Origin of the sequence: Micromonospora sp. B006, assembly GCF_003408515.1 — a bacterium.
Lineage (GTDB): Bacteria > Actinomycetota > Actinomycetes > Mycobacteriales > Micromonosporaceae > Micromonospora > Micromonospora echinospora_A.
Map to the genome: position 1 here is coordinate 277,648 of NZ_CP030865.1, position 111,324 is coordinate 388,971.

The window sequence follows — 111,324 nt, forward strand, 5'->3', positions numbered from 1 at the left end:
TGCGCGTCCGCCACCCGGTTTAGCGGCACCACCGCGTGCACCCGAGCCGGCAGCTCACCGGCGGCGGTGCGGGCGAGCAGGTCGGCCAGGCGTACCCCGTCGGCGTGCACCTCGACCGCGCGCACCGTGACGCCGCGCTCGGCGGCCGGGTGGGCGTTCGGCCGGACCCCGACGAACACGCCGCCGTCACCTACCAGCGCGAGCCCTCGGTCCTGGAGCGCCGCGGCGTCGGCGACCGCGTCCCAGCCCGGCTCGGCGGCGGTGGTGAAGTCGGCGCCGAGCCCGCGCACGAACTCCTCGTCCTCGGCCCGCGCCAGGCCGGTCACCCGCCATCCCCGATCCCGGGCGAGCGGCACGACGTAGCCGCCCACCGCGCCGGCCGCGCCGGTGACCAGCAGCCGGCCGCCGGCGGGCGGGTCGCCGAGCAGGTCGACGATCTGCGCCGCGGTCAGGCCGTTGAGCGGCACTGTCGCCGCCGCCACCAGGTCCAGATCATCGGGTACGACGGCCAGGTCGGCGGCGGGCACGACGAGCTGTTCGGCGTACGTGCCGAAGTCGCGGTCGAACCCGCCCACCAGACCGGCGACCCGGGTGCCCACGGCGAGGTCGACGCCCGGCCCGGCCGCGGCGACGACACCGGCGAAGTCCCAGCCCAGGCCGGTGTGGTGCGGCTGGTGGATGAGCCCCAGCGAGTGGAAGAAACCGCCGACGACGCCGAGGTCGGCCGGGTTGACCGGTGCCGCCGCGACGTCCACCCGGACCTCGCCGGGCCCCGGCTCACGCTGCGGAACGTCGATGACCTCGATGGCGTCGGGCCCGCCCGGGGTGCGGACGACTGCGGTGCGGAAGGTACGCGTACCCATGGTTCTGTCTCCTTGGTCGTAAGGGATGCCCTGCTCCACGATGGAGGGGTAACTTTCCATCGGGAAGTACGCACTTCGGAGTGCGTTGGGTACCCCCGGGTAGGAGGCGCGGACGATGCCGACGCAGACGGCGGCGGAGAAGCGGGCGCAGGCGCGGGAGGAGTACGACGCGTTCCTCGCCGGCTGCCCGAGCCGGCAACTCCTGGACCGGATCTCCGACAAGTGGGTGGCGCTGATCCTGGCCGCGCTCGGCCGCGACGGCCCGGACCGCGACGCGGGGCCGCAGGTCATGCGCTATTCCGAGCTGTCGCGGCGGCTGGCCGGGGTCAGCCAGAAGATGCTCACCCAGACGTTGCGCTCGCTGGAGCGCGACGGCCTGGTCACCCGCACCGTGACGCTGAGCGTGCCGGTGACTGTCACCTACGAGCTGACCGGCCTCGGTCAGTCGCTGCACCAGCTGATGTACGGCATGAAGCTGTGGGCCGAGGCGCACATGGACGAGGTGCACGCCAACCGCGAGCGGTACGACGCCGCGGCCGGTCGCTGACCGGATTTCCGAAACTTTCGGTCCGCGCCGCGCTTCTGCGGGCTCGGCCGACGCGCCGTGCCGCGAGGGGCATCCGTGGGCTGGTGCCCTGATCGGCCGCGTCCAGTCCATGTTGACCTTCGCATCGACATTGACCGATCGTGCCGTCGCGGATATCTTCCCAGGGAAGTTACCGGTACATCTTCGAAAAGTTTCAGGGCAGTGACGCGGGACCGGGCGCACCCCCGGCTCCCGCCCGCGTCAAGCCGGGCATCGCCAGCGCATCATCGTCCGATATGCAGAGGAGTGTCATGAAACATCTACCGAGGCGCAGCCACCGCGTGGTGCTGGCCGCCGTCAGCAGCGCGCTGGCTCTCGCCGGCGCCGCGCTCGTGGTGCCCACCATGGCCCAGGCGGCGGCAAGCACGCTCGGTGCCGCCGCGGCACAGTCGGGCCGGTACTTCGGCACCGCCATCGCGGCGAACCGGCTGAACGACTCGACGTACAGCACCATCGCGGCGCGTGAGTTCAACATGATCACCGCCGAGAACGAGATGAAGCCGGAGGCGCTCCAGCCCAACCGGGGCCAGTTCAACTTCTCCTCCGGTGACCAGATCTACAACTGGGCGACCCAGCGTGGCCTCCAGGTCCGCGGCCACACGCTGGCGTGGCACGCGCAGCAGCCGGGCTGGATGCAGAACCTGAACGGCAGCAACCTGCGTCAGGCGATGATCGACCACATCAACGGCGTGATGGCCCACTACAAGGGCAAGCTGGCCGCGTGGGACGTGGTGAACGAGGCGTTCAACGAGGACGGCAGCCGCCGTAGCTCCAACCTGCAGGGCACCGGTAACGACTGGATCGAGGTGGCGTTCCGCACCGCGCGGGCGGCCGACCCGTCGACCAAGCTCTGCTACAACGACTACAACATCGAGAACTGGTCGTACGGCAAGACGCAGGGCGTCTACAACATGATCCGGGACTTCAAGTCCCGTGGCGTGCCGATCGACTGCGTCGGTCTGCAGACCCACTTCACCGGCGGTAGCTCGCTGCCGAGCAACTTCCAGACCACGCTGCAGAACTTCGCCGCGCTCGGTGTCGACGTGGCGCTGACCGAGGTCGACGTCACCAACTCGTCGACCAGCCAGTACGCGGGGCTGACCCAGGCGTGCCTGAACGTGCCGCGCTGCATCGGCATCACCGTGTGGGGTGTCCGTGACAGCGACTCGTGGCGTTCGAACGAGAACCCGCTGCTGTTCGACGGCAGCGGCAACAAGAAGGCCGCGTACAACTCGGTCCTCAACGCCCTCAACGCCGCGACGCCCAACCCCACCCCGACCGTGACCCCGACCGTGACGCCGACCGTGACGCCGACCGGCGGACCGACCACGCCGCCGCCGACCAGCGGCGCGAGCCGGATCGTCGGCAACCAGTCCGGCCGGTGCATCGACGTGCCGAACTCCTCGCAGAGCAACGGCACCCGGGTGCAGCTCTACGACTGCCACGGCCAGACCAACCAGCGGTGGACCTACACCTCCAGCCGGCAACTGACCGTGTACGGCTCGATGTGCCTGGACGCCGCCGGCTCCGGCAACGGCTCGGCCGTCCAGATCTACAGCTGCAACGGCCAGACGAACCAGCAGTGGAACGTCAACTCCAACGGCACCATCAGCGGAGCCCAGTCCGGCCGCTGCCTGGACGTCTGGGGCACCGGCAACGGCCAGCAGGTGCAGATCTACGACTGCAACGGCCAGGCCAACCAGCGGTTCCAGCTCGTCGCGGCGAGCTGACCTCCTCGTACGGACAACGGCTCACCGTTGCGGCCTCGGCCGCGGCGGTGAGCCGTTGCGTTGTGCCCGGCGTTGGCAGGTTGTCGCGTAGCCGGGTTCGCTGCCGGTGTCAGCCGATCAGCAACTCCGAGCGGTACTCGGCCGCCAGCGCGGCGGCCCGGTTCCGGCGCTCGGCCTGCTCCTCCTCGGTGAGAGCCGGCGGCGGCGAGGTGGGACCGTCCACCCGGTCGCCGACGCGCAGGAAGTATTCGTCCTGCCCGGCCGGCGTGCACATGCACAGCAGCCGCGCCGGCTGGTCGAAGGAGTTGCGGAAGAAGTGCGGCGCGTTCGCCGGAATGTTCACTGTCTCCCCGGCCCGCGCGACGGTCTGCTCGCCCCGGAACGTGAACTCCACCGCCCCGTCGAGCACCGTGAACATCTCCTCGAAGTCGTGCCGGTGCGGAGGCGGCCCACCACCGGGCGGAACCCGCATCTCGATCAGGCAGTACCGGCCGGCCGTCTGCTCGCCGGTGACCAGGATCGTGTAGGTGCCGCCCGCGATGGCGAGGTGCGCGAGGCCGGGGTCGTCGGGCCGGGCGTGGACGAGGGTACGGGTCGGATCGTCGGACGGGATCGCACCGCTGGCCATCGGCTCTCTCCTCGATCGTCGGTCTGCGGATCGACTTCCCTCATAGCCATCCGGCAAGCTGCTAAACCTGGGGCGCTTCCCGTGGTGGGACCGTCATGCCGGTCGGCGAGCGACAACCGCCAGGGCCATGCCGAAGAACCTCAACGGCGAGCGTTCGATCGCGTCGGTCACCGGCCGGATACGACGCCCGAAGCGGGACCTGTCGAACGGCGGCATGATGTAGTCCACCGCTACCGGCTCCAGCCCGGCCCGCCGGAGCTGCCCGGACAAGCCACGGGCGGTGAAGGAGCGGGCGTCGGCGAGCCGACGGTGCAGCGGCACGATCCACGGCAGGAACGGACCCCGCGCCGGCCGGTACCGCCGGCCGCGGATCAGGAAGCCGTGCGTCTCGAACGGGAACCACCGGTTGGGCGTCGTCAGCGCGAACCGGCCGCCGGGCACGAGCACGCGGTGGACCTGCCGCAGGGCAGCATCCAGGTCGTCGATGTGCTCCACCACCTCGATGGCGGTGACCAGGTCGAAACTGCCGTCCGGGTAGTCCAGCTCGGTGGCGGACAACTCCCGCACGTTGATCTTCCGGGCGGCCGCCGGGTCGTCAGCCAGCCGCTCCCGGAACAGCTCCAGCCGATCCTGCTGGATGTCCACGGCCTCGATCTGCGCGAACGCGTCGACCAGCCGCATCGTGTACGTGCCGTCCCCGCAGCCGATCTCCAGTAATCGCCGGCCGGTCAGCGATGTGTGCCGGCCTAATGTGCCGAGCCTCTTCGCCACCCCACGCTCGCCGAACGCGCTGCCGTGCCCCAGCCCCAGATTGCGATTCGCATTCACCATGGTCGCTGACCATAGACCTAACGAGCGTTAGCGTGGGGGCACCCGAGCGACAGGCAGTGCCGGCTCTGGCCGACCCCTCTGGCGTCCCGATCTCCGACACCGGAGGGGCCGGCGCGTACGCGGTCGTAGTGCCGGGAGCACCGGCACCACCCGACCAGGTGCCGTCGGGATACTGGGCGGTGACCACATAGGGCGCGTTACCGACGGTGAACTCGAAGTCCGTCACGGGCGAGAATTCACCGTCCGCCGTACGGCTCGGCACGTGGATCGTGTTGGTGCCGTTGCGTTCGAACGGCCTCTATCGACGCCAGCGGGCGTCATCGTAGCGAGGAAGATGCATGCGACGGGGGTCGGCTGACTGTCGTCGTTCTTCCAGGACAAAGCCACGATCGGCCTCCGTCGGCCGGACCTAACTTGATCTTTAACCTGTGCGGCGTGGCCTCGGGTTATTCGAGGTCTTCGTTTTCTTCGTGCTGCCTTTCGGTTTTGTGCTGGTGGCGGCGGTGACGATGTGGACGTCGTGGCGGGTTGCCGGGTGGCGGTTGGGTAGTCCGGGTGGTCGGCCGGGTCCTGGTCGGGAGGGTTTCGGTGCGCGGGCGGGGTTGCCGGCTTTGGTGCGTAGGTGTCGAAAGCCTCGGCGGACGCGGGCGGGCGTGAGTCGCTCGGGCGACGCTGGACGTTCCCATGGGCGGCGCAGGTCGCCGACGGCGCCTCGGGCGAGGCGTAGCTGGGTGTAGGCGGCCAGCACCAGGCAGGTCCAGCGGTCGGCGGCGTGCGGGTTGCGTAGTTTCGGGCTGGTCCAGCCGAGGGTTTGCTTGAGCATGCGGAAGGTGTGCTCGATGTCGAAGCGGCGCAGGAACGCCTGCCAGAGCAGATCGGTCTCGGCGGCGGTGGCTTCCGGCTGCGACCACCAGAGCCAGACCGGTTTCGCGGTGGCGCCGCTGGGTAGCCGGTCGACGGTTAACAGGATCACGGTGCCTTCGATGATCGGCAGCGGGCCGTGTTGGGCGGTCCAGGCGGTGCGGTGGGTCAACCGCGGGTGCAGCCGGTGCCAGGCCCGCGCGCTCGCGGTGCCATAGAGACGGGTATCGGTGGTCGTGGCGACGTCCGGGTCGCCCCAGCTGCCCGGGTCACCGAAGATGAACTCGCCGCCATGGCGTCGTGGGCGGCCGGTGGTGCCGGGCAGCCGGGGTGGCGTGGGTCGGCGCAGCACCCGATCCGAACGCATCCGCACCAGAACCCGAACGGGCAGATCAGCGAGGAGGAACGCCAGCCGGGGCCCGTCGTATCCGGTATCCGCGACGATCCACACGTCCCGATCACCAGGCCGCCACTGCCCGGCAACGATCAGCCGCTGCACCACGTCCCGCAACTGCCCGGCGGTGACCGTGGCAGCGTCGTCACCGGGCGCCAACCGGCGGGCGTCCAACGGCGCGGTCCACGAGGTGCGCCCGGCCTCCAAAGCGGTGACGAACGAGTACGGCCAGCCCGGAACCCCGATGTGCGCGTCCTTGCCGCGCCCGTAGGTGTGACACAGCACCCGCTGCGGGCAGGTGTGCGCCTCCGGCCGCAGCCAGCACGTCACATCCACCGCCAGGACGACCCGCCCGTCCGCAGCCCGCGGCAGCGGCACCGCCGCCACCGCGCTCCGCAGCCGCTCGATGTCAATCCGGCCGCGGTTCAACGCCGCATACAACGAGCCGTGACCACGGCGATGCTCACCCACCAGCGACAACTCCACCAGCGACCGCACCGGCGCATCCCCGCACAACAACGCATCGGCCAGCTCGAACAACGCATCCCTGCGAGCGGTCAGACAGGCGTGGAACTCGCGCCGGAACGCGGCCAGCCGCCCGACCCCATCAGTCGTCCTGGCATCGTGCACACTGATCACCAGACAGCCCTTGGTGTGCGATCTTCTTCCCTAGACAAGAGGAATGATCGATCAAGGGCTGTCCTCATGATCAGCCGGGGTCGATACCGCCGTCCAGCGGGTTAAAGCTCAAGTTAGTCGGCCTGCCTGGTCCAGCCGAGAAATCGGCGGTGCAACACCCCGGCCGGCGTCCACGGCATGTCCTCGGTGGCTTGGACCAGGTAGGCGCCGAGGTAGAGGGCGAGCGACACGGGAGCGCCGTCATACTCCGCGCGCAGCTCGCGCTTTCGTGTCGGGCAGGGCCAGGGCAGATCGCAACCTCCGCAGCTCCAGGCCGGCATGACCGGGCCGTGGGTGGTCACCGCACACCCTTCAGGAAACGGGTGGTGATCGTCCGTGCCTGTCGGCTGGTCGCCCATTCCACCTGCCAGCAGGGGTACGGCGACAGCCGCGACCACCAGGCGCGGCAGCCGGTGCACATGCCGTCGAACCCTCGGACATGCACAGCCAGGATCGCCTGCTCCTGGTCGCCTTCCACTACGCGTCCTCTCCCGGCCAGTGGCCACGATTGATAGGGATTCGGTGCCGGGCGCGGCAGGGCAGATCCGCTCCGCAGCGGCAGATCCGCCGCCACTTCCGCCAGCACCAGACAGGGCGGTGCCTCCGAGCAAGAGTCAGGGCCGTCGCGACCAGGTAGTCCTCGTACGAGACGTGTCGTCTGCTCGGAGTCGTCCGGGCCGCCCTTCGGCTCATCGCTGCTCTGCCGCGTCCTGCGCCGGCTCACGGTTGCCTTGGGCTCGTCGTAGCTGCGCTGCCAGGTCGAGTAACCGCTGTTGCGCTGCCGCGCGCTCGGCGTCCTGGTACCGCTGCCCTGTTCCGGGCGGTGATGCCGGATCGGGTTGCCGGAACAGCCATCGCACCAACGGACACAGGCGACCCCGGATAGTCACGAGCCCGTCCTGTCGTGCAGGGTCGGGAAGACGAGCCTGACCGGCGGCTCAGAGCCGTAGACGAACATCCCGCCCGGCGGGTCATCGACGTCGAAGTCCATGCCGGAGACGGTCCCGCCGAGTGGGGTGCGGTGACCATGTCGACCGGTCATGTCACGGTGACATGAGCGGACTCGACCTGCCCGTACACCGACCGTAGGCTCCTGACTGACCACCATGGGTAGTCGTCTGACGACGCTGGGAGCCGTTGTGCTGCTGGAAAATCTCCGGATACCCGACGACCGCTGGTCGCGCGAGGACATGCACAAGGCTCTGGCGGCCCGCGACATCGGTGCCGTGTTCCGGCTGCTCGCTCGGCACACCGGCGCGAGCCAAACTCGCATCGGCGCGGCTGTCGGCCTGGAGCAGGGCTACATCAGCCGGATCATCGCGGGCCGACGGGTGACCTCGATCGACGTGCTGGAACGGATCGCCGACGGCTGCGGCATGCCCGACGAAGCCCGGATGACGCTGGGCCTCGCGCCCCACCAGCGGTCATATCGCCCGGCCATGTCGGATCACTCCCTCGGTCGGCACAGTGACGTGCCGGGCAACCGGTCCTGGCGCGAGGACGTCCAGGCCGCCGCGCAGCTATGGGAAGGCGATGTGAACCGTCGAGACATGCTTCGCCAGACATTGTTCAACTCCACCGCGTACGCCCTGCCCGCCCTACGCTGGTTCACCGCCACCACGGCGCAGCCCGTCGAGCAGGAGGGCCGACGAACGGTCGGTCAACCCGACATCGACACGATCCGGCAGATGACCGCCACTTATCGGCGACTCGACAACCAGTACGGCGGCGGGCATGCCCGCGACAACGTCACCCGCTTCCTGCACCATGAGGTGGCGCCCCTGGTGACCGAGGGCCGGTACGACCCGGCGACCGGCCGCAGACTGCTCGCCGCTGCTGCCGAACTGACGCAGCTCGCCGGGTGGCAGGCGTACGACATGGCCGAACATGGCCTCGCCCAGCGATACCTCACGCATGCCCTGGACCTCGCCCGAACGGCCGCCGACGCCGGCCTTGGTGCCGAGATCCTCGCCGCGATGAGCCATCAAGCCACCTATCTCGGGCACGCCGCCACCGGCGTCGACCTCGCCCGCGCCGCCCGGCAGACAGCACAACGCGCGGGCCTCACCGCGCTGACTGCCGAAGCGCTGGTCATGGAAGCTCATGCCCACGCTGTCGCCCTCCAAGAACGCGACTGTGCGACCGCGCTTCACCAAGCGGAGCGAGCCCTCGACCGCGCGGACCGCAGCAGCGATCCTCAGTGGCTTGGCTACTTCGACGAGGCGTACTTGTCGGCCAAGTTCGGCCACTGCTTCCACGCGCTCGGTCAACACCGCCGAGCCGAACGCTTCGCCGCTCGCTCACTCAAGATGGACGAGCGCTACGTACGCAGCAAAGCCTTCAACCTCGCCCTGCTGGCCAGCGTCCACGCTCGCCACGGCGAGCCGGAACGTGCCAGTGCCGTCGGCGCGGAGGCGCTCACCCTGACCACCCAACTGCGGTCGGCTCGTGCCGTCCGTTACGTGCGCGATCTGCAGACCGGTCTGGCACCCCACCGCCGCAAGCCGACAGTGCGGCAGTTCATCACCCGGGTCGACGCGGCGCTCGGCCAGCGGCGCTGACTACAGCTCACCCCGCGCCTGGCGCGCCATCAGCTCCAACACGGCGATCACCGTTCCGGCACCAACGATCTCACCCTCGGACACGAGTTGCCGCGTCTCCTCCAGCGGAACCCAGGCCACGCGCTCGGTCTCGTTGACGTCCACCGGAGCGCCGGTGTACTCCGCATTCCGAGCAAGGAACAGCAAGTTCTCCGCGTCTGCGGTCGCCACCCACGGCTGAAACGACACCAAGGGCTCCACGGTGCCCGGGCGCCAGCCGGTTTCCTCCTCGACCTCGCGGATCGCGCAGGTCGCCGGATCCTCGCCCTCATCGACGTATCCGCCCGGCAGCTCCCACACCCACCTGTCGAACACGAACCGGTGCCGCCGCATCAGCAACAGGCGCTCTTGGCCGTCGAGCACGGCAACCATGGCCGACCTGGGTGCCCGGATCACGTACTGCTCGAAGCGCATCCCGTCGGGAAGCTCCACGTCAGCGATGCTCAACCGGGAGCGTCGGCTGCCGTCGACAAGTCGCTCACCGTGAATTGTCCAGCGCGTCGACCTGCTAGCCAGTTCCTCCGTCACACAGCCAGTATCCGACCAGCGGTGCCGGGCCGCGGCCCGCGGCGCCCGCGACTCGGCTCGACCCCGGAGGACCCGGGAGACGGTATGTGGTGGGCCGGCAGGGCTTCGAACCTTGCATCACGTCCGCGATGAGGCCGTTGATGAGCTCGACCAGCTTTTGGCCCGTGTGGCTGAGGTACTGGTTCTAGTCAGCCGCATCGCCCTTCTCGAGCTCCTCCATCGAACGGCGCAGCGCGGTGGCGTTGGCGGGGCTGCGAAAGAGGTACTCGGTTTCCTTCATCGCCTCGTACTCGGCAAGCGGGACGATGACCACCGGCTCGTGGCCCGAGCGGGTTACCACTACTTCCTCGGCGTCGTTGATGACGCTGTCGAGTTCAGCGGCCAGGTTCTGCCTTAGCTGGGCGAAGTTGACGGTCCGCATGACCACCTCCAGAGCAAATGGCCCGCGCCTCGTCCTGGGCGAACCGCTGAGCCAAGATCGAGCCCACATAATGGGGCCGTTGAGCTGCAAGGGAGTGGGCCGCCAGGGACTCGAACCCTGAACCCCTCGGGTGGTCGATGGATCATCTCAGATCGGGCGGATCGGTGTCCTGACCTGCGCGAGGTTTCTCGTTGCCTTACAGCGGTTGACAGCGCTTGTCGATGCCATTTGTGCCCGCCTTGTGCCCGATGATCTTCCCCGGCGAGCCGGCAACCTCGTCGGTGGGACGCGGGGAGTGCCCCTGCACGCGTGTTTCATAAGCCCGGTCAGAGCCATTCACAGATGATGGTGATGGTCAGGACGGCCTGGAACCGGACGGCCAACTTGTCGTAGCGGGTGGCCAGGCCGCGGTGGCGCTTGAGCCGGGCGATGCCGTTCTCGACGGCATGTCGCATCCGGTAGAGGTCTCGGTCGAACTTCGGCGGGCGCCCGCCGCGGCTGCCCTTGGCCTTGCGGTGGGCGTCTTGATCGGTCTTACTCGGGATGCACGCCTTGATCCCGCGCTTGCGCAGGTAGGCGCGGTTTCCGCGGCTGGTGTACGCCTTGTCGGCCAGGACCAGGTCGGGGCAGGTGCGGGGCCGGCCCACCCCGAGGCGGGTCACCTTGATACGACGCAGGACCGGGATGAACTGCGGGCTGTCACCACGGTGCCCGGCGGTCACGACCATCGATAGGACCTTCTGTCCCTGCTCACAGGCCAGATGCGTCTTGGTGGTCAGACCGCCGCGAGATCGTCCGAGGGCGTGATCGGCGGGTTCGTCGTGCACGCCACCGGGTGGCTCTTTCTGCAGGTGGCCGTCTCTGCGGGCGCCGGCGGCGTGTTGGTGGGCGCGGCTGGTCATCGAGTCCACGCTGACCGTCCAGCCGATGCGGCCTTGCGCATCGCCGGCGGCCTGTGACGCGGCCAGGATCTTGTCCCAGGTGCCGTCGCGCTGCCAGCGACGGAACAGGCCGTAGAGCGTCTGCCAGGGCCCGTACTCGGCCGGGACGTCACGCCAGGGCGACCCGATCCGGATCCGCCACCTGATCCCATCGATGAGCTGCCGTTTCTGCCACTTCGGCGGCCGGCCCTTCGCCGACGCGGCCGGCAGTAGCGCAGCGAGCCGCTGCCACTGAGCGTCGGTGAGGTCGTGCCGCCTCGTCACCGCTACGCTGGCCACGAGGTCTCCGGTATGAAGTTCTTGCTTGGTCGCAGAACCAGATACCGGAGACCTCTTCAGTTGTCGATCACCGCCACGCCGCGACCTTCACCGGCCACCACGACTTCTGAAACACGCCTTAGCTTGATCTTTAACCTGCGGCGTGGTGGCATCGACCCCGGCTGATCATGAGGACAGCCCTTGATCGATCATTCCTCTTGTCTAGGGAAGAAGATCGCACACCAAGGGCTGTCTGGTGATCAGTGTGCACGATGCCAGGACGACTGATGGGGTCGGGCGGCTGGCCGCGTTCCGGCGCGAGTTCCACGCCTGTCTGACCGCTCGCAGGGATGCGTTGTTCGAGCTGGCCGATGCGTTGTTGTGCGGGGATGCGCCGGTGCGGTCGCTGGTGGAGTTGTCGCTGGTGGGTGAGCATCGCCGTGGTCACGGCTCGTTGTATGCGGCGTTGAACCGCGGCCGGATTGACATCGAGCGGCTGCGGAGCGCGGTGGCGGCGGTGCCGCTGCCGCGGGCTGCGGACGGGCGGGTCGTCCTGGCGGTGGATGTGACGTGCTGGCTGCGGCCGGAGGCGCACACCTGCCCGCAGCGGGTGCTGTGTCACACCTACGGGCGCGGCAAGGACGCGCACATCGGGGTTCCGGGCTGGCCGTACTCGTTCGTCACCGCTTTGGAGGCCGGGCGCACCTCGTGGACCGCGCCGTTGGACGCCCGCCGGTTGGCGCCCGGTGACGACGCTGCCACGGTCACCGCCGGGCAGTTGCGGGACGTGGTGCAGCGGCTGATCGTTGCCGGGCAGTGGCGGCCTGGTGATCGGGACGTGTGGATCGTCGCGGATACCGGATACGACGGGCCCCGGCTGGCGTTCCTCCTCGCTGATCTGCCCGTTCGGGTTCTGGTGCGGATGCGTTCGGATCGGGTGCTGCGCCGACCCACGCCACCCCGGCTGCCCGGCACCACCGGCCGCCCACGACGCCATGGCGGCGAGTTCATCTTCGGTGACCCGGGCAGCTGGGGCGACCCGGACGTCGCCACGACCACCGATACCCGTCTCTATGGCACCGCGAGCGCGCGGGCCTGGCACCGGCTGCACCCGCGGTTGACCCACCGCACCGCCTGGACCGCCCAACACGGCCCGCTGCCGATCATCGAAGGCACCGTGATCCTGTTAACCGTCGACCGGCTACCCAGCGGCGCCACCGCGAAACCGGTCTGGCTCTGGTGGTCGCAGCCGGAAGCCACCGCCGCCGAGACCGATCTGCTCTGGCAGGCGTTCCTGCGCCGCTTCGACATCGAGCACACCTTCCGCATGCTCAAGCAAACCCTCGGCTGGACCAGCCCGAAACTACGCAACCCGCACGCCGCCGACCGCTGGACCTGCCTGGTGCTGGCCGCCTACACCCAGCTACGCCTCGCCCGAGGCGCCGTCGGCGACCTGCGCCGCCCATGGGAACGTCCAGCGTCGCCCGAGCGACTCACGCCCGCCCGCGTCCGCCGAGGCTTTCGACACCTACGCACCAAAGCCGGCAACCCCGCCCGCGCACCGAAACCCTCCCGACCAGGACCCGGCCGACCACCCGGACTACCCAACCGCCACCCGGCAACCCGCCACGACGTCCACATCGTCACCGCCGCCACCAGCACAAAACCGAAAGGCAGCACGAAGAAAACGAAGACCTCGAATAACCCGAGGCCACGCCGCACAGGTTAAAGATCAAGTTAGGTGCCGTTCGCGTTAACGGTCGGCAAGCAACACTCGCTCAAGCTGCGTCCACTCTGGCCGGGGGGCTGTGACTGGGCGGACGACCGTGAGGAGCCGTCCGTCGAGACAGACGTCAAAAGAGCCCTCGCTTCGAGCAAGCCTCTCCTCTACGTCTACGCGTCTCACGTCTCCACGATCTCCGGCTGGCGCAGCAAGTACCCCGAGCAGGACCTCGTACCGCGCGTCACCTAGCTGATCAGCAGGTGCCCACGTTCCGCGCACCGGAATGCCGGCCAGCTCCGCATCCGGCCCAGCCTCCGGGGCGGTCCGGAAAAGGCTGTCGATAACCCTCGTAGCCCGCTCCTGCGAATCAAGCTCGAGCAGGTCCAGTGGCAGTGTTGGCGCGGAGGCGGCGAACCGCGCTTCGTCTACTACATGGAGTAAGTCCTCATCGTCTGGTACGGGGCGACGCCGGGTTGGACGCCGCCCCGTCCACCTAGGCAAATCATCCTGCAGCGGAAAGCGCCACTCTTGTGCATCATCCTGCTCCTCATCGGCCTGGAAGGCCGCGGCTCTCAGGCCGGTGCCCCAGTCCCAGCGGGGATTGGCGGGAAGAAAGATGTCAACGGCCACTCCAGATGGTCCGATGTAAAGCCAACTCATGAAGTACGAGTGATCGTTGTGCACCGATGACCAGTTAGCTAGCTCTCGGAGTCGATCCTTCTGCGGGCTTAGCGGCTTCTTCGGAAGGATGTTTTTCGCCCTGCGGTAGCGACCACGCGCCTCACCTGCGACAGGGCCCGTAGGCAGATGGAACAGCAGGTCGGGGCGTACGCCCTTGGCATCGTATTCCCAAAGCAACTGTCTGGGCAAAGCATCGAAATTGTGCAGATCATGGGTTCCATGCTGCCAAGCAAAAATCGCCTCACTCGCAGCCGTCAGAACCCCAAGTCCGGAGCACTCGCTGACAAAGCCGCGTATGTGACGTGAACTCGCAGCGAAGGCGCGGTGATCCAGTTGAAGCGCGTTGCCGCCGGGAGCGCCAAGGTAACTGAGTAGCAAGCGGACCTCGAGCTGCTTGGTCCGGTAGTCGAGCACCTTGCGAAGGTCACAGGCCATCGCATTGATGTGAAGGAGACGCGCAAGGCTCACTGCCAACGTGCCTCGCCCAACCACCGTGGCCACCACCTGGATGTTGCGCTCCAAACGGAACTGCCACACTCTGGCGCGTACTGTGTTCAACTGCGCCCTCCTCTGCTCACGTGGTTGGGCCAGGGGTCAATGCGTTCCGGCGCTGTGTCAGGCTTCGGCTGGCACGGAGGGCCGCAACTGTGCCGACCCATCTAATTCTGAGACCTGGCCGCCATAGGGCAAGAGCACCTCTGCCAGACGTGGCGCTCTACTGCCCGACCTGATGTCGGCCCACCGATGCGACGTCTCGCTTACAAGCTCTGTGCGTCGCGTCCGCACGCGTCCGGCAACGGCTGCACGCTCGGAACCTCGTTCATGCCAGTCCTCGTCTGCGTGCCGCCGTCCGGCGCGGTTGCTGTCAGCGTTGCTGTCGACAGCCATTTCGCTGGCGCTACTCGTGAACTGCCGGGCAATCGCAGTCTCCCGCGTGGCCCCTTGGCTCACGGCAGAAGTACCAGTAGGCCCCGGGATCAGGCCCCCCACCCTTCGGGTGGAAGCGCTTGTTGCACGGTTCGACATCGTCAGCGTCGCCTTCGTAGAAGCCCAGGCCGCCGCACCCGGGACACTCGCCGCTGACAGTGGTCGACTCATCAAGTCCGTCTGGGACGTTTATGGTCCCTACGCCCTCGCAGTCCTCGCACTCGAAGAAGTACTCGTCCGGGTCGTCTCCCGGCCCGGTGTTGACGCGCTTGGGCACTTAAATCCTCCTCGGAATCCCGGGTCTCAACTTAGTGCCGGACAGCGAGAGCGCAACATGCTCGGTCCGACCATGACCCGACTCGTCTCGCCACCACCGCGAGCGGCAGGCAGCGGAACGGTTCGACGCCGACAAGTGGGCCGACCCGGGCCTGCTCTTTGCCGCCACCGTTGGGCTGGCCCCCGCTGGGGGATGCGGATTCAACCCGTCGGCTGGTGGCAGCCAGTGGCGGCCCGCATCGACGAGCAGGTCCCGGACCTGAACGGTTGACGTTCGTGGCCGACTCGCATCGAGGTTGGCGCTGCCTTCTCGCTGCCTCGCTGACGCCCGACACCGTGGACGCATCGGAGCCCGCGATGTGCCGCGGCCTCCAAATGCGCATGGTTGTCGTACCCGTGGCTCAGACTGGACACGGCCCACCCATGGCTGAAGGGAAGCGATATGACCATGGCTTTCGTTGAGGGCGAGCCGTGCCCGGAGTGCGGTGTCACCGTAACTGCGGTAAGCGGCCCGGAGGGGCAGGACACCTCCGGCGGCAATGTCCGGCCTGGGACTGTCCGCGAGGAACTGGTGTGGACGGCTGAGCCATGCCGGCATCAGCGTCGGGTCAACCTGACCGACCTGAGCTGATCATGGGAGAGGTCTCGCCCGACCCACCTGGGCGGGACCTCTTCTCACCGCACCCGCAACGGGCACAAGCCGGTGTGTCGTACCCAATTGGGCATGCACTGTAAATCCGTCGCGAAAGCTACAGAGGTTCGATCCTCTACCCGCCACCAGGTGCAAAGACGGCCCCTGACCAGCAGAGATGCGGTCAGGGGCCGATCTTGCTCAGTCCCGTTGAGTCCAGCCGTTGCCCGCCGTCGCTCGCGGTCTGGGGGCCCATCGGGGGGAGGGTCGGGACGCCTGGGGAACCGGTCGGGAAACAGACAACAGCTACCGATCCGATTAGCTGCGGTCGTTCGGCTCGCAGCCCGGACGGCGGGCTTGGCCTGTTGAACATGGTGTCGGCAGTCGCGTGGACTGCCGACACCACTCGCCGGTACTGTAGTTACTGAATCAACTGCAAGACGGCTGAGAGAGGGGTTCCCGCCCCGAGTCCCAGCAAGCCGATCGCGGCGATGACCGTCGCCAGGATCAGCATGAGGCGGATGGTTGGTCCCCATCCTCCGGTAACCGCGGCCTGCACCGTTGACCACATGTTCGATCTTGGCGGTGCAGGCCTTTCCTCATCAGGTGAGTCTCGTTGACTCATATCCTTCTCCTTTCTTGATCATGCGAAGCTGGTCTCCGCGCTGGTTTTGCGGGCCACCCGGCGGGAATTCTTGCTGCCGGCCTTGCCGGCCTTCTTGGTGACCTTGTTGCCCGTCGTGTCGAGAGCGGCCGCCTTCTTCGCCGCGCGCCGGACGGCCTTGGTGGTGGCGGACTGCTGCGCGGCGCGTGCCGCCTGGCTGTATGGATCGGACAAGGCCCGGTGCCAGACGGGGCGCAGCTGGGTCGGCGATCGGGGATCGGCGACAACCTGAAGGTGCTCGCGCAGTAGGGGCTGATCGTCGGCTACCTTGATCTCCCGCAGCTCCTTGTAACCGCGCTCGGCCGTGCGCTCGGAAATGCCGTACCACTTCGGCGCACGGGCTACCGCCATGGAGAACCTCGGGTTCTGGGTCGTCTCGGCGAGCATGATCAGGAACATGGCCTTGCCGGGAAGCGTGAGTTGATCCACCAGGCCGCTGGTCCAGTACTCGTGCGGGATGGTCAAGTAGCCCTTGCCCACGGTGCTACGGTTCTGGCCCGGTCGGTCCCAGGACAGTCCGGATCCGTCCTCAAGCAGTGGGTGGACAACGACACGCTTGCCGTCGGCCCTTCGGGTGATCAACTTCCGGTCGACAAGGACATCGAAGGCCCGCGAAGCTGTCGGCGACGTGCACGGGTTCTTCTTCGATCCGAGCATCTTGGCCCAGGTTCCGAGCGGCAGCGGGCTGCCGTCGAGCACCGGCTCCAGGGCGTGCAGTAATAGCAGTGCGTCCAGGGCCCGTTCCTGGCGCCCTCGGACCATGTCGGCCAGTACCGAAGCCCGCTCCCCACCGGACGGCCGTTGCACGAACACCTTGCGCAACTTGGCGAAGCCGCGCTTGGCGTCACGGAGCAGCTGTTCCCGGACGGCTCGTCCGTCTGGAGGCTGCTCGTCGACAAGGCCCTCGAAGGGATCGTTGGTCATGCTCGATACGGTACGTGTTGGGCCGGTTGTTGGCCAACACCGGGGTCCCCCGCAGGTCACCGTCCCAGGTGCCAGTATGGGAAGCCATGTGAAGCTGATGCGAAGCCAACTGCGAAACCCGTGGGAAGCCGGGACAAGTTAGCGGCCGGGCGGCGGCAGCTCGTCATGCCAGCGTTCCAGCCGTACGACCGTGAGAGGCCCGTCAAACGACCTTCGACGGGCCCTGCGTTCGCTGCCGTACAGAAGAGCCGAGCCCGGTCCCGACCGACCCGGCCTTCCCGACCTTCACCGTGGTGGTCACCCCGACTGCCGGCGTGACCGCCGCCCCGACCGTGGTCGACCTGGTCTCCCCGGTCCCGACCGACCCGGCCTTCCCGACCCTCACCGTGGTGGTCACCTCGGACGGCCGGCCCGACCGTGGTCGACCTGGTCTCCCCGGTCCCGACCGACCCGGCCTTCCCGACCCTCACCGTGGTGGTCACCTCGGACGGCCGGCCCGACCGTGGTCGACCTGGTCTCCCCGGTCCCGACCGACCCGGCCTTCCCGACCCTCACCGTGGTGGTCACCTCGGACGGCCGGCCCGACCGTGGTCGACCTGGTCTCCCCGGTCCCGACCGACCCGGCCTTCCCGACCCTCACCGTGGTGGTCACCTCGGACGGCCGGCCCGACCGTGGTCGACCTGGTCTCCCCGGTCCCGACCGACCCGGCCTTCCCGACCCTCACCGTGGTGGTCACCTCGGACGGCCGGCCCGACCGTGGTCGACCTGGTCTCCCCGGTCCCGACCGACCCGGCCTTCCCGACCTTCACCGTGGTGGTCACCCCGACTGCCGGCGTGACCGCCGCCCCGACCGTGGTCGACCTGGTCTCCCCGGTCCCGACCGACCCGGCCTTCCCGACCTTCACCGTGGTGGTCACCCCGACTGCCGGCGTGACCGCCGCCTCGACCACGTCGCCGAGGGCGGTTCCTTGTGACGCTTGTGGCGCTCGCACACTCGTGCGACAGGGGTGGTATATTTTCCGGCATGATTTCGCACCCCACGTTCGAGCAGGTTCTCGAAGACTTGGGCGACAAGGTCATCACTGGGATGGGTCGCGCGTCGCAGGCGGCGCGGGGCGACTTGCTGAAGTACCGGCGCGAGAACCCGCTGTGGGTTGCGGACTCGACGGAGCGGGGGTTGGCGAACTGGATCCACGACCGACTGTGGCGGCACCTGCTTGGTGAACTGGATCAGCTGACCGAGGTGCACGTGCACGACAAGGAGCCGACCCGGGAGCTCTGGATCGGCGTCCGGTATAGGCTGCGCGTCAAGCGGCACGGGCAATCTGGGGAGATTAGTACATATCCGACGTTGGCGGCGATGTCCTTCTTTACCCAGGGCCAGGAGGCGTTCGAGGGCCTGGAGGAGATCCGGCTCTGCGCGGGGTACTTCTGGGACAAGGAGGAGCGGGAGATGGGTGAGGCTGTGCTCTCCCTTCGAACCGCTCGGGACAAGGTCATCTGGTGTAACCCGCTGCCGTTCGCGGGCGAGGCTGGGGACAGTGGCAAGATTCGTCCTCTCCCGGTTACTCCCACTCCCGAGCCCCGGGCGCCTCAGATCGACTTCACTCCCCGCATGCCGAACGTTGCGGAGGGCCATCGGAACCAGGAGGACGAAGGGTAATGAGCTACCTCGGCGAAGCGTTGGTGACCGCACGCCGAGCACGCGGACTAACACAAGGGGAATTGGCGCAGGCGGCCGGCGTTACGCAGGCCGCCCTGTCCCGCTACGAGAATGACCAGCGGGAACCGGATGCGGCAGTTCTAGAAAAGTTGGCCAAAGCTCTCGGCGTCACCGTAGCCTTCCTGCAAACCGCAGGAAGCCTACGCGGCGCTATGGCAATTGACGTGCACATGCGGCGACAAGCAACAGCGAAGCCAACTACCTGGAGGCAACTTGAAGCTAAGCTCAATATGTACAGAATGCACGCCCGTCACCTATTCGAAGATGTATCGCTAAGAGCGGATCAAAGGATCCCCACCTTCGACCCGATAGATGTGGACCCGCAAGATGCCGCTCGCCTGGTAAGAATGCAGTGGCGGATGCCGGTGGGTCCCGTGCGATCCCTCATAAAGTGGATGGAGGCTGCGGGCTGCCTGATCATCGAAGAGGATTTCGGCACTCCGCGGGTAGACGGTCTATCCCAATGGATAGGTGAGCATCCCGTCATCCTTCTGAATTCTCGGGTTCCAGTCGACCGTAAACGGCTTACGCTGGCCCATGAACTTGGTCATCTTTGCTTGCATTCCGCGTACGTATCGGATGCAATCGAGCAAGAGGCCAGCAAGTTCGCGGCGGAATTTCTGATGCCGGGAGAAGTTATCCGGCCCCAGTTGCGAAATCTGAATCTGGGTCGGCTGGTAGATCTCAAACGAGAGTGGGGTGTTTCGATGCAGGCCATCATCGAACGCGCTGCGGACCTTGGAACTCTTGGAGCCAATCAGCGAACTAATCTGTACAAGATGCTCAGTGCGCGGGGTTGGCGTACCCGAGAGCCAGCAAGCGACGAACTGCCCGAGGAGCGCCCGCTACTCCCTCGCAATATCGGGGACGCGCTGATGGCCAAGGGTCTGAGCGTTTCTGAGATCGCGGCCATTGCAGGCTTCGAAGTAGATGCGGTTCATCCTTTTGAACCACAAAGACGCCCTCTTCGCGCCGTGCGGTAAGTCGGCCCGACTTGGCCCCTCAGTCGCTCTCAAGCGACTGGGGGGCCATTTGGCTTGTCTTCAGCCGAGGTGCGTGAGCTGGCCGGACCCTGGGGGATGCGCTTCCAGAACATCTTTCTCCTCTGCCGTGGAGTTGGCGCGGGCCCGTAGGCGTAGGCGGAGGGATCGTCGTCAAGAGTCGGACGGCGAGGGTTTGCCTTGGGTATCCTCAGAATCCAAGCCGACGTCTCATTTATCAAAAGGGCGAGAAGCCGATTATATATGTACATGGGTAGTGAAACGGCCGGAGCGACGATGAAGAACACAATGGCCGCTAGCATCGAGTTTTGAACAATTGCTTCATCATTAATTCCCGGTGCAATGTCCCGGAGTCGCCTAATTGAAAGCCACTCGGCAATGGCGAGCCAAATCATTAAGCCGGCCCATAGGCCGTATCCCATCAATAGACCGACAAAGTCGTCAATTTTCTTGGCGCGGATCTCTGGCGGGAGATCTTTTCTCGGGAACCTCATGCGCTTAATTGCGTACCGGACCTCAACGGTGGCCGCGAATGCGAAAACCGGGATAGTTTGTGCCGCTGTGGACGCAAACGCTTCAGTCATGGCCATGGCGAGAGGATGTCATACAGGTTCAAGGAGCCGGAGGTCATCCTTGGCCTCGGGCTACGCCATCCCGTGTGCCGTCGACCCGCCCCTCTGGGGAGCGGGCCGCCGCCCGGCCCGCCATGTCAAGCGGACCTTGACGCACGTCCGGACGCTGGCGGGTCGGGCGGGGGTCTGCTCGGCTCGCCCGGGTCGAGGGCAGGCGGGATGGCCTACCGCAACCACCACGGACCGCGACCCGCCGACGGAGCCCCGGCCATCCTGGAGCCGGAGCGCCCCCGCCGGAGGCGCCCTAACCGCAACCCCGCGACCGCCCCCAGCTCGCCGACGCGGCCGGCGTCCGCTCCCCTACACCGCGCGGGCTCGTGGCCGCGCGGCCCGGCCGGCTGCCGGCCCACCCCTCACCCGTCAACGGTCTGTCGTTCTGCGGCGGCCCTCCGGGCTTTCCCGCTCTCCGCGCCAGCCGCCGGGCATCCGGCGTGACGGCCGCAGAGCGACAGCGGCAGCGGCCGGCGCGCGCCCAGGCGGCGGCGCGTGCGGCCCGTCAAGGGCCGCCTTGAAGACGTACAGAAAGTCCTCCCACACCGGCCGGCAGCAGGCCGGCAGCCGGTCGTCCACCCCGGCCGCAGGAGTCACGACGGGTTGACGTGTCGGTACCCGGTGCTACTCTGGCGCTCGTCGAGCACGCCAGCGCGGCCTTCCTGCCGGATCGCTGGAATCGACTTCCGAGATGCCGAGCGGCCTTCCTACCGCTGAATGCGGGCCACATCCCGCCGGCTCTCGATCACACCGGCCGCCGTGCCGGTCCCCGGAATCCGCTAAGCGGCCCAGCACGGCCTTCTGCCGTCCACGATGGCCCGGATTCGCGACTTCCACGGGTGGGGGCAGCCTGCGGCAACCTGCCGAATGCCGACATCCCAGGGCTCCCCGCCCGTGCCGACCCACTCATCGGCTCGACGAACGCGAAAGGACACGAACCCATCGGCGGAGAGTGGCATCACCACGGACCCGCCCTCCGGTGTCAGCCGCCCTCCCGGCGGTGCCAGGAGACCCGACGAACACCACCAGCGGACAGGCGTCCAGGGCTGGTGGTGCTCCGTCTCCCGTCCCTGTCACCTGCCTGAGGAGGAAGTCGTGTCCACCCCGCTCGACCTGTACCGGCCCGGCGTCGCCGCCGGCCGTGACGCCCAGGTCCTGCACCGCGCCGCCCTGCCGGAGTTCTCCGGTTGGCTGGAGCACACCCGCCCCGCCGGCGGCTGCACCCGCCCCATCCGTCTCACCGGCATCCTCGCCGCTGTCGAGCGTGACACCGGCCGGGTTCTGGGCGAGCAGCACACCGACGAACTGCCCGACCAGACGCTGTACAAGGCGTGCGGTAACCGCCGCGAAGCCCGGTGCCCGGACTGCGCCTGGGTCTACGCCGGAGACGCCTACCAGGTCGTGCGCTGCGGCCTGACCGGCGGCAAGGGCGTCCCCGGCTCGGTCGGCCGCCATCCGGTCGTCTTCGCCACCTTCACCGCCCCGTCCTTCGGCCCGGTCCACCACCGGCACGTCCCCCGCCACACCTGCGCCACCCGGCAGCGCTGCGACTGCCGCCCGGCTCCCTGCCGTGCCCGCAGCACCGCCCGCACCTGCCCGCACGGGCAGCCTGCGGCGTGCTTCGCCCGCCACGAGGCCGATGATCCGCGGCTCGGGCAGCCGTTGTGCCTGGACTGCTACGACCACGCCCACCAGGTCGTCTGGAACTACTTCTCTGGAGAGCTGTGGCGGCGCACCAAGCAGGCCATTGAACGCCACCTCGCCGCGCTCTGCCGCCGACGCGGCATCCCGCTCGTCCGGGTCGTCACCGCCTCCGGCAACGTCCGCTCAGTGCCGCCAGTCCGGGTCTCCCACGGGAAGGTCGCCGAGGTGCAGCGCCCGGGCAGCGGTCCATTTCCACGTCCTGCTGCGCCTCGACGGCGTCGACCCTGACGACCCGGACGCCCTCGTGCCGCCGCCGGCCGGCATCAGCATCGACGACCTGGAGGCAGCCGTCCACGCGGCCTCCCGCCAGATCACCGTCACCACGCCAGCGCACCCCGACCGGCCGCAGGGCTGGGTGGTGGCCTGGGGCGAGCAGGTCGACATCCGACGAATCAACAGCACGGGTGGTGAGCTGACCGACGGCAAGGTAGCCGCCTACCTCGCCAAGTACGCCACCAAGGCCACCGAAGCCACCGGACACAGCTCCACCCGACTCACCCCCTCCACGGTTGACGACTACGCCGACCCCGGAGGCGACCACGTCGCCCGCCTCATCGACGCCTGCTGGCACCTCGGCCGCCCCACCCACACCGACACAACCGGCGGCGCCGCAACCGCCGACGACCGTCAAGGCATCCTTGACGCCAAACCCAACGTCTACGCCGGGCTGCGCCGCTGGGCGCACATGCTCGGCTTCGGCGGCCACTTCCTCACCAAAGCCCGCCGCTACTCCGTCACCTTCGGCCAACTCCGCGAGACCCGCGCTACCTACCGCCGCACCGAAGACGACGAACCCGACGACACCCTCACCGTCGGCACCCTCACCTACATCGGCTCCGGCTGGCTTTCCGAGGGAGACGCCCTGCTCGCCAACACCGCCGCCCGCCAGCGGCGCGAGAGCAGACGCATCGGCCGAGAAGAACTCGCCCACGAAGCCTGGCTCACCGGAGCCGCCGCATGACCCACGACCTCCGCCCCCGCTGGTACTCGCCCGCCGAGGTCGCCGTGCTGCTCGGCTTCGGCATCTCCAAGGTCAAGATGAAGATCGCCACCGGCGAGCTGCGCTCCATCAAGGACGGCAAGTACCGCCGCATCCTCCCCGAATGGGTCGACGAGTACATCCGTGACCAGGTCGAGCGGCAGGAGGCCGCCTGATGCCTGGACGCGCAAGGGCCAACGGCGAAGGCTCGATCTTCCCCTACCGGAACGGGTTTGCCGCGTACGTCTGGGTCGAGAAGCCCGACGGCAAGCGGGGCCGGAAGTGGGTCTACGGCAAGACCCGCGAGGAGGTCCACGACAAGTGGATCAAGCTCCACGGGCAGGCCAAGGCCGGCCCGGTGGCGACCCGCTCCCCGACAGTGGGGGAGTACGCCGGCTACTGGCTGCGCGAGATCGTCAAGCCGAACCTCGCCCCCGGCAGCTACGTCACCTACGAGGTGGTGGTCCGGCTCTACCTCGTGCCGGGGCTGGGCCGGAAGCGCCTCGACAAACTCCGCGTCAGCGATGTGCAGACCTGGATTAACGAGGTCGGGCGGACCTGCCAGTGCTGTGCCCAGGGCAAGGACGAGCGGCGCAATCCGGCCCAGCGTCGCTGCTGCGCCCTCGGCCGCTGCTGCCAAAATCTGCCCTCGGCAACCAGCGTCACGCACCTGCGGACCGTGCTCCGGACGCTGCTGTCCCAGGCGATCACCGAAGGGCTGATCTCCCGCAATGTCGCATCCCTGGTGAAGCTGCCGCCGGTACGGAAGCGTAAGCGGAAGGCGTGGACGAGCGACGAGGCGCGGCGCTTCCTGGAGTCGGCCCGCGCCGACGACGACCCGCTCTACGCCGCGTACGTCCTGGTCCTGGCGCTCGGTCTGCGCAAGGGCGAGATGTTGGGGCTCACCTGGGCCGACGTCGACCTCGAAGCGGGGGAGTTGACCATTGACCGGCAACTCCAGCGGGTCGGTGCCGAACTGCTGCACCGGGAGACGAAGACGGCTGCCTCGGACGCCACCCTGCCGCTGCCGGACATCTGCACCGTTGCCCTCGATCGCCGCCGTGCCGCGCAGACCACAGCCCGGGACGCCGCCGGCCCGGCCTGGCAGCCGTCCGACCTGATTTTCACCACCCGTTACGGCCGGCCGGTCGAGCCACGGAACTTCAACCGCTTCTGGGACCGTCGCTGTGACGCAGCAGGCGTCCGGCGGATCACCGTCCGGGACGCCCGGCGGACCTGCGCCTCGCTCCTGGCGGACCTGGACGTGCACCCCCGGGTGGCGATGCAGATCCTTCGGCACGCGCAGTTCGCCATCACCATGGAGATCTACACGGTGGTCTCGTCGGCGGCCACCCGCGACGCGCTCAAGCGGCTCGGCAGCGCACTGGACCGGTGAGACGGCTACCGCTGTACTTCGCTGCTGTACGAGCCGTGCTGACAAAGACAGCGACCCCGCAAAGGGCTGCTGAGCTGGAACGGAGTGGGCCGCCAGGGACTCGAACCCTGAACCTATGGATTAAAAGTCCACAGCTCTGCCATTGAGCTAGCGGCCCGCCCACTCAGGTTACCGGAACCCACCCGCCCTAAGCTCGCGGCTTCCGCCGCCTGTCGATCTTCAGACCCGAACCCACACGACGCGCCAGACACCAGGCGTGAACCTGAACCTCCCCGCCCGGGGAACCGAGGCAACCATGCGAGTGACCAGCACCGCCGCCGTCGCGGCGTCCAGCGAGGTTCCGGGCGCCGACGGCGTACGCCGGCCCGGGGGTGAGGTGCACGCCTGGCTGCCGGGCCAGAACCAGACGCTGTGCGGGCTGCCGCTGAGCCGTACCCGCCTGCGCCGCTTCCCGCACGTGCCGTTCGACTACTCCGGAACCGACGTCCTCACCGAGGCCGACCCGGACGGCTGGGTCTGCCCACGCTGCCTGGCCGCCACGTCGGGTCGCCGCGATCGGGAGAAGGGCTGGGTGCGCACGAACCCCCGTCCGTGAGCGGTTGCTGCCCGGTTCAGCGGGTACCGCACCGGACATGCGCATCGTGATCGTGGGAGCGACCGGCAACGTGGGGACGGCCGTGCTGCGCCGGCTGCGGCGGGAGACGGAAGCGGAACTGGTTGGGGTGGCGCGCCGGCTGCCCGGGCCGGACGCCGGTGAGCCGTACGCGGACGTGGAGTGGCACTCCTGCGACATCGGGTCGCCGGGTGCCGCCGACCAGCTCGTGCGGATCTTCGCCGGGGCACGGGCGGTGGTGCATCTGGCCTGGCAGATCCAGCCCAGCCACGACCGCCGCACGCTCTACCGGACCAACGTCGGCGGCAGCCGCGCGGTGATCGAGGCCGCCGTCCGGGTCGGCGTTCCGGCCCTGGTGTACGCCTCATCGGTCGGCACCTACGCGCCCGGCCCGAAGAACCATCCGGTCAGCGAGAACTGGCCGGCGACCGGGGTGGAGTCGTCGTCGTACAGCCGGGACAAGGCGGAGGTGGAGGCACTGCTCGACGGCGTGCAGCGGGAGCACCCGAAGCTCCGGGTGGTACGCCTGCGCCCGGGGCTGATCTTCCAGCGCGAGGCCGGTACGGAGATCAGCCGCTACTTCCTCGGCCCGCTGGCGCCGGTGCGCCTTCTCCGGTACGGCCGCATTCCGCTGGTGCCGTCGAACAAGCGACTGCGGATGCAGGCGGTGCACGCCGACGACGTGGCCGACGCGTACGCCCGGGCGGTTCTGGGGGACGCGAGCGGCGCCTTCAACGTGGCGGCCGACCCGGTGCTGACGCCGGAACTGGTGGCCCGGCACTTCCACGGCTGGACGGTGCCGGTGGCGACGCCGGTGCTGCGCGCGGCGGCGGCGCTGACCTGGCGGGCGCGGCTGCAACCGGTCGACACGGGCTGGGTCGACCTGGCGCTGAACGTGCCGCTGATGTCCAGCCACCGTGCCGAGACCGAACTCGGCTGGACGCCGGCGGTCGACTCGGTGACCGCCCTGAAGGACCTGTTCACCGGCATGGCCACGAGAGCCGGCACAGACGCCCCACCCCTGTCAGCGGACCCGACCCTCCCCGGCCGCCCCAAAGCCCTGACCAGAGGCCGCCTCCCCGGCCACCCCAACCCCTACTGACCCAGCCGGCTCCGGCAACAGGCCCGCCCCGCCCGCCCCTGCCTCGGTGATCAAGGAGTTTGTGTCACCCGAAGAGATCAACCAGGACACAAACTCCTTGATCATCGGGGAGATCGGGAGGGGGATCGGAGAGGGAGGTGTCAGGAGATGCGGGCGCCCAGGAAGAAGATGCCGGGGTGGCCCTTCGTCTCGAAGCCTCTGCTCGGGTTGCGGCGCAGCGTTGAACTGTCGATCTGCAGCGTGCCGGTGCGGTTGTTGCTGACGAAGAAGATCGCGCCGCCGCCCTCGTTCGCGCTGTTGTCCTCGATCACCGTGCCGGCGATCCGCACCGCGAACTCGTTGCCGTCGCAGTAGATCGCGCCGCCGCTGCCGCCGCCGGGAGTGCCGCCCCGGGCCGGGTTCGCGCCGGTGCCGACCGCCCGGTTGTCCCGGAAGGCGCTGTTCAGCACCGTCCAGGAGACGCCGATGCTGCTCAACGCCCCGCCGTTCGCGCACACCCCGCCGGTGAAGGTGCTGCTCACCACGTACACCGGTTTGTTCTCGAACTGGCTGAGCACGCGCAGCGCCGCGCCGCCCAGATCTGGGCCGGTACGGTCGCAGCGGTTGCCGACGAACCGCGAGTTGACCACCTTGAACCGCCCGCCCCGGACGAAGATCCCGCCGCCCCCGCCGCCCTCGGTCCGCTCGCCGGTGGAGTCGCCGTCGGCGAACGTCAGGTTCTGCACGGTGAGCTGCGGATGGTCCTGATTCTGGCAGTGCGAGGTGGTGAAGCCCTGCGCCTGGTCGCAGGTGTTCATGTAGAGGATGCGCCGCTTGCCGCCGCCGCTGAGCGTGACCTTGCCGCCGCCGTCCAGCACGATGCGCGGGCCGTGCGAGTTCACCACCTTGGCGGTGGCCTTCATGGTGATGGTCACCGGCGCGGGCCCGCAGTCGAAGGTGATGACGCCGCCGGCCGCGACGGCCTTGACCACCGCCTCGGAGGTGCAGCTCGCCGGGGTGCCGCTGCCGACGGTACGGGTCGGGCGCGAGGTGTCCACCGCCCGCGCCTCGGCTGGCACGCTCGCCCGGCCGGCGGGGTTGCCGGCGCGGAACGCCACGGTGGCGGGGGTCGGGCTCGGCCGGGCGCTGCCCAGCCCGGCCCGCCCGCTCGCGGCGGGCGAGGGGTCAGCTGCCGGACCGGCCGACGAGCCGGCGTCGGCGGCGGGCGCGGGGGCCGGATCGTCGCCGCCGCAGGCGGGCAGCGTCGCCGTCGCCAGGGCGAGGACGAGCAGGGTGACAGCCGACTTCACGTGCACCGCCCGATGCTAGGAGGACCGGCCGCCCCGGCACGACTCCCCAGCCGATCCTTAACCCGCCGCTAAGCCAGCGCCCCGGCGCCGCGACGGTCAGGCGTGCGACAGCGCGAACGCGACCAGGAAGCCGAGCACGGTGATCAGCCCGACCAGCAGGTGCGCGTCCGCGAACGACTCCGGGACCATGGTGTCGGTGATCATGGCGAGGATCGCGCCCGCGGCGAGCGCGGTGATCGTCGCCAGCGCCTCCGGCGGCGCGCCGCCGAGCAGCGTGTACCCGGCCAGCGACGCCGCGCCGGAGATCAGCGCGATGGCCGTCCACAGCCCGAACACGTAGCGCCGGGTGCGCCCGGCCTGCCGCATCCCGGCCGCGCTGGAGAGCCCTTCCGGCACGTTGCTGAGGAACACCGCGATGACGGTGACCAGGCTGACCGGGCCGCCCGCCAACAGGCTCGCACCGATCACCACCGACTCGGGTACGCCGTCGAGCAGCGCGCCGACCGCTATCGCCGTACCCGAGCCGGGCTGCTCCCGCTCGGAGGGCTGCTCGTCGCCGGAGCGCTTGCGGTGCCGCGCGCCGTGCCGGGCCAGCAGCACGTTCGCCCCGGTGTACGCGAGCGCGCCGGCCGCCGCGCCGATCACCACCGGTCGCAGGCCGCCCTGCTCGTGCGCCTCGTCGATCAGCTCGAACGAGACGGCGGAGAGCAGCACGCCCGCCCCGAACGCCATCACCGAGGCGGTCGTCCGGCGCGGTACGCGCGCGAAGAACCCGACGGCCGCCCCGATCAGCAGGGCCGACCCGGCGAGCAGGCCCCAGAATCCCGCTTCCAGCCACTCCGGCACGCGCTGGACCCTACCCCCGCGCGCGTGCCGCCAACCGGGACTAGAAGTCGGCGAACAGGTGCGGCAACTCGCGCGGGAAGAGGCGGCGCAGCTCACCGGCCGCGTCCACCGGGACATCACCCAGGCCGCGTACGACCACCTCGGCCGGGTCGAGCACGCCGTACGCCAGGGCGGACAGCCCGGCGGCGGTGAGCCGCGCGGTCGGCACGCTGCCCTCGGCGGTGGTCTGCGCGGGCAGCACCGCCAGTTTTCCGGTGGTGCCGTCGAGCAGGTGCCTCCCGGCGAGCCAGCGGTCGCCGACCACCTCGATCAGCACCCGGCCGACCCCGACCGGCTGGTCGGCGAGCGCGTCCAGGCTGAGCAGCCGGGCCATCGGCGCGGTCGGGTCGGGCCGGGCGACCCGCGCCTCCACCTGTACGTCGAGGTCGGTGAGCCACAGCTCGGGCAGTTCGTCGGGGGGAATCTGGACGCTGATCCGGGCGACCTGGTCGACGTGCCGGGCGAAGAACTGGAGCACCGACGTCCGCGCGTGCGGGTCGTCGACGAGCAGGTCGTCGGCGTGCAGCGTGCCGGCGTGGTCGTCGATGCGGTAGGTGACCGCGCCGACCGTCTCGCCGCCGCGCACCACGCTGACCAGCCAGCGGTCGTCCCGGTCGCGCAGCCCGACCGCCCGGAAGTCCGGGAAGACCGCGAAGCCGTGCCGTTCGCGCAGGCAGCGCTCGGTGTACGCGCGCCACCGCGCGTACCCCGCGCCGATCCGCTCCCAGACCAGCTCGTCGGGCAGTTCGGCCCGCAGCAGCGGTGCCAGGTCCGCCGGGTTGAAGACAGCGGTACGCCGCCGGGGCAGCCCGATGTAGCCGAAGCGCTCGTAGAACGAGGCGCGGAACGGGTGCAGCGCGCTGAGCTGCTGCCCCTCGTCCCGCATGCCGTCGAGGAGCCGGTGCATCAGCGTGCGGACGTGTCCGCGCCGGCGGGCCAGCGGATGGGTGGCCACGCCTGCGACGCCGGCCATCGGCAGCACCGCGCCGCGCAGGTTCTGCCGCATCGGGATCGCCGAGACCGCCGCCGCGGTGACCCCGTCCTCCTCGGCCACGAGCGTCGTGTTCCCGGCGTTGTACGGCAGGTAGGCGCGGAACTGGTCGGTCCGGGAGGCAACCATCGGCGAGGCCTCGAACGCGTACGCCTGGAGCGGGAAGCTGGTGGTCAGTCGTTCATCGGCGGCCAGCCGGCGGATGTGCATCCATTCATCCCAACCGCACCGGGCGCGGTCCGCAACCGGAAAGGCCGCCCGCTCACGCCTCGGTGACGTCCGAGATGACCACCGTCACGTTGTCCGGCGCGCCGGCCTGGTGGGCCAGCTTCACCAGTTGCTCGCCGCACTGCTGGCGGTCGCCGTAGGTGGCGAGCGCCGCCGCGATGGCGGCGTCCTCCACGTAGTCGGAGAGGCCGTCGCTGCACAGCAGCAGCCGGTCGCCGGGGAACACGGTGAGCGCCCCGACGGCGGGTGGCGCGTCCGAGCCCTGCACCGCCCGGGTGACCAGTGAGCGCTGCGGGTGGTGCCGGGCCTGGTCGCGGGAGAGCGCGCCCTGGTCGACGAGCGCCTGCACGAACGTGTCGTCGCGGGTGAGCTGGGTCAGCTCGTGGTCGCGCAGCAGGTAGCAGCGGGAGTCGCCGACCTGGGCGAGCACCAGCGTGTCCCCGGCGAGCAGGGCGGCGGTCAGCGTCGTACCCATGCCGTCTCGGGCCGGGTCGACGGTGATGGCCGCGCGGATGCGCTGGTTGGCGGTGCTGACCACGGCGCGCAGCGCGTCGGCCGCCTCGTCGGCGCCGGTGGGCGGCGTCAGCTCGTCCAGGATCCGGATGACGATCTCGCTGGCCACCTCGCCGGCGGGGAGCCCGCCCATGCCGTCGGCCACCGCCACGAGGCGGTCACCGGCGAGGGCGGAGTCCTCGTTGTTGGTCCGGACCAGGCCGACGTCGTTGAGGATGGCCGAGCGGAGGATGAGCGTCATGAGGACAAGCTTGCCAAGAAGAACGGCTCCGCGTCTCTACGCGGTGGCGGGTCTGCTGAAAGAAATGTCATCCGCTTGCATCCTGGGTATGTGTCAACTGTCCGGTGTGGACGGTCGAGGATAACGCAGCAGCAGGCTCGCGTGGACCTCCTCCTCGCCCACCACCGCGTACGTGTGCGGCACGTCGGAGATCCACCGCAGGTAGCCGCCCGGACCGGCGGTCAGCGGGGCGTCGACCGGGCCGGCGCGCAGGACGCCGGAGAAGACGGTCACATGCTCGGTCACGCCGCTGGAGTGGGCGGGGGAGAGCTGCGCCGGGCCCGGGGTGACCCACATCCGGTACAGCTCGTAGGTCGCCTCCCGGTCGCCGAAGACCTCCAGCAGCGCTGCGCCGACAGCGGCCCCGCGTACGGTCGGTGCCTGGTCGGGCGCGGAGAGTACGGCGGTCAGCGGTACGCCGAGCTGCGCGGTGATCGCGTACAGGGTCTCCAGCCGGGGGTTGCGCACGCCGTTCTCCAAGCCGGAGAGCGTGGCCTTGCCGACGCCCGCGAGGCGGGCCAGTTCGGACAGGGAGATCCCACGTTCCGCGCGCAGCGCGCGGATGCGCCGGCCGACCTCCTGTGCGCTCCGGTCACCGGCTGGTGGGGCACCTGTCATGGGGCTATGGTGCTACACCGTGCCGTTCCGTAAACGGAACGGGCGGAGGGGAGAAGCATGGCCGGTCGACTCCAGCCTGTGCTGGCCGGCGTGGTGACCGCACTGGTCGGCTTCGCCAGCTCGTTCACAGTCGTCCTGGCCGGGCTGCGCGCGGTCGGCGCCGACCGGGACCAGGCGGCCTCCGGCCTGCTCGCGCTCTGCGTCGCCAGCGGCGCCTGCGCGGTCTGGCTCGGCCTGCGGCACCGGCTGCCGCTGTCGATCGCCTGGTCCACGCCGGGCGCGGCGTTGCTCGTGGCCACCGGGCCGGTCACCGGCGGCTGGCCCGCCGCAGTCGGCGCCTTCCTGCTCGCCGGCCTGCTGATCGTCGCCGCCGGGCTGATCCCCGCGCTCGGCCGCGCGGTCGCCGCGATTCCCGCCCCGATCGCCTCCGCCATGCTCGCCGGGGTGCTGCTGCCGTTGTGTACGGCACCCGTACGCGCCCTCGTGGAGGTGCCCCGGCTGGCCGGGCCGGTGGTGCTGGTCTGGCTGCTGCTGCACCGGTTCGCCCGCCGGTGGGCGGTACCCGGCGCGCTCGCCGTGGCAGTGGTGGCGATCGCGCTCACCACCTCAGGCCCGGCGCGGTTGGACGCCGCACCGGTCGTCGCGCTCACCGCGCCGGCCTGGACGCTGCCCGCCGTCGTCGGGCTCGCGCTGCCGCTGTTCCTGGTCACCATGGCCGCCCAGAACGTGCCCGGCACCGCGGTGCTCGCCGGGTACGGCTACCGGGCCCCGCTGGGCTCGGCGCTGCGGGTGACCGGGCTCGCCACCGCCCTCGGCGCTCCGGCCGGCGGGCACGCGGTGAACCTGGCCGCGATCACCGCCGCCCTGGCCGCCGGGCCGGACGCCCACCCGGACCCGGAACGGCGCTGGATCGCCTCGGTCACCGCCGGGATCGGCCTGGCGCTGCTCGGCCTCGGCGCGGGCGTGGCCACCACACTGGTGCTGCTCTCCCCGCCGGTGCTGGTCGAGGCCGTCGCCGGGCTCGCGCTGCTCGGCGCGCTGGCCGGGGCGGTCGCGGCGGCGGTGGCCCAACCGGACGCGCGGGAAGCAGCGGTGGTGACGTTCGTGGTCACCGCCTCCGGGGTCAGCCTGTTCGGGGTGGGCGGCGCGTTCTGGGGACTGGTCGCCGGCTGGCTGATGCTGCTGCTGTTCCGCCGCCGCGCGGCCGCGCCCCCGCCGGCCGGGTCGCCCGAGGCGGAACCCGCCCCGCCGGTTCCCAGCCGGACCGGGTGACGACCGACCTGTCATCCCATGGCGGTCTGCTGAGGCGGCAGCCGCAGTTCGAGTTCGATGCTCTGAACCTCCTCCTGACCCACCGTTATCGGTTCCGGTCGCCCGATCTGATAACCCTGGGCGAAGTCGACCTCCGCGGCGCGTAGGAGATCGAGGGTCTCCTGGTCCTGGACGTACTCGGCGGCGACCCGGATGCCGAGCGTGTGGCACAGCTCGACGAGCGCCGACACCACAGCCTGATCGGCCGGCGACCGGCACAGGTCGACGATGAACGCGCCGTCGATCTTCACCAGGTCCACCGGCAGATATTTGAGTTGGGCGAGCGCGCCGTATCCGGTGCCGAAGTCGTCGAGCGCCAGGTGGCAGCCGACTTCTCTGATCCCGGTGGCGAATGCCACTGCCTCGTTGCGATTCTCGATGAGCGCGGTCTCGGTGATTTCGAACGTCAGGCATTCCGGCTTGACGTGATGCCGGTGGATCGCCTCGGTCACGAAGGCGAGCAGTCCCGGGTCGGCGAGCGACTTCCCGGAAATGTTGACCTGGTAATGGGAGGTCTGTGCCCCGCGGCCGATCAGTTCCAGAGCGTGGTCGATCACCCACTTGTCCACCGACAGGATCTCGCCGACCCGCTCGGCCATGTCGAGAAAGGCCCACGGCGCGACCGGCTCGCCGGTGTCGCTGCGAACGCGCAGCAGGATCTCGTGGCGGGCGACCTGATTGAGCCCGAGATCGATGATGGGCTGGGCGTAGAGGGCGAACCGGTTGGCCGCGACGGCGCGACGAATCCGCCGTCGGCACCGGTCCGTCCGTTCCCTCTCGGCGACCGGCTGCTCCAGCACCTTGACGGCGGTGGCGTTGCGGTGCGCGTCGCGGGCGGCGTGCTCGCCGTCCACGAGAAGGTCGAAGCCGGTGTCCGGGATGTCGTTGCCGAAATGGACCACACCCGCCGAGGTGTTGAGCCGCAGTGGCTTCTGCCGGACGCTGAAGAGATGGTTCCGGAACTTGTCCACGATCCGGGCGGCCAGGGTCTCGGCGGTCTCCGCGTCGTCGCGGGAGGCGAGCAGTAGGCCCCACGAGCCGGAGCCCACCAGGCCGCTGGTGACGTCGTCCCCGACGACTGTGCGCAGGGTCCGGGCGATCTCCGCCGTCAACTGGTCCCGGTCCTCGTCGGTGAGCGGCGCGTCGGGCAGCCGGGTAGCCGGCTCGGTCGCCACGACGATCAGGGCGCCGCCGGTGGTGCGCCGCGCCCGGTCGACCTCGTCGATCACGTAGCCGCGGGTCTGGAGCCCGGTGAGCACGTCCCGTACGGCCGGGTCGGCGCCGAGCATCCGGCTGCGCACGGCGAGCCGGCGCTGCTCCTGGCGGGCGAGTTCGAGCGCGGTGATGTCCTCGCCCGTGGCGATGACGCCCACCGGCCGACCCGCGTCGGTCAGGATCTCGAGGTGGCAGTACACGTGGCGGATGCTGCCTCCGGGCTGGACCACCCGGAAGCCGATCTCGTCGGGGCGGCTCTGCTCCCACGCCGTCCGCGCCGCGGCGAGGACGCGCTCGACATCGGCGGGATGAACGAGTTCGAAGAGCGCCCGCGGGGTGAGGCGGAGCGTTCCCGGCGCGTGTCCGACGATCATCGCCATCTCGTCGGACCAGGAGAGCCGCTCGAAGCGATCCGTCCTGCCGTCACCGAACAGCCAGGTGACGGTGCCCTGCTTCGCCAACTGGGCGGCGCGGGTGACCCGGGTGGCCTCGTCCGCGTCCCAGGTCAGCGGATCGGCAAGATCGGTGTCCACGATGATCTGGTAGCCCTCGGCGAGGGAGAGGTCGTGCTGACTCTGCACGGTCCGCGCGACACGGCGGGCGCGGGCGAGCTCCAGAGGGCTGGGTGCGGTCTCGGCGAGCGCCAGGATGTCATCGAGATCCACGGCTGGCCCCCTGCCGCCGGTCGCTCTCCGATCGGGTGAAGCCGGCTTTCTCCGCCAGTTCGCACAGCCCTTTCTTGGCGGCGGCCTTGTAGGAGCGGACGCTGTTCTCGGTCAGTCCGAGGATGCGGGCGATCTCCTGGTTGGAGAAGCCTTCCTTCGACATCTGGAACACCTCGGCGTGCCGTACCGGCAGCTGGTGCAACCAGCCGCGCAGCGTCTCCTGTGCCTCCCACGCGTCCGCGATGTCCGAGTGGGACGACGGCGGGAGGTCCTCCGGCGCCACCGCGGCTTCCCGCCGGCGCCGTTCCTGGTCCTTCAGCATCTTGAACCGCGCCGTACGAACGATCCAGCCGGCCGGTTTGACGTGGTCGCGAAGCTTGGACCACTCGACCCGACCGTGCAGAAAGGCTTCGTGAAGTGCGTCCTCCACCGCTTGGCGGTCCCGGCATCTCGCCCTGAGGATCCGTTCCACTGTGTGGTACGAGCCTTCGGTGAACTCGGCGAACTCCCGGTCGTGAACGGCCTTCAGGCGGGCCGCCTCGGCCTCGCGCAGAGCGTCGTTGTCGTCGGGATCCGGCGTCAGAGCGGCTGTGCCCTTGATGTCGGTCACGCCGCCTCCTCGACGGCCCCGGGCTTCGACGCGCTGCGCCCGCCCAGCTCGACCTCCCGATGCCCGTCGCGATCACGCTCCACGATCCGTACGACGTCGTGGTCGGCCTCCGCGAGCCGGATCAGCCATGTCACCCGGGCTGTGGTGCGTGTTGTCGCCTCGCGTTCCTCGTTCATCCGGGCGCGGTATGCCACGTAGGCCCGCACCAGGCCCGCCACCACTGCGGCGACGGCAGTGGCCACGGCCACCACCTGATATCCGGTGAGCGGTTCCGCCAGCGCTTCGTTCATTGTTCCCCCTCGGCCCCCTTGGTTCGCCAATTACTATCCGTGGCGAGAGGCCGATGTAGATACCAGAACACGCGCAATGTTTTTGAAGATCAACGATCAAGTCGTTCATCAGCGATTAAAGCGCAAAGTCATGGCATTGAGACTCTGCGCAAGGGAATCGACGAGCGGCTTTTCCGGGCAACTTGCATTGATCACCTATTACTACGGGTGACAAATCCATCACCTCGGCGGGCGTCACTCCTCGGCGGGAAGCTCCGCGGCCGGAACGGTGAGGCGAACCGCGCCGTCGCTCACCGCCGCGATCCGGTCGGCGAGCACGTAGACCGCGCCGGTGCGGACCAGATCGGTGGAGACCTTCAGGTAGCCGTCGCGCAGCAGCCGCGCGGCCAGGTCGGCCGGTACGTCCGGCTCCTCCACCGCCGCCGACTCGATCAGCTCGTCCAGGCTGCTGCCCGGGTCGACCGGCGCGGGCGCCTGCACGGTCACCGCGGCCGGGTCGCCGCGCTGGACGAGATCGACGGTGCCCACCTCGACGCCCGCGGAGTCGACCACCCGCATGCCGGTGGTGATCCGGGAGACGGTGTCCTGCTGCTGGCTCATGCAGCAGCGGTTCCCGGGCCACGCGGACGCTAAACGGACGGGGCCCAGCCGCCCGGCGGGCGGGGGGACAGCTCGCGCCAGGTGTCGGTGCCGTCCAGCAGCGCCCGGACCGTCTCCTCCGCCTCCTCGACGCTGGCGTGCTCGTAGAACCGGGAAACCCCCTCGGCGCCGCCGGCCCGCTGCTCCACGTGCCAGCGGTCGCCGTCCACCCGGAGGAAGACGTCGCGCCGGGCGAGCCGTCCCCATTTCCCGTTCCACCAGTGCCTGCGCTGCTCCATGCCCGGACTCTATCGAACATGTGTTCGATACACGTCGGCCCCCGCGGGATTCCCGCGAGGGCCGATCGGTTATGGCGTCAGCGCGGCGCGGGCGGCTCCTGCCGGCGGCCGAGCACGTCGTCCAGGGCGCTGCGCTGGCCCGGCGTGCCGTGGTTGCCGGCGAGCAGCGCGTCGCGGATCTCGGTGAGCAGCTTGACCTCCTCGCTCGGGGCCGAGGGCGGCGGCTCCTCGCCGCGCTTGCGCCGCTCGGCGAGCCGGTTCATCGGGTAGACGACGAGGAAGTACAGCGCCGCCGCGGTGAGCGCGAACGTGATCACCGCGTTGACGAAGGCCACCCAGTCGAACGGGATGCCCCGGAACGTCGGCGTCGAGCCGGTGAGCCCGTTCTTGCTGCCCGTGATCAGCGCGATGAACACGCGTACCAGCGGTTCCAGGAACGACTTGGTGAGCTGGGTCACCACGCCTGTGAAAGCCGCGCCGATGACGACACCGACCGCCAGGTCGACGACGTTGCCGCGCATGATGAAGTCTTTGAAGCCCTTGAGCATCCGTACTCCCGTGCCCTGATGAGTCTGTGTCGGGGACAACCTATGCCGTTACCCATCGCCGGCTCTAGTGAGCTCGCGATCGGTAGTCCTGCCTTGCGGCCGGACGGTCCCGGTCTGACCCGCTGAGGCAGCGCCGGGTTGACGCTTCACTGCCACCAGCCCAGCATGCTGGGTCTTACGGACGGCTCCACGTCCAGCCACCGGACCACTCCCGGTGGTGTGACTCGCGACTAGGGCGGCCAGATTGCGGGCAGCGTTGAGATCCCTATCAAGTACCAGGCCGCACGTTGTGCAGATGTAGGTCCGCTCGGCTAGGGCCAGCTTGGCTTTCGCCGCACCGCAACCCGAGCAGGTTTTCGATGAGGGATACCAGCGGTCGGCCAGAATCATTTGGCCGCCGTACCACTCGGCTTTGTATGCCAGTTGCCGGCGCAGTTCGGCAAAAGCGGCATCGGCGATATGCCGCGCCAGCCGTCGATTGCGCAGCATCCCGGCGACGTTGAGGTCTTCTAGCACGATCGTGCCGTGTTCTCGGGCGAGGCGGGTGGTGAGCTTGTGCAACCCGTCGCGACGCAGGTTTCTCACCCGTGCGTGAGCCCGGCTGAGGCGGGCGGATGTCCGTTCCCACCGGCCGGACGGGTGGCGGCTGGCGCACCGATCCGGTCCGGCCTTTCGGGCCAGCGCTCGGCTGAAACGCCGCAACCGCGCCTGTGCACCAATCAGGTGCTGGGGGTTTGGTGCCTTCTCACCGGTCGAGAGCACCGCGAGATGCTTGATGCCAAGGTCGACACCGACCACCGACAGGGGTTGGGTCGGGCGGCGATCGGTTCGCTCGACCTCGCAGGTGAAGGCCACGTGCCACCGGCCGCCGTCACGGCGCACGGTGGCGGACATGATTCGGGCGGTCCCGCTGTCGATGCGGCGGGCGAGCTTACGGGCGGACTCGTGTAGCTTCAGCCGGCCTAGCCGTGGAAGCACTATATGCTTCCGGTCCAACTCCACCCGGATCGTGCCAGTGGTGAAGCGAACGCTCGGCGCAGTGCGTCGGCGGGACTTGAACCGGGGGAAACCGGCGGGTCGGCCGGCTCGGTGCCCGCTGCGGGAATGGGTCCAGTTCCTCAGTGCTCGGGCGAGTGCGTCGAGACCCGTATTGAACGCTTCTTTGGAGCACTCCGCCCACCATGGGGCGACCTGCCGCTTAGCGGCGTTCCATTCCTTGCGCAGCCCTGGAAGCGACCACGACAGCGCCGGGGTGAGTTGATTATCCGGGATGCCGTAGGTGCGCTCCGCAGCCCGTTGACACATCACTGCTCTGACTCGTGCGAGCGCCCAATTGTGCGCCACACGGGCGGCTCCGGCGTGCGCAAGTGCTGCGCGTTCCTGCGTCGGGGTGAGATCGAGGGCGTATCGGTACGCCTGGATCGTCTTCACGCGGAACCATCGGGAGGTGACGGCGCCGGCCAGGATGCCGTGGCCACTACCTGCTCCTTCGGGTCTCCCGTCATGTCAGGAAGCTAGCGGGTGCCAGTGACATTTTGCGTGCGTCAGCAGCCGCTGCCCCCGGCGGGCCCTTCGAGAAAAGCGCCGGCCTCGATTGCCGCCCGCTGCGGGTCGCCGGCCCGGATCGCCTCCACCAGCCGGCCGTGATCCACGTACCGCTCCGGAGTCAGCGCCTCGCCCATCGCCTGGGCCACAGTGCTGCGCAGCGCGGCGCCGACCGAGGCGTACAGCTCGGCGAGCATGGCGTTGTGCGCGGCCGCCACCACGGCGGTGTGCAGCGCGGCGTCCGCCTCGACGAACTCGTCCACCCGGCCGCCGCGCCAGGCGGCCTCCCGGGCCGCGAGCGCGCCGTCGAGCGCCGCCAGGTCCTCGGGGGTACGCCTCAGCGCGGCGAGCCGGGCTGCCTCCACCTCGAACGCGCGCCGGACCTCGATCACCTCGGTCATCCGGTCGTCGGTGAGCCGGCGGGCCACCACCGGCGCCAGCTCGTCTGTCGACACCACGTAGGTGCCGGAGCCCTGCCGGCACGCCAGCACCCCGGCGTGCACGAGCGCCCGAACCGCCTCGCGGACCGTGTTGCGCCCCACGCCCAGCTCGGCGACCAGTTGCGGCTCGGTGGGGATGCGCCCGCCCACCGGCCACTCGCCGCCGAGGATGCGCTCCCGGAGCTGCTCGATGGTCTGGCGGACCCGGTGACCGCGCGGCGGCACGGCGACGGAATCCACGGCGGGTGTCACGGGTTACACCTCATGCCGAAATTCATCCCATGATTGTAGGTTCGAGGTCATGACTCCGCCACCTGCGCCCGCCGCGACAGTGCCCGCCCCGGGCGTCGCGTCCGCGGTCACCCCCACCCCGGCGCCGCGCGCGGTCCGGGGTGGTCTGCTCGTGCTGACCGGGATGCTGCTGGTCGCGCTGAACCTGCGGGCGGCGGTGACCAGCCTGGGCGCCCTGCTCGACGAGGTCCGGGTCGGTCTCGGTCTCTCCGGGGCCATGGCCGGCCTGGTCACCACGCTGCCCACCATCGCGTTCGCCGGCCTGGGCGCGCTCACCCCGTGGCTGGTCCGCCGCTGGGCCGCGCCCCGGGTGCTGGTGCTCGCCATGCTGGCGCTCACCGTCGGGCAGGTGCTGCGCGCGCTCACCGGCTCGGCGGCGGTCTTCGTGCTCACCAGCGCGCTCGCGCTCGCCGGCATCGCGGTGGCGAACATCCTGCTGCCGATGCTCGTCAAGCAGCACTTCTCGCACCGCACCGGGCTGGTCACCGGGGCGTACACGATGGCCCTGACGGTGGGCACGACGGTGGCCGCCGCCGCGGCGGTGCCGGTCGCGCACGCCTTCGGCTCCTGGCGGGCCGGACTCGGTGTCTGGGCCGCGCTGGCCGCGCTGGCCGTACTCCCGTGGGTGCCGCTGGCGCTGCGGGCCCGCGCCGCGCGACGGGCCGCGCCCCCGGCGGTGGCGGTCGCCGCCCCGGCGCGGGTGCGCCCGGAGCGGACCCGGCTCGGCTGGGCCATGGCTGTCTACTTCGGGGCGCAGTCGCTCAGCGGGTACGCGATCATGGGTTGGCTGGCCCAGCTCTTCCGGGACGCCGGGTACCGCCCGGAGACGGCCGGGCTGCTGCTCGCCGGGGTGACCGCGCTGGGCGTGCCGGTGGCGCTGATGATGCCGACGCTGGCCGGCCGGCTGGCCACGCTCCGGCCGCTGGTGCTGTCACTCACCGTGTTCTCCGCAGCCGCGTACACCGGTCTGGCGCTGGCCCCGCGCGGCCTGGCGCCGCTGTGGGTGCTGCTGCTGGCACTCGGCCAGGGGGCGTTCCCGCTCATCCTGACCACGATCGGGCTGCGCGCCCGGACCGCCGAGGGCACCGTGGCGTTGTCCGCGTTCGCGCAGAGCACCGGGTACGTCATCGCCGCGCTCGGGCCGCTGCTGGTGGGCATCCTCTACGAGGCGACCGGCGGCTGGACCGCCCCGATCGGCTTCCTGCTGGTGGCGCTGGCCGTGCAGACGGCGGCGGGCATGGTGATCGCCCGTCCCCGCTACATCGAGGACGAGCGCTGAGCAGGACCGGTCAGGAGGAGGTCGTGGTGGGTTCGCCCGCGACGGCCTCTTCCACAGTCGGGTACGTGTGCAGCACCTCGACCAGCCCGCTGACCTCGAGGATGCGCAGCACGCCGCGCTGCGGGGCGGCCAGCCGGACGACGCCGCCGGCCTCGTCGCAGTTGTTCTTCGCCCGGACGAACACGGACAGGCCCGTGGAGTCGCAGAACGACACCTCGGCCAGGTCGAAGACCAGGCGGTTGCGTCCCTTGTCCAGCAGATCCGTGATCTGGTCCTGCAGTTGCGGTGCCGTGGCCATGTCCAGCTCGCCCGCGACCGACACGACGACCACGTCGCCGCGCTGTTCCGTGTGCACCGTCAAGGACATTCGTCGACCTCCTGTGTTCGGAGGAACGGTATCCCACGTCGGGTCCGCCGCGCAGAACGGGAGCGGTACAGGTGCGGGCGATCATTTCTTTGCTCCGCGACAAGTAGTCCGCCAGCCTCCGGTGATAGAGTCCGCCCGTCCAAATCAGGGAGGTCAACCATGGCGTTGAGCGCCGAACAGGGTGATCGGCTCGCCCACCTGCTCACTGAGCACGCGGAGCGGTTGACCAGTCGCTGGACCGAGATCGTCGCCGGTTCGCTGCGTGGTCGTCTGAGCCGGGCCGAGCTGGCCCGCCAGGTGCAGGAACTGCACCGCGCGCTGATCGACGCCGGCCGGCATGGCGTCTCCGACCTGGCCGGCGAGCACGCCGGTGAGCTGCGCGCGGTGCTGTCCGAGCTGTCCACGAACCGGGCCCGGCAGGGGTTCTCCGCGACCGAGACCGCGATCAGCGTGTTCGCGTTCAAGGACTCGCTGCTGGAGCTGATGGAGGACGAGAAGGGCGACAACACCCTTCGTGACTTCGTCACCTACTCCGCGCTCGTCGACCAGATGGGCCTGTTCACCTTCGAGACGTTCGTCCGGGCCCGCGAGAGCCTGATCGCCGACCAGGCGGAGCAGTTGCTGGAGCTCTCCACCCCGGTGGTCAAGCTCTGGGAGGGCGTGGTCGCCGTCCCGCTGGTCGGGACGCTGGACTCGGCGCGCGCCCAGGTCGTGATGGAGCGGCTGCTCCAGACCCTGGTCGACACCGGGTCGCCGTACGCGATCATCGACATCACCGGCGTGCCGGCGGTGGACACCCAGGTCGCGCAGCACATCCTCAAGACCGTGGTGGCCGCCCGGCTGATGGGCGCCGACTGCATCATCTCCGGCATTCGGCCGCAGATCGCCCAGACGATCGTGGCCCTCGGCATCGAGTTCGGCGACATCGCGACCAAGGCGAGCCTCGCCGACGCGCTGCGCCACGTGCTGCGCCTGACCGGGGTTGAGACCACCGCTCGCCGCCCGCGCCGGGAGTCCTGATGGAACGGGTGCCGATCCTCAAGATCGGCGACATCCTGCTGGTCTCCATCCAGGTCGACATGTCCGACCAGACAGCGATCCAGCTGCAGGAGGACCTGGCCGAGCGGATCGTCGCCACCGGCTGCCACGGCGTGATCATCGACATCACGGCGCTGGACATCGTCGACTCGTTCGTCGGCCGGATGCTCTCCACCATCGCTTCCATCTCCAAGGTGCTGGACGCCGAGACGGTGGTGGTCGGCATGCGCCCGGCCGTCGCCATCACGCTCGTCGAGCTGGGGCTGTCACTCAACGGCATCCGTACCGCGTTGAACGTCGAACGCGGCATGGAGCTGATCGCGGCGAGCCGCGCCGACGAGTGGGACGAGGCGGCCGACGAAGAGGGCACCGACACGACGGCGACGGCATGACCACCGGCGTCGACCTCGGCGTGCCGGCGACGCAGGCGATCCGCAGCGACGAGGACGTGGTACGGGTCCGGCAGTTGGTGCGTACCACCGCCGTCGCGGTCCGGCTCTCCCTGGTCGACCAGACGAAGCTGGTGACCGCCGCCAGCGAGCTGGCCCGCAACACGCTGATCTACGGCGGCGGGGGCCGCGCCGAGGTGAGCACCGTCTCCGACGGGCGACGGCGCGGCGTGCGGATCCTCTTCGCCGACGAGGGTCCGGGCATCCCCGACCTCGACCTGGCGCTGACCGACGGCTACACCACCGGGGGCGGACTGGGCCTCGGGCTCAGCGGGGCCCGCCGGCTCGTGGACGACTTCGACATCCAGACGGCTGTCGGCGAGGGGACGCGGATCACCGTCACCAAGTGGTCGCGATGATCGGCGACGTGGTCCCCGACCACGGGATGTGGTTCCGGATCGACAACGGCGCGACCGCCGGCGGCGTACGCCGGGTCGCCGAGCGTCTCGGCCGGCAGCTCGAAATGAGCGCCGAACGTGTCGCGGACCTGGCCATCGTCACCGCCGAGATCACCAGCAACCTGGTCAAGCACGCCCGCGAGGGCGCGCTCCTGATGCGTCCGGCGCGCCGGGCCGGACTGGCCGGGGTGGAGCTGGTGGCCATCGACTCCGGCCCTGGCATGGCCGACCTCACGCTCTCCTCGGTCGACGGCCACTCCACCGCCGGCACGCTCGGCATCGGCCTCGGCGCGATCGTCCGGCAGGCGAGCCGGTTCGACGGCTACTCGATGCCCGGCCGGGGCACCGTCCTGGTCGTCCAGCTCTGGGACGTCGCACCGCCGGATCCGGACTGGGCGGGCGCACTGGCCCGGCCGATCACGGGGGAGCAGAGCAGCGGCGACGGGTACGCGGTCCGCGAGGTCGACGGCCGCCGCCAGGTGCTGGTCTCCGACGGCCTCGGCCACGGGCCACTGGCCGCCGCCGCGACCGGGGCCGCCGTGTCCGCGTTCCGCTCCGCGCCCGACGGGCCGCCGGACGTGGTGGTGCGGCACCTGCACGCCTCCATGTCGCACACCCGGGGCGCGGCGCTCGCGGTGGCCGAACCGGATCCCGCCGCCGGGCTGCTCCGCTACGCCGGCCTGGGCAACATCGCCGCGATGATCGTCACACCGGGCGAGCGGCGGCGCGGGCTGGTCTCGCTGCCGGGCATCGCGGGGCACCAGCGTCCGACGATCCGCGGGTACGACTACCCCTTCTCGCGCGACGCCACCCTGGTCATGCACAGTGACGGGGTGGTGGATCGCTGGGACCTGGACGACTACCCCGGGCTGGCCGGGCGCAACCCGTTGCTGACCGCCGCGACGCTGCTGCGTGACGCCGGCACCCGCCGCGACGACGCCTGCGTCCTGGTGGCGCGGGGGGCGGCATGACCGAACCCCTTCTGCACCTCGCGCTCCGCGTCGAGCAGGACATCTTCCTGGTCCGGCAGCGCGGCAGGGAGGTGGCCGCGGCGGTCGGGCTGGAACACCAGGACCAGGTGCGGATCGCGACCGCGCTGAGCGAGGTGGCCCGGGAGCTGCTGCGCGGGTCCGACGGCGCGGACGTCACGTTCGCCCTCGACCGGGACGCCGTGGGCCGCAGGGTGCTTCAGGTGGACCTGTCACCGCTGCGTCCGCTGCCCGGCGGCCGGTACGAGCCGCAGTCCGGCGCCGTCGCGCGTCTGGTGGACACGTTGCGGGTGGTGGCCGTCGAGGGCGATACCGTCGTGAGGATGTCCAGACGGGTGCCCGACCACGCCGAGGAGCTGACGCCGGAACGCGCCGGCCGGCTCCGGGCCGAGCTGGCCGAGCGTGCTCCGGGCTCCGCGCTGGACGAGTTGGCCGCGCAGAACTCCCAGCTCATCACGGCCCTCGACGAGGTACGCAGCCAGCGCGACGAGCTGGAGGTGCTCAACTCCGAACTGCAGGAGACCAACCGGGGCGTGATGGCGCTCTACAACCAGCTCACCGAGGAGCTGGAGGAGACCAACCGGGGCGTGGTGGCGCTCTACGCCGAGCTGGAGGAGAAGTCCGCGCAGCTGCGGGCCGCGAGCGAGTCGAAGAGCCGGTTCCTGGCCAACGTCAGCCACGAGCTGCGCGCGCCGGTCACCGCGATCATCGGACTGGCCCGGCTGCTCGCCGACTCCGCCTCCGACCCCCTCACCGGCGAGCAGGCCCGCCAGGTGGGGCTGATCCGGTCCTCGGCGGGCGACCTGCTGGGGCTGGTGAACGAGCTGCTCGACCTGGCGAAGGCGGAGTCGGGCCGGATCGAGCCGGAGTGGTCCGAGGTCGACCTGCGCGCGGTGTTCGGGCAGCTGCGCGGCACGCTGCGGGCGCTCACCACCCGCTCCGAGGTGGAGCTGGTGGTCGAGGAGCCGCCGGCCCCGGCGACGCTCCGCTCGGACGAGGTGCTGCTCGCCCAGGTGCTGCGCAACCTGCTGCACAACGGCCTGAAGTTCACCGAGCGCGGCGAGGTACGCCTGCGCGCCGAGCGCCGGGGCGAGCAGTGGACGCTCTCGGTCACCGACACCGGCGTCGGGATCCCGCCCGAACTGCACGAGCGGATCTTCGAGGAGTTCTACCAGGTGCCCGGCACGACGCGGGTCGGCGGCACCGGGCTCGGCCTGCCGTACGCACGGCGGCTGGTCACCCTGCTCGGCGGGACGCTGGAGCTGAGGAGCGAAACCGGCCGGGGCAGCACGTTCACAGTGTTCCTTCCCGCGGGCGGAGCGTGACGGTGGACAGCGGGGCGGTTACCGTGCTGGTGGTCGACGACAGCGGCCCCAAGCGGTACCTGCTGGTGAACTGGCTCACCCGGGCCGGTTTCGTCACCATCGAGGCCGAGAACGGCACGGAGGCGCTGGACCGAGTGGCCCGGGAGCACGTCGACCTCGTGGTGCTCGACGTGCGGCTGCCCGACATGAGCGGCTTCGAGGTGTGCGAACGGATCAAGGAAACGCACCCGTACATCCCGGTCATCCACGTCTCCGCCCACGCGGTGGACGTGGTCGACCGGGCCCAGGGTCTCACCCGGGGCGCGGACGCCTACCTGGCCGAGCCGATCGAGCCGGAGGAACTGGTCGCCACCGCGCACGCGGTGCTGCGCTACTACCAGGCCCGGCTGCGTGCCGAGCAGCTCGCCGAGCGGCTCGCCGCGCTCGCCGACGCCACAGTGGAGATGCACGCGACGCCGAACTTCGTCCGGCTGCTGGAGGCGGCCGCGAGCGGCGCGGCACGGATCTTCAAGGCCCCCGCGGCGGTGGTCGCCGAGACGTTCGACGGGGACTGCCTGGCCGGGGTGGCGGTCGACCCGCACACGCCGGCCAGGATCGTGCCGTGGGTGGTGGACGACACCGGAGTGCCGATCGGCACCCGGGTACGCGTCGACGACCCGGGCAACTGGGCGCTGACGGGCTGGCCGGACGGGGACACGGTGACGGTGGCCGCCTCCCGGCTGCGGGAGGACCGGGCCCCGCTGTACGTGGTGGTGCCGACCGCCACCCAGACCGTCCGTACGCCGGTGCTGGTGCAGCTCGCCCAGGCCGTCGCCTCGGCGGTGGAGGCGCAGCGGTCCTTCGACGAGGAGCACCGCATCGCTGTGACGTTGCAGCGCAGCCTGCTGCCGCAGCGCCTGCCCGACGTCGTGGGCCTGGACCTGGCCGTGCGGTACGAGCCGGCGAGCGCGCAGACCGAGGTGGGCGGCGACTTCTACGAGCTGGTGATGCTCGACGGGCACCTGCTGGTGGCGATCGGTGACGTGGCCGGGCACTCGCTGCACGCCGCCACCGTGATGGCCGAGTTGCGGCACGCGGTGCGCGCGTACGCGGTCGAGGGCCATCAGCCCGGGGTGATCCTGGACCGGGTCAACGAGCTGATGCGCAACCTGCTGCCGACCGAGCTGGCCACCATCTGCGTGCTGCTGCTCCACCCGCCGACCGGGCTGGTCCGGCTGGCCAGTGCCGGGCACCTGCCGGCGTTGCTGAGTCGCGACGGCCGGGTCGAATTCGTGTCGCAGTCCGCGCCGCTGCTCGGCGTGCGTGCGCCGCGCCCGCCGGACCTGGAGTTCGTGCTTCCCGCCGGGGCGACGCTCGTGCTCTACACCGACGGGCTGATCGAGCGACGGGACGCCACCATCGACGACGGGATGGCGGCGCTCGGTGTGGCCGCCGCCCGGGTGGACGACAACCTGGACGAGTTCTGCCAGCGACTGCTGGTCGAGCTGGCGCCACCCGAGATCCAGGACGACGTGGCGGTGGTCGCGGTCCGCCGCCGCTGACGCGCGTTCCCTGTTACGTAACGTAGCCGAGCTGCCTGTCACGTTGAGTGACCATCACCGCTGGGTGAGCGAGTGGGCTTGCTGCCGACTTTGCTCTGCAGCCATCGGCGCAGCAGGTTTCTGACCAGGTGCTTCCTGTTGACCATGGTTGGCGGCGTCGCGCGGCTACCGTCACCGTAAGTAAGCGCTGCGTCAGTGGGTGCAGAGCAAAGTCGCCGCGAGGCGAGGTCCACCGCCCCCGCCGACTGTCACCGTGCGTCACCGCACGGAGTGGGGGTTGGCCCGCGCTCGGCAGGGCCTGACCCGCGTCACTGCTGCAGGGCAGCCAGCGAGCGGGCGTACGCCGCGGGCGAGACCCCGGCGACGGCGGTGAACTCGCGGACCAGGTGGGCCTGGTCGGCGTACCCCAGGTCGGCGGCGACCCGCGACCAGTCCAGCGGCCCGGCGGCGGCCTGTTCGATCGCCTCCTGGAGCCGGTAGCGGCGGATCACCCACTTCGGACCGACGCCGACGTGGTCGAGGAAGAGGCGCTGGAGCCGGCGGACGGAGACGCCCCGCCGCCGCGCGAAGTCGGTCACCCGCAGCACGGTCCGGTCGGCGCGGATCTCCTCGACCAGCGCGGTGGCCTCCGCGTTGAGCGGATCCGCCACCGGCGACCACGAGGTCAGCAGCTCGTCCAGCCTCGCGCAGCGCTCGTCGTCGGTCCCCGGGCAGATCGGCCCGTCGGTGATCGGTACGCGCCGGCCGGTCAGCTCGGCGACCGGACGCCGCCAGAACGGCCGGAAGCCGCCCGGGCGGAACTGGACGCCGGAGACCCGGCCGACGCCGTGCAGCGTGATGGCGAACAGGCCGGTGTCGACGCCCGCGATCTCACCGTGTTCGGCCGCGCCGTCCTGCGCCTGGAACACCACGTTCACGGTCGGGTGCGGCACCACCCGTTGCTCGAACGGCTCGTCCAGATCCCAGTCGATCAGCCAGTAGTGCTCCACCCACCGGCGCAACGCCGGGTCGGCCATCCGGCGCCGGAACCGGACCTGCCGGCGCATCCGGCCCGGATCGAGGATGCCCCGGTTGTCACGCCGCGGTTCGTGTCGCATTTCTTCAATACCACCCTCCTAGGCTGCCCCTATGAGCACGAAGACTAGTGAGCTGCTCGCCGTCGCGGCGCCGCGTACGGTCGCTGTGGTTCGCGGCATCTCCGACGAGCAGCTCGGCCTGCCCACCCCATGCCCCGACTACACGGTGCGCGACCTGCTCGGCCACCTGTTCGACGTGGTGGTCAACTTCCAGGCGCTGGCCCGCCGGGACACGGTGGACTGGTCCGGCAAGACCGACCACCTGACCGACGGCTGGCGGGACCGGTTCGCGGCCGAGACGGCCCGGTTGACCGAGGCATGGTCCGACCCGGCCGCGCTGGAGGGCGTCTCGCCGGGCATGGGGCTGCCACAGGAGACGGTCGGGTCGATGGCCCTGATCGACCTGACGGTGCACGGGTGGGACCTGGCCCGCGCCACCGGCCAGGAGCTGACAGTGGACCCCGCAGTGGTGTCGGCGGGGCACGAGTTCATGGACCGCATGGGCGACACGGGGCAGAAGATGGGCGCGTTCGGCCCACCGGTGCCCACCGAGGCGGCGCCGACCAGCATGGACGCGCTGCTCGGCCGGGCCGGGCGGAACCCGGCCTGGACCCGCTGACCCGAACGGCCCGCGTGGTCCCGCGCGGGCCGTTCGGCCGCGGTGCGCCGGTCCGCGTACCGGATGGCTCGGTGGCCCGTACTTCCGCTGTTGCTCGCCGGCACGGGGCGGCGAGCCGCACGGACGGCCGTGCCCGCCGGGCCGGGACGGCCGGCGTCCGGCCCGGCGGTCAGCGGCCGAGCAGGCCGGCGGAGCCGGCGACCACCAGCCCGATCACCGTCGAGCAGCAGCAGACGACAAGCGCGGCGGCGACCACCACGAGGACCAGCCAGGTCGGTCCCCGTCGCGCCGCCGAGGGCTCCTCGTCGCTCATCCCGGCAGTCTAGGTTGATGCGATGGAGCTGATCTCGATCGCCGACGTCCGGGCCGCCGCCGAGGACGTGGCCGGCACCGTGCTGCGGACCCCGTTGGTGCCGGTGCTCTGGGACGATCAGCTGTGGCTCAAGCCGGAGAACCTGCAACCGGTGGGGTCGTTCAAGCTGCGCGGCGCCACCCACGCGGTGGCCCGGCTCGATCCGGCGACCCGGTCGCGGGGCGTGGTCACCCACTCGTCGGGAAACCACGGGCAGGCCCTGGCGTACGCGGCCCGCGCCCTCGACGTGCCCTGCACGGTGGTGGTCCCCGAGGGCGCGCCGGAGGTCAAGGTGGCCCGGATGCGGGCGCTGGGCGCGGACGTACGGCTGGTGCCGCCGGTCCGCCGCCTCGCCGAGGCGGAACGGATCGTGGCCGAGACCGGCGCGACGCTGCTGCCACCGTTCGACCATCCGGCGATCATCGCTGGCCAGGGCACCGTCGGGCTGGAGATCGTCGCCGACCTGCCGGACGTGGACGTGGTGCTGGTGCCGGTGGGCGGCGGCGGGCTCGGCTCGGGTGTGGCCACGGCGGTCAAGGCGCTGCGCCCGTCCGCCGCCGTGATCGGCGTGGAGCCGGCGTTCGCAGCCGACGCCCGGGAATCGCTCGCCGCCGGTGAGGTGGTCGTCTGGGACGTCGAACGCACCTATCGGACGTGTGCCGACGGGCTGCGGACCAGCCTGTCCGCGTTGACGCTGGCCCACCTGCGGGATCGGCTCGACGGCATCGTCACGGTGACCGAGGACGAGATCAAGGCGGCCACCGGCCGGCTGATCCGGGACGCGCGACTGGTGGCCGAGCCGAGCGGCGCGATCGCCCTGGCCGCCCGGCTCTTCCACGGTGGCGAGCTGCCGGCCGGCCGTACCGTCGCGGTCGTGACCGGCGGCAACGCCGACCCGCACGTGCTGTCCGCCGCGCTCGCCGAGGTGTAAGGAAGGGCCCCTTATTAACAGACGTCTGTTAATAAGGGGCCCTTCCTTCACGCGCGGCCGACGCGGTCCAGGATCCAGGCGTTGACGAACGCCTCCTCGCGCCACGAGTCGTACCGGCCGCTCGGCCCTCCGTGACCCGCGCCCATCTCGGTCTTGAGCAGGTAGTCGCCCTGCGGCGCGGTCGCGCGCAACCGGGCGATCCACTTGGCCGGCTCGTGGTAGAGCACCCGGGTGTCGTTGAGGCTGGTCACCGCCAGGATGGCCGGGTAGTCGGCGGCGGTGACGTTCTCGTACGGCGTGTACGACTTCATGTACGCGTAGACCTCGGGGTCGTCCAGCGGGTTGCCCCACTCCTCCCACTCGGTGACCGTCAGCGGCAGCGACGGGTCGAGGATCGAGGTGAGCGCGTCCACGAACGGCACCTGCGCGACGATCCCGGTGAACGCGTCCGGGGCGAGGTTCGCCACCGCGCCCATCAGCAGGCCACCGGCCGACGCGCCCCGGGCGACCAGCCGGTCGCCGGCCGTCCAGCCCGCCTTGACCAGGTGCCGGGCGCAGGCCACGAAGTCGGTGAACGTGTTCTTCTTGGCCAGCAGCTTGCCCTCGTCGTACCAGCGCCGGCCCAGCTCGCCGCCGCCCCGGATGTGCGCCACCGCGAAGATCACGCCGCGGTCGAGCAGGCTCAGCCGGGCGATCGAGAACCACGGGTCCATGCTCGCCTCGTACGACCCGTAGCCGTAGATGACGGCGGGCGCCGAGCCGTCACGTGGGGTGTCCCGGCGGCACACGAGCGAGATCGGCACCCGGGTGCCGTCGTCGGCGAGCGCCCAGTCCCGGTGCTGCTCGTAGTCGGCCGGGTCGTACGGCCGCCCGTCCGGCCCGGGGCGTACCGGCTTCTGCCGCCGCAGCGTCAGCTCCCGGGTGACCAGGTCGTAGTCGTAGACCGAGTCCGGGGTGACGAGCGAGGTGTAGCGCAGCCGCACCTCGTTCGTGCGGTACTCCGGATTCGCGTCCAGGCCGACGCTGTAGATCGGTTCGGGGAAGTCGATGTCCCAGCTGTCGTCGCTGCCGACCGGCAGCACCCGCAGACCGGTCAGCCCGTTGGTACGCAGCGAGACCACGAGGTGGTTCTCGAACGCGTCGACCGCCTCAAGCCGGGTGCCGGGCGTGTGCGGGATCAGCGGCGTCCAGTCGCCCGGCGCGTCCGCCGAGGTGTACGCGAGCGCGAAGTCCTCCGCGCCGTCGTTGTGCAGGATCAGGAAGCGGTGGCCGTGGTGCTCCACCGCGTACTCGATGCCCTGACGCCGCGGGGCCACGACGGCGGGCTCGCCGGTCGGGTTGGCCGCCGGGATCACCCGCACCTCGCTGGTGATCTTGCTGTGGATGTCGATCACCACGAAGCGCTCGGAGCGGGTCAGCTCGACGCCGACCCAGAACCGCTCGTCGTCCTCCTGGTAGACCACCACGTCCTCGGTGGACGGCGTGCCGACGGTGTGCCGCCAGACCCGGTTCGGCCGCCACGCCTCGTCCACAGTGACGTAGAACAGCGTCGAGGCGTCGCTCGACCACGCCGTGCCGTAGAACGTGTCCGGCACCTCGTCCGGCAGCGACTCGCCGGTGGTCAGGTCCTTGATCCGCAGCGTGAAGCGCTCGTCGCCGGAGAAGTCGGTCGAGTAGGCCAGCCAGCGGCCGTCCGGGCTGACGTCGAACGCGCCGAGCGAGAAGAAGTCGTGCCCCTCGGCGAGCTGGTTGCCGTCGAGCAGCACCTCCTCGCCGTCGAGCGGCGCGCCGTCCGCGCTGACCGGGGGCGCGGTCTCGCCGGGGCGGACCGCGCGGCGGCACTGCACGCCGTACTGCTGCCCCTCGACCGTGCGGGTGTAGTACCAGTGACCGTCCTTGCGGGTCGGCACCGACAGGTCGGTCTCCTGGGTGCGCCGGCGCGTCTCCTCGAACAGCTCCGCGCGCAGCTCGGCCAGGTGGGCGGTGCGCGCCTCGGTGTACGCGTTCTCGGCGTCCAGGTAGGCGATCGTGTCCGGGTCGTCCTTCGTGGCGAGCCAGGCGTACTCGTCGAGGACTGTGTCACCGTGATGGACGCGCTCGGTCGGGACGCGCTTGGCGACGGGCAGTGGGGTTTCGGTCACGGCGCCACGTTACCGGGCGCCGGGCCACCGCCGGGGCCGCCCGCCGCGCGAATCCGACGACTCGCCGCCAGGACTTTCGAACATGTGTACGATGACCGCCATGGCGGATGCAGCTCGTTCCACCAACCGACCCGGAGCCCTCGACATCACCCGGAAGCTGGCGGAGATCTGCGGTTCGCCGTTCGCCCGCTTCGCCGGCCCGGCCGACGAGGTGGCCGGGCGTACCGCCCGTTGGGTGGCGGTGCCGGGCGGCCCGCACGCCGCCGCCGAGGTGTTGCGGCTGGCCGCCGCGTACGACCTGACAGTGGTGCCGCGCGGCGCCGGCACGAAGATCGACTGGGGTGCCGCTCCGGCGCAGGTGGACATCATGCTCGACACCGGCCGCCTCGCCGGGGTCTGGCACGAGCCGCGCGACGCGGCGGTGGCCGAGATCGGCGCCGGTACGCCGATGCGCGCGGTCCAGGCCACGCTGGCACGCACCAACCGGCGGCTGCCGGTCGACGCGCCTTCGCCGGGGGCGACGCTCGGCGGGGTGCTCGCCGCCGACGAGTCCGGCCCGCTTCGCCACCGGCACGGCAGCCCGTGCGCCCAGCTCATCGGCGTGCGCTACCTCGACGCCGACGGCGAGCTGGTGAGCATCGGAGAGTCCGGCACGGCGGCGCTCGGCCGGGCCGCCCCGGGTGTTGGCGGTGGCCGACCGGGCGGACGCGCTCCGACGGGCGATGGCGCTGCTGGTGCCGCTGCTGGTGCTGGTGCTGGTGCTGGCATGGGCGGTGCCGGCTCTGGGCTTGGCGGTGCGGCGGACGGTCCCGGCTGGGGTGCCGGCGGTCTGGCGGGCGGTCCCGGCTGGGATGTCGGAGATCCGGCGGCTGGTGCGGGCTGGGGTGCCGGCGGTCCGCAGGGCAGTGCCGGCGGAGATCCGGGTCGCGGTGGCGGCGACGCGATCCTCGGTCGGGGTGGGATGCCCGGGCTGGACGTGGCCCGGCTGCTCTGCGGCTCGCAGGGCGGGCTCGGGGTGCTGGTCTCGGCCACCATGCGGGTGCACGCCGTGCCGGCGAGCCGGCTCTGGGTGTCCCGCCCGGTCTGGACGCCGCTGGAGGTGCACGACCTGGTGCGGGCCGTGCTGGCCGCCGACATCGATCCGGCCGCCGTCGAACTGGACCTGCCGGTACCGGTGCCGCTGCCCCGTCGCAGGATCCCGCCGACACACCCGTCGGTGATCAACCGACCCGATCACCCGGCCGTGACCGGGCGACCTGCGGCGGGCAGCCTCGTGGTGCTGCTGGAAGGCGGCCCGGCCGACGTGACCGAGCGGGCCGCACGGCTCACCGCTGTCCTCGGCGCCGAGACGATGGTCAGCCACCACGCGCCGGAATGGTGGGGGCGGTACCCGTTCGCGCCCGGCGACACCGCGCTGCGCATCGAGGTGCCGATCAACGACCTGCACGCCGCCGTCTACGCGCTACGTGACGCCGCCGGCGCCCCCGTGCCGGTACGCGGCTCGGCCGGCACGGGCGCCGTGCACGCCGCCCTGCCCGGCGCGCTGCCGCCGGAGCGGGTCGCCTCGATCCTCACCGCTGTCCGCAGCGTCCTGATCGCCCGGCAGGGCCGGTGCGTGGTGGTGGCCGCGCCGACGGCGGTGCGCCGTACCGTCGACCTCTGGGGGGAGCTGCCCGCGTTGCCGCGCCTGCGCAGCGCCAAGGCTCACCTGGACCCGCACCACCGCCTGGCTCCCGGCCGCCTCCCCGGCGGCCTCTGAACACGGCCGCCTCGGCCTGCTCGCCCCAGGGCTCCAGGCGGTCTCCGCACCGGAAGCCCATTCCAGCGGGCGCGGCAGCGGCAGCGGCAGGCACCAGTTCGGGGTGGTGGTTGTGTCCGCGCGCGCCGGATGCCGCCACCTCGGCGACCTGGTGTCGCCGGCCGCGAGTTCGGCGTAGTGGTCGTGTCCGCGCGCGCCGGATGCCGCCAGCTCGGCGAGCTGGCGTCGCCGATCGCGAGTTCGGCGTAGTGGTCGTGTCCGCGTGCCCCGGATACCGCCAGCCCGGCGAGCTGGCGTCGCCGGCCGCGAGTTCGGCGTAGTGGTCGTGTCCGCGTGCCCCGGATACCGCCAGCCCGGCGAGCTGGCGTCGCCGATCGCGAGTTCGGCGTAGTGGTCGTATCCACGTTCGCCGGATACCGCCACTTCGGCGAGCTTGTGCCGCGGATCGCCAGTTCGGGGTGGTGGTCGTGTCCGCGTGCGCCGGATGCCGCCAGCTCGGCGAGCTGGTGTCGCCGACCGCGAGTTCGGCGTGGTGGTCGTGTCCGCGTGGCTGGATGCCGCCACCTCGGCGAACTGGTGCAGTCCACCGCCGGTTCGGCGTAGTGGTCGTATCCGCGTGGCTGCATGCCGCCACTTCGGCGAGCTGGTGTCGCCGATCGCCAGTTCGGGGTGGTGGTTGTGTCCGCGTGTGCCGGATACCGCCACCTCGGCGAGCTGGCGCAGCCCAACCGCCCACCGACAACCCGCACTGGCGCCCGGGGTCCTCACCACTGTCGTGATCAAGGAGTTTGTGTCCCGTTTCGCGCCTCCCCAAGCCACAAACTCCTTGATCACCGCCGGAGGCGGAACCCGGGGCGGGCAGAGGGCAGAGCTAGGGGGTGTCGTTTCGGAGGACCAGGATGGCTATGTCGTCGCGTGGGGGCTCGACGGAGAAGGCGATGGTGGCGGCGCGCAGCCGGGCGGCCACCACGTCGGCCGAGTACCCGGCAAGCGGCGCCGCCGACTCGCGCAGCCGTTCGGTGCCGAACAGCTCGCGTCCGCGTCGTCGCTCGGTGACCCCGTCGGTGTAGAAGATCAGCGCGTCGCCGGGCTTGAGCGCCAGCTCGGCGGTGGGCGTGCTGATGGCGTCGAGCAGGCCCAGCGCCGTACCGCCGGTCCCGACGAACGTGGCGCCGCCCCCGCCGTGCAGCAGCACCGGGCGGTCGTGGCCGGCCAGGTGCAGCGAGACGTCGAGCTGGTCGCCGTCGCCGGGCGAGACCGCCGCCAGCGCCAGCGTGCAGTAGCGCCCGCCGCCGCGCTCGACGAGCGTCTCGTTGAGCCGGCTGAGCACCTCGGGCAGCGGCTTGCCGTCGCCGACGAGAACCCGGATCACGTCCCGGACCAGGCCGGTCACGGCGGCGGCCTGCACGCCCTTGCCTGACACGTCGCCGACCACCACGAGCCAGCGGCCGTCCGGCAACGGGACCACGTCGTAGAAGTCGCCGCCGACCTCCGCGTCGTCGCCGGTGGGGACGTACTCGGCGGCGAAGCCGATGCCCTCGACCACCGGGAGCACCGGCGGCAGCAGCGACTGCTGGAGCGTCTGGGCGACCCGGCGGCGTTCGGCGTGGATGCGGGCGTTCTCGATGGCGAGCGCGGCGCGGCGGGCCACGTCCTCCAGCACGGAGACCTCGTCCGGGTCGTGCCGGTGCCGCTGGTGCCGGCCCACGGCGAGGGTGCCGAGCCGTTGCCCGCGGGCGATCAGCGGTACGGCGAAGCCCTCCATCGGGCCGCCGAGCGGCACCTGGGCGGCGTTGCGGGACGCCTCGCGCAGCCGGGACTGGATCGAGTCCGGGCCGGTCTCCTGGAGGATCCGGTGCAGCTGCGGCAGCATGGCCTCGTCGGCGTGGCTGGACGCGGCGAGGCGCAGCCGTCCCCACTCGTCGGTGGTGTGCACGGCGCACCACTGGCCGAGCCGGGGCACCACGAGCTGCGGGATGAGCGCCATGGTCAGCTCGACGTCCAGCGACTGGGCGAGCAGTTCACTGGCCTCGGCCAGGAACGTCAGCCAGGTGGACCGGCGCACGTCGGCGCGGCGCAGGCGGTCGTTCTCCAGGTGCAGCGACAGCCGCTCGGCGGCCAGCACCGCCAGCGGCCGGGCGTACGTCGAGGGCGCCGCGTCCAGTTCCAGCTCGCCGGTGTACGGGCGGTGCACGGCGAGCGGTACGCGCAGCAGCTCGTTGCTCTCGCGCGGCTGCCGGCCGTACCGGGCGAACACCTGGGTGCCCAGCCCGTCGCCCCGGTCCAGCCGGACTGTGCCACCGGCGGCGCCCACCATCTCGCCGACCCGGGTCAGCAGGCCGGTGGCGAACTCGGCCAGCGGCTCGTCCGCGTACGGGTCGGGGGTGATCTGCATCAACTCGCTCATCGCGGCGGCGCTGGGCGTACCGTCGCCGGTTCGTTCCGGCTCGGTCACCGGCGGCGGGCCGGCCGACGGGCGGGCGGGCCCGCCGGGGCCGGGCCGGTCCAGGCGGAACCAGACGCCCTTGCCGGTGGGCAGGTACGTGGTGCCCCATCGGCTGGAGAAGTGGTCGACGAGCAGCAGCCCGCGCCCTCGCGTGGCGACCTCGGCGATGTCGGAGGTGGTGTTGCGCACGCCGACGATCAGCTCGTCGACCGGCCCGGAGGCGAAGTCGGTGACGGTGACGGTGAGGCCGTTCGGGTCGGCTTCGACCTCGATGTCCAGTTCGGTGCGCGCGTGCTCCACGGCGTTCGTGGTCAGCTCGGTGGTGAGCAGCAGCGCCTCGTTCAGCAGTTCGGGCAGCCGGGCTTCGAGCAGCATGGTGCGTACCACGGCGCGGGCCGCCGCCGGGGTGCGGCGGTCGGCGGGGAGGCGGACCCGGCGGACGTGCTCGTCCGCACCGCCGCTCCGAGTGGCCCCCGCCTCCGCTGACACCTCCGTATCCTCCACCGGTCCGGCCCCGGGTGCCAAGGGTCCGGCGAACCGGCCACTCGGGCGGATACGGCGCGTGACGCGGGGTTGCACGCCGTGACCTCGACGGATCGCGCGGCAGAATGATGGGATGGCCGCGTGACGGCACGAGCCCGAGCGGAGCGAGGAACCATGACCACGGCAAAACAGTCGGTGACCGCGGACCCGTCCGCGTCCGACCACGAGGTGCTCCTCGGCGAGCTGGTCGACGCGTTGCGCCGGGTGGCGCACGGTGACCTGCGGGTACGCCTGCCTCGCCGGGCGGGCCTGCCCGGTGAGGTCGCCGACGCCTTCAACGACGTGGTGTCGTTGCAGGAGCGGCAGCACCTGGACCTGCGCCGGATCAGCCGGATCGTCGGCCGCGACGGCCGGCTCACCGAGCGCCTGGACGACGAGGGCCTGGACGGCTCGTGGGCGGAGGGGCAGCGGGCGGTCAACTCGCTCATCGACGACCTGGGCCGGCCCACCACGGAGATCGCCCGGGTGATCGTGGCGGTGGCCGACGGCGACCTGTCCCAGCACATGGCGCTGGAGATAGACGGTCGTCCGCTCCGGGGTGAGTACCTGCGCATCGGCCGGACCGTGAACACGATGGTGGATCAGCTGTCGTCGTTCGCCGACGAGGTGACGCGGGTGGCCCGCGAGGTGGGCACCGAGGGCAAGCTCGGCGGCCAGGCCGACGTGCGTGGCGTGGCGGGCACCTGGAAGGACCTCACCGACTCGGTGAACACCATGGCGTCGAACCTCACCGGGCAGGTGCGGTCGATCTCGCAGGTGGCCACCGCCGTCGCGAAGGGCGACCTGTCGCAGAAGATCACGGTCGGGGCGCGCGGCGAGGTCGCCGAGCTGGCCGACACGATGAACTCGCTCACCGACACGCTGCGGCTGTTCGCCGAGCAGGTGACCCGGGTGGCCCGCGAGGTGGGCACCGAGGGCAAGCTGGGCGGCCAGGCCGAGGTGCCGGGCGTGGCCGGCACCTGGAAGGACCTGACCGACAACGTCAACTCGATGGCGTCGAACCTGACCGCGCAGGTGCGCAACATCGCCCAGGTGTCGACGGCTGTGGCCAAGGGTGACCTGTCGCAGAAGATCACGGTGGCCGCGCAGGGCGAGATCCTGGAGCTGAAGGACACCGTCAACACGATGGTGGATCAGCTCTCCTCGTTCGCCGACGAGGTGACGCGGGTGGCCCGCGAGGTGGGCATCGAGGGCAAGCTGGGCGGCCAGGCGCAGGTGCGCGGCGTCTCCGGCACGTGGCGTGACCTCACCGAGAACGTGAACCAGCTCGCCGGCAACCTGACCAGCCAGGTCCGCAACATCTCCCAGGTCTCCACGGCGGTGGCCAAGGGCGACCTGGGTCAGAAGATCACCGTGGACGCGCAGGGCGAGATCCTGGAGCTGAAGAACACCGTCAACACGATGGTGGACCAGCTCTCCTCGTTCGCCGACGAGGTGACGCGGGTGGCCCGCGAGGTGGGCACCGAGGGCAAGCTGGGTGGTCAGGCCCAGGTCAAGGGCGTCTCGGGTACGTGGCGGGACCTGACCGACAACGTGAACTCGATGGCGTCGAACCTGACCAGCCAGGTCCGGAACATCGCCTCGGTCACTACTGCGGTGGCGAAGGGTGACCTGTCGCAGAAGATCACTGTTGACGCCCGGGGTGAGATCCTGGAGCTGAAGTCCACTGTCAACACGATGGTGGATCAGCTCTCGTCGTTCGCCGACGAGGTGACGCGGGTGGCGCGCGAGGTGGGCACCGAGGGCAAGCTCGGTGGTCAGGCCCAGGTACGCGGCGTCGCCGGCACCTGGCGGGACCTGACCGACAACGTGAACTCGATGGCGTCGAACCTGACCGCGCAGGTGCGCAACATCGCGCAGGTGTCGACGGCGGTCGCCAAGGGTGACCTGTCGCAGAAGATCACTGTTGACGCCCGGGGTGAGATCCTGGAGCTGAAGTCCACTGTCAACACGATGGTGGATCAGCTCTCGTCGTTCGCCGACGAGGTGACGCGGGTGGCGCGCGAGGTGGGCACCGAGGGCAAGCTGGGTGGTCAGGCGCAGGTCAAGGGCGTCTCGGGTACGTGGCGGGACCTGACCGACAACGTGAACTCGATGGCGTCGAACCTGACCAGCCAGGTCCGCAACATCGCCTCGGTCACCACCGCGGTGGCGAACGGCGACCTGGGTCAGAAGATCACGGTGGACGCGCAGGGCGAGATCCTGGAGCTGAAGAACACGGTCAACACGATGGTGGACCAGCTCTCCTCGTTCGCCGACGAGGTGACGCGGGTGGCCCGCGAGGTCGGCACCGAGGGCAAGCTGGGTGGTCAGGCCCAGGTCAAGGGCGTCTCCGGCACGTGGCGCGACCTCACCGAGAACGTCAACCAGCTCGCCTCGACCCTCACCACGCAGTTGCGCGCGATCGCGCAGGTCTCCACGTCGGTGACCCGGGGTGACCTGACCCAGCGGATCAACGTGAAGGCGCAGGGCGAGGTCGCCGAGCTGAAGGACAACATCAACCAGATGATCGTCACCCTCCGGGAGACGACGAAGAAGAACGCCGAGCAGGGCTGGCTCGACTCCAACCTGGCCCGCATCGGCGGCCTGCTCCAGGGTCAGCGCGACCTGGGCGAGGTCTGCCGCATGATCATGATGGAGGTGACTCCGCTGGTGGACGCGCAGCTCGGCGCGTTCTTCCTGGCGGACAGCTCCGAGGGCAGCATGCGGCTGCGGCTCACCGCTTCCTACGGGTACGTGGCCCGGGGGCACGACGTGACGTTCGGTCCGGGTGAGGGGTTGGTCGGGCAGGCCGCGTTGTCCCGCCGGACCATCCGGGTCAAGGCGCAGCCGGACGGGCGCCTCGTGGTGCGTTCCGGGCTGGCCGACACGCCGCCGGCCGACCTGGTGGTGCTCCCCGTCCTGTTCGAGGGCGAGCTGCTCGCCGTGATCGAGTTCGCCGGCGTGGCCACGTTCTCCGACCTGCACCTGGCGTTCCTGGAGCGGCTGGTGCTCACCATCGGCGTCGCGGTCAACACCATCCAGGCCAACCGGCGTACGGAGGAGCTGCTGGCGCAGTCGCAGCGGCTGGCGCACGAGATGCAGGACCAGTCGGCCGAGTTGCAGCGCACCAACGCCGAGCTGGAGGACAAGGCGAAGCTGTTGTCCGAGCAGAAGGCCAACATCGAGACGCAGAACCGGGAGATCGAGCTGGCCCGGCTCGGCCTGGAGGAGAAGGCGCAGCAGCTCACCCGGGCGTCAGCGTACAAGTCGGAGTTCCTGGCCAACATGAGCCACGAGCTGCGTACGCCGCTGAACTCGCTGCTCCTGCTGGCCCGGCTGCTCGCCGAGAACCCGGAGCGCAACCTCAGCGCGAAGCAGATCGAGTTCGCCCGGACCATCCACGGCGCCGGATCGGACCTGCTGTCGCTGATCGACGACATCCTCGACCTGTCGAAGATCGAGGCGGGCCGGATGGACGTGGAGCCCACCGAGATCCAGTTCGCCGAGATCCGTAGCTATGTGGAGCAGGCGTTCGCGCCGCAGGCCGAGGAGAAGGGCCTGGACTTCCAGGTACGGGTCAGCGGCGATCTGCCGCCGGCGCTGGTGACCGACGCCCAGCGGTTGCAGCAGATCCTGCGCAACCTGCTCTCCAACGCGGTGAAGTTCACCGACAACGGCGCGGTGACGCTGCGTATCGGCCCGGCGGCCGAGAACGCCGTCTTCGACGTGCCGGCGCTGACGAACGCGCAGCGGGTGATCGCGTTCACAGTGATAGACACCGGGATCGGGATCTCCGACGACAAGCTGTCGCTGATCTTCGAGGCGTTCCAGCAGGCGGACGGCACGACCAGCCGGCGGTACGGCGGGACCGGCCTCGGGCTGTCCATCAGCCGCGATCTGGCCCGCCTGCTCGGCGGCACGATCACCGTCTCGTCCGCGCCCGGTCAGGGTTCGACGTTCACTCTCTTCGTACCCGAGGTGCTGGCGCCGGACGCGGTGGTGGCGCCGGCCCCGCCGTCGCCGAGCCGCGCGGGCCTGCCGTCGTCGCTGCTCATGCCGATGGAGCTGCCGCAGCCGCAGGAGACGCCCGCCACCCGGCGGCTGGACGGCGTGACAGTGCTGATCATCGACGACGACGTGCGGAACGTGTTCGCGCTGACGTCCGCGTTGGAACTGCACGGCATGACTGTGTTGTACTCGGACAACGGGGCGGACGGCGTCCGCCAGCTCGCCGAGCATCCGGAGGTGGACATCGTCCTGATGGACGCCATGATGCCGGACCAGGACGGGTACGAGACGACCGCGCAGATCCGCCGCAACCACCGGTTCGCGGACCTGCCGATCGTCTTCCTGACCGCCAAGGCGATGCCCGGCGACCGGGAGTCGGCGCTCAGCGCCGGCGGCAGCGACTACATCACCAAGCCAGTGGACCTGGACGAGCTGATCGAGCTGATGGCGTCCTGGATCGGCCGCAGCCGAGGCGAGGAGAACCCGTGACGCAGACGGCCAAGGCCCTGCTGGTGGACGACCGGCGGGAGAACCTGATGGCGTTGGAGGCGATCCTCCAGGGCCTTCCGGTGCAGTCGGTCGCGGTGGAGAGCGGCGAGGCCGCGCTCAAGCAGCTCCTCGTGGACGACTTCGCGGTGATCCTGCTGGACGCCCAGATGCCGGACATGGACGGCTTCGAGACGGCCACCCACATCAAGCGGCGCGAGCGCACCCGGCACGTACCGATCATCTTCCTGACCGCCGCGGACAAGGACGCGCAGCTCGCGCTGCGCGGCTACGCGGCGGGCGCGGTCGACTACCTGACCAAGCCGTTCGACCCGTGGGTGCTGCGGGCGAAGGTGACAGTCTTCGTCGACCTGTGGGTGAAGACCCGGCAGCTCGCCGCCCAGTCAGATCTGGTGCGGGAGCGGGATCTGCAGTGGCGGCACCTGACCGACGCGGTGGACGAGGCCACAACGCTGCTGCGCGCCGACGACGACCCGTCTGCCCGGGACCGCGCGGTGGACCTGCTGGAGCAGGCCCGCTGGGGCAACACCCGCTGACGGCTCAGCCGCCGGCCGGGCCACCGTGCCCGGTCGCGGCCCGCCGGGCCCGCCACCGGTCGCCGAGCGATTCCAGTTCCTCCTGTACGAAGAGGAAGAAGTCGCGCATCTCGGCGACCCGTTCACCGGCCGGGGTGCTGCGGCCGTGCAGCGCGTCGACCCCGCCGGCGGCGATGTCGATGAAGTTCTTGTAGATCGTGGTCTTGGTGATCGTCGCCTCGTACCACGGGTTGTCGGGCATCCGGTAGCGGTCGCTCCGGGAGCCCTTGACGGGCTCGCGGACCAGCATGGCGAACTGGGTCAGGTAGCGCACCGCGCCGCTGACCGCCGCCGCGCTGACGCCCAGCCGCTCGGCGATCTCGCCCGCGGTGAGCGGCTCGTCGGCGCTCATCACCGTGAACAGGACCCGGGCGGCCATCCGGGGGAAGCCCACGTCGGCGAAGGCCATCGCCATCCGCTCGATGAAGAGGTGGACCTCTTCCTCGTCGTGGTGGGGCGGCACGTTCATGGTCGGCTCCTCGACACTCACCCCGTGACCCTACAGTCTTCACAAGTTTGTGAAACGAGCGTAGCTTCTGAAATATGGAAACGGCAATCGATGTGTCCGGCCTGGTGAAGACCTTCGGCCGCACCCGGGCCCTCGACGGGCTCGACCTGACCGTCCGCACCGGGGAGGTGCACGGCTTCCTCGGGCCGAACGGCTCCGGCAAGTCGACCACCATCCGGGTGCTGCTCGGCCTGCTGCGGGCGGACGCGGGGGCCGCCCGGCTGCTGGGCGCCGACCCCTGGCGGGACGCGGTGGCGCTGCACCGCCGCCTCGCGTACGTGCCGGGAGACGTCACGCTCTGGCCCAACCTCAGCGGCGGCGAGGTGATCGACCTGCTCGGCCGGATGCGCGGCGGGCTCGACCCGAAACGCCGCGCCGAACTGCTGGAGTCGTTCGAGCTGGACCCGCGCAAGAAGGGCCGCACCTACTCCAAGGGCAACCGGCAGAAGGTCGGCCTGGTCGCCGCGCTCGCCTCCGACGTCGAACTGCTCATCCTCGACGAGCCGACCTCCGGGCTCGACCCGCTGATGGAGGAGGTCTTCCAGCACTGGGTCCGCCGCGCCGTCCACGACGGGCGCACCGTGCTGCTGTCCAGCCACATCCTGGCCGAGGTGGAGGCGCTCTGCGACCGGGTGACGATCATCCGGGCCGGGCGGGCCGTGGAGTCCGGCACGCTCGGCGACCTGCGCCACCTGCACCGCACCGCCATCGACGCCGAGGTCGCCGCGCCGCTCGACGGCCTGGCCGACCTGCCGGGCATACACGACCTGCGGGTGGACGGGCGGCGGGTGCGCTTCGACGTCGACACCGCGGCGCTCGACGCCGCGCTGCGCCGGCTCACCGAACTCGGCGTACGCAGCCTGGTGAGCACGCCGCCCACGCTGGAGGAATTGTTCCTGCGGCACTACGAGACGGCGTCCTCCTCCGACGCGGCGTCCTCCTCCGGCGTGGCGCGCCCCGAGACGGCGGACCGGTCATGAGCACGCTCACCGGCACCCGCCACCTGGTCCGGCTGATCCTGCGCCGGGACCGCATCCTGCTGCCGCTGTGGGTGCTGATCCTCGCGGTGCTGCCGATGACGTACGCGGCCAGCTTCGCGGGGCTGTTCCCGACCGCCGCCGAGCGGGCCGCGTACCTGGAGGGCACCGCCCGCAACCCGTCCATCGTCGCGCTGCTCGGCCCCGCGTACGGCGACAGCGTCGGCGGGCTGACCGCCCAGCGCAGTGGCTTCCTGCTGCTGATCGTCGCGCTGGCCAGCCTGCTCACCGTCATCCGGCACACCCGCACCGAGGAGGAGGCCGGCCGGCGGGAACTGCTCGGCGGCAACGTGCTCGGGCGGCACGCCGGGCTGACCGCCGCGCTGCTCGTCACGTACGCGGCGGATCTGCTGCTCGGCCTGCTCACCGCCGCCGGGCTGGTCGCGACCGGGCTGCCGGTCGGCGGCTCGGTGGCGTACGGCCTCGTCACCGTGCTGACCGGCGTCGTGTTCGCCACGCTCGGCGGGCTGGCGGCCCAGCTCACCGAGACCGCCGGTGGGGCGCGGGGCATCGGGCTCGCCGGTCTCGGCGCCGCGTTCGGGCTGCGCCTGGCCGGGGACACCGCGAGCAACGACTGGCCGAGCTGGCTGTCCCCGCTGGGCTGGGCCGCCCGGGCCCGCCCGTACGAGGGGGAGCGGTGGTGGGTGCTGCTCCTGCCGCTGGCCGCCACGGCGCTGCTCGCGGCGCTCGCGTACCCGGTCTCGGTCCGCCGCGACCTGGGCGCGGGTGTGCTGCCGCCCCGGCTCGGCCCGGCCACCGCCGGTGGTGGCCTGTCCGGCCCGTTCGGCCTGGCCTGGCGGCTGCACCGGGGGCAGATCCTCTGGTGGTCGGTCGGGTTCGGCCTGCTCGGCCTGATCCTCGGGGGCGCGGCCGAGGCGGCCGGCCGGTCCGTCGAGGGCAGCCCGCGGATGGAGGAGATCGTGGCCCGGCTCGGCGGGGCGTCCGGCATGGCCGACGCGTACCTGGGCGTGACGCTGAGCCTGGCCGGGCTGGCCGCCGCCGGGTACGGCATCCAGGCCGCGCTGCGGATGCGCGCCGAGGAGTCCGCCGGGCACGCGGAGCCGGTGCTCGCCACCGGCACCCGCCGCTCGACCTGGCTGCTCTCGCACGTGACGTTCGCGCTGCTCGGCCCGGTGGTGGTGCTCGCGGTGACCGGGCTGGCCACCGGCCTGACGTACGGGCTGAGCACCGGCGACGTGCCCCGGCAACTGGGCCGGATGCTCGCCGCGGGCCTGACCCAGGTGCCCGCCGCGTGGGTGCTGGCCGGGCTCGCCGTGCTGCTCTACGGCCTGCTGCCCCGGCTTGCGCCGGCCACCTGGGCGGTGCTGGCGGTCTGCGTGCTGCTCGGCCAGCTCGGCGCGGTGCTGGAGCTGGACCAGTGGCTGCTGGACCTGTCCCCGTTCACGCACACCCCGCAGGTGCTCCGCGACGCCTGGACCCCCACCCCGCTCTACGTGCTGACCGCCCTGGCGGCAGCCCTGGCCGCGGCTGGCCTGCTCACCTTCCGCCGCCGCGACCTCCCCGTCCTCTAGCCCTCGCCGATCTTGCACTTGCGGCCCCGGTCAAGGGTGATTTGCCCTTTTCGCCGGGGCTGCAACTGCAAGATCGCGGGGAGGGTGGGGCTACGGGGTGGCTTCGTTGCGGATCATCAGGGCGCTGCGCAGGCCGGTGATGTCCAGGACGCGGATCAGGAAGTCGCCCACGTTGCTGAGCATCAGCAGGCTGCGCGCGTGACTGGCCTTGCGGCTGAGCACCACGAGCGTGCCGAGGCCCTGCGAGTCGCAGAACGTGACCCCGGCGAGGTCGAGCACGATGCGCGGGGGCGGATCCGCCAGCACCTCGTTGACCACCGTCGAGAGCTGGGCGGCCGTGAGCATGTCGATCTCACCGGCCAGACGAAGCACGGCTTCGTCACCGGTCCGGTGTACGGTGATGGACAGTTCGGCACGATCCACCCGGTCAGCCTATCGCGATCTCGACCAACGGGCCTGTCGAGCGGATCGCGGGCGGACTGCCGCCGCTCACCGGGGTGAGCCGGGTAACCCCCGTCGCGGGGTGCGTGCCAGGCAGTACTCCGACGCTGACACAATGGGCCCATCGTGACCGAGACGCTTTCCGCCGGATCCGGCCGCTACCCGGCCGACGCTCCGGCCTCCGAGGCCCTGTTCGACCGCGCCAAGGCCCTCGTGCCCGGCGGGGTCAACTCCCCCGTGCGTGCGTTCCGTGCCGTCGGCGGCACCCCGCGCTTCATGGTCCGGGGGGAGGGTCCCTGGCTCTTCGACGCCGACGGTCGTCGGTACGTCGACCTGGTCTGCTCCTGGGGCCCGCTCATCCTCGGCCACGCGCACCCGGCAGTGGTGGAGGCGCTACGTGAGGCCGCCGCGCTGGGCACGAGCTTCGGCACGCCCACGCCGGGCGAGGTCGACCTGGCCGAGGAGATCGTCGCGCGGACGCCGGTGGAGCAGGTGCGCCTGGTCAACTCCGGCACCGAGGCGACCATGTCGGCGATCCGGCTGGCCCGCGGCTTCACCGGCCGCTCCAAGATCATCAAGTTCGCCGGCTGCTACCACGGCCACTCGGACGCGCTGCTCGCCGCCGCCGGCTCCGGCGTGGCCACGTTCGGCCTGCCCGACTCGCCCGGCGTGACCGGGGCGGCGGCCGGCGACACGATCGTGCTGCCGTACAACGACCTGCGCGCGGTCGAGGAGGCGTTCGCCGCCCAGGGCCCGCACATCGGCGCGATCATCACCGAGGCCGCCGCCGGCAACATGGGCGTGATCGCTCCCCGGGACGGCTTCAACGCCGAACTGGCCCGGATCGCGCACGCGCACGGCGCGCTGCTCATCGTCGACGAGGTGATGACCGGGTTCCGGGTCTCCCGCGCCGGATGGCACGGCCTCGACCCGTCGGACGCGGACCTGTGGACGTACGGGAAGGTCATGGGTGGCGGCCTGCCCGCCGCGGCGTTCGGCGGGCGCGCGGAGATCATGGCGAAGCTCGCCCCGGCCGGCCCGGTCTACCAGGCCGGCACGCTCTCCGGTAACCCGCTGGCCTGCGCGGCCGGGCTGGCCACGCTGCGGCTGGCCGACGACGCGCTCTACCGGCGGCTCGACGAGACCTCCGCCGCGCTGGGCAAGCTCACCACCGAGGCGCTGTCCGCGGCCGGCGTGCCGCACCGCCTCTCCACCGCGGGCAACATGTTCTCGGTCTTCTTCACCGACGCGGACGTGCGCGACTACGACAGCGCCCGCACCCAGGTGGTGCCGGCGTTCAAGGCGTTCTTCCACGCGATGCTCGCCGGTGGCGTCTACCTGCCGCCGAGCGCGTTCGAGTCGTGGTTCGTCTCGACCGCCATCGACGACGCGGCGTGGGAGCAGATCTCCGCCGCCCTGCCGGTGGCGGCGCGGGCGGCGGCAGCGGCAGGAAACGGGGGGTAACCAATGGCGGAGACCGTGGTGCACGTGCTGCGGCACGGCGAGGTGTACAACCCGGACGGCATCCTCTACGGCCGCCTGCCCGGATTCCGCCTCTCCGAGCTGGGCGTGCAGATGGCCAAGGCGGCGGCGCAGGCGCTCGCCGACCGGACCGTGGTGCACGTCGTGGCCAGCCCGCTGGAACGCGCCCAGCAGACCGCCGAGCCCATCGCGGCCCAGTTCGGCCTCTCCGTCGGCGTCGACGAACGGCTGATCGAGAGCGCGAACTGGTTCGAGGGCAAGAAGGTCTCGCCCGGTGACGGCTCGTTCCGCGACCCGCGCAACTGGTGGGTGCTGCGCGACCCGGTGACCCCGTCCTGGGGTGAGGCGTACCGGGCCATCGCCGAGCGCATGTTCGCCGCGCTGCACGCCGCCCGCGTCGCCGCCGAGGGCCGCGAGGCGGTGCTCGTGTCGCACCAGCTCCCGATCTGGACGCTGCGCCGGCACGTCGAGCGCAAGCGGCTCTGGCACGACCCGCGCCGCCGCCAGTGCGGCCTGGCCAGCCTCACCTCGTTCCACTTCGACGGCGCCAAGATCGTCGGCATCGGGTACTCCGAGCCGGCCGCCCACCTCGTCTCGATCTCGCCGACCGCCCGGACGGCCAAGGGGGCCTGATGCTCACCCGGAGGCTCGCCGCCGCCCTGCTCGCCGCCGTCACCGCCGGTTCGGCGCTGGTCGGCTGCACCTCCGGCAACCAGGAGAGCCGGTGCGCGGCCGACGGTTCCGTCGTCACGTGTGAGCCGGCCCAGCGCTCGAAGACGCCGAAGGTCAGCGGTGAGCTGCTCACCGGCGGCGGCTACGACATCTCCCGCGACCGCGGCCAGGTCGTCGTGGTCAACTTCTGGGGCTCCTGGTGCGCGCCCTGCCGCGCCGAGGCCGACGACCTGGAGGACACCTACCAGGCCACCAAGGGCTCCGGCGTGTCGTTCCTCGGCATCAACGTGCAGGACAGCAAGGACAAGGCGCTCGCCTTCGAGGAGGGCCGGGTCACGTACCCGAGCATCTTCGACCCGGCCAGCCGGCAGGCGCTCAACTTCGACATCCCGCCGAACACCACCCCGGCCACCGTCGTGCTCGACCGCGAAGGCCGGATCGCCGTGGTGATCCGCCGGGCCGTCACCCGCGACGAGCTGCGGCCGATCGTCGAGAAGATCGCCGCCGAGTCGCCGGCGCCGAACGGCGCCCGCTGATGGGCGAGACGTTCCGCCAGCTCGCCGAGTCCGGACCGCTGCTGTTCGCGGTGGGCGCGGCCGCACTGGCCGGCCTGGTGAGCTTCCTGTCCCCGTGCGTGCTCCCGCTCATGCCCGGCTACCTGTCGTACGTGACCGGCCTGGCCGGCGCCGACCTGGAGGGTGCAAGGAAGGGCCCCCTGTTAACGCCTCCGGTAGAGGAAGGGCCCCTTGTTAACGCCGGCGGCGCGAGCGGGGGCGGCACCGGGGGTGGCGTGGGCGTCGCCGAGCGGGCGGCGCCGCAACGGACCACAGCGGCCGTCAAGGGCCGCGTGCTCGCCGGAACGCTGCTGTTCATCGCCGGCTTCACAGTCGTGTTCGTCGCCACCGCGATCCTCTTCTCCGGCGTCGGCAAGCTCTTCTTCCGGTACGAGCGCACGCTGGAGATCGTCATCGGCGCGCTCGTGGTGGTGCTCGGGCTCGGCTATCTCGGGGTGATCCCCGGCATGCAGCGGGAGTTCCGCATCCGCTGGCTGCCCTCCGCCGGGCTGCTCGGCGCGCCGGTGCTCGGCGCGCTCTTCGCGCTCAGCTGGCTGCCCTGCACCGGCCCCACGCTCGGCGCGGTGCTCGGCATGGCGGCCACCGAGGGCGGGACCGACCGGGCCGTGGTGCTCGCCGTGGCGTACTGCCTGGGGCTGGGGATACCGTTCGTCGTCTTCGGGCTGGGCTTCCAGCGCCTGCTCGGGGTGTTCCGCGCCGTCCGGCGCAACAGCCGCTGGGTCACCCGCATCGGCGGCGCCCTGCTGATCGCGATCGGGCTGGCGCTGATCACCGGCGGCTGGGTGAACGTGGTGATCTGGTTGCAGACGAACGTGGGCGTGGGCGAGGTGAGCATCTGATGACGACCGTTGACGACCGGCCGTCGACCCCTCCGGCGCAGGCCCCCCGGCGGCGGGTCAACCCGGTGCTGGCCCTGCTGCGCAACTCGTGGCGGCAGCTCACCAGCATGCGTACCGCGCTGATCCTGCTGTTCCTGCTCGCCGTCGCGGCCATCCCCGGCTCGGTGCTGCCGCAGCGCGGCGTCAACCCGGAACGCGTCAACCAGTGGTTCGTGGACCACCCCGACCTCGCGCCCCGGCTGGACCAGATCGGCGCGTTCGAGGTCTTCGGCTCGGTCTGGTTCTCCGCGATCTACCTGCTGCTGTTCACCTCGCTGATCGGCTGCATCCTGCCCCGGGCCCGCGATCACGTCCGGGCGCTGCGGATGAAGCCGCCGGCCGCGCCGAAGCGGCTCGAACGGCTGCCCCAGCACACGGTGCTGGAGGCCCCGGCCGCCGCCGATCCCGAGGCGATCGCGGCGGTGCTGCGCCGCCGCCGGTGGCGGGTCACCGTGCGCGGCAACGAGGTCTCCGCCGAGAAGGGCTACCTCAAGGAGACCGGCAACCTGCTCTTCCACGTGTCGCTGGTCGCCGTCCTGCTCGGGGTCGCGCTCGGTTCCTGGTACGGGTGGCACGGCAACCGCATCCTGGTCGCGGGCGAGGACAACGCGTTCTGCAACACCCGCCAGCAGTACGCCGAGGCGTCGCTCGGCCCGCGCGTGGACAGCTCCGACCTGCCGCCGTTCTGCCTGACGCTGGAGAAGTTCGAGGCCGACTACCTGCCGTCCGGGCTGGCGTCCCGCTACTGGGCCACTGTGACGGTGGATGAGCCGGGCGGCGCGGAGCGGACCGCCGGTTTCTCGGTCAACTCGCCGCTGCGGCTCGGCTCGGCGAACGTCTACCTGCTCGGCAACGGCTACGCGCCGCTGCTGAAGTACACCGACAAGTACGGCCGCAGCCAGACCAGCGACGCGCCGTTCCTGCGTACCGGCGACTCCAACGCGACCGAGGAGGGCGTGGCGATCTTCCCGGACGCCAACGTCGACCCGAAGACCGGCGCGCGTGCCCCGGACCAGCAGATCGCCTTCGACGGGCTCTACCTGCCCACCGGGCCGGAGAGCGCGCCGTACGTGGCGTCGCAGTATCCGGCCGAGCGGAACCCGATGGTGAACCTGACCGCGTACCGGGGGAACCTCGGCATGGACGCCGGCATCCCCGGCTCGGTATACGCGCTGGACCGGCGGCAGATCGACGACGGCAAGCTCAAGGAGATCGGCACCAAGCTGCTGCGGCCGGGGGAGAAGTGGACCCTCGACGACGGCAGCACGCTGGAGTTCGTCGGCACCAAGCCGTACATCACGCTCGCGGTCCGGCACGCGCCCGGGCAGACGCTGCTGCTGGTGGCCAGCGGCACGCTGCTGCTGGGCCTGATGGGCTCGCTGTTCGCCCGGCGGCGCCGGGTGTGGTTCCGGGTTTCGCCCCCGGAGGGTGGATCTCCGACGGGCGGTAGTAGTTTGGTGGAGGCCGGTGGGCTGCCGCGCACCGAGCACCCAGGGTTCGCCGACGAGTTCGCGCAGCTCGTCGCCGCGGTGAGCGGCGACGCGCCGGACGCACGGCGGGCGCGAGAAGGAGACGAGTGATGTCCGCACTCTCCGACCAGCTGGTCGCGTACGCGATCCTGGTTTACCTGGTCGCGATGATCAGCCACGCCGTGGAGTTCGCGCTGGGCAACGCGCGGAAGGTCCCCGCGGCCGCACCCGCGCGGGAGTTGGTCGGCGCGGGCGTCGGCGGCGCCGGCGGCAGCGTCGACGACCCGGCCGCTCCGGCCGCGCCGCCGCGCCCGGACCGCTCCGCCGCCCGGGCCGTGCTGGCCGGCCGGATCGCCGGCTGGCTCACCGTGCTCGCCGCCGCCGTGCACCTGGGCGCGGTGATCACCCGGGGCGTCGCCGCCGACCGGATGCCCTGGGGCAACATGTACGAGTTCGTGCTGACCGGCACCTGGATCGGTGTGGCGGCCTGGCTCGTGGTGCTCTGGAAGCAGCCGTGGCTGCGCCGGCTCGGGCTGTTCCTGACGCTGGTGATGGTGCTGCTGCTGGCGTTCGCCGAGCTGAAGCTCTACGTGCCGATCGAGCCGCTGATGCCGGCGCTGCAATCGTGGTGGTTCATCATCCACGTCTCGACGATCATCTTCGCCTCGGGCCTCTTCCTGCTGGGCGTGGTGCCCGCTGCCGCGTACCTGATGCGGGCCGGCTGGGAGCAGGGTCGCCGCAGCTTCCCGTACACCCTGGCCCGCCGCCTTCCGGAGGCGGCCGGGCTGGAGCGGTTGACCTTCACGCTGCACGCCTTCTCGTTCCCGATCTTCACGTTCGCGGTGATCGCGGGCGCGATCTGGGCCGAGGCGGCCTGGGGCCGCGCCTGGGGCTGGGACCCCAAGGAGACCTGGGCGTTCATCTCCTGGGTGGTGTACGCGGGCTACCTGCACGCCCGGGCCACGCCGAGCGTCAAGCGCAACGTGGCCACCTGGATCGCCATCGTGGGCTTCCTGACGGTGATGATGAACCTGTTCGGCGTGAACTTCTTCTTCACCGGTCTGCACTCGTACGCCGGGGTGGAGTGACCGGGCGCGAGCTCAGCACCTCGTCCACCCGGCGCGTGATCTGGTAGGCCACCTCCGGCAGGTCGGCCAGTTCGAGGCGGTCGGCCCGGAGCGCGAACTGGGCGTGCAGTTCGCGGGCCACCGCGTCGCGGATCTCTGCTTGGAGCGGGCTGAGGCCGTCCGGGTCACCCACCATGTACGCGTCATCCATCCGCCGATGATGAACCGCCGTCGGCGAATCTGTCAGTGACGAAGAACGTAGGACTACACTTCTTAGAACTGTAGTTATAAGAAGTGTGAGCCTGTATGCCGCTGCTCGGAAAGCCCGCAGAGATCTTCGACCGGGATGTCGAGTGGGCCGAACTCGCCCGGTTCGTAGCCGACGACCGGCCCGGCGCGACTCTCGGCGTGGTCAGCGGCCGCCGGAGGCAGGGCAAGACCCTGCTGCTGTACCAACTGGCGCAGGCGAGCGGCGGCTTCTACTTCGGCGCGACCGAGGCGACGTCGACGGAATCGCTGCGCCGGCTGGGTGAGGCGCTCGGCGCGTACTCCGGGGCGCCCGGACCCGTCCACCTGCCGGACTGGGCCGCGGCGGTCGACGCGTTGCTCGCGCTGGGACGGGAACGTCCCGTCACTGTCGTCCTCGACGAGTTTCCGTACCTGGTGCGGGCGGCGCGTGACCTGCCGTCGATCATCCAGCATGCGCTGACACCAGGGCGTCCGGAACGGACCGGGTCCCGGGCGCGGTTGTTGTTGTGCGGCTCGGCGCTGTCCTTCATGGGAGGACTGCTCGCCGGGTCGGCGCCGCTGCGCGGGCGCGCCGGGCTGGAGCTGCCCGTGCAGCCACTGGACTTCCGCGCCGCGGCGGCCTTCTGGGAGATCGACGACCCGCTGCTCGCGGTGCGCGTCTTCTCCGTCGTCGGCGGCACGCCGGCCTACCGCCGGGAGTATGTGCAGGACGACACTCCGGCCGGGCCGGACGACTTCGACGCGTGGATCGTGCGTACCGTCCTGAACCCGGCCCGGCCGCTCTTCCGCGAGGCCCGATACCTGCTGGCCGAGGACCCGGACCTACGGGACACGGCGCTGTACCACTCGGTTCTCGCCGCCGTCGCGGAGGGGAACGCCAGTCGTGGCGGCATCGCCGGCTACATCGGGCGGAAGGCCACCGACCTCCAGCACCCGCTGACCGTGCTGGAGGACGCCGGACTGCTGCTGCGTGAGCCCGATCCGTTGCGCAGCGGTCGTAGCAGTTACCGGATCACCGAGCCGTTGATCACCTTCTACCAGGCCGTGATGCGCCCGGCGTGGACGGCTCTGGAGCAGCGGCGCGGCCCCGACGTCTGGCGTCGCTCGCAGCGTCGCTACGCCAGCGCGGTACTCGGGCCCCGGTTCGAGGAGATCGTGCGGCAGTGGTCGCTGCGCTTCGCCGAACCGGAGTTGCTCGGTGGGCACGTCGCCGAGGTGAGCGCCGCGACGCTGACCGATTCGGACACCCGGATGCGTCACGAACTCGACCTGGTCGCGATGGGAGAGCCGCCCTCGGGCGACGGCCCCCGCCCGCTGCTGGTGATCGGCGAGGTGAAGTGGGGTCGTCGGCTTGGTCGGGCCGACCTCCAGCGGCTGGAGCGGATCCGCGCCGTGCTGGTACGGCGACCCGGCTTCGACGCGTCCGGGGCACGGCTGCTGCTGGCGAGCGGCCACGGCTTCGATGACGATCTCGTCGACACCGCCGACGGACGGCCGGACGTGGTGCTTGTCGACCCGGCTCGCCTCTACCGGCGCTGACCGGACCTCAGCCGCCGAACCAGCCGGGGACGTCGAGGCGGAACACGTCGGCGGGGACCATCCGGCGCAGGTCGTCCTCGATGGCGGCGACCCGGTCCGCGCCGAGCGTGGCCGCCCAGCGGTCGCGTAGCTCGTCGAAGACCACCGCCGAGCGGTGCAGCCCGTCGCGGCCCTTCGCGGTCATCCGGACCAGCTTGCGGCGGGCGTCGGCGGGGTCGTCCACGCGTTCCAGGTAGCCGAGCGCGACCAGCCGGTCCACCGTCTTGCCGGCGGCCTGCTTGGAGACGCCGAGGCGCTGGCCGAGGTCGGAGGCGGTGGTGCCGGCCGGGCCGACGGCCTGGAGGACGAAGCCGTGGGCCGGGCGCAGCTCGGGGTGCCCCTGACGGGCCAGCTCGGCGTGCAGGTCGTCGACGAGCGTACGGAAGCCGGCGAGCAGGAGCAGCGGCAGCGCGAAGCCGGGGCGGTCAGGCGTTGCCACGTTCGACAACCACGTTTACTATTTCGTCAACCATGTTGACCATCTTACGAGAGGGGCACAGTCATGTCCCGCTTCACCGCGTACGAGCCGGACACCGCGCCGGCCGCCGCCCGCCCGGTCATGGCCGGCGTACGCCGCACGCTGGGTCACCTGCCCGCCGCCGTCGGCCTGATGGCCGGCTCGCCCGAACTGCTCAAGGGCTTCCTCGCCGCCAACGCCGCGTTCGAGGCCACCGACCTCGACCCGGTCGCCCGGGAGGCGGTCGTGCTCACCGTCGCCACCCGCAACGGCTGCCACCTCTGCGTGGCCATGCACACCGCGACGCTCGTCCGGCACGCCGCCGCGCCCGAGCTGGTCGAAGCGCTGCGGACCGGCGCGACACTGCCCGAACCCCGGCTGGAGGCGCTGCGCCGGTTCACCGTGGCCGTGCTCGACCACCGGGGCGCGGTCCCCGACGCCGACCTGGACGCGCTGCTCGCCGCCGGATGGCAGCCCCGGCACGCGCTGGACGTGGTGCTCGGCGTCGGCACGTACACCATCTCCACGTTCGCGAACCGGCTCACCGAGGCGCCGCTCGACGGGCCGCTGGCCGCGTACGCCTGGACGCCAGCGGCCTGAGCTGCGGGTGTTAAGAAGGGGCCCCTCCTCTACCGGAGGCGTTAAGAGGGGGCCCGTCCTTACCTCCGCAGGAACGTGCGGGAGGATGGCGGCATGGCGGCTCGCTTCCCGTACACCGATCTCAAGGACTTTCTGGCGGCGCTGGAGCGCGCGGGCGAGCTGCGGCGGGTGAGCGCGCCGGTCGACCCCACGCTGGAGATCAGCGAGATCGTCACCCGCACCGTCCGGGCCGGCGGGCCGGCGCTGCTGTTCGAGCGCCCCACCCGGGGTGAGATGCCGGTGGCGATCAACCTGTTCGGCACCGAGAAGCGGATGGCGATGGCGCTCGGGGTGGAAGACCTCGACGAGATCGGCGCGCGGATCGGCGACATGCTCAAGCCGGAGCTGCCGCAGGGCTTCTCCGGGATGATGGGCGGCCTCGGCAAGGTCATGCAGCTCAAGTCGATGCCGCCGAAGAAGGTCAAGACCGCCCCCTGCCAGCAGGTCGTCTACCGCGGCGACGACGTCGACCTGAACCGGCTGCCCGGGTTGCAGGTGTGGCCCGGCGACGGCGGGATCTTCCACAACTTCGGGCTGACCCACACCAAGCACCCGGAGACCGGCAAGCGCAACCTCGGGCTCTACCGGCTCCAGCAGCACAGCCACAACACGATCGGCATGCACTGGCAGATCCACAAGAACTCCACGGCGCACCACGCGGTCGCCGAGCGGCTCGGCCAGCGGCTGCCGGTGGCGATCGCCATCGGCGCGGACCCGGTGGTGGCGTACTCGGCCAGCGCGCCGCTTCCGGCCGACATCGACGAGTACCTGTTCGCCGGGTTCCTCGCCGGTGAGCGGGTCGAGATGGTCGACTGCCTGACCGTCCCGCTGCAGGTGCCGGCGCACGCGCAGATCGTGCTGGAGGGCTACATCGAGCCGGGTGAGCGGATGCCCGAGGGCCCGTTCGGCGACCACACCGGCTTCTACACGCCGGTCGAGCCGTTCCCGGTGATGCACATCGAGTGCATGACCATGCAGCGCGACCCGGTCTACCACTCGATCGTCACGTCCCAGCCGCCGCAGGAGGACCATGGCCTCGGCAAGGCCACCGAGCGGATCTTCGCGCCGCTGCTGCGCTTCCTGATCCCGGACATCGTCGACTACGACCTGCCCGCCGCCGGTGTGTTCCACAACTGCGCGATCGTGTCGATCCGCAAGCGCTACCCGAAGCACGCGCAGAAGGTCATGAACGCGATCTGGGGCGCGCACATGATGTCGCTGACCAAGCTGATCGTGATCGTCGACGAGGACTGCGACGTGCACGACTACAACGAGGTCGCGTTCCGCGCCTTCGGCAACGTCGACTACGCCCGGGACCTGCTGCTCACCGAGGGGCCGGTGGACCACCTCGACCACGCCTCGTACCAGCAGTTCTGGGGTGGCAAGGCGGGCATCGACGCGACCCGCAAGCTGCCCGAGGAGGGCTACACCCGGGGCTGGCCGGAGGAGATGCGGATGTCGCCCGAGGTGGTCTCGCTGGTGGACAAGCGCTGGAAGGAATACGGGATCTGATGACGGCGGCGGTACAGGAACGGCCCGGCCGGGTCGCGTCCTTCCTCAAGCTCGTCGCCATCGAGCACTCGGTCTTCGCGCTGCCGTTCGCGTACCTGTCGGCGCTCACCGCCATGCAGCTCAACGGCGGGCGGGTGGACTGGCTCGACCTGCTGCTGATCACGGTGGCGATGGTCGGCGCGCGGACGTTCGCCATGGCCGCGAACCGCATCCTCGACCGGCGGATCGACGCGCGGAACCCGCGTACCGCGAACCGGGAACTGGTCACCGGGGCGGTGAGCGTGCGCACGGCCTGGACCGGCGCGGCCGTCGCGCTCGTGGTGTTCCTGGCCGCCGCCGCCCTGCTCAACCCGCTCTGCCTGGTGCTCGCGCCGCTCGCCGTGGTGCCGCTCGTCGTCTACCCGTACGGCAAGCGGTTCACCAACTGGCCGCACGCCATCCTCGCGGTGGCCCAGGCGGTCGGCCCGGTCGGCGCCTGGCTGGCGGTCACCGGCACGCTCGACGGCTCCGGCCCGGCCTGGCTGCTCGGCGCCGCCGTCGGCCTGTGGATCGGCGGCTTCGACCTGATCTACGCCTGCCAGGACTCGGAGATCGACCGGGAGATCGGGGTGCACAGCGTCCCCGCCCGGTACGGCCGGCGCTTCGCGCTGCACGCCTCCACCGTCGCGCACGTGGTGACGTTCGCGTTGTTCATCTGGTTCGGCGCCTGGGTCGGCTTCGGCTGGCTGTGGTGGATCGGGTTGGCGCTCACCGCTGTCGCCTTCGCCTACCAGCACATGGTGGTCAGCCCCACCGACCTGAGCAAGGTCAACCGGGCGTTCTTCACCGCCAACGGCTTCGTCGGCATCGCGTTGTTCGTCCTCGCGCTGCTCGACCTGGTGGTCCGGCTCGGCCTGCGGCCCTGACCCGGGTCGCCGGTCAGGACGCCGGGGTGACCGGATAGCGGGCGCTCTCCAGCGTCCAGTCCACGGTGCCGCGAACGGCGGCGGCCAGGCCGTCGAGATGGATGGCGACGGCGTCGTCGAGCGCCGGCCCGAACGACGGCGCCGCCGCCCGGAGCGCGGCGAAGCGGTCCATCTCGGCCCGCCAGTGCCCGGCCACCACGTCGACCGCCGCCGGCAGCGGCACGCCCCGCTCGGCGGCCACCGCCAGCACCAGGTTGTGCCCGCCGCCGGTGGCGTGGTCGCGCTCCAGCGAGGCGATGTCGTTGAACCAGGAGAGCAGGTCGTTGGCGAGGTCCGCGAGCCGCCGCAGCGCCGGGTGGTGGTAGACCGCGTCGGGCAGCGGGCGTCCGGACGCGAACTCGATGAGCGGGTACGACACGTACGCCGCCGAGGTGGCCCGGCGCAGCCGCACGTACTCGGCGACGCCCGGTGGACGGCCGGACCCGGCGGCGGTGGCCTCCCGGTGGACGCCGTCGAGGTGGTCGGCGACCGCGTCGGCGAAGCGCAGCCGCCAGCGGGCCGGCATCCGGCGGCGGGGCTCGCGCCACGCCTGCACCAGGAGGCGGCGCAGCGGGCCGGAGAAGCCCGGATGGCGGGCTCGCGGCCCTTCGCGCAGCAACGCGAGCGCGCCGTCGCGCAACGCGCGGATCTGCCCCGGCGTCAGCCCGTCCCGCCCGTCGCAGGCGTCGTCGACCAGGAAGAACCAGGTGAACAGCGCGGTCAGCACCCGCAGGTCCGCCTCGGTGGCGTCCGGGTAGAGGCGGCCGGCGTACCGGGCGAACCCGGCCCGCGCCAGCCGCCGCCGGGTGACCGGGTCGAGTGGCAGGCCGAGCCGGTCGACCAGCTCCACCAGCCAGCCCTGCACGTCGTCCGCGTACGGGGAGATGCGGGGCGTGATGGGGCAGTCGGAGCGCAGGGCCCGCAGCACCGCCGCAGTCATCACCGGCCCTTCCCACGGAAGTGGATTTGCCGATCGAAGAATTTCACGTCGAGGGAAGCTCCGTGAACCCACTGGACATCCCGGGCAGGCCGCCCGAACGGGGGTCGTCGCCCGTCGTCCGCGGCGACCAGGCACGCTTGAGGACATGCGCGAACCATGGGTGGTGGGTGTCTCCGGGGCCTCGGGCACGCCGTACGCGGCGGCGGTCGTCCGGGCACTGCTCGACGCCGGCCAGGCGGTGGACCTGATCGTGTCCCGGGCGGCCCGGCTGACAGTGCTGGACGAGACCGGCCGGCCCTTCCGGGACGGGCACTGGGCCGAGGACCTGGCCGCCTGGCTCGACCGCGACCTCACCGGCGCGGACGTACGGCACTGGCCCGCCGGTGACCTGGCCGCCGGCCCGAGCAGCGGCTCCTACCGGGTACGCGGGATGGCGGTGGTGCCGGCCAGCACCGCCGCGTGCGCCGGCATCGCCATCGGGCTCTCCAAGGATCTGCTCCAGCGTGCCGCCGAGGTGAACCTCAAGGAGCGCCGTCCGGTCGTGGTGGTGCCCCGGGAGACCCCGGTGACCCGCAGCCACCTGGAGCACCTCATCGCGCTGCACGACGCCGGAGCCGTGGTGCTGCCGGCCAGCCCGGGCTTCTACGGCGCCGGGGCGGCGGCCTCCGCCGGGCAACTCGTGGACTTCGTGGCCGGCAAGGTGCTGGACGCGCTGGGCGTCCCGCACACGCTGTTCCGGCGGTGGGCCGGTGAGCTGGCCGCCGGTCGCCGGGAGCCCGGCCCGGCCTGACCGGACCCGGCGTACGACGAGCGGGGCGCGGCCTCGATCGGACCGCGCCCCGCTCGTTCAGTACATGCCGGCGTTCGCCGGGCCGGGGCCGGTGGAAGCGGTCGGGCCCATGTTGCGGGCCTTGCCCATGTCCTCCGCCTCGTCCAGCATGCCCTCCCCCTCGAGCAGGGCCCGCACCTCGGATTCCCGAAACCGGCGGTGCCCTCCTGGAGTCCGGATACTGCCGATCCGGCCGGCCGCTGCCCATCTGGTGACGGTTTTCGGGTCAACCCGAAACAGCGCAGCGACCTCACCCGGTGTCAGCAGGCGATCTCCAGTGTCCACAGCCCCCTCCTCGCGTCGACGAAGCCCCCGGCTGAACACACTGCCCCCGGCCGGTGCGAGCCCAGAGCCGTCATGAGGGACGTATGGCAATTACAGCACCGGCTACCGGACGTGTCCGCCAAACGCGAAAAACGCACACACTGGGAAGTCAGGGAATGGTATCGGCGGAGAACCCCCGTGACCGCACGTTTGTGATAGGCGACCGTACCTCACGGGGCATCCGGTGCCCGCCGTGTCAGGTCCCGGTCGAGCGGATAGGGTCACTCTCCGTGGACACGATCGACCTGAGCCTCGTGGAGTTGCTGCGGGGCAACGCCCGCCTGTCGTACGCCGAGCTGGCCCGTCAGGTCGGCCTCTCCGCCCCGGCCGTGCACGAGCGGGTCGGCAAGCTGGAGGCCAGCGGCGTGATCCGGGCGTACCGGGCCGAGGTCGAGCCGGAGTCGATCGGGCTCGGCGTCACCGCGCTGATCGGCATCGTCGAGGACTCCGACGCGGACACCGACGACGTGCTGGAGTCGTTCCGCCGCATCCCCGAGATCGAGTCCTGCTACTTCATGGCCGGGGTCGAGTCGTTCCTGCTCAAGGCACGGGTCGGCACGATCGCCGAGCTGGAGCAGCTGATCGTCCGGCTGAACCGGACGGCGGGTGTGGCGTCCACCCGTACCAGCATCGCGCTGTCGACCAAGTGGGAGAACCGCCCGCAGCCGCTGGAACTCCCCACCACCTGACGCCTCTGGCCCCGGGGCGGGGGTTGCGGTTACCGTGCGCCGATGACGAGCTCGGAGCAGGGTGCCGCGGTGGTGACCGGCGCGGCCGGTGGGCTGGGCCGGGCGATCGCCGCCGCGCTGCACGCCGACGGTTGGAACGTGCTGCTCACCGACGTCGACGCCGGGGCCGCGCAGGCCGCCGCCGCGCCGCTCGGTGGCTGGTCCCGCCCGCTCGACGTACGCGACGAATCCGCCTGCGCGGACGTCGCCGCCGAGGCGGCGGCCGCGCCCGGCGGCCTGGGCCTGTGGGTGAACAACGCCGGCATCCTGGTCACCGGCCCGTCCTGGGAGCACGACGCCGCACGCCGCCGCTCGGTGGTCGAGGTGAACGCGCTCGGCGCGATGAACGGCACGCTCGCCGCCGTCGCGGTGATGCGCGAACAGGGCCGCGGCCACGTGCTCAACGTCGTCTCGCTGGCCGGGCTGATCGCCGCGCCCGGCGAGACGGTGTACGCGGCCAGCAAGCACGCCCTGCTCGCGTTCAGCCTCGGCACGCTGAGCGACCTGCGGATGGCCGGCGTCCGGGGCGTACACGTGTCGTGTCTGTGCCCGGACGGGATCTGGACGCCGATGCTGCACGACAAGCTGGACGACCCGGGTGCGCTGGCATCCTTCACCGGTTCGCTGCTGACGCCGGAACGGGTGGCCGCGCGGGCCGTCCGGCTGGCCCGCCGGCCCCGGCCGGTGGTCAGCCTGCCGCGCTGGCGAGGCGCGCAGGTACGGCTCCTCGACGCCTTCCCCCGGCTCGCCCTGGCCCTCACGCCGGTGATCCGGGCCACCGGCCGGGCCGGTCAGCGACGGCAGGCCCGCCGGGTCCGGGGAAACCCGAGCCCACCTCGCTTGTAACGTTGCCGACGTGACTCATCTCGACCGGTGCGACGAGGCCAGCCGGCGCTGGGTGACCGAGGCGATCGCCGCTGTCGAGGCGGACGCCAACCGCTCCGCCGACACCCACCTGCTGCCCTTCCCACTGCCCCGGGACTGGGGGATCGACCTCTACCTCAAGGACGAGTCGGTGCACCCCACCGGGTCGCTCAAGCACCGGCTGGCCCGCTCGCTGTTCCTCTACGGGCTCTGCAACGGCTGGATCGGCCCGGACACCACTATCGTCGAGGCGTCGTCCGGCTCGACGGCGGTCTCCGAGGCGTACTTCGCCCGGATGCTCGGACTGCCGTTCATCGCGGTCATGCCCGCCTCCACCTCGCCGGAGAAGATCGCCCAGATCGAGTTCCAGGGCGGGCGCTGCCACCTCGTCCAGGACCCGGCGAAGGTGGTGGTGGAGGCACGCTGGCTCGCCGAGGACACCGGCGGCCGGTTCATGGACCAGTTCACGTACGCCGAGCGGGCCACCGACTGGCGGGGCAACAACAACATCGCCGAGTCGATCTACGCCCAGCTCGCGCTGGAGCGCCACCCGGTGCCCGCCTGGATCGTCGTCGGCGCCGGCACCGGCGGCACCAGCGCCACCATCGGCCGCTACGCCCGCTACCGTCGGCTGCCCACCAAACTCTGCGTGGTGGACCCGGAGAACTCCGCGTTCTACCCCGCCTGGCAGGCCGGTGACTGGTCGGTGTGCACCGACCGTGGCTCGCGGATCGAGGGCATCGGGCGGCCCACCGTCGAGGCGTCCTTCCTGCCCGGCGTGGTGGACCGGATGGTCCAGGTGCCGGACGCCGCGTCGCTCGCCGCGATGCGGGCCGGCTCGGCGGTGCTCGGCCGCCGCGTGGGCGGCTCCACCGGCACCAACCTGTGGGGCGCGTTCGGGCTGATCGCCCAGATGCTGGCGGACGGACGTACCGGCTCGGTGGTCACGCTGATCTGCGACCCGGGCGACCGGTACAGCGACACCTACTACTCCGACGAGTGGGTGGCCGGGCAGGGCCTCGACCTCACCCCGCACCTGGCCACCATCGACCGGTTCCTCACCGACGGCGCCTGGCCCGCCTGAGCGGAGCCCTGGCTTTTCGGCGGCGGGCGGTCAGCGCGGGTCGACCCGCTCGGCCAGCCCCGGATAGCGCACCACGAAACCCTCCGGGTCGACCTCCAGGTCGGCCGTGAACGTGCCGCTGGCGTACCGGACCCGGCCCGGACCGAGCGAGGTGTAGACCTGCTCGGCCGGGATCACCGCCAGGCCGGGCAGCAGCACCCAGGCCACAGTCACCGCCGTCGCCATGTCCGCGGGCAGCCGCCCCAGCCCGATCCGGCGGATCGGCATCGTGTTCGTCAGCGGGGACCCGCCCAGGTCGATGTCGAGCGCGTCGTCCAGCCGACCCGGGTCGTCGGTGCCCGGCAGCCCCGCCGGTGGGTGGCCCGCCGCGCTCAGCGCCGCGTCCAGGTCACCCTCCTCCCCGGTACGCACGCGCCAGCCGTCCTGACCCCGCTCCAGGCGTACGCTCCGCGACCAGCCGGCGCCCTCGGCCTCGACCTCCAGCCGGCTCGTCGACCAGTCGGGCGCGAGGGCCAAGCGGTAACGGCAGGTGTACGGGATCGGGTCCACGGCGAGTGCCACGCCCTGCGCGGTCAGCCCCTGCCCGCCGTCGAGCACGACGTGCTCGGAGCCGGCGGTGTCGGTCCGGGCCCAGAAGAGCGACTTCGGCATGGTCCGGACGTTACGCGACCCGGCGGCCGGCGGCAGCGGATGCGCGAACGCCGCCGCCGCCCGGAGGGCCACCGACTACCCCTGCTCGTCGCCCTCGGTGGGGCGGGGCGGCCGGTTGTGGCGGGCCCACTCGTCAACCTCGTCCGCGTCCCAGACGTTCATGCCGATCAGCCGGGCGAGCGGCTCGGGGAACCCGGGGCGGCGGGTGATCTGCAGGACCCGCTGACGCGATACGCCGAACAGGGCGGCCAGCTCGCCGGGCCCGTACAGGCGTGGTCGTCTCACACGCCGAAAGGAGGCACGAGACGTCCTGATCATGCCTCGTCGGGCTACTCGTCGTCGTCCGCCGGCCGGGGCGGCCGGTGCTCTCGGATGTACCGCTCCACGTCCCGCTTCAGCCAGATCGCGCCGACCGACAGCTCTTGATACGGCGCGGGGAATGCGGGATGCCGCCGGATCTCGCGAAACCTCGATCTGCCCACGCCGAGCATCGTCAAGATCTCACCGGCCGCGACAAGTTCGCCCGGTCCCGTCTCCTTGGTCACGACTTCGAAGGTAGGAGCGGGCTATCCCGTCTATGGTGACGCGAACAAATAACCCCACCTACGTGGGCCCGTCAATGTTGGCAGGGGGGCAGGTGGGCGATCTGATGGATTAGGCCCCCGTCCGGTGGCGAGTTCGCGGCGGACCGGGGTGCCACCTGGAAGTCGACCCATGCAGGAGGCCCCGAGTGACCCAGCGCCACGCTCCGCTGAAACCCCTTTGGGTCTGTACGGCAGACCTGCTCAACTGGCCGTGCGAGAACGCCAAGGTCGAGTTGGTCGCTGACTACAAGCACGACCGGCGTAACCTCGCCGTCGATCTGGCCGCCCTCATGCGGCAGGCGACCGATGACCTGGCCAGGCTCTACTCCGAGCCGCCGGATCCCGCCGAGATGCACATCCGGTTCATCGGCTGGCTGCGGTCGGTGCGCAATGTCTGACCCGATCGGCACCGGTCTGCTGTCGGCCGCCGTCATCGCCCAGGCGTTCGGCTGCTGGGTCGCCTGGTCGTGGGGCCGGTCCGCTCGGCGCAGTCTCCGGCAGACCATCGACAAGGCCATCCCGACGCAGCCGCCCGGCTGGCAGCCTCGTCACCGGCTGTCGATGTTGAATGACCCGACCCGGCGGTATCCCGTTCTCGCACCGCGCGGCTAGAACGCCACCGAACCCTTGACCTGTAGACGCACTGCCGCCGCCGAGCAGGTGCTCGGCGGCGGCAGTGGGTGCGCTCAGATCAGTGGGTACGTGCCGGCGGGCGCCCGCCGAAGCCGCGCCGGTCGTCCCGGCCCCGCCCCTCGGCCCGGAAACCGCCGCTCCGGCGCTCGGCCGGGCGCGCGTCGCCCCGGTCACCGAAACGCCGCTCGGCGTGCGGGCGGTCCTCCTGGCGACGGTCGCCGAAGCCGCGCGAACCGCTCGGCCGGTCGTCGTTCCGCCGCTCGTCGCGGTCGTACCCGCGCTCGGTCGCCGGCCGCTGCCGGTCCCCGAACGGACGGTCGGCGCGCTCGCCGAAACGCCTGTCGTCGCCGCGCTGGCCGCCGAAGCGGTCGCTGCGCTGGCTGCGGTCGTCGGACCGCTGCTCGCCGCGGTCGCCGAAGCTCCGGTCGTCGCGACGCTCCGGCCGCCCGAAGCGGCGCTCGCCGCCGCCGGACCGCTCGCCCGAGTAGCGCTCGCCCGCCGGCCGGTCGCCGAACCGGCGGTCACCGCCGCGGTCCGCGAACCGCTCGCCCGCGGGCCGGTCGCCGTAGCGGCGCTCGCCCCGGCCGTCACGGTCGCCGAACCGGCGCTCGCCACGGTCGGAGAAGCCGCCCCGGCCGCCCCGGTCGAAGCCCCGGCCGTCGCGGTCGCCGAAGCGTCGCGGGCCGCCGCGTCGCGGCTCCGGCTCGTCCCGCACCGGTACGCCGCTGGGCTCGCGCGCGCCGGTCAGCTCGGCCAGCGTCTCGTCGCCCGCCCGGACCCGGGTCTCGGCCGGCTCGACGCCCGCCTTCTCCATCATGGCCAGTGTGGTGCGGCGCTGCTTGGGCAGCACCAGGGTCGCCACCGCGCCCGACTCGCCGGCCCGTGCGGTACGGCCGGCCCGGTGCAGGTAGTCCTTCGGGTCCTTCGGCGGGTCCACGTGCAGCACCAGCGAGACGCCGTCGACGTGGATGCCCCGGGCCGCCACGTCGGTCGCGACCAGCACGGGCGTGCGGCCCTCGCGGAACTCGGCGAGCGTCTTGGTGCGCATGCGCTGCGTCTTGCCGCCGTGCAGCCCACCGGCCCGCACGCCGACGGCGGCGAGCTGCTCGACCAGCCGGTCCACGCCGAGCTGCGTACGGGCGAACAGCATGGTGCGGCCCTCACGGGCGGCGATGGACGCCGCGACCGCGAACTTGTCGTGCGGCGGGATCAGCAGCATGTGGTGATCCATGGTGGACACGGCGGCGGTGGCCGGTGCGGTCGAGTGGGTGACCGGGTCGGTCATGAACCGCTTGACGAGCGAGTCGACGTCGTTGTCCAGAGTGGCCGAGAACAGCAGGCGCTGCGCGTCCGCCGGGGTCTTCGCCAGGAGCTTGGTGACCTCGGGCAGGAAGCCCATGTCGGCCATCTGGTCGGCCTCGTCCAGAACGGTGATCTCGACGTCGTCGAGCCGGCAGACGCCGCGCTCGATCAGGTCGCCGAGCCGTCCCGGCGTCGCCACGACGATCTCCACGCCCCGGCGCAGCGCGTCGATCTGCCGGTCGTACGGCACGCCGCCGACAGCGGTCTTCAGGAATACGCCCACCGACTTGCCGAGCGGCACCAGCGCGTCGTTGACCTGCATGGCCAGTTCGCGGGTGGGGACCATGACGAGGGCGCGGGGGTGCAGCGGCCGGGCCCGGTTGCGGTCGGCGAGCCGGGCGATCACCGGCAGGCCGAAGGCGAGCGTCTTGCCGGAGCCGGTCTGGCCCCGGCCGAGTACGTCGCGTCCCGTGAGCGAGTCGGGCAGGGTGGCCCGCTGGATCTCGAACGGGGTGGTGATGCCCTGCCGGGCGAGCGCCTCGACGAGCTGCCGGGGCAGGCCGAGCGACGCGAAGTCGACGGCGTCGGAGTTCGGGTCGACGGACGGGGACGTGCTGGATTCAGCGAACGTGGTCAAGAAATGCCTCTCGAGCGGGGCGCATCTTCGCGATGGCCCGCCGCGGCCTGTCACGCCGCCGAATCACCAGCAAGATCGCCCATGGGCGCACACTCTGGGCGCGCCGGGTCAGTAATCAGAGACAAGTGTACGGCGCATCGCCGACTCCGCCAGGGCAACGCGATGCGGTAGTGGGCGGGCTCACCCCTGTCACTCGATCAGCATCGTCCCGGTAAGGCCGCTGAGCGCGTCGTTGGCCAGGAAGACCACGAGCAGGCTGATCGCGATGAGCATGGTCAGCGCGACCGCAAGCACGATGATCACCTTGGTGTTGCCGCCCCGGGCGGCCGGGCTGTCCTCGGACCAGCCCTGAGCCAGGATGTGCCCGGTCAGCGATCCGGAGTTCTCCAGCGGGTTGCCCTGCGGGAACGACACGGTGGCGAACCCCGGGCCGTCCGTCCCGCCGCCGTAGACGGCGCCGGCGAGGTCCGTGCTGCCGGACTGCGGACGTACCGGGCGGGTCGCGTCGGCGTCGCGGGCCGGCGTGGCCGGCGGCGGCCAGGTCGGCAGCGCCGGCGCCGGCACCGCGGGCGGCGGCGGGGCGGACACGGGCGCGGCCGCCCACGCCGGACGCGGCTCGGCGGAGGGCGCCGGAGTGCCGGGCCCGGACAGCGGGCCTGGCGCGGACGGGAAGGGCGTGGTGGGCGCGGGCGGCACCGCCGAGCCGGCCGACGGCGTGGCGAACGACGGCGGGCTCGCGGTGGCCGGTGGCGTCGCGAACGACGACGGGCCCGCGGTGGTCGGCGGCGCGGGGAACAGCGGCGCGGGCAGCGGGTTCGCCGCGGCGGTCATCGCCGGTGGCGGCGGGAACGGCGGCGCGGGCATCGGACCCGGTGGGGGCGGCGGCGGGGGCACCGCGGGTCCGGGCGGCGGCACCGGCGGCCCGGGCACCGGCGGAACCGGCCCCGGTGGGGTGGGCGCCGGTGCGGGCGGCGCGGGCACGGGTGGCGTCGGCCGGAACGGCGGCTCCGGCACCGGCGGCGCGGGCGACGGCGGGGTCGGGCCCGGTACCGGGGTCGGCGCCGGCTCGGGCTCGGGACCGTGCGGGGCAGGGGGCTGCGCGGGCTCCGGCGGCTGGGCGGGCTCCGGCGGCTCCGGGTTCACCGGACCCGCCCGGTAGACAGTCGCGGCGGCGGGAGCGGACACCACCGAGGCGGCGATCTCGTCGGCGGACACCCGGCTCAGGCCGGGTACCGCGGCGCTGGCCCGGGCGTGCCCCACGCCGCCCGGCGCGGCGGGCTTCGCGGACGGCGTGGCACCGAGCCCGGCGGGCTTCGCGGACGGCGCCGCGTCCGGCACGGCGGGTTGCTCGGCGGGGGACGCGGTGCCGGAGTCGGCAGGCCCGGCTGCCGGGGTGCCGCCCTGTGAGCCGGTGGAGGTGTTTCCGGCCGCGCTCTCCGACCGGGCCGGCGCGGCGTCGCGGTCCGGCCGGTCGTCCGTCGCGACCGCATCCCCGCTGGCGGCGTTCTCGACCGGCGTCTCGCCGCCCGCGGAGGCGGGCGCGCCCGGCGGAGTGGGCTCGCCAGCCAGAGGCGGGGCGGCCGGAGCAGTCGTGGCAGGCGGAACGGCCGGGGCAGGCGAGTCGGTGGGGGCCGCCGGCGCGGGCGCGGGCACCCGGGCGGAACCGGAGACGCGGGGGGCCGGGATGCCGGCCGCCGGGCCGCCCGGGGAGGGTGCGCTCGTGGCGGCGGGCGCCTCCGGTGTGGCGGCCGGCTCGGGCGTCGCCGGGCGTTCGGCCACGGCGAAGGCGGACCAGGTCGACGGGGGCACTGTCGCGCCGGGAAGACGCCGGTCCAGCGGCGGCGCGGCGTCGGCCGGTGCGCCCGCGCGGTACGTGGTGGGGCTGGACGGCGGTGCCGGCGGCTCGTCACCGGCGGGTGGCGGCACGGCCGAACCGGCGACGGTCACCCGTGCCCGCGCGACGGCCACCGGCCCGGGGCGGGACGCTGCCGGGCTGTCGGCGGCGTCGGGCGTCGGTCCCGGGTGGACCTTCTCCGCCGGAACCTCGTGCTCGCCCATCTCGCCCCTCCGCACCCACGCTCGCCCCCGACCGTGGCGCCGGCCGAAAGTGCCTGGATCTCACCGTGCCATATTCCGGCCCGGGAGCACAGCCGGAGTGCGGGTTGGGTCAGTCGGCGCTGCTGCTCGGGCTGGCGGAGGCGCTGCCGGACGTGCTGCGCGACGGGGCGACGCTGCTGCTGCTCGGGGCGGCGCTGGTGCTCGGCGCGGAGCTCTCGCTGTCGCTCGGCTCCGGCTCCGGCTCTTCGGACGGGCTGGGCGGCGTGCTGGGCGTCGGGCTGGACGTCGTCGGATCCGGCGTGGGCGTCGTCGGCCTCGGGGTGGTCGGCGTCGGCTTGGGGGTCGTCGGCGTCGGCTTCGGCGTGGTGGGCGTCGGCTTCGGCGTCGGGGACGACGTCGGCGGGGTGGTCGGCACGGGCGGCGGGGGAGCCGGAGTGGCCGGGGCGGCGACGGCTCCGATCACCCGGGTCGCGGCGTAGAGCCGGGACCAGCGGACCACCGAGATCTTGACGACGTCGCCGGTCCGGGGCGCCTCCACCATCTTGCCGTTGCCGATGTACATGGCGACGTGGTGGATGCTCGTCCAGCTGCTGCTGGAGGCGAAGAAGAGCAGGTCGCCCGGGAGCAGCGCGTTCGGGGAGACGGTGCGGGAGCGGGTGGCGTAGTACTGGTCCTTGGCGACCCGCGGCAGGCCCTTGTAGCCGGCCGCCCGGTAGGAGGCGAGCACCAGGCCGGAGCAGTCGAACCGGTCCGGGCCCTCGGCGGCCCACAGGTAGGGGTCGCCGAGCTGGGCGAGGGCGTAGCGGACCGCGGCGAGCGCCTTGGGGTCCGCCGCCAGGCCGTCGATGCTCTGGTTGACGACGTACGAGCTGCCGAGCTGCTGCTCGGCGGCGTCGGCCAGGCGCTCGATCTCGAGCAGCTTGGCGGCGTTCTCCTTGCGCAGCGCGACAAGCGTTGTCTCCTGCTTGCGCAGGTCGGTCTCGGCGCGGGTGAACTCGGCGGCCTTCTCGGTCGCCCGGCGCTGGGCCGACTCGTGCGCCTCCCGGGCGATCCGCTCGGCGTTCGTGGCGCGGAGGAGTTCGCCGGTCACCGACGTGGTGGCGCCCTCGGCCTTGTCGCCCCGGGTGATGCGCTGGAGGTTGGCGAAGTCACGCAGGCTGGCGCCGAACTCGCCGGGCGGCAGCGCCGCGTCGGCCTTGACCGCGTCGGCGGCGGCGCTCTTGGCGTTCTCCTGGGCCCGGGTGAGCGCGTCCTGGGCCTCCTTGAGCCGGGCGGCGGACTGGGTCAGCTCGGCCTGTGCGGCGTCCCGCTCGCCCTTGATCCGCAGCATTTCCTCGCCGAGCAGCCCGACCTGGGCGTCGAGCTGGTTGATCTGCGCGATCAGCGGGCCGTCGGCGGGGTTGGTGACGCCGGTGGTGCCGCCCGGCAACCCCGGGACGGTGACTCCGGGCAGGCCCGGAACGGTGCCGGGCAGGCCGGGGACGGTGCCGGGGACGCTGCCGGGCAGTTGCAGGGGGCCGGTGACCTGGGGCCGGGAGCCGGTGCTCGGCACGGTGTCGGGCAGCGGGTCGGCCCAGGCCGGGGTGGCGAGCGCCGCCGCCGCCACCGCACCGAGGAGCGCGGACCAGAGGGCCGGGCGCAGAACCGGGGAGATCACCGGCTGCCGGCCTCGTCGCCGTCGGGCCTTGGTGCTGTCGGACATTCCGCTCCCCGTCCGGTCTGGTGCCCGCCACGCGAGGTGGGGCGTGTCAGGACAGGACGGCACTGGTGTGTGTTCCGCCCCACCCTGTCTTACCTCACCGTGGCAGCGATGTCGATGTGCGGAGAGTGACGGCGGGTGAACTGGCTCGACCACGTCGGCGGCAGGTCGGACCCGCGACGTACGCTCGATCGGGAACCCAGGGGGAAGGACGTGGCTTTCGGATGGACGCCGGACTCAAGCGCGAACTCGAAGCGAAGGTGTACGCCGGGGAGCGGCTGACCCGCGAGGACGGCATCGCCCTCTACGACAGCGACGACCTGACCTGGCTGGGCCGGCTGGCCCACCACAGGCGTACCGAGCTCAACGGCGACCGGGTGATGTTCAACGTCAATCGGCACCTGAACCTGACGAACGTCTGCTCGGCGTCGTGCGCGTACTGCTCGTTCCAGCGCAAGCCGGGCGAGAAGGACGCGTACACGATGCGCATCGACGAGGCGGTCCGGAAGGCCAAGGAGATGGAGGACGAGCAGCTCACCGAGCTGCACATCGTCAACGGCCTGCACCCGACGCTGCCCTGGCGCTACTACCCGAAGGTGCTGCGGGAGCTGAAGGCCGCGCTGCCGAAGGTCAACCTCAAGGCGTTCACCGCCACCGAGGTGCAGTGGTTCGAGAAGATCAGCGGGCTCACCGCCGACGCGATCCTCGACGAGCTGATGGACGCCGGTCTGGAGTCGCTGACCGGCGGCGGCGCGGAGATCTTCGACTGGGAGATCCGCCAGCACATCGTCGACCACAACTGCCACTGGGAGGACTGGTCGCGCATCCACCGGCTGGCCCACTCCAAGGGCATGAAGACGCCCTCGACCATGCTCTACGGCCACATCGAGGAGCCCCGGCACCGGGTCGACCACGTGCTGCGGCTGCGCGAGCTGCAGGACGAGACCGGCGGCTTCCAGGTCTTCATCCCGCTGCGCTACCAGCACGACTTCGTCGACTCGGCGGACGGCAAGATCCGTAACCGGATCCAGGCCCGCACCACGATGGCCTCGCCGGCCGAGTCGCTGAAGACGTTCGCGGTCTCCCGGCTGCTGTTCGACAACGTGCCGCACGTCAAGTGCTTCTGGGTCATGCACGGCCTGTCGGTGGCGCAGCTCTCGCTGAACTTCGGCGTCGACGACCTGGACGGCTCGGTCGTGGAATACAAGATCACCCACGACGCCGACTCGTACGGCACGCCGAACACCATGCACCGCGACGACCTGCTGCACATGATCTGGGACGCGGGTTTCCGCCCGGTCGAGCGGAACACCCGCTACGAGATCGTGCGCGAGTACGACGCGCCGCCGTCGATGGCGGAGCGCCGGTCCGAGCCGCAGCAGGTCTGGGCCTGACCTGGCGATGAGCGGCGAGGAGCAGCAGCGCGCCTTCCCCCGGCGTGACGCCGAGGGGCGCATCCTGACCCTCGGCGACCTGCTCGGCGTGAGCCTCGCCGGCCTGGTCATCGGGGTGCTGGCGTTGCTGGTCTTCGAATGGGCGTTCGCCACATTGGGCGACAGCGGCTTCGGGGGCACGAACGGCTGGCTGGCGGTGATCCTGCCGCTCTGGTTGTTCTGGGACGAGTTCCGGGCCTGGGAGTTCGGCGCCGCCCGGGTGGTGGCCGCGCTGGTCGGCATCGCGCTCGGCGTGCTCGCCGGGCTGCTGGCCGCCGGGCTGGCCTCGGGGCTGCCCGCGCTGTTCACGGGAGCGTTGGCCGCGGCGGTGTTCACCGTGGTCTACGCGGTCGTCTGGTTTCATGGCGTGCACTGGCTGGCCCGGCGTACGGGCTGAGGCGCGAAGAGAGTGGGAATGCGGGAATGAGCGCGGCGCTCAAGTACACGCTGGGCCGGATCGGGCTGTTCGTCGTCGTGCTGGCGGCCCTCTGGTTCGTCGACATGAACATGTTCCTGCGGCTGATGCTGGCGCTGATCTTCTCCGCCACGCTGTCGTTCTTCCTGCTCAAGGGCCTGCGGGACCAGATGGCCGGGGAGATGGCGGAGGCGGCGGAGCGGCGTCGCGTGGAGAAGGAACGGCTGCGCTCCGCGCTCGCCGGTGAGGACCAGGCCGAGCCGGACGGCGAACGCCGCGACAGCTGAGCGGACCGGCGGGGGCCCGGCGCGCGACGTCGCGCCGGGCCCTTCGCGGTTCACCGGATGGTCGAGCCGCTCACCAGTTGGTCGAGCCCGGGACGACCGGCCACGGCCGGTCGACCGGCTTGATCAGGTACGCGATGCCGCCGGAGCCGGAGGCCACTGTGCCGTTCGCCCGGTAGCGCTTGGTGCGCAGCCAGATCTGCTCGAACTGCTCCCGCTTGTAGACGTTGCGCACCGCCTCGTTCGAGGAGGACGCGGGGTCGTTGACGATCACGTCGCCCTCGGCGGTGAAGCCGACGATCACGAACAGGTGCCCGGCGGTGCCGTAGTTGGCCCCGTCGAGTTCGCTGGCGAGGAACGACTGCGAGGTCACCACCGGGATGCCGGCCTTGATGAACCGTTCCGCCTCGTCCAGCGAGTGCAGCCGGGTGACCCGGCCCTCCAGGCCGGGGAAGCTCGCCGCGTACGCGGTGTTGAACGGCCAGTTGCCGGCGCCGTCGTACTCGTAGTCGTAGGTCATCCGGGCGGCGTGGTCGACAGTCGGGTCGGGGTAGGCGGGGTCGACCCAGGAGGTGTCCTCGGCCGAGGGCTTGCGGCCCCAGTACTCGACCACCATCTCCGTCGAGGTGGGTGAGCACCACGCCTCGCCGCCGCCGTTGTACTCCGGGTACTCGCCGATGTGGACGTTCTGCGAGTAGCGCGGCACGGCCAGCTCGGTGCCCCAGGCGATGCCGCCCCGGCTCGGGGTGACGGTGAACCGGTCGGGCACGTTCGACGCCATCGCGCCGAGCATCCGGACCTGCGGCGCGGCAGCCTGGCCGGGCGCGCGGTAGAGCGTCAGCCGCAACTGGTACGAGCGCAGCAGCACCCCGGCGTCGGCGTCGTCGATCGAGAACGTGTCGGTCCAGATGCTCGACCAGGGGTCGCCCTGGCCGTCCAGCGTGGACCGCTTGATGTCCTGGTCGCCGGAGGCCCAGCGGCCCATGACGAACCACGGGGTCTGTGCCCCGGTGTTGTACGTGCCGTGCAGCTCGACCTGGATCCAGGTGCCGGCCGGGGTGGCGGCGTTCCAGGACGCGACCATCTCGGTGGCGTCGAACCCGATCCGCCGCTCGGGCGAGGTCCAGGTGGCGTACTCCCAGGTGCGGGTCGTGCCGGTGTGCTCGTCGGTGAACTCGGTGGTGCCCGCCGGGCGGTCGATGGTCAGCGCGGGGTGACGGCCCGGTACGGCGCGGGTGCCCTGGTGGGAGCCGCTGCGCCAGTCGGGGAAGCGGGAGAACTCCTGGAACGTGATCTGTTCGTCGTGCGTGACGCCCGGCCGCGGGGCGTGTGCCTGGGCCGGTGCGGTGGTGCCGAGGAGGGTGAGCGCGGTGAGGCCGGCGAGGGCGGCCGCGCGCATGGGTCTTCCGAACATGGCAGCTCCACGGGGAGACGGCATCGTTGCCGTTCACTGTCGCGCCTGGCGGGAAGTTTCGCCAGATGTTCAGGCATGGAAAATCATTGCCGAAGTGACGATCAGGTCGGGATGGCCAAAGAGAAAGACAGATATTGATATGACCATGTGTCTCCTGGTGGAGTGTGCGGACAACGGGAGCTCTCCCGTACCCCCAGGAGGTTGTCCATGGCCTTCCGCGCCTCTCCGTTCCGCCGCCGGCTGGCGCTCGCCGCCGCCATCGGCCTGACCATCGTCAGCGCGGCCGCCGCGCCCGCCGTCGCCCGGCCCGCGCCGGAAGGCTCCGGCGAGCCGGCCACCGTCGCGTACCGGGTGCTCGGCCCACGCACCGCCGCGGACCGCACCGCGGTCGCCGGCACCGGCGCCGCCATCGACTACTCCGAACACGGTGTGTTGCACGTCACGGCCACCAAGGCCGAGGCGAACGCGATCACCCGGCTCGGGTTCCGGCTCGAGAAGGACGTCGTGCCGGAGCACAACCACGCCGACGGGGACATGACCGCGAACGCGTTCCCGTCCGCCGACTCGAACTACCACGACTACGCCGAACTGACCACTGTGGTGAACAAGGTGGTCGCCGACCACCCGACGATCGCCCGGAAGCTGAGCATCGGCACGTCGTACCAGGGCCGGGACCTGATGGCCGTGAAGATCTCCGACAACGTCGCCACCGACGAGGCGGAGCCGGAGATCCTGTTCAACTCCCAGCAGCACGCCCGCGAGCACCTGACCGTCGAGATGGCGATCTACCTGCTCAACCTCTTCACCGACAACTACGGCAGCGACTCCCGGATCACGAACATCGTCAACTCCCGGGAGATCTGGATCGTCCCCACCGTCAACCCGGACGGCAGCGAGTACGACATCGCCACCGGCTCCTACCGCTCCTGGCGCAAGAACCGGCAGCCCAACAGCGGCTCGACCGCCGTCGGCACCGACCTGAACCGCAACTGGGGCTACCAGTGGGGCTGCTGCGGCGGCTCGTCCAGCTCGAAGTCGTCGGACACCTACCGGGGCCCGTCCGCGTTCTCCGCGCCGGAGACCGCGGCGCTGCGCAACTTCGTCAACAGCCGGGTCGTCGGCGGGGTGCAGCAGATCAAGGCGAACATCGACTTCCACACGTACTCGCAGCTGGTGCTCTGGCCGTACGGGTACACGTACAGCAACACCGCCACCGGCATGACCGCCGACCAGTACAACACCTTCGCCACCATCGGCCAGCAGATGGCGGCGACGAACAACTACACCCCGGAACAGTCGAGCGACCTCTACATCGCCGACGGCACCAGCATCGACTGGATGTGGGGAGCCCACAAGATCTGGGCGTACACCTTCGAGATGTACCCCGGCTCGGCCTCGGGCGGCGGCTTCTACCCGCCGGACGAGGTGATCCCGGCGCAGACCTCGCGCAACCGCAGCGCGGTGCTGCTGCTGGCCGAGTACGCCGACTGCCCGTACCGGGCGATCGGGAAGCAGAGCCAGTACTGCTGACCTCACCACCGGGTGGGAACCCCGGTTCCACCCCCGCCGGGGTTCCCACCCACCCCCACCGTCCGGACGATCTCCGCTGGTCGTGCGCTACCGTGGCACCGACCGTGCCACAGCGAAGCCGGTGTGAAACCGGCGCTGTCCCGCAACTGTGATGCCCCGTACGCGCGGCGTCGGCCTCCCGCCGGCACCGACGGACGTGGGACGAGCCAGGTCGCCTGCGGCCCGGTCGCGACACGCGCTCTCGAGGAAGGGCGCCTCGCGGGCGGGCCTTTTCTCCTGTCGGCGAAGCACCACACTCCTCGACCGACAGGAGGCTTCATGTCCAGACGTACCCCCCGGCTCTTCGCCACCGCGCTCGCGGCCGGCGTGCTGCTCCTCGGCGGCTGCGCCGAGAACACCTCGACCGACACCCCCGCCGCCGGCGCCTCCGGCGGCGCGTTCCCGGCCACCGTCGGCAAGCTGACGCTGGAGAAGCGGCCCGAGAAGATCGTCTCGCTCTCGCCGACCTCGACCGAGATGCTCTTCGCCATCGGCGCCGGCAAGCAGGTCACCGCCGTCGACGACCAGTCGAACTACCCGGCCGAGGCACCCCGCACCGACCTGTCCGGCTACCAGCCGAACGCCGAGGCGGTCGCCTCCCGCAACCCCGACCTGGTGGTGATCTCGGACAACCTCAACAAGATCGCCGACCAGCTCGTCGCGCTGAAGATCCCGGTCCTGCAGATCCCCGCCGCGGCCACGCTCGACGACACGTACCGGCAGCTCACCGACCTGGGCACGCTCACCGGCCACCGGTCCGAGGCCGAGGCCGTGGTGCAGAAGATGAAGGACGACATCACCGCGCTGACCAAGGACCTGCCCAAGCGCACCGAGAAGCTGACCTACTTCCACGAGCTGGGCCCGGAGCTGTACACCGCGACCAGCAAGACCTTCATCGGCACCATCTACGCGCTCGCCGGGCTGGAGAACATCGCCGACCCGTCCGACGCCGACGGGAAGAACGGCGGCTACCCGCAGCTCTCCCAGGAGATCATCGTCAAGGCGAACCCCGACTTCGTCTTCCTGTCCGACACCAAGTGCTGCAAGCAGAGCGCCGACACGGTGAAGGCGCGCAGCGGGTGGGCCGGCATCAACGCGGTGAAGAACAACCAGATCGTGGAGCTGGACGACGACGTCGCCTCGCGCTGGGGTCCGCGCGTGGTCGACCTGCTGAAGGTCATCGTCGACGCCACCGCCAAGGTCCCGGCCTGACCGTGGCCCTACGACAGGCGGACTCCGCCCCGAACCCGGCCGGAACGCCTCGCGCGTCCCGGCCGGGCATCCGGCCGCTGTCCCGCCCCGGGCGGCGCGGGGCGCCCGGCGCGGGCGGCGCCCCGGTCCGGCCGGCCGGACTGCGCAAGCGCTGGCTGCTCGCCGGAGTCGTGGCGGTGCTCGTCGCGCTGGTGGCCGGTGTCTCGCTCGGCCCGGTCAGCCTGCCGCCCGGCAGCGTCGCGGCCGAACTGCTCAACCTGCTACCCGGGGTACGCCTCGACAGCGGGCTCACCGAGCGGGAGATCGCGATCATCACCGAGCTGCGGCTGCCCCGGGTCGTGCTCGGGCTCCTCGTCGGCGCGCTCCTCGCCCTGGCCGGCGGCTGCTACCAGGGCGTCTTCCGCAACCCGCTGGCCGACCCGTACCTGCTCGGCGTGGCCGCCGGCGCCGGCTTCGCGGTCACCACGGCGATCGTGCTCGGCGCCGGGGCCGGCGGGGCGCTGACCGGGCTGCCGATCACCATCCCGCTCGCCGCGTTCGTCGGCTCGCTCGGCGCGGTCGTGCTGACGTACCTGCTCGGCGCCGCCGGCGGACGGGACCGGTCACCGGCCACGTTGATCCTGGCCGGGGTGGCGGTCTCGGCGTTCTTCGGCGCCGGGCAGACGTACCTGCTGCAACAGCACTCCGACAACATCCAGCAGGTCTACTCCTGGCTGCTCGGGCGGCTCGCCACCGCCGGCTGGCACGACGTGTGGCTGGTCCTGCCGTACTTCGTGCTCACCGCCGTGGTGGTGCTGCTGCACCGGCGTGAGCTGGACGTGCTCTCCGTCGGCGACGACGAGGCCACCGGCCTGGGGCTGCACCCGCAGCGGTCCCGCTACCTGCTGATCGCCGCCGCGTCGCTCGGTACCGCCGCCGCGGTCTCCGCGTCCGGCCTGATCGGCTTCGTCGGCATCATCGTGCCGCACACCATGCGGCTGCTCTTCGGTTCCAGCCACCGGGTGATCCTGCCGCTGTCGATGCTGTTCGGCGGCGCGTTCCTGGCGCTCACCGACGTGGTCGCCCGTACCGCCGCCGCCCCCGCCGAGATCCCGATCGGCGTGGTCACCGCGCTGCTCGGCGGCCCGTTCTTCGTCCTCGTCCTGCGTACCGCCCGCCGGGTGGCGATGTGAACGCCCCCGCCGTACGCGTCCACGACCTGCGGGTCGCCCTCGGCGGCAACCCGATCCTCGCCGGCGTCGACCTGACGGTCGCCGCCGGTGAGTGGGTCACCGTCATCGGCCCCAACGGCGCCGGCAAGTCGACCCTGTTGCGCGCCGTCGGCGGCCTGCTGACCGGCCCGGGCGAGGTCGCACTCTTCGGTACGCCGATCGGCGCGCTCCGCCGCCGCGAACGAGCCCGGGTGGTGGCCACCGTGGCGCAGTCCCCGGTGGTGCCGGCCGGCATGTCGGTCTTCGACTACACGCTGCTCGGGCGCACCCCGTACATCCCGGCGCTGGGCCGCGAGTCGGCAGCCGACCTGGCCGCCGTGCACGAGGTGCTGGACCGGCTCGACCTCGGGCCGTTCGCGCACCGTGAGCTGGCCACGCTCTCCGGCGGCGAGCGGCAGCGCGTCTTCCTGGCCCGGGCACTGGCCCAGGGCGCCACCTTGCTGCTGCTGGACGAGCCGACGAGCGCGCTGGACATCGGGCACCAGCAGGAGGTGCTGGAACTGGTCGACCAGCTCCGCCGCGCGCACGGCCTGACCGTGCTGGCCACCATGCACGACCTCTCCATCGCCGGCGAGTACGCCGACCGCCTGGTCCTGCTCGCCGACGGCCGGGTGGCCGCCGCCGGCCCACCGGAGCAGGTGCTCACCGAGGACCTGCTGGCCCGCCACTACCGAGCCCACATCCGCGTGATCCCCGGCGACCACGGCCCCTTGGTGGTCCCCGTCCGCCCAACCTGACCTCGTCCCCGCCCTCGCCCCCGCCCCGCCCCCGCCCGCCCCGCCTCGCGCCGCCGATCTTGGACTTTCGGCCCCGACAAAAGGTGCGGATGTCACGCCACGAGGGCCGTAACCGCAAGATCGACGGGGTGGGCGGCCCTGCCCGCCCCCGGCGTTCGCCGTCTCAATCCCCGGGTCGGCGTTCCGCCTTACGGGACGGCGCGCAGATCTTGGTACGAACCAGCCCTCCTGGGGGCGGTCCCGTACCAAGATCCCATTTCCCCCTCGATCTTGGGTTTTCGGCCCCGGCGAAAGGTGCGTATGTGACATCGGGAGGGCCGCAACTGCAAGATCGCCGGGATGGGGAGGCGCGGGGGTCAGCGGAGGGTGGAGATGGAGAAGAGGGCGCCGGACGGGTCGCGCAGGGCGGCGCTGCGGCCGGCCGGGTTGTCGCGCGGCGGGACGAGGATGGTGCCGCCCAGCTCGGCGGCCCGCGCGGCGGTGGCGTCGGCGTCCTCCACCGCGAAGTAGACGGCCCAGTACGCGGGCAGGTCCGCCGGCAGCGGCTCGGCCCGGGGCACCATGCCGGCGACGATGCGGGCGCCGCAGCGCCACCCGGTGTACGCCACCGGCCCGGCCGGACGCTCCTCCGGGTGCCAGCCGAAGACCAGCGCGTAGAACTCCTTGGCACTCTCCGGATCGGGGGTGACCAGCTCGTTCCAGCACATCGCGCCGGGTGCGTTGAACAGTTCGGCCCCGCGCATCGCCATCGGCTGCCAGACGCTGAACACGGCGCCCGCCGGGTCGGCGAGGACCGCCATCCGGCCCTGTGTGGAGACGTCGAACGGGGAGACCACCACCTGCCCGCCGGCCGCCTCCACCCGGGTCGCGACCAGGTCGGCGTCGTCGGTCGCCACGTACATCGACCAGACCGGCACCTGGTCCGGCGTGGCGGGTGGACCGGCCCCGGCGACGGCCTTGCCGTCCTTCTGGAAGACGGTGTAACCGCCCGCGTCCGGCTCGGGGGAGATCCGTCCGGTCCAGCCGAACAGCTCGGGGTAGAAACGTCGCGCGTCCTCCAGCCCCGGCGTGGCCAGGTCGGTCCAGCAGGGCGTGCCGGGCTCGACGCCGTTCACGGTGACCCCTCTCGCCGGGGACGGTCCCGCTGACCCGCCCTGTCGGCATCGTGGCACCGCCGGGTCGGCCACCGGGCCGGAACCGGACAAAAGGTCAGGTGAAGCGGCGTCCCTCGTCCCGCCGGTACGCCCACCCGGCGACCGTGGCGAGCGCCACCACCCAGACCACCAGCATCACCAGCGCTCGGGGATCGGGCTGCCAGTCGGTGACGGCCGCCCAGATCAGCTCCACCGCGCCCCGGGTCGGCAGGTAGGGTGCGATCGCCTTGATGAAGCCGGGCGCGTCGTCCGGCCCGGAGAGCAGGCCGCCGCCGAACGCGAGCGGGAAGAAGACCACCTGCGCCACCACGATCGCGGCCTTGCTCGGCAGCGAGTAGCCGATCGCCAGGCCGAGCAGCGTGAACGGCACCGAGGCCACGGCGACCGCGCCGAGCCCGAGCAGGAACTGCACCACGCTGACCCGGGCCTCGGTGGCGACCGCCGCGATCACCACCACCGGGATCATCGACACGTACGTCAGCACCAGCCCGGCCAGGACCCGCCCGGCGAGTCGCGGCGCCGGCCCGGCCGGCAGGGTCCGGGTGTACGGGTTCCAGGGCTGGTCGCGGTCCTCGGAGACCCCCACGCCGTACTGGAAGATGTTGGCGGTCATCACCGCGAACGTGACCATGGCGGCGGTGGCGTAGGTGGCTCCGGTGGGGTCGTCGTCGGCGAACGGCACCACGAAGAAGAGCATCGAGGCGGCGGGGAAGAAGGCGCTGCCGAACACCGCGACCGGTACTCGGACGATCTCCATGAGCTGGTAGCGGGCGTGAACCAGGGCGAGCGGCACGGCGGCCTCCTAGGCGGGGGTGGGCGCGGGCCGGTCGTCGGCCGTGATGGCGAGGAACGCCTCCTCCAGCGAGGTGGGCCGGACCTCCAGGTCGTGGAACGGCACCCCGGAGGTGACCAGGTCGCGGACGAGCTGGTCGGCGTCGGTGGTCAGCAGGTGCACCCGCCCGTCGGCGCGTTCGGTGGCGACCACACCCGGCAGTGCCGGCAGGTCGTCGGCGACCAGGCTGACCCGGCGTACGCCGACGATCCCGCGGATCGCCGCCACCGAGTCGTCGGCGAGCACCCGCCCGTGGCCGATCACCACCACCCGCTGCGCGAGCGCCTCCACCTCCTCGAGGTAGTGGCTGCTCAGCAGCACTGTGCCGCCGTCGGTGTGGAAACCGCGGATCGCGTCCCAGAGCGCGTGCCGCGCCTCCACGTCGAGCCCGGTGGTCGGCTCGTCCAGCACCACCAGCCGGGGACGGCCGACGAACGCCAGCGCCACCGCGAGCCGGCGACGTTGCCCACCGGAGAGGCCGCCGGTCTGCCGGCGTACCTGATCGGCGAGACCGAACCGGTCGAGCAGTTCGCCCCGGGGCACCGGGTCGGGGAAGTGCGCGGAGACGAAGTCGACCACCTCGCCGACCCGCAGCGTGCCGGGCAGGCCGGTCTCCTGCGGCGTGACGCCGAGCTGCCGCCGGCTCGCCGGGTCGCGCGGGTCGCCGCCGCACAGCTCGACCCGGCCGGTGGTCGGGCGGCGCAGCCCGACCAGCAGGTTGATCAGCGTGCTCTTGCCGGCGCCGTTCGGGCCGAGCAGGCCGACCAGCTCACCGGCCCGGACGGTCAGGTCGACCCGGTCCAGGGCCAGCACGTCGCCGTAGCGGCGGCTGACCTGTTCGGCGCGGGCCAGGATCATCCGGGGCTCCTCGGGCGGCGGAAGGGGTGCACGTGCCTTCCCTGTCTACCGTGCCGGGGCAAACGTCGCCGCCCCCTGTGGAACTGCGCACATCCCCTAGGCTGGTGGCGCCGTCGACGACGGTGGAAGTTCCGACCGGACACTGGGGAGGGTCCGTGACCAGTCCGAGCAGGAATCTCGAGGTGCAGCCGGAGGCGTTGACGGCGTTCGCCGCCGCCTCCCGGGACCGGGCCGGCCAGTTCCGTGAGCTGCACCGCCTGTTCCGCGACGGCCACGTAGCCCGGCACGCGTTCGGCGTGATGCCGGCGTCGTTCAGCCTCGCCGCCGCCTACGAGCAGCAGTTCGAGGCGTGCCTGGAAGGGCTGGAGGACGGCGCCGAGGTGATGGCGACGATCGCCGAAGGGCTCCGCGACACGGCCGAGGCCTACACCGGCACGGACGTGGCGAACACCGACATGTTCAATCCGGGCGCCTGAGGGGGCGGGATGAGCACCGAGGCGCTGCAGCGCAACAAGACCTACTTCGAACAGATCGTGTCGGGCACGCCCGACCCGTTCAAGCCGCTGTCCAACGCCGTGCTGTGGCCGTTCGAGCAGTTGCTGGAACTGGTCGCCGGCGAGCCGGACGATCTCATGCGGGCGGCCCAGCTCGCGCTGACCACCGGCGACGCGGTCCGGCAGATCGCCGGCGACCAGGTCGCCGACCGGGCCCGGCTGCGCGGCGGCTGGGAGGGCGACGCGGCGGACAAGTTCCACGCCTCGATGGAGTCGATCGAGGAGGCGATGGAGGAGCTGGCCAAGGGGCTGGACGGCACCAAGGAGGTGCTGGTCGACGCCGCGAACGCCGCTGTCGACGCGTTCAACCTGCTGGTCGAGCTGATCCTGGAGTTCCTGCTCTGGTTCCTGACCGAGGTCATCATCGCCGCGGTGGCGGCGGTGCTCAGCGCCGGCGTCAGCCTGGCCGCCACAGTGGTGCGGGTGCTGGCCCGGCTGGCCACCGTGGTGGGTCGCATGGTCAAGATCGTCGCCCGGTTCGCGGAGATCCTCACCAAGCTGGCCACCAAGCTGCAGAAGGTCGCCGAGCTGCTCATGCGCTACCGCAGGGTGGTGCTGGAGCTCCGCGAGGCCAAGAAGGCGTACGGCGTGTTCAAGAAGGCCGGCTACACCAGGGAAGCGGTGCTGTTCAAGGCCAAACGCGCCGCCATCCTGTTCCCGGGCAAATTCGCCATCAACCAGACGTCACCGGTGAACATCCCCGGTGTCGGCGGCGCCCTGCTGGACACCGGCATGGGCCTGCACGACATCTCCGACGGGCGCAAGGACCGCAACTACCTGGTGGACGGCACGTACCGCGAGGACCTCGGCCCGTACACAAAGGGCGTGCAGAACGTGTTCGACTCGATCGTGAACTGAGAGGCAGCAATGACGTTCCCGGCCCTGGACCGGATCGAGGCGCTGGCCCGCAACCTGGACGGGTGGCAGCGCGAACTCGGCGCGCGGATGGCCGAGCTGGAGCAGAGCAACGCCACGGGCGTGAGCGACTCGGGCCTGGTCACTGTGGTGGCCGCCGCCGACGGCAAGATCCTCTCCACAGACATCAACGCGCGGGCCATGCGGTTCGACTCCTACACGCTGGCCGAGGAGATCACCGCCGCGGCGAACCGGGCGCAGGAGGCTGCCGCCGCCCGGGTACGCGAGATCGTCGGCGAGGTGATGGGCAACGCCCCGGCGGCGGAGCGCCGTACCGACGACGGCTACGGCGACGGCCGATACTGAGCTGATGGACGAGACCAGATACCGCGATCCGATCGACCGGCTCGTCGAGCCGGGCGAGCGCGTGCTGGCCCACGCCAAGGCCGACGTCGGCCAGGGGCTCGCTCCGGCGCCGCCGCCCGAGCCGGAGTCCACCGCCGAACCTGGGCGGCGGACCGTCGGCTCGGTGCTGCTGAACGTCCTCCTGCCGCTTGCCACCTGGGACCGCGGTGACCGGCTGGTCGACCTGATCGGCTGGGGGATCGCCGGCCGTGGCGAGCCCGGCTCGGCCGCCTCCCGACTGCACCGCGCGCTCCGGCCGCCACGGCCCGATCTTCAGGTCCGGGAGACGCTGCTCGCGGTCACCGACCGGCGGCTGCTGGTCTGCCGTACCGGAGGGGTCAAGCTGCTCGCCGGGCGCGAGGCCGAGGAACGCGCGCTGGCCGAGACGTCGGTGGCGTGGTCGGCCGCGCGCGCCGAGGTCGCCTCGGCCCGGGTGGGGTGGCACCGCCTCAACCCGAAGCGGCTGCGGATCAACTTCACCGACGGCTCCTGGCTGTCGTTCACAGTGCCGATCGCCGAGTCGGGCCGTCCGCTGCGCGAGGTCGCCGCCGCACTGTCCGGCTGACCGATCCCGCGCGCCGGGACCGCGGCCGGCCCGCCGGTCAGGCGGCCAGCGGCGCGGGCAGCGGCTCGCGGTGCAGCACGGCCAGTCGGGAGACCGCCCGGGTCAGCACCACGTAGAGGCGGTGCAGCCCACGCGGCTCGGCGGCCACGATCGCGGCCGGCTCGACGACCACCACGTGGTCGTACTCCAGGCCCTTGACCAGCGTCGCCGGGACCACAGTGACGCGCGCCGCGGCCTCGACGTCGTCGGCGGTCGCGGTCTCGACACCCGCGTCGGCGAGCGCCGCGCGCAGCCGGTCCACCGCGTCGTCGGCGGCGATCACACCGACCGAGCCGTCGTGCGCGAGCGCCGCCCGCACCTCGGCCACCGTCGCGGCCGTCAGGTCCTCGGCGGTACGCACGTCGAGCGCGCCGTCGTGGCGAAGCGACCGGGCCGCCGGTACGTCGACGGCGAGCGCCGGAAGCAGCTGGTTCGCGAACGCCACCACTGCCGCCGGCACCCGGAAACCCACACTCAACGGCACCACTGCGGCGTCCGGCTTGCCCAGGTGGGCCAGGGACTCGCGCCAGTCGGTCGCCGCCCACGGCGCGGTGCCCTGGGCGAGGTCGCCGAGAAGCGTGATCGAGCCGTGCTCGCTGCGCCGGGCGATGGCGCGGCACTGCATCGGGGAGAGGTCCTGCGCCTCGTCGACCACCACGTGCCCGAAGCCGGCGGGCCGTTCGAGCAGCCCGGCCACCTCGTCGACGAGCACCGCGTCGGCGGCGGTCCACCGGGTCGCCTTCGCGGTACGCGCGATCCTGCCGGAGCGGAACAGCTCCTGGTCCTCGGGCGTGAGCAGGCCGTCCGCGGCGGCGGCGAGCGCGTCGGCGTCGGTGCGCAGCCGGTGCAGCAGGCCGTCCGGGGTGAGCGCCGGCCAGACCGCGTCGAGCAGGTCGGTGACCGGCTTGATCCGGCTCATCCTGCGCAGCCAGGCGTCGCTCGGCGACTCCGCCCGGCGCGCCTCGGCCTGACGTTGCAGCAGCCCCACGATCCGGGCCCGCACCCGTTCCCGGCCGGTGGCGTAGGGCAGCCCTTCCGCCCGGGTCTCGGTGACCAGCCGGTGCAGCGGGTCGAGCCCGATCCGCCACCGGTACGAGCCGTCCGAAACCATGATCGGCTCGGTGGGCGTACCGATGTGGGCCTCGACGGCCCGGCGCAGGACCTCGGCCATCCGGACGTCGTGCTTGAGCGCGGCGGCGGCCGGGTCGTCGACCGCGCGGACCGGGACCCGCGTGACCAGGTCCTCCACGGTGGCCTGTTCGACCTCGACCTCGCCGAGCGCCGGCAGCACCGCCGCGATGTAGGACAGGAACGCCCGGTTCGGCCCGACGATGAGCACGCCCGAGCGGCGCAGCCGTTCCCGGTGCAGGTAGAGCAGGTACGCGGCGCGGTGCAGCCCGACCGCCGTCTTGCCGGTGCCCGGCGCGCCCTGGACGCAGATCGAGTCGGCCAGGTCGGCCCGGACCAGTTCGTCCTGCTCCGGCTGGATGGTGGCGACGATGTCGCGCATCGGGCCGACGCGGGGGCGTTCGATCTCGGCGGTGAGGATGCGGCTGGCCGTGCCGAGTTCCTCGCCCCGGTCCAGGTGTTCGTCCTCGAAGCTGGTCAGCACGCCCGCGCTGAACCCGAACCGGCGGCGTACCGCGACACCCTGCGGGTCACGCGCGCTGGCCCGGTAGAACGACCGGGAGACCGGCGCCCGCCAGTCCAGCACCAGCGGCTCGCCGAGCTCGTCGGTGATGTGCCGCCGCCCGACGTGGTACTCCCGCCCGGAATGGTCCGGGTCCGTCTCCCCGAAGTCGAGGCGGCCGAAGAACAGCGGCGTGGTGGGGTCGTCGGCCAGCTCCTTGACCCGCCGGGCCATGTGCCGGCCGAGCTGCTCGGCGGTGTACGAGTCGCCGGCCACCTTGTCGCCGGTGGCGAAGAGCGCCTCGGCGCGCTCCCGCATCCGGGTCAGCGCGGCGCGGGAGGCGGTGAGGTGGGCGCGCTCGGCTGCCAGTTCGGCGTCGAGACTGGCGGTGGCGTCAACTTCGGTTGCGGGCACTGTGAACTCCGATGGCTCAGCTGAGGCTCGCTCGCGTGTCCGGGGCGGTTGGCCTGCTCCCGGCGCGGGGACGTCCGCTGCGGTGCATGCTCACCGCGGCCGTCGGGCGGCCATCCACGCTACGGCCATCCAGTCGCCCGTACCACCGAATTTCCTAACCCGTAGCGACCTTGGTGCGGGGGGCGGCGGTGTCGCACCAAGACCCGGCCGGTGGCGGGCTGCACCTCGCGTCTGTGGGCGCGGGATCATTGAGGCATGACCGAGGCGCGGCCCGAGCAGCGCCGGGTGACGATCAGCGACCCGCAGGTGATGCGGGCGCTGGCCCATCCGGCCCGTATGGCGATCATGGAACATCTCGGCACGCTGGAGGGCGGTGCGACGGCCACCGAGTGCGCCGAGATCGCCGGGCTGTCGCCGAGCGCGACCAGCTACCACCTGCGTGAGCTGGCGAAGTTCGGGCTGATCCGGCAGGCGCCCGGCCGGGGTGACGCGCGGGAGCGGGTGTGGCAGGCGGTGAATCCGTCGTTCCACGTCGAGGTGGGGCCCGATGCCGACCCGGAGGCGCGTGCGGCCGAGGCGGCCCTGATCGAGGCGCATCTGGTCCGCGACGCGCAGCGCGTCCGGGACTGGTTGCGTAAGGCGCCGGACGAGCCACAGGAGTGGTACGAGGCGACCTGGCTCAGCGACAGCGTGCTGCTGGTGACCGCGGAGGAGTTGACCGGGCTGAATCAGGCGATCCAGGAGCTGATGGAGCCGTACCGGCGGCGGAACCGGACCGATCCACCCGCCGGGGTCCGTCCGGTGGCGGCGCAGTACCGGGCGATGCCTATCGATTGAGGGGTTGCACCCGCCAGGTGTGAAGGATTATTTTCGAAGTATGTCCTTCGCATCTGGCTCCTCGCGCTGGCCGGACGTCTGGCTCGCGGCCACCGCGCGCGGCATCTCCAGCTGCGGAAACTTCCTGGTCACCAGCGCCCTCACGCTGGCGCTCCAGTCCGCCGGAGCCGGTGGGCTCGCCGTCTCCGGGCTGCTGCTCGCCGCGACGCTGCCGCTGGTGGCGCTCGCCCCGCTCACCGGCCGCCTCGCCGACCGGGTGGACAGCCGGGTGCTGCTGACCGTCGCCGGGATCGGCCAGGGCGCGACATGCCTGGCGCTCGCGTACGCCCCGGAGCCGGCGCTGGTGATCGCACTGGTGGCGCTGCTGGCCACCGGCCTCGCGGTCACCCAGCCGGTGATCTCCGCGCTGGTGCCGGCCATGGTGCGGCCCGAGGACCTGCCCCGGGCCGGCGCGCTGAACCAGACCGCCGGCACGCTCGGCGCGCTCGCCGGACCGGCGCTGGCCGGGCTCCTGGTCGGCCAGTTCGGCACCCGGGTGCCGCTGCTCCTCGGCGCGCTCAGCTATCTCTCGCTGGTGGCGGCCGGGCTGCTCGTCCGTACCCGAAGGGGAGGCCGCCGGGTGACAGCGGGGACGGCCGCGGCGGTCGCGCCCCCGTGGCGGTTCCGGCGCGACCCGCTGCTCACGGTGATGGTCGGCAGCGTGGCCGCGGTGATCGGCGCGGTCGGGGCGGTGAACGTGATCGAGGTCTTCTTCATCCGGGAGACGCTCGGCAGCAGCGCCACCGTGTACGGGCTGGTCACCGGCTCGTGGCCGCTCGGCGTCGTGGTCGGCGCGTGGCTGTTCGCCCGGGTCGCCCGCCGGCTCGCCGACGACGGCGCGCTGCTCGGCGCCGGGCTGGTGCTGCTCGGCGGATGCTGCCTGGCGGTGCTCGTGTCGGCCGCGGTGCCCTCGGCGTGGCTGCTCGTGCCGATCTGGCTGCTGGGCGGGGTGGGCAACGGCGGCGACAACGTCTTCAACAACCTCCTGCTGGCCCGGCGGGTACCGGAGGCGGCCCGGGGCCGGGCGTTCGCGGTCTTCGGCGCGGCGGCACAGGGCGCCGCGATGGGCGGCTACCTGGTCGGGGGCCTGCTGCTGGAGGTGGCCGGCCCGCGCGCGCTGATCGCCGGCTGCGGCGTGGCCGGCCTGCTGGTCGTGGTGGCGCTGCTCGGTCCGGTCCGCCGGGCGGTACGCGCCGAGCGCGCCGTCGTCCCCGACGCAGCCGTGGCGGTGGAGGCCGCGTGAGCTGGTGTTAAGAAGGGCCCCTTCCTCTACCGGAGGCGTTAACAAGGGGCCCTTCCTTACCGCCGGGTGCGGGGTTCACCACTCGATCGGCTCCCCCGGCGGCGGGGCAGAGGCCGCGGCGATACGGTCGGGTCATGGCCGATCGCATCGCCCGCCCCCGGGTGGGGCACATCCAGTTCCTCAACTGCCTGCCCATCTACTGGGGGCTGATGCGGTCCGGCGCGCTCATCGACGTCGACCTGCACAAGGACTCGCCGGACCGGCTCAGCGCCGACCTGGTCGCCGGTGACCTCGACATCGGCCCGATCACGCTCGTGGAGTTCCTCAAGCACGCCGACGACCTGCTGCTCCTGCCCGACCTGGCGGTCGGCAGCGACGGGCCGGTGCTCTCGGTGAACATGGTGTCCACCCGCCCGCTGGGCGAGCTGGACGGCGCCCGGGTCGCGCTCGGCTCCACGTCGCGTACCGGGGTGCTGCTGGCCCAGCTGCTGCTCGCCGAGCGCCACGGGGTGCGGCCGGAGTACTTCCGCTGCCCGCCGGACCTGACCCAGATGCTGCTGGAGGCCGACGCCGGGGTGCTGATCGGCGACGTGGCGCTGCGCGCGCTGTACGAGGCGCCCGCCAAGGGCCTAGAGGTGACCGACCTGGGTCAGGCGTGGCACGACTGGACCGGGCTGCCGATGGTCTTCGCCGTCTGGGCGGTACGCCGTGACTTCGCCGCCGCCCACCCGGGCCTGGTCAAGGAGGTGCACGAGGCGTTCCTGCGCTCGCGTGACCTGTGCCTGGCCGAGTTGGACCAGGTGGCGGAGGCGGCGGCCCGCTGGGAGACGTTCGACGCGGACACGCTCGCCACGTACTTCCGGGCGCTGGACTTCTCGCTCGGTGAGCGGCAGGTGGCCGGGCTGCGCGAGTTCGCCCGCCGGGCGGCCGCGTACGGGGAGGTGCCGGCGTTGCCGGCCGGCGGACCGGAGTTCTTCCAGGGCTGAGCGTGCGGCTCGGCTGCCGCCCGCGCGGCAGGCAGCCGGGCGGGTCAGGTCGCCGGGCGCAGCAGCGCCTTGGTGATCCGTTCGCAGGCGTCCATGCCGTACTCCCAGCCGCCCTCGACGCCGAACGGGCTGCGGACCATCACGCCCATCGTCCACGTGTCGCCGATGGCGAGGCAGTTGACGTGGTACTCCTCTTCCTTGTCCCGGTCGATCCACCCGTTCTTGATGGCGATCTTCTTCTGCTGGGCGGCCGGGAACGCCTTGCGGATGCCGAAGTCACCGGGAGCGCGTACCTGGCGCATCTCGTCGAGCAGCCACTTGGTCCATTTCGGCCCGGCCGCGCGGCCGTCGTCGATGCAGAGCCCGAGCCGGGCGGTGTCCCGGGGGGACAGTTCGGTGCGGCTCCAGCCGCCGTCCGAGGCGACCGCGCTGTCGGTGAGCTTGCAGATCGAGATGAGCCGCTCGATCGAGTCGGAACCGCCCACGCTCTCGTAGAACTCCTGGGCGCGGGTGTTGTCACTGTCCCGAATGATCTTCGTGGCGTCGGCCAGCTTCGCCTCGCTCGGCGTCTTGCCGTCCTCGGCGCGCAGGCGCAGGTAGTCGGCCACCACCCAGGACTTGATCAGCGAAGCGGTCGTGCTGGTCTCGTCCATGTTCGCCGAGCCGATGATCTTTCCGGTCCGCTTGTCCAGCACGGACCAGCCGTACCAGCCCTTGATCTTCAGGCTGTCCAGGTTCTTCTCCTGGAACGGCAGCGGGGTGAGCGCCGGTGAGGGGGCGACGCGCGTCGCGTTGCGGTCGACCGGTTGCTTGGCGGACCGCTCGGCCGTCGGCTCGGCGTGCGAGTTCGCGGTGGCCTCCAGCGGCGAGCCGGGGATCACCCGCAGGGAGAGGCCGAGCAGTCCGACGAGGACGACGGCCAGCGCGCTGAACGCCAGTGGGCGGCGATGGCTGCCGGGTCGCCGCCGGGCGCCGGCCATCAGAGCTTCCCGGCCGGCTGTTGCGGCACCTTGAGCGCGGCGCCGGGCTGCGGCGTCACGAGCTGGGTGGCGACGCTGGCGCACACCTCCGCGCCGTACGACAGGCTGGACCTGCTCGGGTAGCGCATCATGACCGAGAGACTCCACTTGTCGGTGAACGCCAGGCAGCTGACGTGCCAGTTGTTGTCGTAGGCGAGCCGCGTCCAGCCGTTCTTCATGTGCACCGGGCCCTGCGCCTTGATCGTCGCGGGCAGGCCGTCGATGATGCCCCATCGGCCACCGCCGGAGCGCTGGCTCTGCTGCTTGACGCTGCCGGCCACCTTGGTCATTTCGCTGAGCAGCCACTTCGTCCACTTGGGCCCGGCGGCGCGGCCGTCGGCGATGCAGTCGCCGAGGCGGACCGCGTCCCGGGGGGACATCTCGGTGAAGCTCCACCAGCCCTTGTATTCGGGCACGTCACCGGGCCGGGTGTCGGTCAGGCCGCAGATCCGGATCGCGCGCGCGATGACCGGGTCCGGCTTGCCGCCCGACTGCGGCCGGTAGGAGCCGCCGGCCGCCCGGTAGACCCGGTTGGCGCCGTCGTCGTCGCTGTTGCGGATCGCCAGGATCGCCGCCTTCTTCAGGTCGTCGCTCGGTTCCTTCTCGCCGAGCTGGCGCAGGTAGTCCGCGACGATCCAGGCCTTGAGCATCGACTCGGTGGAGCTGGTCTGGTTCATGTTCTTCGCGCCGGTGACGGTGCCGGTCTCGCGGTCCATCAGTGCCCAGGAGAAGAACTCGCCCTCGAACTTCACCGAGACCGGCGCGTCGGCGAGCGTCGGCGGTGCGGGCGCGGTCGGGCTCGGCGCCGGGACCTGCCCGCCGCCGCCGATGCCGCCCTCGCCGTTGCCGCCGGCGAACTTGGCGTACGCGGCGGGCACCAGCATGACGCCACCGACGAGGACCGCCACGATGGCGAGCACCATGGTCACGCGAGGTCGCATGAGTGGTGAACTCCAGATGTATGGCCGGGGGGACCGGCGCTTCCGCAGGTTTCGCTCCGGTCGCCACAAGGCCGGGGGACGTTGGCCTGAACGGTGACGATCTTGGAGCCGAACGGCTTGCCGGGGGAAGTCTACTTCCGGACTGTCGATATGCCAGGTCTCGACACCCGCCGACTTGGCCGGAAGGGCGGGTTATTGACGTGCTTTGCCAGTCTTGGGGGGGTTTCACCTTCGTGGAGTAATCGACATCACAGCCACTCGGCTATGGTCGCCGACCACGGCAGGCGCTTGTCCGGTCACGGAAGGTGGCTCTTGAAAGCTGTTACACCCTCTGGTGTCAATCGTGCCGAGCTGTAACACTGGCTACATGTATGGCAATGACTTCGCCCCGCCGGAGGACGCTCCGGGCGGCGGCCTGCTCGGCGAGGTGGAGGCCGCGGAGGCGGCGCTGCGCGAAGCGGCGGCGCGGGCGCGGCGCGGCGGTCCGGCGCCGGACGAGGACGTCGAGGCGTACTTCACCGACGTCATCGACGCGGACCAGAAGATCGAACCCCGCGACTGGATGCCCGAGGCGTACCGCAGGACGCTGATCCGGCAGATCGCGCAGCACGCGCACTCCGAGATCATCGGCATGCAGCCGGAAGGCAACTGGATCAGCCGGGCGCCGTCGCTCAAGCGCAAGGCCATCCTGCTCGCGAAGGTGCAGGACGAGGCCGGCCACGGCCTCTACCTGTACGCGGCGGCCGAGACGCTCGGGATCAGCCGCGACGAGCTGGTGGAGCTGCTGCTCGACGGGCGGCAGAAGTACAGTTCGATCTTCAACTACCCGACGCTGACCTGGGCCGACGTGGGCGCCATCGGCTGGCTGGTGGACGGCGCGGCGATCGTCAACCAGGTGCCGCTTTGCCGCTGCTCCTACGGGCCGTACGCCCGGGCGATGATCCGGGTCTGCAAGGAGGAGTCGTTCCACCAGCGGCAGGGCTACGAGATCCTGCACACGCTGGCGCACGGCACCGAAGCGCAGAAGGCGATGGCCCAGGACGCGGTGGACCGCTGGTGGTACCCGTCACTTGCCATGTTCGGCCCGCCCGACGGCGACTCGACGCACAGCGCGCAGTCCATGGCCTGGAAGATCAAGCGCTTCTCCAACGACGAGCTGCGCCAGCGCTTCGTCGACATGTGCGTCGGCCAGGCGGAGGTGCTCGGCCTCACCCTGCCCGACCCGGACCTGCGCTGGAACGACGAGCGCCAGGCGTACGACTACACCCAGCCCGACTACGCCGAGCTGATGCGTGTCATCAAGGGCAACGGGCCGTGCAACAGGGAGCGCATGGCGCACCGGCGCAAGGCGCACGCCGACGGCGCGTGGGTACGGGAGGCCGCCGCGGCGTACGCCGCGAAGCGGGCGGAACGAAAGGCGGTAGCGGCATGAGCGAACGCACCGAGCGGAGCGAGGGCCGTGAGGGCATGCCCAGCCAGCACGGCATGAGCGAACGCACCGAGCGGAGCGGCGTGAGCGGCGCGTCCTCTCCCCTCTGGGAGGTCTTCGTGCGGGCCCGCCGTGGCCTGTCGCACACCCACGTCGGCAGCCTGCACGCCCCCGACGCCGAGCTGGCCCTGCGCAACGCCCGCGACCTCTACACCCGCCGGCAGGAGGGCGTCTCGATCTGGGTGGTACCGGCGAGCGCGATCACCGCGTCCAGCCCGGACGAGAAGGACTCGTTCTTCGACCCGGCCGCCGACAAGGTCTACCGGCACCCGACGTTCTACGAGGTCCCCGAAGGGGCGGCCCACCTATGAGCCGGTTCGACTTCACCCTCGCGATCGGCGACGACGCGCTGATCGCGGCGCAGCGCCTCGGCGAGTGGACCTCCCGCGCGCCGGAGATGGAAGAGGACATCGCGCTCGCCAACATCGCCCTCGACCAGCTCGGCGCGGCCCGGCTGCTGCTCACGTACGCGGGCGAGCTGGAGGGCGCCGGCCGGGACGAGGACGACCTGGCCTTCCTGCGTGACGACCGTGAGTTCCGCAACTGCCTGCTGGTCGAGCTGCCCAACGGCGACTTCGGCGTGACCATGGCGAAGCTGTTCTTCCTG

At 71.5% G+C, this 111,324-nt stretch carries 107 protein-coding genes, 1 tRNA gene, 2 pseudogenes and 1 riboswitch (2 of these 111 cut by a window edge); of the genes and pseudogenes, 59 read left to right on the forward strand and 51 right to left on the reverse strand.

All coding sequences use genetic code 11. The annotated features are described in order from the left end of the window. Window positions 1-863, reverse strand: the 5' portion of a protein-coding gene (locus MicB006_RS01400) for an NADP-dependent oxidoreductase (protein ID WP_116503318.1). 52 nt of this gene lie to the left of the window's left edge; the window shows 863 of its 915 coding nt (coding positions 1-863); its start codon is at window positions 861-863; its stop codon lies off the left edge, out of view. A gap of 115 nt (window positions 864-978) precedes the next feature. On the opposite strand from MicB006_RS01400, the gene MicB006_RS01405 reads away from it, so the two are divergent. Both MicB006_RS01405 and MicB006_RS01410 read left to right on the forward strand, forming a co-directional pair. Next, on the forward strand, window positions 979-1,410 hold the full coding sequence (locus MicB006_RS01405) for a helix-turn-helix domain-containing protein (RefSeq protein ID WP_116503319.1): 432 nt from the start codon (window positions 979-981) through the stop codon (window positions 1,408-1,410). A gap of 290 nt (window positions 1,411-1,700) precedes the next feature. Continuing rightward, on the forward strand, window positions 1,701-3,179 hold the full coding sequence (locus MicB006_RS01410; RefSeq protein ID WP_116503320.1) for an endo-1,4-beta-xylanase: 1,479 nt from the start codon (window positions 1,701-1,703) through the stop codon (window positions 3,177-3,179). A gap of 109 nt (window positions 3,180-3,288) precedes the next feature. Here the strand turns inward: MicB006_RS01410 and MicB006_RS01415 are convergent, their stop codons facing one another. The 5 genes from MicB006_RS01415 to MicB006_RS32165 form a co-directional block, all read right to left on the reverse strand. Then, window positions 3,289-3,807, reverse strand: a complete 519-nt coding sequence (locus MicB006_RS01415; RefSeq protein WP_116503321.1) for a cupin domain-containing protein — start codon at window positions 3,805-3,807, stop codon at window positions 3,289-3,291. Between the two features lie 93 nt (window positions 3,808-3,900). Further along, the gene (locus tag MicB006_RS01420) at window positions 3,901-4,638 is read right to left on the reverse strand and encodes a class I SAM-dependent methyltransferase (RefSeq protein ID WP_116503322.1); all 738 of its coding nucleotides are present in this window, start codon (window positions 4,636-4,638) and stop codon (window positions 3,901-3,903) included. A 421-nt stretch (window positions 4,639-5,059) separates the two neighbouring features. Further along, window positions 5,060-6,532 (reverse strand): NF041680 family putative transposase, encoded by a 1,473-nt coding sequence (locus MicB006_RS01425; protein ID WP_116503323.1) that lies wholly within the window; start codon window positions 6,530-6,532, stop codon window positions 5,060-5,062. A 113-nt stretch (window positions 6,533-6,645) separates the two neighbouring features. Then, window positions 6,646-6,873 (reverse strand): hypothetical protein, encoded by a 228-nt coding sequence (locus MicB006_RS01430; RefSeq protein ID WP_116503325.1) that lies wholly within the window; start codon window positions 6,871-6,873, stop codon window positions 6,646-6,648. Continuing rightward, a complete protein-coding gene (locus tag MicB006_RS32165; RefSeq protein WP_225980604.1) occupies window positions 6,870-7,049 on the reverse strand; it encodes a hypothetical protein in 180 nt (59 codons plus the stop codon). The genes MicB006_RS01430 and MicB006_RS32165 overlap by 4 nt, the downstream gene beginning before the upstream one ends. Window positions 7,050-7,710: 661 nt before the next feature. Between MicB006_RS32165 and MicB006_RS01445 the strand changes: the two genes are divergently transcribed. Beyond that, window positions 7,711-9,132 carry a helix-turn-helix domain-containing protein gene (locus MicB006_RS01445; protein ID WP_116503329.1) on the forward strand — a complete coding sequence of 474 codons (1,422 nt, stop codon included), beginning with the start codon at window positions 7,711-7,713 and terminating at the stop codon, window positions 9,130-9,132. Here MicB006_RS01445 and MicB006_RS01450 read toward each other — a convergent pair whose 3' ends face one another. From MicB006_RS01450 to MicB006_RS01460, 3 genes are all read right to left on the reverse strand, one after another. After that, on the reverse strand, window positions 9,133-9,699 hold the full coding sequence (locus tag MicB006_RS01450) for an NUDIX hydrolase (RefSeq protein ID WP_116503330.1): 567 nt from the start codon (window positions 9,697-9,699) through the stop codon (window positions 9,133-9,135). A 184-nt stretch (window positions 9,700-9,883) separates the two neighbouring features. Beyond that, the gene (locus MicB006_RS01455; RefSeq protein ID WP_116511067.1) at window positions 9,884-10,120 is read right to left on the reverse strand and encodes a type II toxin-antitoxin system Phd/YefM family antitoxin; all 237 of its coding nucleotides are present in this window, start codon (window positions 10,118-10,120) and stop codon (window positions 9,884-9,886) included. Between the two features lie 326 nt (window positions 10,121-10,446). Beyond that, window positions 10,447-11,340 (reverse strand): IS5 family transposase, encoded by an 894-nt coding sequence (locus MicB006_RS01460; RefSeq protein ID WP_113972612.1) that lies wholly within the window; start codon window positions 11,338-11,340, stop codon window positions 10,447-10,449. A 235-nt stretch (window positions 11,341-11,575) separates the two neighbouring features. Here MicB006_RS01460 and MicB006_RS01465 point away from each other — a divergent pair, with 235 nt between their 5' ends. Continuing rightward, window positions 11,576-13,048: an NF041680 family putative transposase gene (locus MicB006_RS01465; protein ID WP_116503323.1), complete on the forward strand. Its 1,473-nt coding sequence runs from the start codon at window positions 11,576-11,578 to the stop codon at window positions 13,046-13,048. Window positions 13,049-13,072: 24 nt separating this feature from the next. Here the strand turns inward: MicB006_RS01465 and MicB006_RS31595 are convergent, their stop codons facing one another. From MicB006_RS31595 to MicB006_RS01475, 3 genes are all read right to left on the reverse strand, one after another. Further along, entirely contained in the window at window positions 13,073-14,281 is a 1,209-nt protein-coding gene (locus MicB006_RS31595) for a hypothetical protein (protein ID WP_152037810.1), read from the reverse strand. 340 nt (window positions 14,282-14,621) lie between these two features. Continuing rightward, window positions 14,622-14,927, reverse strand: coding sequence for a hypothetical protein (locus MicB006_RS31600; RefSeq protein WP_124778921.1), 306 nt, complete (start codon window positions 14,925-14,927; stop codon window positions 14,622-14,624). A gap of 1,273 nt (window positions 14,928-16,200) precedes the next feature. Beyond that, window positions 16,201-17,145, reverse strand: coding sequence for a hypothetical protein (locus tag MicB006_RS01475; protein ID WP_116503334.1), 945 nt, complete (start codon window positions 17,143-17,145; stop codon window positions 16,201-16,203). A gap of 1,025 nt (window positions 17,146-18,170) precedes the next feature. Between MicB006_RS01475 and MicB006_RS01490 the strand changes: the two genes are divergently transcribed. Then, on the forward strand, window positions 18,171-18,809 hold the full coding sequence (locus MicB006_RS01490) for a hypothetical protein (protein WP_116511069.1): 639 nt from the start codon (window positions 18,171-18,173) through the stop codon (window positions 18,807-18,809). Continuing rightward, on the forward strand, window positions 18,809-19,852 hold the full coding sequence (locus tag MicB006_RS01495; RefSeq protein ID WP_116503340.1) for an ImmA/IrrE family metallo-endopeptidase: 1,044 nt from the start codon (window positions 18,809-18,811) through the stop codon (window positions 19,850-19,852). Before MicB006_RS01490 ends, MicB006_RS01495 begins: the two co-directional genes overlap by 1 nt. A gap of 29 nt (window positions 19,853-19,881) precedes the next feature. Here MicB006_RS01495 and MicB006_RS31605 read toward each other — a convergent pair whose 3' ends face one another. Then, window positions 19,882-20,460: a hypothetical protein gene (locus MicB006_RS31605; protein WP_152037811.1), complete on the reverse strand. Its 579-nt coding sequence runs from the start codon at window positions 20,458-20,460 to the stop codon at window positions 19,882-19,884. Window positions 20,461-21,588: 1,128 nt separating this feature from the next. Between MicB006_RS31605 and MicB006_RS01500 the strand changes: the two are divergent. From MicB006_RS01500 to MicB006_RS01510, 3 genes and pseudogenes are all read left to right on the forward strand, one after another. After that, window positions 21,589-23,158 (forward strand): annotated as a pseudogene (locus tag MicB006_RS01500) (replication initiator). After that, window positions 23,155-23,352, forward strand: a complete 198-nt coding sequence (locus tag MicB006_RS01505) for an excisionase family DNA-binding protein (RefSeq protein ID WP_116503342.1) — start codon at window positions 23,155-23,157, stop codon at window positions 23,350-23,352. The pseudogene MicB006_RS01500 and the gene MicB006_RS01505 overlap by 4 nt, the downstream one beginning before the upstream one ends. After that, on the forward strand, window positions 23,352-24,572 hold the full coding sequence (locus tag MicB006_RS01510; protein ID WP_116503344.1) for a tyrosine-type recombinase/integrase: 1,221 nt from the start codon (window positions 23,352-23,354) through the stop codon (window positions 24,570-24,572). The genes MicB006_RS01505 and MicB006_RS01510 overlap by 1 nt, the downstream gene beginning before the upstream one ends. Window positions 24,573-24,657: 85 nt before the next feature. Here the strand turns inward: MicB006_RS01510 and MicB006_RS01515 are convergent. Then, window positions 24,658-24,729 (reverse strand) — tRNA-Lys (locus MicB006_RS01515). Window positions 24,730-24,867: 138 nt separating this feature from the next. Between MicB006_RS01515 and MicB006_RS01520 the strand changes: the two genes are divergently transcribed. Continuing rightward, on the forward strand, window positions 24,868-25,167 hold the full coding sequence (locus tag MicB006_RS01520; RefSeq protein WP_116503346.1) for a hypothetical protein: 300 nt from the start codon (window positions 24,868-24,870) through the stop codon (window positions 25,165-25,167). A 37-nt stretch (window positions 25,168-25,204) separates the two neighbouring features. Next, a complete protein-coding gene (locus MicB006_RS01525; RefSeq protein WP_116503348.1) occupies window positions 25,205-26,287 on the forward strand; it encodes an NAD-dependent epimerase/dehydratase family protein in 1,083 nt (360 codons plus the stop codon). Window positions 26,288-26,427: 140 nt separating this feature from the next. Here MicB006_RS01525 and MicB006_RS01530 read toward each other — a convergent pair whose 3' ends face one another. The 5 genes from MicB006_RS01530 to MicB006_RS01550 form a co-directional block, all read right to left on the reverse strand. After that, window positions 26,428-27,576, reverse strand: a complete 1,149-nt coding sequence (locus tag MicB006_RS01530) for a hypothetical protein (protein WP_116511071.1) — start codon at window positions 27,574-27,576, stop codon at window positions 26,428-26,430. 96 nt (window positions 27,577-27,672) lie between these two features. After that, window positions 27,673-28,422, reverse strand: a complete 750-nt coding sequence (locus MicB006_RS01535; RefSeq protein ID WP_116503350.1) for a ZIP family metal transporter — start codon at window positions 28,420-28,422, stop codon at window positions 27,673-27,675. A 40-nt stretch (window positions 28,423-28,462) separates the two neighbouring features. Beyond that, a complete protein-coding gene (eis, locus tag MicB006_RS01540) occupies window positions 28,463-29,662 on the reverse strand; it encodes an enhanced intracellular survival protein Eis (RefSeq protein WP_116503352.1) in 1,200 nt (399 codons plus the stop codon). 52 nt (window positions 29,663-29,714) lie between these two features. Continuing rightward, the gene (locus tag MicB006_RS01545; protein ID WP_013283512.1) at window positions 29,715-30,434 is read right to left on the reverse strand and encodes a PP2C family serine/threonine-protein phosphatase; all 720 of its coding nucleotides are present in this window, start codon (window positions 30,432-30,434) and stop codon (window positions 29,715-29,717) included. Between the two features lie 93 nt (window positions 30,435-30,527). Continuing rightward, a complete protein-coding gene (locus MicB006_RS01550; RefSeq protein ID WP_116503354.1) occupies window positions 30,528-31,091 on the reverse strand; it encodes a helix-turn-helix domain-containing protein in 564 nt (187 codons plus the stop codon). A gap of 57 nt (window positions 31,092-31,148) precedes the next feature. Here MicB006_RS01550 and MicB006_RS01555 point away from each other — a divergent pair, with 57 nt between their 5' ends. Next, complete coding sequence (locus MicB006_RS01555; protein ID WP_116503356.1) at window positions 31,149-32,363, forward strand: benzoate/H(+) symporter BenE family transporter; 1,215 nt, start codon at window positions 31,149-31,151, stop codon at window positions 32,361-32,363. Window positions 32,364-32,374: 11 nt separating this feature from the next. Here MicB006_RS01555 and MicB006_RS01560 read toward each other — a convergent pair whose 3' ends face one another. The 8 genes from MicB006_RS01560 to MicB006_RS01595 all read right to left on the reverse strand — a co-directional run bounded on the left by MicB006_RS01560 (window position 32,375) and on the right by MicB006_RS01595 (window position 38,845). Further along, complete coding sequence (locus MicB006_RS01560; protein WP_116503358.1) at window positions 32,375-34,282, reverse strand: GGDEF domain-containing phosphodiesterase; 1,908 nt, start codon at window positions 34,280-34,282, stop codon at window positions 32,375-32,377. Then, complete coding sequence (locus MicB006_RS01565; RefSeq protein WP_116503360.1) at window positions 34,269-34,892, reverse strand: RNA polymerase sigma factor; 624 nt, start codon at window positions 34,890-34,892, stop codon at window positions 34,269-34,271. The genes MicB006_RS01560 and MicB006_RS01565 overlap by 14 nt, the downstream gene beginning before the upstream one ends. Further along, on the reverse strand, window positions 34,889-35,182 hold the full coding sequence (locus MicB006_RS01570) for a hypothetical protein (RefSeq protein ID WP_116503362.1): 294 nt from the start codon (window positions 35,180-35,182) through the stop codon (window positions 34,889-34,891). Before MicB006_RS01570 ends, MicB006_RS01565 begins: the two co-directional genes overlap by 4 nt. 234 nt (window positions 35,183-35,416) lie before the next feature. Continuing rightward, the gene (locus tag MicB006_RS01575) at window positions 35,417-35,782 is read right to left on the reverse strand and encodes a hypothetical protein (protein ID WP_116503364.1); all 366 of its coding nucleotides are present in this window, start codon (window positions 35,780-35,782) and stop codon (window positions 35,417-35,419) included. A gap of 29 nt (window positions 35,783-35,811) precedes the next feature. Next, window positions 35,812-36,060, reverse strand: a complete 249-nt coding sequence (locus MicB006_RS01580) for a hypothetical protein (RefSeq protein WP_026268772.1) — start codon at window positions 36,058-36,060, stop codon at window positions 35,812-35,814. 77 nt (window positions 36,061-36,137) lie between these two features. Next, a complete protein-coding gene (gene mscL, locus MicB006_RS01585) occupies window positions 36,138-36,608 on the reverse strand; it encodes a large conductance mechanosensitive channel protein MscL (RefSeq protein ID WP_073826544.1) in 471 nt (156 codons plus the stop codon). A gap of 48 nt (window positions 36,609-36,656) precedes the next feature. Next, window positions 36,657-38,039, reverse strand: coding sequence for an IS607 family element RNA-guided endonuclease TnpB (gene tnpB, locus MicB006_RS01590; protein WP_116503366.1), 1,383 nt, complete (start codon window positions 38,037-38,039; stop codon window positions 36,657-36,659). A gap of 113 nt (window positions 38,040-38,152) precedes the next feature. Beyond that, on the reverse strand, window positions 38,153-38,845 hold the full coding sequence (locus tag MicB006_RS01595; RefSeq protein WP_116503368.1) for a FadR/GntR family transcriptional regulator: 693 nt from the start codon (window positions 38,843-38,845) through the stop codon (window positions 38,153-38,155). 49 nt (window positions 38,846-38,894) lie between these two features. Here MicB006_RS01595 and MicB006_RS01600 point away from each other — a divergent pair, with 49 nt between their 5' ends. After that, on the forward strand, window positions 38,895-40,163 hold the full coding sequence (locus MicB006_RS01600) for an MFS transporter (RefSeq protein WP_116503370.1): 1,269 nt from the start codon (window positions 38,895-38,897) through the stop codon (window positions 40,161-40,163). A 10-nt stretch (window positions 40,164-40,173) separates the two neighbouring features. On the opposite strand, the gene MicB006_RS01605 is transcribed toward MicB006_RS01600, so the two are convergent. Further along, on the reverse strand, window positions 40,174-40,530 hold the full coding sequence (locus tag MicB006_RS01605; RefSeq protein ID WP_073826535.1) for an STAS domain-containing protein: 357 nt from the start codon (window positions 40,528-40,530) through the stop codon (window positions 40,174-40,176). A gap of 159 nt (window positions 40,531-40,689) precedes the next feature. Between MicB006_RS01605 and MicB006_RS01610 the strand changes: the two genes are divergently transcribed. Genes MicB006_RS01610 through MicB006_RS01635 form a run of 6 tightly spaced genes read left to right on the forward strand, consistent with a single transcriptional unit; the run spans window position 40,690 to window position 46,270 of the window. Next, a complete protein-coding gene (locus MicB006_RS01610; protein WP_116503372.1) occupies window positions 40,690-41,550 on the forward strand; it encodes an STAS domain-containing protein in 861 nt (286 codons plus the stop codon). Further along, the gene (locus MicB006_RS01615; RefSeq protein WP_073826529.1) at window positions 41,550-41,960 is read left to right on the forward strand and encodes an STAS domain-containing protein; all 411 of its coding nucleotides are present in this window, start codon (window positions 41,550-41,552) and stop codon (window positions 41,958-41,960) included. The genes MicB006_RS01610 and MicB006_RS01615 overlap by 1 nt, the downstream gene beginning before the upstream one ends. After that, entirely contained in the window at window positions 41,957-42,376 is a 420-nt protein-coding gene (locus tag MicB006_RS01620) for an ATP-binding protein (protein ID WP_073826527.1), read from the forward strand. The genes MicB006_RS01615 and MicB006_RS01620 overlap by 4 nt, the downstream gene beginning before the upstream one ends. Next, window positions 42,373-43,386: a SpoIIE family protein phosphatase gene (locus MicB006_RS01625; RefSeq protein WP_116511073.1), complete on the forward strand. Its 1,014-nt coding sequence runs from the start codon at window positions 42,373-42,375 to the stop codon at window positions 43,384-43,386. The genes MicB006_RS01620 and MicB006_RS01625 overlap by 4 nt, the downstream gene beginning before the upstream one ends. After that, window positions 43,383-44,729 (forward strand): sensor histidine kinase, encoded by a 1,347-nt coding sequence (locus MicB006_RS01630; RefSeq protein ID WP_116503373.1) that lies wholly within the window; start codon window positions 43,383-43,385, stop codon window positions 44,727-44,729. Before MicB006_RS01625 ends, MicB006_RS01630 begins: the two co-directional genes overlap by 4 nt. Window positions 44,730-44,731: 2 nt before the next feature. Continuing rightward, complete coding sequence (locus MicB006_RS01635; protein ID WP_073826524.1) at window positions 44,732-46,270, forward strand: SpoIIE family protein phosphatase; 1,539 nt, start codon at window positions 44,732-44,734, stop codon at window positions 46,268-46,270. Between the two features lie 308 nt (window positions 46,271-46,578). Here the strand turns inward: MicB006_RS01635 and MicB006_RS01640 are convergent, their stop codons facing one another. After that, the gene (locus MicB006_RS01640; protein ID WP_116503375.1) at window positions 46,579-47,367 is read right to left on the reverse strand and encodes an AraC family transcriptional regulator; all 789 of its coding nucleotides are present in this window, start codon (window positions 47,365-47,367) and stop codon (window positions 46,579-46,581) included. Window positions 47,368-47,398: 31 nt separating this feature from the next. Here MicB006_RS01640 and MicB006_RS01645 point away from each other — a divergent pair, with 31 nt between their 5' ends. Continuing rightward, entirely contained in the window at window positions 47,399-47,965 is a 567-nt protein-coding gene (locus tag MicB006_RS01645) for a TIGR03086 family metal-binding protein (protein WP_116503377.1), read from the forward strand. Between the two features lie 169 nt (window positions 47,966-48,134). On the opposite strand, the gene MicB006_RS31925 is transcribed toward MicB006_RS01645, so the two are convergent. Next, the gene (locus tag MicB006_RS31925; protein ID WP_192900171.1) at window positions 48,135-48,278 is read right to left on the reverse strand and encodes a hypothetical protein; all 144 of its coding nucleotides are present in this window, start codon (window positions 48,276-48,278) and stop codon (window positions 48,135-48,137) included. Between the two features lie 22 nt (window positions 48,279-48,300). Here MicB006_RS31925 and MicB006_RS01650 point away from each other — a divergent pair, with 22 nt between their 5' ends. Further along, on the forward strand, window positions 48,301-49,248 hold the full coding sequence (locus MicB006_RS01650; protein WP_116503378.1) for a threonine/serine dehydratase: 948 nt from the start codon (window positions 48,301-48,303) through the stop codon (window positions 49,246-49,248). A 47-nt stretch (window positions 49,249-49,295) separates the two neighbouring features. Here the strand turns inward: MicB006_RS01650 and MicB006_RS01655 are convergent, their stop codons facing one another. Next, entirely contained in the window at window positions 49,296-51,389 is a 2,094-nt protein-coding gene (locus MicB006_RS01655) for a S9 family peptidase (protein WP_116503379.1), read from the reverse strand. 100 nt (window positions 51,390-51,489) lie between these two features. On the opposite strand from MicB006_RS01655, the gene MicB006_RS01660 reads away from it, so the two are divergent. Then, a complete protein-coding gene (locus MicB006_RS01660) occupies window positions 51,490-53,148 on the forward strand; it encodes an FAD-binding oxidoreductase (protein WP_116511075.1) in 1,659 nt (552 codons plus the stop codon). A gap of 871 nt (window positions 53,149-54,019) precedes the next feature. Here MicB006_RS01660 and MicB006_RS01665 read toward each other — a convergent pair. Then, window positions 54,020-56,083: a SpoIIE family protein phosphatase gene (locus MicB006_RS01665; RefSeq protein WP_116503381.1), complete on the reverse strand. Its 2,064-nt coding sequence runs from the start codon at window positions 56,081-56,083 to the stop codon at window positions 54,020-54,022. A gap of 168 nt (window positions 56,084-56,251) precedes the next feature. On the opposite strand from MicB006_RS01665, the gene MicB006_RS01670 reads away from it, so the two are divergent. Further along, complete coding sequence (locus MicB006_RS01670; RefSeq protein WP_073826505.1) at window positions 56,252-60,616, forward strand: HAMP domain-containing protein; 4,365 nt, start codon at window positions 56,252-56,254, stop codon at window positions 60,614-60,616. Beyond that, window positions 60,613-61,170: a two-component system response regulator gene (locus MicB006_RS01675; RefSeq protein WP_116503383.1), complete on the forward strand. Its 558-nt coding sequence runs from the start codon at window positions 60,613-60,615 to the stop codon at window positions 61,168-61,170. The genes MicB006_RS01670 and MicB006_RS01675 overlap by 4 nt, the downstream gene beginning before the upstream one ends. 4 nt (window positions 61,171-61,174) lie before the next feature. Here MicB006_RS01675 and MicB006_RS01680 read toward each other — a convergent pair whose 3' ends face one another. Beyond that, a complete protein-coding gene (locus tag MicB006_RS01680) occupies window positions 61,175-61,699 on the reverse strand; it encodes a GbsR/MarR family transcriptional regulator (RefSeq protein WP_225980605.1) in 525 nt (174 codons plus the stop codon). Between the two features lie 53 nt (window positions 61,700-61,752). Here MicB006_RS01680 and MicB006_RS01685 point away from each other — a divergent pair, with 53 nt between their 5' ends. After that, window positions 61,753-62,697, forward strand: coding sequence for an ABC transporter ATP-binding protein (locus tag MicB006_RS01685; protein ID WP_116503387.1), 945 nt, complete (start codon window positions 61,753-61,755; stop codon window positions 62,695-62,697). Continuing rightward, the gene (locus tag MicB006_RS01690) at window positions 62,694-64,286 is read left to right on the forward strand and encodes an ABC transporter permease (protein WP_116503389.1); all 1,593 of its coding nucleotides are present in this window, start codon (window positions 62,694-62,696) and stop codon (window positions 64,284-64,286) included. Before MicB006_RS01685 ends, MicB006_RS01690 begins: the two co-directional genes overlap by 4 nt. A 90-nt stretch (window positions 64,287-64,376) precedes the next feature. Here MicB006_RS01690 and MicB006_RS01695 read toward each other — a convergent pair whose 3' ends face one another. Continuing rightward, window positions 64,377-64,709: an STAS domain-containing protein gene (locus MicB006_RS01695; protein WP_030500715.1), complete on the reverse strand. Its 333-nt coding sequence runs from the start codon at window positions 64,707-64,709 to the stop codon at window positions 64,377-64,379. 144 nt (window positions 64,710-64,853) lie between these two features. On the opposite strand from MicB006_RS01695, the gene hemL reads away from it, so the two are divergent. The 6 genes from hemL to ccsB are packed head-to-tail and all read left to right on the forward strand — an operon-like array spanning window position 64,854 to window position 70,891. Continuing rightward, window positions 64,854-66,191, forward strand: a complete 1,338-nt coding sequence (gene hemL / locus MicB006_RS01700; protein WP_116503391.1) for a glutamate-1-semialdehyde 2,1-aminomutase — start codon at window positions 64,854-64,856, stop codon at window positions 66,189-66,191. A gap of 3 nt (window positions 66,192-66,194) precedes the next feature. Beyond that, complete coding sequence (locus MicB006_RS01705; RefSeq protein WP_116503393.1) at window positions 66,195-66,842, forward strand: histidine phosphatase family protein; 648 nt, start codon at window positions 66,195-66,197, stop codon at window positions 66,840-66,842. Then, window positions 66,842-67,417, forward strand: coding sequence for a TlpA disulfide reductase family protein (locus tag MicB006_RS01710; RefSeq protein ID WP_116503395.1), 576 nt, complete (start codon window positions 66,842-66,844; stop codon window positions 67,415-67,417). Before MicB006_RS01705 ends, MicB006_RS01710 begins: the two co-directional genes overlap by 1 nt. Then, window positions 67,417-68,295 carry a cytochrome c biogenesis CcdA family protein gene (locus MicB006_RS01715; RefSeq protein WP_116503397.1) on the forward strand — a complete coding sequence of 293 codons (879 nt, stop codon included), beginning with the start codon at window positions 67,417-67,419 and terminating at the stop codon, window positions 68,293-68,295. The genes MicB006_RS01710 and MicB006_RS01715 overlap by 1 nt, the downstream gene beginning before the upstream one ends. Continuing rightward, a complete protein-coding gene (locus MicB006_RS01720; protein WP_116503398.1) occupies window positions 68,295-69,914 on the forward strand; it encodes a cytochrome c biogenesis protein ResB in 1,620 nt (539 codons plus the stop codon). The genes MicB006_RS01715 and MicB006_RS01720 overlap by 1 nt, the downstream gene beginning before the upstream one ends. Beyond that, window positions 69,914-70,891 carry a c-type cytochrome biogenesis protein CcsB gene (ccsB, locus tag MicB006_RS01725; RefSeq protein ID WP_116503400.1) on the forward strand — a complete coding sequence of 326 codons (978 nt, stop codon included), beginning with the start codon at window positions 69,914-69,916 and terminating at the stop codon, window positions 70,889-70,891. The genes MicB006_RS01720 and ccsB overlap by 1 nt, the downstream gene beginning before the upstream one ends. Here the strand turns inward: ccsB and MicB006_RS01730 are convergent. After that, complete coding sequence (locus tag MicB006_RS01730) at window positions 70,857-71,081, reverse strand: hypothetical protein (RefSeq protein ID WP_073826481.1); 225 nt, start codon at window positions 71,079-71,081, stop codon at window positions 70,857-70,859. The genes ccsB and MicB006_RS01730 overlap by 35 nt on opposite strands. A 95-nt stretch (window positions 71,082-71,176) precedes the next feature. Between MicB006_RS01730 and MicB006_RS01735 the strand changes: the two genes are divergently transcribed. Continuing rightward, on the forward strand, window positions 71,177-72,658 hold the full coding sequence (locus MicB006_RS01735; RefSeq protein WP_116503401.1) for an ATP-binding protein: 1,482 nt from the start codon (window positions 71,177-71,179) through the stop codon (window positions 72,656-72,658). 7 nt (window positions 72,659-72,665) lie between these two features. On the opposite strand, the gene MicB006_RS01740 is transcribed toward MicB006_RS01735, so the two are convergent. Further along, a complete protein-coding gene (locus tag MicB006_RS01740) occupies window positions 72,666-73,136 on the reverse strand; it encodes a MarR family winged helix-turn-helix transcriptional regulator (RefSeq protein ID WP_073826478.1) in 471 nt (156 codons plus the stop codon). 63 nt (window positions 73,137-73,199) lie between these two features. Between MicB006_RS01740 and MicB006_RS01745 the strand changes: the two genes are divergently transcribed. From MicB006_RS01745 to mqnP, 3 genes are all read left to right on the forward strand, one after another. Continuing rightward, window positions 73,200-73,754 (forward strand): carboxymuconolactone decarboxylase family protein, encoded by a 555-nt coding sequence (locus MicB006_RS01745; RefSeq protein ID WP_116503403.1) that lies wholly within the window; start codon window positions 73,200-73,202, stop codon window positions 73,752-73,754. A gap of 93 nt (window positions 73,755-73,847) precedes the next feature. Continuing rightward, window positions 73,848-75,305 (forward strand): menaquinone biosynthesis decarboxylase, encoded by a 1,458-nt coding sequence (locus MicB006_RS01750; protein ID WP_116503405.1) that lies wholly within the window; start codon window positions 73,848-73,850, stop codon window positions 75,303-75,305. Further along, entirely contained in the window at window positions 75,305-76,210 is a 906-nt protein-coding gene (mqnP, locus tag MicB006_RS01755) for a menaquinone biosynthesis prenyltransferase MqnP (protein WP_116503406.1), read from the forward strand. Before MicB006_RS01750 ends, mqnP begins: the two co-directional genes overlap by 1 nt. A 13-nt stretch (window positions 76,211-76,223) precedes the next feature. Here the strand turns inward: mqnP and MicB006_RS01760 are convergent, their stop codons facing one another. Then, window positions 76,224-77,189 carry a terpene synthase gene (locus MicB006_RS01760; RefSeq protein ID WP_116503408.1) on the reverse strand — a complete coding sequence of 322 codons (966 nt, stop codon included), beginning with the start codon at window positions 77,187-77,189 and terminating at the stop codon, window positions 76,224-76,226. A gap of 145 nt (window positions 77,190-77,334) precedes the next feature. On the opposite strand from MicB006_RS01760, the gene MicB006_RS01765 reads away from it, so the two are divergent. Continuing rightward, window positions 77,335-77,979 carry a UbiX family flavin prenyltransferase gene (locus MicB006_RS01765; protein WP_073826460.1) on the forward strand — a complete coding sequence of 215 codons (645 nt, stop codon included), beginning with the start codon at window positions 77,335-77,337 and terminating at the stop codon, window positions 77,977-77,979. 57 nt (window positions 77,980-78,036) lie between these two features. On the opposite strand, the gene MicB006_RS01770 is transcribed toward MicB006_RS01765, so the two are convergent. Beyond that, window positions 78,037-78,303 carry a BldC family transcriptional regulator gene (locus MicB006_RS01770; protein WP_013473529.1) on the reverse strand — a complete coding sequence of 89 codons (267 nt, stop codon included), beginning with the start codon at window positions 78,301-78,303 and terminating at the stop codon, window positions 78,037-78,039. Between the two features lie 269 nt (window positions 78,304-78,572). Between MicB006_RS01770 and MicB006_RS01775 the strand changes: the two genes are divergently transcribed. The 3 genes from MicB006_RS01775 to MicB006_RS01785 are packed head-to-tail and all read left to right on the forward strand — an operon-like array spanning window position 78,573 to window position 81,018. Then, the gene (locus MicB006_RS01775) at window positions 78,573-79,031 is read left to right on the forward strand and encodes an Lrp/AsnC family transcriptional regulator (RefSeq protein WP_116503410.1); all 459 of its coding nucleotides are present in this window, start codon (window positions 78,573-78,575) and stop codon (window positions 79,029-79,031) included. 42 nt (window positions 79,032-79,073) lie between these two features. Next, on the forward strand, window positions 79,074-79,916 hold the full coding sequence (locus tag MicB006_RS01780; RefSeq protein WP_116503412.1) for an SDR family oxidoreductase: 843 nt from the start codon (window positions 79,074-79,076) through the stop codon (window positions 79,914-79,916). Between the two features lie 10 nt (window positions 79,917-79,926). Beyond that, a complete protein-coding gene (locus MicB006_RS01785; RefSeq protein WP_116503414.1) occupies window positions 79,927-81,018 on the forward strand; it encodes a PLP-dependent cysteine synthase family protein in 1,092 nt (363 codons plus the stop codon). A gap of 30 nt (window positions 81,019-81,048) precedes the next feature. Here the strand turns inward: MicB006_RS01785 and MicB006_RS01790 are convergent, their stop codons facing one another. The 3 genes from MicB006_RS01790 to MicB006_RS01800 form a co-directional block, all read right to left on the reverse strand. Next, window positions 81,049-81,669, reverse strand: a complete 621-nt coding sequence (locus MicB006_RS01790; protein ID WP_116511077.1) for a putative glycolipid-binding domain-containing protein — start codon at window positions 81,667-81,669, stop codon at window positions 81,049-81,051. 75 nt (window positions 81,670-81,744) lie between these two features. After that, window positions 81,745-81,954: an AlpA family transcriptional regulator gene (locus tag MicB006_RS01795; protein WP_041798756.1), complete on the reverse strand. Its 210-nt coding sequence runs from the start codon at window positions 81,952-81,954 to the stop codon at window positions 81,745-81,747. A 44-nt stretch (window positions 81,955-81,998) separates the two neighbouring features. After that, entirely contained in the window at window positions 81,999-82,214 is a 216-nt protein-coding gene (locus MicB006_RS01800; protein WP_116503418.1) for a hypothetical protein, read from the reverse strand. A gap of 185 nt (window positions 82,215-82,399) precedes the next feature. Between MicB006_RS01800 and MicB006_RS01805 the strand changes: the two genes are divergently transcribed. Together MicB006_RS01805 and MicB006_RS01810 are read left to right on the forward strand one after the other, a co-directional pair. Next, on the forward strand, window positions 82,400-82,651 hold the full coding sequence (locus tag MicB006_RS01805) for a flavin reductase (RefSeq protein ID WP_116503420.1): 252 nt from the start codon (window positions 82,400-82,402) through the stop codon (window positions 82,649-82,651). Further along, window positions 82,644-82,865 (forward strand): hypothetical protein, encoded by a 222-nt coding sequence (locus MicB006_RS01810; protein ID WP_116503422.1) that lies wholly within the window; start codon window positions 82,644-82,646, stop codon window positions 82,863-82,865. The genes MicB006_RS01805 and MicB006_RS01810 overlap by 8 nt, the downstream gene beginning before the upstream one ends. Window positions 82,866-82,944: 79 nt before the next feature. Here MicB006_RS01810 and MicB006_RS01815 read toward each other — a convergent pair whose 3' ends face one another. The 3 genes from MicB006_RS01815 to MicB006_RS01825 all read right to left on the reverse strand — a co-directional run bounded on the left by MicB006_RS01815 (window position 82,945) and on the right by MicB006_RS01825 (window position 88,585). Further along, window positions 82,945-84,825 carry a DEAD/DEAH box helicase gene (locus tag MicB006_RS01815; RefSeq protein ID WP_116503423.1) on the reverse strand — a complete coding sequence of 627 codons (1,881 nt, stop codon included), beginning with the start codon at window positions 84,823-84,825 and terminating at the stop codon, window positions 82,945-82,947. Window positions 84,826-85,014: 189 nt separating this feature from the next. Next, window positions 85,015-86,883, reverse strand: coding sequence for a hypothetical protein (locus tag MicB006_RS01820; RefSeq protein ID WP_116503424.1), 1,869 nt, complete (start codon window positions 86,881-86,883; stop codon window positions 85,015-85,017). Window positions 86,884-86,992: 109 nt separating this feature from the next. Next, a complete protein-coding gene (locus tag MicB006_RS01825) occupies window positions 86,993-88,585 on the reverse strand; it encodes a C40 family peptidase (protein WP_192900172.1) in 1,593 nt (530 codons plus the stop codon). A gap of 221 nt (window positions 88,586-88,806) precedes the next feature. On the opposite strand from MicB006_RS01825, the gene mqnE reads away from it, so the two are divergent. Genes mqnE through MicB006_RS01840 form a run of 3 tightly spaced genes read left to right on the forward strand, consistent with a single transcriptional unit; the run spans window position 88,807 to window position 90,717 of the window. Further along, on the forward strand, window positions 88,807-89,976 hold the full coding sequence (gene mqnE, locus MicB006_RS01830; RefSeq protein ID WP_116503426.1) for an aminofutalosine synthase MqnE: 1,170 nt from the start codon (window positions 88,807-88,809) through the stop codon (window positions 89,974-89,976). 7 nt (window positions 89,977-89,983) lie between these two features. Further along, entirely contained in the window at window positions 89,984-90,412 is a 429-nt protein-coding gene (locus MicB006_RS01835; RefSeq protein WP_030500738.1) for a hypothetical protein, read from the forward strand. Window positions 90,413-90,438: 26 nt separating this feature from the next. Next, window positions 90,439-90,717: a DUF4229 domain-containing protein gene (locus MicB006_RS01840; RefSeq protein ID WP_073826424.1), complete on the forward strand. Its 279-nt coding sequence runs from the start codon at window positions 90,439-90,441 to the stop codon at window positions 90,715-90,717. Window positions 90,718-90,787: 70 nt separating this feature from the next. On the opposite strand, the gene MicB006_RS01845 is transcribed toward MicB006_RS01840, so the two are convergent. Then, the gene (locus MicB006_RS01845; protein ID WP_116503428.1) at window positions 90,788-92,128 is read right to left on the reverse strand and encodes a C39 family peptidase; all 1,341 of its coding nucleotides are present in this window, start codon (window positions 92,126-92,128) and stop codon (window positions 90,788-90,790) included. Window positions 92,129-92,335: 207 nt separating this feature from the next. On the opposite strand from MicB006_RS01845, the pseudogene MicB006_RS01850 reads away from it, so the two are divergent. From MicB006_RS01850 to MicB006_RS01865, 4 genes and pseudogenes are all read left to right on the forward strand, one after another. Further along, window positions 92,336-93,655: pseudogene (locus MicB006_RS01850) on the forward strand (M14 family metallopeptidase); the annotation flags it as partial. Window positions 93,656-93,775: 120 nt separating this feature from the next. After that, window positions 93,776-93,869, forward strand: a riboswitch (cobalamin riboswitch). Between the two features lie 107 nt (window positions 93,870-93,976). Further along, window positions 93,977-94,909, forward strand: a complete 933-nt coding sequence (locus MicB006_RS01855) for an ABC transporter substrate-binding protein (RefSeq protein ID WP_116503432.1) — start codon at window positions 93,977-93,979, stop codon at window positions 94,907-94,909. Between the two features lie 77 nt (window positions 94,910-94,986). Continuing rightward, entirely contained in the window at window positions 94,987-96,081 is a 1,095-nt protein-coding gene (locus tag MicB006_RS01860; protein ID WP_116511080.1) for an iron ABC transporter permease, read from the forward strand. After that, window positions 96,078-96,857 carry an ABC transporter ATP-binding protein gene (locus MicB006_RS01865; protein WP_116503434.1) on the forward strand — a complete coding sequence of 260 codons (780 nt, stop codon included), beginning with the start codon at window positions 96,078-96,080 and terminating at the stop codon, window positions 96,855-96,857. Before MicB006_RS01860 ends, MicB006_RS01865 begins: the two co-directional genes overlap by 4 nt. Window positions 96,858-97,213: 356 nt before the next feature. Here the strand turns inward: MicB006_RS01865 and MicB006_RS01870 are convergent, their stop codons facing one another. From MicB006_RS01870 to MicB006_RS01880, 3 genes are all read right to left on the reverse strand, one after another. Next, complete coding sequence (locus MicB006_RS01870; RefSeq protein ID WP_116503435.1) at window positions 97,214-97,972, reverse strand: VOC family protein; 759 nt, start codon at window positions 97,970-97,972, stop codon at window positions 97,214-97,216. Window positions 97,973-98,066: 94 nt separating this feature from the next. Then, window positions 98,067-98,804 carry an ABC transporter permease gene (locus tag MicB006_RS01875; RefSeq protein WP_116503437.1) on the reverse strand — a complete coding sequence of 246 codons (738 nt, stop codon included), beginning with the start codon at window positions 98,802-98,804 and terminating at the stop codon, window positions 98,067-98,069. Between the two features lie 9 nt (window positions 98,805-98,813). Next, complete coding sequence (locus MicB006_RS01880; protein WP_116503438.1) at window positions 98,814-99,701, reverse strand: ABC transporter ATP-binding protein; 888 nt, start codon at window positions 99,699-99,701, stop codon at window positions 98,814-98,816. A gap of 155 nt (window positions 99,702-99,856) precedes the next feature. Between MicB006_RS01880 and MicB006_RS01885 the strand changes: the two genes are divergently transcribed. The 4 genes from MicB006_RS01885 to MicB006_RS01900 are packed head-to-tail and all read left to right on the forward strand — an operon-like array spanning window position 99,857 to window position 102,080. After that, window positions 99,857-100,177: a type VII secretion target gene (locus tag MicB006_RS01885; protein WP_073826399.1), complete on the forward strand. Its 321-nt coding sequence runs from the start codon at window positions 99,857-99,859 to the stop codon at window positions 100,175-100,177. Window positions 100,178-100,186: 9 nt separating this feature from the next. Beyond that, window positions 100,187-101,113 carry a WXG100 family type VII secretion target gene (locus MicB006_RS01890; protein ID WP_073826395.1) on the forward strand — a complete coding sequence of 309 codons (927 nt, stop codon included), beginning with the start codon at window positions 100,187-100,189 and terminating at the stop codon, window positions 101,111-101,113. Between the two features lie 9 nt (window positions 101,114-101,122). Next, on the forward strand, window positions 101,123-101,476 hold the full coding sequence (locus MicB006_RS01895; RefSeq protein ID WP_116503440.1) for a YbaB/EbfC family nucleoid-associated protein: 354 nt from the start codon (window positions 101,123-101,125) through the stop codon (window positions 101,474-101,476). A gap of 4 nt (window positions 101,477-101,480) precedes the next feature. Beyond that, window positions 101,481-102,080, forward strand: coding sequence for a hypothetical protein (locus MicB006_RS01900; RefSeq protein ID WP_116503441.1), 600 nt, complete (start codon window positions 101,481-101,483; stop codon window positions 102,078-102,080). A gap of 37 nt (window positions 102,081-102,117) precedes the next feature. Here the strand turns inward: MicB006_RS01900 and MicB006_RS01905 are convergent, their stop codons facing one another. Beyond that, window positions 102,118-104,163: an AAA family ATPase gene (locus tag MicB006_RS01905; RefSeq protein ID WP_116503443.1), complete on the reverse strand. Its 2,046-nt coding sequence runs from the start codon at window positions 104,161-104,163 to the stop codon at window positions 102,118-102,120. A 255-nt stretch (window positions 104,164-104,418) separates the two neighbouring features. On the opposite strand from MicB006_RS01905, the gene MicB006_RS01910 reads away from it, so the two are divergent. From MicB006_RS01910 to MicB006_RS01920, 3 genes are all read left to right on the forward strand, one after another. Continuing rightward, window positions 104,419-105,000, forward strand: a complete 582-nt coding sequence (locus MicB006_RS01910) for a helix-turn-helix transcriptional regulator (RefSeq protein ID WP_116503445.1) — start codon at window positions 104,419-104,421, stop codon at window positions 104,998-105,000. 40 nt (window positions 105,001-105,040) lie between these two features. Beyond that, window positions 105,041-106,282, forward strand: a complete 1,242-nt coding sequence (locus MicB006_RS01915; protein WP_116503447.1) for an MFS transporter — start codon at window positions 105,041-105,043, stop codon at window positions 106,280-106,282. Window positions 106,283-106,416: 134 nt separating this feature from the next. Further along, window positions 106,417-107,268 (forward strand): menaquinone biosynthetic enzyme MqnA/MqnD family protein, encoded by an 852-nt coding sequence (locus MicB006_RS01920; protein WP_116503449.1) that lies wholly within the window; start codon window positions 106,417-106,419, stop codon window positions 107,266-107,268. A 44-nt stretch (window positions 107,269-107,312) separates the two neighbouring features. On the opposite strand, the gene MicB006_RS01925 is transcribed toward MicB006_RS01920, so the two are convergent. Continuing rightward, window positions 107,313-108,248 (reverse strand): hypothetical protein, encoded by a 936-nt coding sequence (locus MicB006_RS01925; RefSeq protein ID WP_116503451.1) that lies wholly within the window; start codon window positions 108,246-108,248, stop codon window positions 107,313-107,315. Next, window positions 108,248-109,228 (reverse strand): hypothetical protein, encoded by a 981-nt coding sequence (locus MicB006_RS01930; protein ID WP_116503453.1) that lies wholly within the window; start codon window positions 109,226-109,228, stop codon window positions 108,248-108,250. The genes MicB006_RS01925 and MicB006_RS01930 overlap by 1 nt, the downstream gene beginning before the upstream one ends. 367 nt (window positions 109,229-109,595) lie before the next feature. On the opposite strand from MicB006_RS01930, the gene paaA reads away from it, so the two are divergent. The 3 genes in view from paaA to paaC are tightly spaced (at most 53 nt apart) and all read left to right on the forward strand, a layout consistent with a single transcriptional unit that may run on beyond the window. Further along, entirely contained in the window at window positions 109,596-110,660 is a 1,065-nt protein-coding gene (paaA, locus tag MicB006_RS01935) for a 1,2-phenylacetyl-CoA epoxidase subunit PaaA (protein WP_116503455.1), read from the forward strand. A 53-nt stretch (window positions 110,661-110,713) separates the two neighbouring features. After that, window positions 110,714-111,028 (forward strand): 1,2-phenylacetyl-CoA epoxidase subunit PaaB, encoded by a 315-nt coding sequence (gene paaB, locus MicB006_RS01940; RefSeq protein WP_073827062.1) that lies wholly within the window; start codon window positions 110,714-110,716, stop codon window positions 111,026-111,028. Further along, window positions 111,025-111,324, forward strand: the 5' end (the start) of a protein-coding gene (paaC, locus tag MicB006_RS01945) for a 1,2-phenylacetyl-CoA epoxidase subunit PaaC (protein ID WP_116503457.1). The gene runs 423 nt beyond the window's last position; only the first 300 of its 723 coding nucleotides appear in the window; its start codon is at window positions 111,025-111,027; the stop codon falls past the right edge of the window. Before paaB ends, paaC begins: the two co-directional genes overlap by 4 nt.

Excerpts from the sequence above, each read along its gene's own strand:
- MicB006_RS01820 (WP_116503424.1), bottom strand. The coding sequence starts at position 86,883 with ATGGGCGAGCACGAGGTTCCGGCGGAGAAGGTCCACCCGGGACCGACG.
- MicB006_RS01710 (WP_116503395.1), top strand. The coding sequence starts at position 66,842 with ATGCTCACCCGGAGGCTCGCCGCCGCCCTGCTCGCCGCCGTCACCGCC.
- MicB006_RS01660 (WP_116511075.1), top strand. The coding sequence starts at position 51,490 with ATGGCGGATGCAGCTCGTTCCACCAACCGACCCGGAGCCCTCGACATC.
- MicB006_RS01705 (WP_116503393.1), top strand. The coding sequence starts at position 66,195 with ATGGCGGAGACCGTGGTGCACGTGCTGCGGCACGGCGAGGTGTACAAC.
- MicB006_RS01855 (WP_116503432.1), top strand. The coding sequence starts at position 93,977 with ATGTCCAGACGTACCCCCCGGCTCTTCGCCACCGCGCTCGCGGCCGGC.
- MicB006_RS01600 (WP_116503370.1), top strand. The coding sequence starts at position 38,895 with ATGACTCCGCCACCTGCGCCCGCCGCGACAGTGCCCGCCCCGGGCGTC.
- MicB006_RS01915 (WP_116503447.1), top strand. The coding sequence starts at position 105,041 with ATGTCCTTCGCATCTGGCTCCTCGCGCTGGCCGGACGTCTGGCTCGCG.
- MicB006_RS01505 (WP_116503342.1), top strand. The coding sequence starts at position 23,155 with ATGACCCACGACCTCCGCCCCCGCTGGTACTCGCCCGCCGAGGTCGCC.
- ccsB (WP_116503400.1), top strand. The coding sequence starts at position 69,914 with ATGTCCGCACTCTCCGACCAGCTGGTCGCGTACGCGATCCTGGTTTAC.
- MicB006_RS01900 (WP_116503441.1), top strand. The coding sequence starts at position 101,481 with ATGGACGAGACCAGATACCGCGATCCGATCGACCGGCTCGTCGAGCCG.
- MicB006_RS01650 (WP_116503378.1), top strand. The coding sequence starts at position 48,301 with ATGGAGCTGATCTCGATCGCCGACGTCCGGGCCGCCGCCGAGGACGTG.
- MicB006_RS01475 (WP_116503334.1), bottom strand. The coding sequence starts at position 17,145 with ATGACCAACGATCCCTTCGAGGGCCTTGTCGACGAGCAGCCTCCAGAC.
- MicB006_RS01730 (WP_073826481.1), bottom strand. The coding sequence starts at position 71,081 with ATGGATGACGCGTACATGGTGGGTGACCCGGACGGCCTCAGCCCGCTC.
- MicB006_RS01645 (WP_116503377.1), top strand. The coding sequence starts at position 47,399 with ATGAGCACGAAGACTAGTGAGCTGCTCGCCGTCGCGGCGCCGCGTACG.
- eis (WP_116503352.1), bottom strand. The coding sequence starts at position 29,662 with ATGCACATCCGCCGGCTGGCCGCCGATGAACGACTGACCACCAGCTTC.
- MicB006_RS01420 (WP_116503322.1), bottom strand. The coding sequence starts at position 4,638 with ATGGTGAATGCGAATCGCAATCTGGGGCTGGGGCACGGCAGCGCGTTC.
- MicB006_RS01570 (WP_116503362.1), bottom strand. The coding sequence starts at position 35,182 with ATGAACGAAGCGCTGGCGGAACCGCTCACCGGATATCAGGTGGTGGCC.
- MicB006_RS01825 (WP_192900172.1), bottom strand. The coding sequence starts at position 88,585 with ATGTCCGACAGCACCAAGGCCCGACGGCGACGAGGCCGGCAGCCGGTG.
- MicB006_RS01840 (WP_073826424.1), top strand. The coding sequence starts at position 90,439 with ATGAGCGCGGCGCTCAAGTACACGCTGGGCCGGATCGGGCTGTTCGTC.
- MicB006_RS01575 (WP_116503364.1), bottom strand. The coding sequence starts at position 35,782 with ATGAGCCAGCAGCAGGACACCGTCTCCCGGATCACCACCGGCATGCGG.
- MicB006_RS01510 (WP_116503344.1), top strand. The coding sequence starts at position 23,352 with ATGCCTGGACGCGCAAGGGCCAACGGCGAAGGCTCGATCTTCCCCTAC.
- MicB006_RS01630 (WP_116503373.1), top strand. The coding sequence starts at position 43,383 with ATGACCGAACCCCTTCTGCACCTCGCGCTCCGCGTCGAGCAGGACATC.
- MicB006_RS01920 (WP_116503449.1), top strand. The coding sequence starts at position 106,417 with ATGGCCGATCGCATCGCCCGCCCCCGGGTGGGGCACATCCAGTTCCTC.
- MicB006_RS01625 (WP_116511073.1), top strand. The coding sequence starts at position 42,373 with ATGATCGGCGACGTGGTCCCCGACCACGGGATGTGGTTCCGGATCGAC.
- MicB006_RS01415 (WP_116503321.1), bottom strand. The coding sequence starts at position 3,807 with ATGGCCAGCGGTGCGATCCCGTCCGACGATCCGACCCGTACCCTCGTC.
- MicB006_RS01405 (WP_116503319.1), top strand. The coding sequence starts at position 979 with ATGCCGACGCAGACGGCGGCGGAGAAGCGGGCGCAGGCGCGGGAGGAG.
- MicB006_RS31605 (WP_152037811.1), bottom strand. The coding sequence starts at position 20,460 with ATGGCCATGACTGAAGCGTTTGCGTCCACAGCGGCACAAACTATCCCG.
- MicB006_RS01555 (WP_116503356.1), top strand. The coding sequence starts at position 31,149 with ATGGCCGGTCGACTCCAGCCTGTGCTGGCCGGCGTGGTGACCGCACTG.
- MicB006_RS01835 (WP_030500738.1), top strand. The coding sequence starts at position 89,984 with ATGAGCGGCGAGGAGCAGCAGCGCGCCTTCCCCCGGCGTGACGCCGAG.
- MicB006_RS01545 (WP_013283512.1), bottom strand. The coding sequence starts at position 30,434 with ATGACGCTCATCCTCCGCTCGGCCATCCTCAACGACGTCGGCCTGGTC.
- MicB006_RS01520 (WP_116503346.1), top strand. The coding sequence starts at position 24,868 with ATGCGAGTGACCAGCACCGCCGCCGTCGCGGCGTCCAGCGAGGTTCCG.
- MicB006_RS01690 (WP_116503389.1), top strand. The coding sequence starts at position 62,694 with ATGAGCACGCTCACCGGCACCCGCCACCTGGTCCGGCTGATCCTGCGC.
- MicB006_RS01620 (WP_073826527.1), top strand. The coding sequence starts at position 41,957 with ATGACCACCGGCGTCGACCTCGGCGTGCCGGCGACGCAGGCGATCCGC.
- MicB006_RS01495 (WP_116503340.1), top strand. The coding sequence starts at position 18,809 with ATGAGCTACCTCGGCGAAGCGTTGGTGACCGCACGCCGAGCACGCGGA.
- paaA (WP_116503455.1), top strand. The coding sequence starts at position 109,596 with ATGTATGGCAATGACTTCGCCCCGCCGGAGGACGCTCCGGGCGGCGGC.
- MicB006_RS01745 (WP_116503403.1), top strand. The coding sequence starts at position 73,200 with ATGTCCCGCTTCACCGCGTACGAGCCGGACACCGCGCCGGCCGCCGCC.
- MicB006_RS01890 (WP_073826395.1), top strand. The coding sequence starts at position 100,187 with ATGAGCACCGAGGCGCTGCAGCGCAACAAGACCTACTTCGAACAGATC.
- MicB006_RS01455 (WP_116511067.1), bottom strand. The coding sequence starts at position 10,120 with ATGCGGACCGTCAACTTCGCCCAGCTAAGGCAGAACCTGGCCGCTGAA.
- MicB006_RS01780 (WP_116503412.1), top strand. The coding sequence starts at position 79,074 with ATGACGAGCTCGGAGCAGGGTGCCGCGGTGGTGACCGGCGCGGCCGGT.
- MicB006_RS01845 (WP_116503428.1), bottom strand. The coding sequence starts at position 92,128 with ATGTTCGGAAGACCCATGCGCGCGGCCGCCCTCGCCGGCCTCACCGCG.
- MicB006_RS01670 (WP_073826505.1), top strand. The coding sequence starts at position 56,252 with ATGACCACGGCAAAACAGTCGGTGACCGCGGACCCGTCCGCGTCCGAC.
- MicB006_RS01750 (WP_116503405.1), top strand. The coding sequence starts at position 73,848 with ATGGCGGCTCGCTTCCCGTACACCGATCTCAAGGACTTTCTGGCGGCG.
- paaB (WP_073827062.1), top strand. The coding sequence starts at position 110,714 with ATGAGCGAACGCACCGAGCGGAGCGGCGTGAGCGGCGCGTCCTCTCCC.
- MicB006_RS31925 (WP_192900171.1), bottom strand. The coding sequence starts at position 48,278 with ATGAGCGACGAGGAGCCCTCGGCGGCGCGACGGGGACCGACCTGGCTG.
- MicB006_RS01615 (WP_073826529.1), top strand. The coding sequence starts at position 41,550 with ATGGAACGGGTGCCGATCCTCAAGATCGGCGACATCCTGCTGGTCTCC.
- MicB006_RS01925 (WP_116503451.1), bottom strand. The coding sequence starts at position 108,248 with ATGGCCGGCGCCCGGCGGCGACCCGGCAGCCATCGCCGCCCACTGGCG.
- MicB006_RS01720 (WP_116503398.1), top strand. The coding sequence starts at position 68,295 with ATGACGACCGTTGACGACCGGCCGTCGACCCCTCCGGCGCAGGCCCCC.
- MicB006_RS01715 (WP_116503397.1), top strand. The coding sequence starts at position 67,417 with ATGGGCGAGACGTTCCGCCAGCTCGCCGAGTCCGGACCGCTGCTGTTC.
- MicB006_RS01640 (WP_116503375.1), bottom strand. The coding sequence starts at position 47,367 with ATGCGACACGAACCGCGGCGTGACAACCGGGGCATCCTCGATCCGGGC.
- mqnE (WP_116503426.1), top strand. The coding sequence starts at position 88,807 with ATGGACGCCGGACTCAAGCGCGAACTCGAAGCGAAGGTGTACGCCGGG.
- MicB006_RS01410 (WP_116503320.1), top strand. The coding sequence starts at position 1,701 with ATGAAACATCTACCGAGGCGCAGCCACCGCGTGGTGCTGGCCGCCGTC.
- mqnP (WP_116503406.1), top strand. The coding sequence starts at position 75,305 with ATGACGGCGGCGGTACAGGAACGGCCCGGCCGGGTCGCGTCCTTCCTC.
- MicB006_RS01790 (WP_116511077.1), bottom strand. The coding sequence starts at position 81,669 with ATGCCGAAGTCGCTCTTCTGGGCCCGGACCGACACCGCCGGCTCCGAG.
- MicB006_RS01735 (WP_116503401.1), top strand. The coding sequence starts at position 71,177 with ATGCCGCTGCTCGGAAAGCCCGCAGAGATCTTCGACCGGGATGTCGAG.
- MicB006_RS01895 (WP_116503440.1), top strand. The coding sequence starts at position 101,123 with ATGACGTTCCCGGCCCTGGACCGGATCGAGGCGCTGGCCCGCAACCTG.
- mscL (WP_073826544.1), bottom strand. The coding sequence starts at position 36,608 with ATGCTCAAGGGCTTCAAAGACTTCATCATGCGCGGCAACGTCGTCGAC.
- MicB006_RS01610 (WP_116503372.1), top strand. The coding sequence starts at position 40,690 with ATGGCGTTGAGCGCCGAACAGGGTGATCGGCTCGCCCACCTGCTCACT.
- MicB006_RS01490 (WP_116511069.1), top strand. The coding sequence starts at position 18,171 with ATGATTTCGCACCCCACGTTCGAGCAGGTTCTCGAAGACTTGGGCGAC.
- MicB006_RS01930 (WP_116503453.1), bottom strand. The coding sequence starts at position 109,228 with ATGCGACCTCGCGTGACCATGGTGCTCGCCATCGTGGCGGTCCTCGTC.
- MicB006_RS01810 (WP_116503422.1), top strand. The coding sequence starts at position 82,644 with ATGTCTGACCCGATCGGCACCGGTCTGCTGTCGGCCGCCGTCATCGCC.
- MicB006_RS01550 (WP_116503354.1), bottom strand. The coding sequence starts at position 31,091 with ATGACAGGTGCCCCACCAGCCGGTGACCGGAGCGCACAGGAGGTCGGC.
- MicB006_RS01880 (WP_116503438.1), bottom strand. The coding sequence starts at position 99,701 with ATGATCCTGGCCCGCGCCGAACAGGTCAGCCGCCGCTACGGCGACGTG.
- MicB006_RS01605 (WP_073826535.1), bottom strand. The coding sequence starts at position 40,530 with ATGTCCTTGACGGTGCACACGGAACAGCGCGGCGACGTGGTCGTCGTG.
- MicB006_RS01765 (WP_073826460.1), top strand. The coding sequence starts at position 77,335 with ATGCGCGAACCATGGGTGGTGGGTGTCTCCGGGGCCTCGGGCACGCCG.
- MicB006_RS01760 (WP_116503408.1), bottom strand. The coding sequence starts at position 77,189 with ATGACTGCGGCGGTGCTGCGGGCCCTGCGCTCCGACTGCCCCATCACG.
- MicB006_RS01685 (WP_116503387.1), top strand. The coding sequence starts at position 61,753 with ATGGAAACGGCAATCGATGTGTCCGGCCTGGTGAAGACCTTCGGCCGC.
- MicB006_RS01580 (WP_026268772.1), bottom strand. The coding sequence starts at position 36,060 with ATGGAGCAGCGCAGGCACTGGTGGAACGGGAAATGGGGACGGCTCGCC.
- MicB006_RS01525 (WP_116503348.1), top strand. The coding sequence starts at position 25,205 with ATGCGCATCGTGATCGTGGGAGCGACCGGCAACGTGGGGACGGCCGTG.
- MicB006_RS01910 (WP_116503445.1), top strand. The coding sequence starts at position 104,419 with ATGACCGAGGCGCGGCCCGAGCAGCGCCGGGTGACGATCAGCGACCCG.